At 63.0% G+C, this 110,974-nt stretch carries 107 protein-coding genes and 2 riboswitches (2 of these 109 running past the window's edge); of the genes, 52 read left to right on the top strand and 55 right to left on the bottom strand.

Annotated features, from left to right (window positions below; genetic code table 11):
- Window positions 1–555: the 5' end (the start) of an MBL fold metallo-hydrolase gene (locus tag AC4BBN_RS05905; protein WP_490591021.1), read on the bottom strand. 564 nt of this gene lie to the left of the window's left edge; the window shows 555 of its 1,119 coding nt (coding positions 1–555); the start codon lies at window positions 553–555; its stop codon lies beyond the left edge, outside the window.
- A 72-nt stretch (window positions 556–627) separates the two neighbouring features.
- Here AC4BBN_RS05905 and AC4BBN_RS05900 point away from each other — a divergent pair, with 72 nt between their 5' ends.
- Both AC4BBN_RS05900 and AC4BBN_RS05895 read left to right on the top strand, forming a co-directional pair.
- Window positions 628–1,035, top strand: coding sequence for a MerR family transcriptional regulator (locus AC4BBN_RS05900; RefSeq protein WP_490591020.1), 408 nt, complete (start codon window positions 628–630; stop codon window positions 1,033–1,035).
- Window positions 1,036–1,151: 116 nt separating this feature from the next.
- Entirely contained in the window at window positions 1,152–2,324 is a 1,173-nt protein-coding gene (locus AC4BBN_RS05895) for an isovaleryl-CoA dehydrogenase (RefSeq protein WP_490591019.1), read from the top strand.
- A 57-nt stretch (window positions 2,325–2,381) separates the two neighbouring features.
- Here the strand turns inward: AC4BBN_RS05895 and adeC are convergent, their stop codons facing one another.
- The 3 genes from adeC to AC4BBN_RS05880 are packed head-to-tail and all read right to left on the bottom strand — an operon-like array spanning window position 2,382 to window position 8,189.
- The gene (gene adeC / locus AC4BBN_RS05890) at window positions 2,382–3,812 is read right to left on the bottom strand and encodes an AdeC/AdeK/OprM family multidrug efflux complex outer membrane factor (protein WP_490591018.1); all 1,431 of its coding nucleotides are present in this window, start codon (window positions 3,810–3,812) and stop codon (window positions 2,382–2,384) included.
- Window position 3,813: 1 nt separating this feature from the next.
- Window positions 3,814–6,963 carry an efflux RND transporter permease subunit gene (locus AC4BBN_RS05885; RefSeq protein ID WP_490591017.1) on the bottom strand — a complete coding sequence of 1,050 codons (3,150 nt, stop codon included), beginning with the start codon at window positions 6,961–6,963 and terminating at the stop codon, window positions 3,814–3,816.
- Window positions 6,964–6,983: 20 nt separating this feature from the next.
- The gene (locus tag AC4BBN_RS05880) at window positions 6,984–8,189 is read right to left on the bottom strand and encodes an efflux RND transporter periplasmic adaptor subunit (RefSeq protein ID WP_490591016.1); all 1,206 of its coding nucleotides are present in this window, start codon (window positions 8,187–8,189) and stop codon (window positions 6,984–6,986) included.
- 143 nt (window positions 8,190–8,332) lie between these two features.
- Here AC4BBN_RS05880 and AC4BBN_RS05875 point away from each other — a divergent pair, with 143 nt between their 5' ends.
- The 7 genes from AC4BBN_RS05875 to thiC all read left to right on the top strand — a co-directional run bounded on the left by AC4BBN_RS05875 (window position 8,333) and on the right by thiC (window position 14,657).
- A complete protein-coding gene (locus tag AC4BBN_RS05875; RefSeq protein ID WP_490591015.1) occupies window positions 8,333–8,935 on the top strand; it encodes a TetR/AcrR family transcriptional regulator in 603 nt (200 codons plus the stop codon).
- A gap of 165 nt (window positions 8,936–9,100) precedes the next feature.
- A complete protein-coding gene (locus tag AC4BBN_RS05870; RefSeq protein ID WP_490591014.1) occupies window positions 9,101–9,340 on the top strand; it encodes a hypothetical protein in 240 nt (79 codons plus the stop codon).
- Between the two features lie 64 nt (window positions 9,341–9,404).
- Window positions 9,405–10,073: a carbonate dehydratase gene (can, locus tag AC4BBN_RS05865; RefSeq protein ID WP_490591013.1), complete on the top strand. Its 669-nt coding sequence runs from the start codon at window positions 9,405–9,407 to the stop codon at window positions 10,071–10,073.
- A gap of 36 nt (window positions 10,074–10,109) precedes the next feature.
- Window positions 10,110–11,900, top strand: a complete 1,791-nt coding sequence (gene aceK / locus AC4BBN_RS05860; protein WP_490591012.1) for a bifunctional isocitrate dehydrogenase kinase/phosphatase — start codon at window positions 10,110–10,112, stop codon at window positions 11,898–11,900.
- A 40-nt stretch (window positions 11,901–11,940) separates the two neighbouring features.
- On the top strand, window positions 11,941–12,210 hold the full coding sequence (locus AC4BBN_RS05855; protein ID WP_490591011.1) for a prevent-host-death protein: 270 nt from the start codon (window positions 11,941–11,943) through the stop codon (window positions 12,208–12,210).
- A complete protein-coding gene (locus AC4BBN_RS05850; protein WP_490591010.1) occupies window positions 12,210–12,524 on the top strand; it encodes a CcdB family protein in 315 nt (104 codons plus the stop codon). The genes AC4BBN_RS05855 and AC4BBN_RS05850 overlap by 1 nt, the downstream gene beginning before the upstream one ends.
- A gap of 31 nt (window positions 12,525–12,555) precedes the next feature.
- A riboswitch (TPP riboswitch) is annotated at window positions 12,556–12,658 on the top strand.
- Between the two features lie 106 nt (window positions 12,659–12,764).
- Window positions 12,765–14,657 carry a phosphomethylpyrimidine synthase ThiC gene (thiC, locus tag AC4BBN_RS05845; RefSeq protein WP_490591009.1) on the top strand — a complete coding sequence of 631 codons (1,893 nt, stop codon included), beginning with the start codon at window positions 12,765–12,767 and terminating at the stop codon, window positions 14,655–14,657.
- An 80-nt stretch (window positions 14,658–14,737) separates the two neighbouring features.
- On the opposite strand, the gene AC4BBN_RS05840 is transcribed toward thiC, so the two are convergent.
- Window positions 14,738–15,454 (bottom strand): SDR family oxidoreductase, encoded by a 717-nt coding sequence (locus tag AC4BBN_RS05840; RefSeq protein ID WP_490591008.1) that lies wholly within the window; start codon window positions 15,452–15,454, stop codon window positions 14,738–14,740.
- Window positions 15,455–15,456: 2 nt separating this feature from the next.
- On the bottom strand, window positions 15,457–16,665 hold the full coding sequence (locus tag AC4BBN_RS05835; RefSeq protein WP_490591007.1) for an MFS transporter: 1,209 nt from the start codon (window positions 16,663–16,665) through the stop codon (window positions 15,457–15,459).
- A gap of 94 nt (window positions 16,666–16,759) precedes the next feature.
- On the opposite strand from AC4BBN_RS05835, the gene AC4BBN_RS05830 reads away from it, so the two are divergent.
- Window positions 16,760–17,647 carry a LysR family transcriptional regulator gene (locus tag AC4BBN_RS05830; RefSeq protein WP_490591006.1) on the top strand — a complete coding sequence of 296 codons (888 nt, stop codon included), beginning with the start codon at window positions 16,760–16,762 and terminating at the stop codon, window positions 17,645–17,647.
- A 181-nt stretch (window positions 17,648–17,828) separates the two neighbouring features.
- Here the strand turns inward: AC4BBN_RS05830 and AC4BBN_RS05825 are convergent, their stop codons facing one another.
- The 3 genes from AC4BBN_RS05825 to AC4BBN_RS05815 are packed head-to-tail and all read right to left on the bottom strand — an operon-like array spanning window position 17,829 to window position 20,849.
- The gene (locus AC4BBN_RS05825) at window positions 17,829–19,169 is read right to left on the bottom strand and encodes a metal-dependent hydrolase family protein (RefSeq protein ID WP_490591005.1); all 1,341 of its coding nucleotides are present in this window, start codon (window positions 19,167–19,169) and stop codon (window positions 17,829–17,831) included.
- A 23-nt stretch (window positions 19,170–19,192) separates the two neighbouring features.
- A complete protein-coding gene (locus AC4BBN_RS05820; protein ID WP_490591004.1) occupies window positions 19,193–19,972 on the bottom strand; it encodes an alpha/beta fold hydrolase in 780 nt (259 codons plus the stop codon).
- 7 nt (window positions 19,973–19,979) lie between these two features.
- Entirely contained in the window at window positions 19,980–20,849 is an 870-nt protein-coding gene (locus AC4BBN_RS05815; protein ID WP_490591003.1) for a fumarylacetoacetate hydrolase family protein, read from the bottom strand.
- A 198-nt stretch (window positions 20,850–21,047) separates the two neighbouring features.
- Between AC4BBN_RS05815 and AC4BBN_RS05810 the strand changes: the two genes are divergently transcribed.
- A complete protein-coding gene (locus tag AC4BBN_RS05810; protein ID WP_490591002.1) occupies window positions 21,048–21,899 on the top strand; it encodes a helix-turn-helix domain-containing protein in 852 nt (283 codons plus the stop codon).
- A 115-nt stretch (window positions 21,900–22,014) separates the two neighbouring features.
- Complete coding sequence (locus AC4BBN_RS05805) at window positions 22,015–23,196, top strand: acetyl-CoA C-acyltransferase (RefSeq protein WP_490591001.1); 1,182 nt, start codon at window positions 22,015–22,017, stop codon at window positions 23,194–23,196.
- A 100-nt stretch (window positions 23,197–23,296) separates the two neighbouring features.
- Here the strand turns inward: AC4BBN_RS05805 and AC4BBN_RS05800 are convergent, their stop codons facing one another.
- On the bottom strand, window positions 23,297–24,217 hold the full coding sequence (locus AC4BBN_RS05800; protein ID WP_490591000.1) for a DMT family transporter: 921 nt from the start codon (window positions 24,215–24,217) through the stop codon (window positions 23,297–23,299).
- Window positions 24,218–24,300: 83 nt separating this feature from the next.
- On the opposite strand from AC4BBN_RS05800, the gene AC4BBN_RS05795 reads away from it, so the two are divergent.
- From AC4BBN_RS05795 to AC4BBN_RS05770, 6 genes are all read left to right on the top strand, one after another.
- Window positions 24,301–25,185 carry a LysR family transcriptional regulator gene (locus AC4BBN_RS05795; protein WP_490590999.1) on the top strand — a complete coding sequence of 295 codons (885 nt, stop codon included), beginning with the start codon at window positions 24,301–24,303 and terminating at the stop codon, window positions 25,183–25,185.
- Window positions 25,186–25,252: 67 nt separating this feature from the next.
- Entirely contained in the window at window positions 25,253–25,717 is a 465-nt protein-coding gene (locus AC4BBN_RS05790; RefSeq protein ID WP_490590998.1) for a GyrI-like domain-containing protein, read from the top strand.
- The gene (locus tag AC4BBN_RS05785; protein WP_490590997.1) at window positions 25,714–26,568 is read left to right on the top strand and encodes an AraC family transcriptional regulator; all 855 of its coding nucleotides are present in this window, start codon (window positions 25,714–25,716) and stop codon (window positions 26,566–26,568) included. Before AC4BBN_RS05790 ends, AC4BBN_RS05785 begins: the two co-directional genes overlap by 4 nt.
- Before the next feature lie 193 nt (window positions 26,569–26,761).
- Complete coding sequence (locus AC4BBN_RS05780) at window positions 26,762–27,856, top strand: Acg family FMN-binding oxidoreductase (protein ID WP_490590996.1); 1,095 nt, start codon at window positions 26,762–26,764, stop codon at window positions 27,854–27,856.
- Between the two features lie 82 nt (window positions 27,857–27,938).
- Complete coding sequence (locus AC4BBN_RS05775; RefSeq protein WP_490590995.1) at window positions 27,939–28,259, top strand: DUF6172 family protein; 321 nt, start codon at window positions 27,939–27,941, stop codon at window positions 28,257–28,259.
- A 23-nt stretch (window positions 28,260–28,282) separates the two neighbouring features.
- Window positions 28,283–28,648: a hypothetical protein gene (locus AC4BBN_RS05770; protein ID WP_490590994.1), complete on the top strand. Its 366-nt coding sequence runs from the start codon at window positions 28,283–28,285 to the stop codon at window positions 28,646–28,648.
- Here AC4BBN_RS05770 and metF read toward each other — a convergent pair whose 3' ends face one another.
- From metF to AC4BBN_RS05730, 8 genes are all read right to left on the bottom strand, one after another.
- The gene (gene metF, locus AC4BBN_RS05765) at window positions 28,649–29,506 is read right to left on the bottom strand and encodes a methylenetetrahydrofolate reductase [NAD(P)H] (protein WP_490590993.1); all 858 of its coding nucleotides are present in this window, start codon (window positions 29,504–29,506) and stop codon (window positions 28,649–28,651) included.
- Entirely contained in the window at window positions 29,503–30,510 is a 1,008-nt protein-coding gene (locus AC4BBN_RS05760; protein ID WP_490590992.1) for a TlyA family RNA methyltransferase, read from the bottom strand. Before AC4BBN_RS05760 ends, metF begins: the two co-directional genes overlap by 4 nt.
- A 128-nt stretch (window positions 30,511–30,638) precedes the next feature.
- Window positions 30,639–32,072, bottom strand: coding sequence for an adenosylhomocysteinase (gene ahcY, locus AC4BBN_RS05755; protein ID WP_490590991.1), 1,434 nt, complete (start codon window positions 32,070–32,072; stop codon window positions 30,639–30,641).
- Window positions 32,073–32,160: 88 nt separating this feature from the next.
- Window positions 32,161–32,256, bottom strand: a riboswitch (S-adenosyl-L-homocysteine riboswitch).
- 66 nt (window positions 32,257–32,322) lie between these two features.
- Window positions 32,323–32,934: a DUF2894 domain-containing protein gene (locus tag AC4BBN_RS05750; RefSeq protein WP_490590990.1), complete on the bottom strand. Its 612-nt coding sequence runs from the start codon at window positions 32,932–32,934 to the stop codon at window positions 32,323–32,325.
- A complete protein-coding gene (locus AC4BBN_RS05745; protein ID WP_490590989.1) occupies window positions 32,931–33,581 on the bottom strand; it encodes an OmpA family protein in 651 nt (216 codons plus the stop codon). Before AC4BBN_RS05745 ends, AC4BBN_RS05750 begins: the two co-directional genes overlap by 4 nt.
- Window positions 33,578–36,139: a DUF802 domain-containing protein gene (locus AC4BBN_RS05740; protein ID WP_490590988.1), complete on the bottom strand. Its 2,562-nt coding sequence runs from the start codon at window positions 36,137–36,139 to the stop codon at window positions 33,578–33,580. The genes AC4BBN_RS05745 and AC4BBN_RS05740 overlap by 4 nt, the downstream gene beginning before the upstream one ends.
- A complete protein-coding gene (locus AC4BBN_RS05735; protein ID WP_490590987.1) occupies window positions 36,136–36,957 on the bottom strand; it encodes a DUF3348 family protein in 822 nt (273 codons plus the stop codon). The genes AC4BBN_RS05740 and AC4BBN_RS05735 overlap by 4 nt, the downstream gene beginning before the upstream one ends.
- Window positions 36,958–37,413: 456 nt before the next feature.
- On the bottom strand, window positions 37,414–38,430 hold the full coding sequence (locus AC4BBN_RS05730) for a 1-aminocyclopropane-1-carboxylate deaminase (protein ID WP_490590986.1): 1,017 nt from the start codon (window positions 38,428–38,430) through the stop codon (window positions 37,414–37,416).
- A gap of 171 nt (window positions 38,431–38,601) precedes the next feature.
- On the opposite strand from AC4BBN_RS05730, the gene AC4BBN_RS05725 reads away from it, so the two are divergent.
- Complete coding sequence (locus tag AC4BBN_RS05725; RefSeq protein WP_490590985.1) at window positions 38,602–39,111, top strand: Lrp/AsnC family transcriptional regulator; 510 nt, start codon at window positions 38,602–38,604, stop codon at window positions 39,109–39,111.
- A 29-nt stretch (window positions 39,112–39,140) separates the two neighbouring features.
- Here the strand turns inward: AC4BBN_RS05725 and AC4BBN_RS05720 are convergent, their stop codons facing one another.
- Window positions 39,141–39,263, bottom strand: coding sequence for a hypothetical protein (locus tag AC4BBN_RS05720; RefSeq protein WP_490590984.1), 123 nt, complete (start codon window positions 39,261–39,263; stop codon window positions 39,141–39,143).
- 100 nt (window positions 39,264–39,363) lie between these two features.
- Between AC4BBN_RS05720 and AC4BBN_RS05715 the strand changes: the two genes are divergently transcribed.
- Window positions 39,364–40,701, top strand: a complete 1,338-nt coding sequence (locus AC4BBN_RS05715; protein WP_490590983.1) for a methyl-accepting chemotaxis protein — start codon at window positions 39,364–39,366, stop codon at window positions 40,699–40,701.
- A gap of 20 nt (window positions 40,702–40,721) precedes the next feature.
- Here the strand turns inward: AC4BBN_RS05715 and AC4BBN_RS05710 are convergent, their stop codons facing one another.
- The 4 genes from AC4BBN_RS05710 to AC4BBN_RS05695 all read right to left on the bottom strand — a co-directional run bounded on the left by AC4BBN_RS05710 (window position 40,722) and on the right by AC4BBN_RS05695 (window position 44,429).
- Window positions 40,722–41,390 (bottom strand): SDR family oxidoreductase, encoded by a 669-nt coding sequence (locus AC4BBN_RS05710; RefSeq protein ID WP_490590982.1) that lies wholly within the window; start codon window positions 41,388–41,390, stop codon window positions 40,722–40,724.
- Window positions 41,391–41,517: 127 nt separating this feature from the next.
- Complete coding sequence (locus AC4BBN_RS05705) at window positions 41,518–42,804, bottom strand: TRAP transporter large permease (RefSeq protein WP_490590981.1); 1,287 nt, start codon at window positions 42,802–42,804, stop codon at window positions 41,518–41,520.
- A complete protein-coding gene (locus tag AC4BBN_RS05700; protein WP_490591394.1) occupies window positions 42,801–43,382 on the bottom strand; it encodes a TRAP transporter small permease in 582 nt (193 codons plus the stop codon). The genes AC4BBN_RS05705 and AC4BBN_RS05700 overlap by 4 nt, the downstream gene beginning before the upstream one ends.
- 27 nt (window positions 43,383–43,409) lie before the next feature.
- Window positions 43,410–44,429, bottom strand: a complete 1,020-nt coding sequence (locus tag AC4BBN_RS05695; RefSeq protein WP_490590980.1) for a TRAP transporter substrate-binding protein — start codon at window positions 44,427–44,429, stop codon at window positions 43,410–43,412.
- A gap of 170 nt (window positions 44,430–44,599) precedes the next feature.
- Here AC4BBN_RS05695 and AC4BBN_RS05690 point away from each other — a divergent pair, with 170 nt between their 5' ends.
- The gene (locus AC4BBN_RS05690; protein ID WP_490590979.1) at window positions 44,600–46,543 is read left to right on the top strand and encodes a sensor histidine kinase; all 1,944 of its coding nucleotides are present in this window, start codon (window positions 44,600–44,602) and stop codon (window positions 46,541–46,543) included.
- The gene (locus AC4BBN_RS05685) at window positions 46,540–47,157 is read left to right on the top strand and encodes a response regulator transcription factor (RefSeq protein ID WP_490590978.1); all 618 of its coding nucleotides are present in this window, start codon (window positions 46,540–46,542) and stop codon (window positions 47,155–47,157) included. The genes AC4BBN_RS05690 and AC4BBN_RS05685 overlap by 4 nt, the downstream gene beginning before the upstream one ends.
- Window positions 47,158–47,266: 109 nt before the next feature.
- Here the strand turns inward: AC4BBN_RS05685 and ushA are convergent, their stop codons facing one another.
- The 5 genes from ushA to AC4BBN_RS05660 form a co-directional block, all read right to left on the bottom strand.
- Window positions 47,267–48,907, bottom strand: a complete 1,641-nt coding sequence (ushA, locus tag AC4BBN_RS05680; protein ID WP_490590977.1) for a bifunctional UDP-sugar hydrolase/5'-nucleotidase UshA — start codon at window positions 48,905–48,907, stop codon at window positions 47,267–47,269.
- Between the two features lie 162 nt (window positions 48,908–49,069).
- A complete protein-coding gene (locus tag AC4BBN_RS05675; protein WP_490590976.1) occupies window positions 49,070–49,912 on the bottom strand; it encodes a 2OG-Fe(II) oxygenase family protein in 843 nt (280 codons plus the stop codon).
- A gap of 24 nt (window positions 49,913–49,936) precedes the next feature.
- Window positions 49,937–50,920 carry a nucleoside hydrolase gene (locus AC4BBN_RS05670; RefSeq protein ID WP_490590975.1) on the bottom strand — a complete coding sequence of 328 codons (984 nt, stop codon included), beginning with the start codon at window positions 50,918–50,920 and terminating at the stop codon, window positions 49,937–49,939.
- A 36-nt stretch (window positions 50,921–50,956) separates the two neighbouring features.
- Entirely contained in the window at window positions 50,957–51,883 is a 927-nt protein-coding gene (locus AC4BBN_RS05665; RefSeq protein ID WP_490590974.1) for a ribokinase, read from the bottom strand.
- 253 nt (window positions 51,884–52,136) lie between these two features.
- Window positions 52,137–53,039: a 23S rRNA (adenine(2030)-N(6))-methyltransferase RlmJ gene (locus AC4BBN_RS05660; protein WP_490590973.1), complete on the bottom strand. Its 903-nt coding sequence runs from the start codon at window positions 53,037–53,039 to the stop codon at window positions 52,137–52,139.
- 71 nt (window positions 53,040–53,110) lie between these two features.
- On the opposite strand from AC4BBN_RS05660, the gene AC4BBN_RS05655 reads away from it, so the two are divergent.
- The 5 genes from AC4BBN_RS05655 to mdtD all read left to right on the top strand — a co-directional run bounded on the left by AC4BBN_RS05655 (window position 53,111) and on the right by mdtD (window position 57,806).
- Window positions 53,111–54,769 (top strand): serine/threonine protein kinase, encoded by a 1,659-nt coding sequence (locus AC4BBN_RS05655; protein WP_490590972.1) that lies wholly within the window; start codon window positions 53,111–53,113, stop codon window positions 54,767–54,769.
- Window positions 54,770–54,956: 187 nt separating this feature from the next.
- A complete protein-coding gene (rplM, locus tag AC4BBN_RS05650) occupies window positions 54,957–55,388 on the top strand; it encodes a 50S ribosomal protein L13 (RefSeq protein WP_490590971.1) in 432 nt (143 codons plus the stop codon).
- 11 nt (window positions 55,389–55,399) lie between these two features.
- Window positions 55,400–55,792, top strand: coding sequence for a 30S ribosomal protein S9 (gene rpsI, locus AC4BBN_RS05645; protein ID WP_490590970.1), 393 nt, complete (start codon window positions 55,400–55,402; stop codon window positions 55,790–55,792).
- A 157-nt stretch (window positions 55,793–55,949) separates the two neighbouring features.
- A complete protein-coding gene (erpA, locus tag AC4BBN_RS05640) occupies window positions 55,950–56,315 on the top strand; it encodes an iron-sulfur cluster insertion protein ErpA (protein WP_092758362.1) in 366 nt (121 codons plus the stop codon).
- Window positions 56,316–56,396: 81 nt separating this feature from the next.
- A complete protein-coding gene (mdtD, locus tag AC4BBN_RS05635) occupies window positions 56,397–57,806 on the top strand; it encodes a multidrug transporter subunit MdtD (protein WP_490590969.1) in 1,410 nt (469 codons plus the stop codon).
- A 3-nt stretch (window positions 57,807–57,809) separates the two neighbouring features.
- Here the strand turns inward: mdtD and AC4BBN_RS05630 are convergent, their stop codons facing one another.
- The gene (locus AC4BBN_RS05630; RefSeq protein WP_490590968.1) at window positions 57,810–58,955 is read right to left on the bottom strand and encodes an anhydro-N-acetylmuramic acid kinase; all 1,146 of its coding nucleotides are present in this window, start codon (window positions 58,953–58,955) and stop codon (window positions 57,810–57,812) included.
- A complete protein-coding gene (locus AC4BBN_RS05625; RefSeq protein WP_490590967.1) occupies window positions 58,918–60,258 on the bottom strand; it encodes a M23 family metallopeptidase in 1,341 nt (446 codons plus the stop codon). Before AC4BBN_RS05625 ends, AC4BBN_RS05630 begins: the two co-directional genes overlap by 38 nt.
- A gap of 245 nt (window positions 60,259–60,503) precedes the next feature.
- Here AC4BBN_RS05625 and tyrS point away from each other — a divergent pair, with 245 nt between their 5' ends.
- Entirely contained in the window at window positions 60,504–61,760 is a 1,257-nt protein-coding gene (gene tyrS, locus AC4BBN_RS05620; RefSeq protein WP_490590966.1) for a tyrosine--tRNA ligase, read from the top strand.
- Window positions 61,761–61,773: 13 nt separating this feature from the next.
- Here tyrS and AC4BBN_RS05615 read toward each other — a convergent pair whose 3' ends face one another.
- Window positions 61,774–62,172, bottom strand: a complete 399-nt coding sequence (locus AC4BBN_RS05615; RefSeq protein WP_490590965.1) for a cupin domain-containing protein — start codon at window positions 62,170–62,172, stop codon at window positions 61,774–61,776.
- A gap of 93 nt (window positions 62,173–62,265) precedes the next feature.
- Here AC4BBN_RS05615 and dtd point away from each other — a divergent pair, with 93 nt between their 5' ends.
- Window positions 62,266–62,703 carry a D-aminoacyl-tRNA deacylase gene (dtd, locus tag AC4BBN_RS05610; protein WP_490590964.1) on the top strand — a complete coding sequence of 146 codons (438 nt, stop codon included), beginning with the start codon at window positions 62,266–62,268 and terminating at the stop codon, window positions 62,701–62,703.
- A 9-nt stretch (window positions 62,704–62,712) separates the two neighbouring features.
- Here dtd and ybeY read toward each other — a convergent pair whose 3' ends face one another.
- The gene (gene ybeY, locus AC4BBN_RS05605) at window positions 62,713–63,177 is read right to left on the bottom strand and encodes an rRNA maturation RNase YbeY (protein ID WP_490590963.1); all 465 of its coding nucleotides are present in this window, start codon (window positions 63,175–63,177) and stop codon (window positions 62,713–62,715) included.
- Between the two features lie 68 nt (window positions 63,178–63,245).
- Window positions 63,246–64,202, bottom strand: coding sequence for a PhoH family protein (locus AC4BBN_RS05600; protein WP_490590962.1), 957 nt, complete (start codon window positions 64,200–64,202; stop codon window positions 63,246–63,248).
- 85 nt (window positions 64,203–64,287) lie between these two features.
- Between AC4BBN_RS05600 and AC4BBN_RS05595 the strand changes: the two genes are divergently transcribed.
- The 4 genes from AC4BBN_RS05595 to AC4BBN_RS05580 all read left to right on the top strand — a co-directional run bounded on the left by AC4BBN_RS05595 (window position 64,288) and on the right by AC4BBN_RS05580 (window position 67,891).
- A complete protein-coding gene (locus tag AC4BBN_RS05595) occupies window positions 64,288–65,409 on the top strand; it encodes an MlaE family ABC transporter permease (protein ID WP_490590961.1) in 1,122 nt (373 codons plus the stop codon).
- A 1-nt stretch (window position 65,410) separates the two neighbouring features.
- Complete coding sequence (locus AC4BBN_RS05590; RefSeq protein ID WP_490590960.1) at window positions 65,411–66,223, top strand: ABC transporter ATP-binding protein; 813 nt, start codon at window positions 65,411–65,413, stop codon at window positions 66,221–66,223.
- A complete protein-coding gene (locus AC4BBN_RS05585) occupies window positions 66,213–67,190 on the top strand; it encodes an MlaD family protein (protein ID WP_490590959.1) in 978 nt (325 codons plus the stop codon). The genes AC4BBN_RS05590 and AC4BBN_RS05585 overlap by 11 nt, the downstream gene beginning before the upstream one ends.
- Before the next feature lie 89 nt (window positions 67,191–67,279).
- A complete protein-coding gene (locus AC4BBN_RS05580) occupies window positions 67,280–67,891 on the top strand; it encodes an ABC-type transport auxiliary lipoprotein family protein (protein ID WP_490590958.1) in 612 nt (203 codons plus the stop codon).
- A 10-nt stretch (window positions 67,892–67,901) separates the two neighbouring features.
- Here the strand turns inward: AC4BBN_RS05580 and AC4BBN_RS05575 are convergent, their stop codons facing one another.
- Window positions 67,902–68,483, bottom strand: a complete 582-nt coding sequence (locus AC4BBN_RS05575) for a bactofilin family protein (RefSeq protein WP_490590957.1) — start codon at window positions 68,481–68,483, stop codon at window positions 67,902–67,904.
- Between the two features lie 143 nt (window positions 68,484–68,626).
- Here AC4BBN_RS05575 and ruvA point away from each other — a divergent pair, with 143 nt between their 5' ends.
- Window positions 68,627–69,199 carry a Holliday junction branch migration protein RuvA gene (gene ruvA, locus AC4BBN_RS05570; protein ID WP_490590956.1) on the top strand — a complete coding sequence of 191 codons (573 nt, stop codon included), beginning with the start codon at window positions 68,627–68,629 and terminating at the stop codon, window positions 69,197–69,199.
- 27 nt (window positions 69,200–69,226) lie between these two features.
- Here ruvA and AC4BBN_RS05565 read toward each other — a convergent pair whose 3' ends face one another.
- On the bottom strand, window positions 69,227–70,462 hold the full coding sequence (locus AC4BBN_RS05565; protein ID WP_490590955.1) for a carbonic anhydrase: 1,236 nt from the start codon (window positions 70,460–70,462) through the stop codon (window positions 69,227–69,229).
- Window positions 70,463–70,630: 168 nt separating this feature from the next.
- Between AC4BBN_RS05565 and ruvB the strand changes: the two genes are divergently transcribed.
- Entirely contained in the window at window positions 70,631–71,692 is a 1,062-nt protein-coding gene (gene ruvB, locus AC4BBN_RS05560) for a Holliday junction branch migration DNA helicase RuvB (RefSeq protein WP_490590954.1), read from the top strand.
- A 96-nt stretch (window positions 71,693–71,788) separates the two neighbouring features.
- Here ruvB and AC4BBN_RS05555 read toward each other — a convergent pair whose 3' ends face one another.
- The 6 genes from AC4BBN_RS05555 to AC4BBN_RS05530 form a co-directional block, all read right to left on the bottom strand.
- Entirely contained in the window at window positions 71,789–72,250 is a 462-nt protein-coding gene (locus AC4BBN_RS05555; protein WP_490590953.1) for a hypothetical protein, read from the bottom strand.
- Between the two features lie 11 nt (window positions 72,251–72,261).
- Complete coding sequence (locus tag AC4BBN_RS05550; protein ID WP_490590952.1) at window positions 72,262–72,906, bottom strand: histidine phosphatase family protein; 645 nt, start codon at window positions 72,904–72,906, stop codon at window positions 72,262–72,264.
- A gap of 8 nt (window positions 72,907–72,914) precedes the next feature.
- Window positions 72,915–73,490: a DUF4136 domain-containing protein gene (locus AC4BBN_RS05545; RefSeq protein ID WP_490590951.1), complete on the bottom strand. Its 576-nt coding sequence runs from the start codon at window positions 73,488–73,490 to the stop codon at window positions 72,915–72,917.
- 11 nt (window positions 73,491–73,501) lie between these two features.
- Window positions 73,502–74,446 carry a tRNA 2-thiocytidine(32) synthetase TtcA gene (gene ttcA, locus AC4BBN_RS05540; RefSeq protein WP_490590950.1) on the bottom strand — a complete coding sequence of 315 codons (945 nt, stop codon included), beginning with the start codon at window positions 74,444–74,446 and terminating at the stop codon, window positions 73,502–73,504.
- A 116-nt stretch (window positions 74,447–74,562) separates the two neighbouring features.
- The gene (locus AC4BBN_RS05535) at window positions 74,563–74,934 is read right to left on the bottom strand and encodes a dihydroneopterin aldolase (RefSeq protein ID WP_490590949.1); all 372 of its coding nucleotides are present in this window, start codon (window positions 74,932–74,934) and stop codon (window positions 74,563–74,565) included.
- Window positions 74,935–74,948: 14 nt separating this feature from the next.
- Window positions 74,949–75,743 (bottom strand): SDR family oxidoreductase, encoded by a 795-nt coding sequence (locus AC4BBN_RS05530; RefSeq protein ID WP_490590948.1) that lies wholly within the window; start codon window positions 75,741–75,743, stop codon window positions 74,949–74,951.
- 51 nt (window positions 75,744–75,794) lie between these two features.
- Between AC4BBN_RS05530 and AC4BBN_RS05525 the strand changes: the two genes are divergently transcribed.
- The 6 genes from AC4BBN_RS05525 to AC4BBN_RS05500 all read left to right on the top strand — a co-directional run bounded on the left by AC4BBN_RS05525 (window position 75,795) and on the right by AC4BBN_RS05500 (window position 80,748).
- The gene (locus AC4BBN_RS05525) at window positions 75,795–76,877 is read left to right on the top strand and encodes a class I SAM-dependent methyltransferase (RefSeq protein WP_490590947.1); all 1,083 of its coding nucleotides are present in this window, start codon (window positions 75,795–75,797) and stop codon (window positions 76,875–76,877) included.
- A 3-nt stretch (window positions 76,878–76,880) separates the two neighbouring features.
- Window positions 76,881–77,075, top strand: coding sequence for a DUF2905 domain-containing protein (locus tag AC4BBN_RS05520; RefSeq protein WP_490590946.1), 195 nt, complete (start codon window positions 76,881–76,883; stop codon window positions 77,073–77,075).
- A 13-nt stretch (window positions 77,076–77,088) separates the two neighbouring features.
- Window positions 77,089–78,015, top strand: coding sequence for an ROK family protein (locus tag AC4BBN_RS05515; RefSeq protein WP_490590945.1), 927 nt, complete (start codon window positions 77,089–77,091; stop codon window positions 78,013–78,015).
- A gap of 196 nt (window positions 78,016–78,211) precedes the next feature.
- Window positions 78,212–78,502, top strand: coding sequence for an H-NS histone family protein (locus AC4BBN_RS05510; protein ID WP_490590944.1), 291 nt, complete (start codon window positions 78,212–78,214; stop codon window positions 78,500–78,502).
- 245 nt (window positions 78,503–78,747) lie between these two features.
- Window positions 78,748–79,431: a glutathione S-transferase family protein gene (locus AC4BBN_RS05505; protein WP_490590943.1), complete on the top strand. Its 684-nt coding sequence runs from the start codon at window positions 78,748–78,750 to the stop codon at window positions 79,429–79,431.
- 51 nt (window positions 79,432–79,482) lie between these two features.
- Window positions 79,483–80,748 (top strand): multifunctional CCA addition/repair protein, encoded by a 1,266-nt coding sequence (locus AC4BBN_RS05500; protein WP_490590942.1) that lies wholly within the window; start codon window positions 79,483–79,485, stop codon window positions 80,746–80,748.
- Here AC4BBN_RS05500 and AC4BBN_RS05495 read toward each other — a convergent pair.
- Entirely contained in the window at window positions 80,745–81,764 is a 1,020-nt protein-coding gene (locus AC4BBN_RS05495; RefSeq protein ID WP_490590941.1) for a substrate-binding domain-containing protein, read from the bottom strand. The two genes, AC4BBN_RS05500 and AC4BBN_RS05495, sit on opposite strands and share 4 nt — an antisense overlap.
- 526 nt (window positions 81,765–82,290) lie before the next feature.
- On the opposite strand from AC4BBN_RS05495, the gene AC4BBN_RS05490 reads away from it, so the two are divergent.
- The 6 genes from AC4BBN_RS05490 to AC4BBN_RS05465 all read left to right on the top strand — a co-directional run bounded on the left by AC4BBN_RS05490 (window position 82,291) and on the right by AC4BBN_RS05465 (window position 89,523).
- Complete coding sequence (locus AC4BBN_RS05490) at window positions 82,291–83,229, top strand: hypothetical protein (RefSeq protein WP_490590940.1); 939 nt, start codon at window positions 82,291–82,293, stop codon at window positions 83,227–83,229.
- Window positions 83,230–83,527: 298 nt separating this feature from the next.
- Window positions 83,528–84,796 carry an ABC transporter substrate-binding protein gene (locus tag AC4BBN_RS05485; protein WP_490590939.1) on the top strand — a complete coding sequence of 423 codons (1,269 nt, stop codon included), beginning with the start codon at window positions 83,528–83,530 and terminating at the stop codon, window positions 84,794–84,796.
- 84 nt (window positions 84,797–84,880) lie between these two features.
- Window positions 84,881–85,819: a carbohydrate ABC transporter permease gene (locus AC4BBN_RS05480; RefSeq protein WP_490590938.1), complete on the top strand. Its 939-nt coding sequence runs from the start codon at window positions 84,881–84,883 to the stop codon at window positions 85,817–85,819.
- Window positions 85,820–85,830: 11 nt separating this feature from the next.
- Complete coding sequence (locus tag AC4BBN_RS05475) at window positions 85,831–86,676, top strand: carbohydrate ABC transporter permease (protein ID WP_490590937.1); 846 nt, start codon at window positions 85,831–85,833, stop codon at window positions 86,674–86,676.
- 1 nt (window position 86,677) lies between these two features.
- A complete protein-coding gene (locus tag AC4BBN_RS05470) occupies window positions 86,678–88,303 on the top strand; it encodes an alpha-glucosidase (protein ID WP_490590936.1) in 1,626 nt (541 codons plus the stop codon).
- 23 nt (window positions 88,304–88,326) lie between these two features.
- Window positions 88,327–89,523, top strand: a complete 1,197-nt coding sequence (locus AC4BBN_RS05465) for an ABC transporter ATP-binding protein (protein ID WP_490590935.1) — start codon at window positions 88,327–88,329, stop codon at window positions 89,521–89,523.
- Window positions 89,524–89,617: 94 nt separating this feature from the next.
- On the opposite strand, the gene panC is transcribed toward AC4BBN_RS05465, so the two are convergent.
- The 3 genes from panC to AC4BBN_RS05450 all read right to left on the bottom strand — a co-directional run bounded on the left by panC (window position 89,618) and on the right by AC4BBN_RS05450 (window position 93,418).
- On the bottom strand, window positions 89,618–90,457 hold the full coding sequence (panC, locus tag AC4BBN_RS05460; protein ID WP_490590934.1) for a pantoate--beta-alanine ligase: 840 nt from the start codon (window positions 90,455–90,457) through the stop codon (window positions 89,618–89,620).
- A gap of 85 nt (window positions 90,458–90,542) precedes the next feature.
- The gene (gene panB / locus AC4BBN_RS05455; RefSeq protein ID WP_490590933.1) at window positions 90,543–91,424 is read right to left on the bottom strand and encodes a 3-methyl-2-oxobutanoate hydroxymethyltransferase; all 882 of its coding nucleotides are present in this window, start codon (window positions 91,422–91,424) and stop codon (window positions 90,543–90,545) included.
- The gene (locus AC4BBN_RS05450) at window positions 91,421–93,418 is read right to left on the bottom strand and encodes a lytic transglycosylase domain-containing protein (RefSeq protein ID WP_490590932.1); all 1,998 of its coding nucleotides are present in this window, start codon (window positions 93,416–93,418) and stop codon (window positions 91,421–91,423) included. Before AC4BBN_RS05450 ends, panB begins: the two co-directional genes overlap by 4 nt.
- A gap of 36 nt (window positions 93,419–93,454) precedes the next feature.
- Here AC4BBN_RS05450 and AC4BBN_RS05445 point away from each other — a divergent pair, with 36 nt between their 5' ends.
- Window positions 93,455–94,030, top strand: coding sequence for a 5-formyltetrahydrofolate cyclo-ligase (locus AC4BBN_RS05445; RefSeq protein ID WP_490591393.1), 576 nt, complete (start codon window positions 93,455–93,457; stop codon window positions 94,028–94,030).
- Between the two features lie 33 nt (window positions 94,031–94,063).
- Window positions 94,064–95,350, top strand: coding sequence for an alanine racemase (locus tag AC4BBN_RS05440; RefSeq protein WP_490591392.1), 1,287 nt, complete (start codon window positions 94,064–94,066; stop codon window positions 95,348–95,350).
- 19 nt (window positions 95,351–95,369) lie between these two features.
- On the opposite strand, the gene AC4BBN_RS05435 is transcribed toward AC4BBN_RS05440, so the two are convergent.
- The gene (locus AC4BBN_RS05435) at window positions 95,370–96,356 is read right to left on the bottom strand and encodes a LysR substrate-binding domain-containing protein (protein WP_490590931.1); all 987 of its coding nucleotides are present in this window, start codon (window positions 96,354–96,356) and stop codon (window positions 95,370–95,372) included.
- A gap of 117 nt (window positions 96,357–96,473) precedes the next feature.
- Here AC4BBN_RS05435 and AC4BBN_RS05430 point away from each other — a divergent pair, with 117 nt between their 5' ends.
- The gene (locus AC4BBN_RS05430) at window positions 96,474–96,971 is read left to right on the top strand and encodes a DUF2917 domain-containing protein (RefSeq protein WP_490590930.1); all 498 of its coding nucleotides are present in this window, start codon (window positions 96,474–96,476) and stop codon (window positions 96,969–96,971) included.
- Window positions 96,972–97,283: 312 nt separating this feature from the next.
- Here the strand turns inward: AC4BBN_RS05430 and AC4BBN_RS05425 are convergent, their stop codons facing one another.
- The 6 genes from AC4BBN_RS05425 to AC4BBN_RS05400 form a co-directional block, all read right to left on the bottom strand.
- Window positions 97,284–98,438, bottom strand: coding sequence for a toxin-antitoxin system YwqK family antitoxin (locus AC4BBN_RS05425; RefSeq protein WP_490590929.1), 1,155 nt, complete (start codon window positions 98,436–98,438; stop codon window positions 97,284–97,286).
- Window positions 98,439–98,492: 54 nt separating this feature from the next.
- Window positions 98,493–99,299 carry a DODA-type extradiol aromatic ring-opening family dioxygenase gene (locus tag AC4BBN_RS05420; protein WP_490590928.1) on the bottom strand — a complete coding sequence of 269 codons (807 nt, stop codon included), beginning with the start codon at window positions 99,297–99,299 and terminating at the stop codon, window positions 98,493–98,495.
- Window positions 99,300–99,452: 153 nt separating this feature from the next.
- Window positions 99,453–100,862, bottom strand: a complete 1,410-nt coding sequence (locus AC4BBN_RS05415; RefSeq protein WP_490590927.1) for a hypothetical protein — start codon at window positions 100,860–100,862, stop codon at window positions 99,453–99,455.
- Entirely contained in the window at window positions 100,863–102,749 is a 1,887-nt protein-coding gene (locus AC4BBN_RS05410) for a cytochrome P450 (RefSeq protein WP_490590926.1), read from the bottom strand.
- Window positions 102,750–102,794: 45 nt separating this feature from the next.
- Window positions 102,795–106,829 carry an ATP-binding protein gene (locus AC4BBN_RS05405; protein ID WP_490590925.1) on the bottom strand — a complete coding sequence of 1,345 codons (4,035 nt, stop codon included), beginning with the start codon at window positions 106,827–106,829 and terminating at the stop codon, window positions 102,795–102,797.
- Between the two features lie 23 nt (window positions 106,830–106,852).
- Complete coding sequence (locus tag AC4BBN_RS05400) at window positions 106,853–107,158, bottom strand: 2Fe-2S iron-sulfur cluster-binding protein (RefSeq protein WP_490590924.1); 306 nt, start codon at window positions 107,156–107,158, stop codon at window positions 106,853–106,855.
- Between the two features lie 133 nt (window positions 107,159–107,291).
- On the opposite strand from AC4BBN_RS05400, the gene AC4BBN_RS05395 reads away from it, so the two are divergent.
- Window positions 107,292–107,819, top strand: coding sequence for a GNAT family N-acetyltransferase (locus AC4BBN_RS05395; RefSeq protein ID WP_490590923.1), 528 nt, complete (start codon window positions 107,292–107,294; stop codon window positions 107,817–107,819).
- A gap of 54 nt (window positions 107,820–107,873) precedes the next feature.
- Here the strand turns inward: AC4BBN_RS05395 and AC4BBN_RS05390 are convergent, their stop codons facing one another.
- From AC4BBN_RS05390 to AC4BBN_RS05380, 3 genes are all read right to left on the bottom strand, one after another.
- Window positions 107,874–108,536 carry a Crp/Fnr family transcriptional regulator gene (locus tag AC4BBN_RS05390; protein ID WP_490590922.1) on the bottom strand — a complete coding sequence of 221 codons (663 nt, stop codon included), beginning with the start codon at window positions 108,534–108,536 and terminating at the stop codon, window positions 107,874–107,876.
- A 106-nt stretch (window positions 108,537–108,642) separates the two neighbouring features.
- On the bottom strand, window positions 108,643–109,329 hold the full coding sequence (locus tag AC4BBN_RS05385) for a helix-turn-helix transcriptional regulator (protein ID WP_490590921.1): 687 nt from the start codon (window positions 109,327–109,329) through the stop codon (window positions 108,643–108,645).
- A 162-nt stretch (window positions 109,330–109,491) separates the two neighbouring features.
- Entirely contained in the window at window positions 109,492–110,358 is an 867-nt protein-coding gene (locus tag AC4BBN_RS05380) for a DUF6279 family lipoprotein (RefSeq protein WP_490590920.1), read from the bottom strand.
- Here AC4BBN_RS05380 and glmU point away from each other — a divergent pair.
- Window positions 110,357–110,974, top strand: partial view of a bifunctional UDP-N-acetylglucosamine diphosphorylase/glucosamine-1-phosphate N-acetyltransferase GlmU gene (glmU, locus tag AC4BBN_RS05375; protein ID WP_490590919.1) — the 5' portion only. 783 nt of this gene lie beyond the right edge of the window; only the first 618 of its 1,401 coding nucleotides appear in the window; the start codon lies at window positions 110,357–110,359; its stop codon lies beyond the right edge, outside the window. The two genes, AC4BBN_RS05380 and glmU, sit on opposite strands and share 2 nt — an antisense overlap.

The following is a 110,974-nucleotide window of genomic DNA, read 5'->3' as shown; positions in this document are numbered from 1 at the left end:
GCGTACGGTCTGGCCGTCCTGCATGCGCACAAAGCTGGGCGGTAGCTCGGGCACCATGGCGCTGTAGTAGCCGCTGCGGGCGCTGATTTTGGCCATGGATTCCGGGTCGGTCAGGCCGTGCTTTTGGAAGAAGCTGGCGGCCGCCGCGCCGCCATTCCCGCTGGTGGTGTGCGTGTGGTGGCAGGCAACGAAGTAGTCGGTAGCGCTGACCCACAGCGGTGCGTTCCAGCGCGCGCACAGCCAGTAAGCCAGGCCGATATGGTCCGGGTGCATATGGGTCACGATGACGCGCAGGATGGGCAGGCCTTCGAGCTGGCTGGCAAAAATGGCCTCCCACTGCGCGCGCGACTCATCGCGGCTGATGCAGCAGTCCACCACCGACCACCCTGCCTGCCCATCGATCTCGTCGCGCAGCAGCCAGAGGTTGATATGGTCCAACGCGAAGGGCAGGGCCATGCGTATCCAGCGCACGCCCGGCGCGACCGGAATGCTACTGCCGGTGGCTGGCATGGTGTCGCCCATGGGGTAGTGGAGTTGCTGTTCAAGGAGGTTCATAGGGCGTGTTTTCAGACCATAATTGACGTTCACGTCAACGTCATTCTAGACGGCCCCACACTTTGCGACACCATGGCGACCATTACCTACACCATCAGCGATCTGGCCCAGGAATTCGACCTGACGACCCGCGCCATGCGCTTCTACGAAGACATGGGCCTGCTGCAACCCGAGCGCACCGGCCCGGGCGGCCGCACCCGCGTCTACAGCGCCCGTGACCGCGCCCGGCTCAAGCTAACCCTGCGCGCCAAGCGTCTGGGCCTGAGCCTGACCGAGGCCAAGGACATCATCGACATGTACGACAGCCCGCGCGACACCGCGCCCCAGCTGCGCAAGTTTCTGGCCGTGCTGGCCACGCACCGCCAGCAGCTGGAAGACCAGCTGGCCGAGCTGCAGGCCAATCTGCAAGAGGTCAAGGCGCATGAGGTGGATGCGCAGGCCTTGCTAACCAAAAGCGAGAAGCGCGGCAAGTCACGCTAGCTTTCCCGGGGTTGTGCGGCGCTGCGTAGTGGCCTATGCTTTACGTTGACGTCAACGTCAATGTCAACGTCAAATGGCCACAAGCCAGCATGGCGCACATACACAGGAGACCCCGCATGCAACTCCCCGGACTCGACTTTCAACTCGGCGCGGATATTGATGCGCTGCGCGACGCCGTGCGCAGCTTTGCCCAGGACCAGATCGCCCCGCGCGCCGCCGATATCGACGCCCACGACCAGTTCCCCATGGACTTGTGGCGAAAGATGGGCGACCTGGGCGTGCTGGGCATTACCGCGCCCGAGGCCTATGGCGGTGCCAATATGGGCTACCTGGCGCATATGGTGGCGATGGAGGAGATCAGCCGCGCCAGCGCTTCGGTCGGCCTGAGCTATGGAGCGCACAGCAACCTCTGTGTGAACCAGATCAAGCGTAACGGTACCGAGGCGCAGCGCGAGAAATACCTGCCCAAGCTGATCAGCGGCGAGCATGTGGGCGCGCTGGCCATGAGCGAGACCGGGGCGGGCAGCGATGTGCTGTCCATGCAGCTCAAGGCCGAGGCGCGGGGCGACGACTATGTGCTGAACGGCCACAAGATGTGGATCACCAACGGGCCGGATGCGGATGTGCTGGTGGTCTATGCGCGCACCGCGCCCGGGCCGCGCGGAGTCACCGCCTTCCTGGTCGAGAAGACCATGCCTGGATTCTCGGTAGCGCAAAAGCTCAACAAGCTCGGCATGCGCGGCAGCCATACCGGCGAGCTGGTGTTCAACAACGTCGTGGTGCCTGCCAGCCACATCCTGGGTGGCCTGAACCAGGGTAGCAAGGTGCTGATGAGCGGCCTGGACTACGAGCGCGCCGTGCTGGCCGCCGGGCCCATAGGCATCATGCAGGCGGTGCTGGACAACGTTTTGCCCTATGTGCACTCCCGCCGGCAGTTCGGCCAAAGCATTGGCGAGTTCCAGCTCATACAGGCCAAGCTGGCCGATATGTACACCACGCTGCAGGCGGCGCGTGCGTTTGCCTACACGGTGGGTAAGAACCTGGACGCGCTAGGCCCCGAGCATGTGCGCCAGGTGCGCAAGGACTGCGCGTCCGTCATTCTGTGGTGTGCCGAAAAAGCCACCTGGATGGCGGGTGAGGGCGTGCAGATTTTCGGCGGCAACGGCTACACGCTGGACTACCCGCTGGGCCGCTTGTGGCGCGACGCCAAGCTCTATGAGATTGGCGCCGGCACCAGCGAAATCCGCCGCATGCTGATAGGGCGTGAGCTTTTCGCCGAAACGGCTTGATGCTATAAATTTAATAGCTTCTGGCGCAGGTGGAATATGCGCCAGAAGCTGGTTTGGCTAAGAAGCCTTGGTAGCGCTCTCTGCCTGCCAGCCGCCGCCCAACACCTTGTAGAAAGTGACCAGATTGGTCAGTCGCGACAGCTGGGTGCCGATCAGGTTCTGCTGTGCGGTGTAGAGCGAGCGTTGCGCGTCCAGTACGCCCAGGTAGCTGTCCACGCCGCGCTTGAAGCGCGCATCCGACAGCTGCAGGCTGTCCGCCGTGGCGTCTACCAGCGACTGCTGCGCTTCCAGCTGGCGGCCCAGTGTGCTGCGTTGGGCCAGCGCATCGGACACCTCCTGGAAGGCGGTTTGAATGGCCTTTTCATACTGGGCCACGTTGATGTCGCGGCTGACGGTGGCGATGTCCAGGTTGGCCTGGTTCGCGCCGGCATCAAAGATCGGCAGCGAGATCTGCGGCACAAAGCTCCAGCTGCCCGATCCACCCTTGAACAGGCCCGATAGGCTGGCACTGGAGCTACCCGCCGAGGCCGTCAAACTGATGCTGGGGTAGAAGGCGGCGCGCGCCGCGCCTATGTTGGCGTTGGCCGCCTTCAGTGTACGTTCGGCCTGCAGAATGTCCGGCCGACGTTGCAGCAGGTCAGAGGGCAACCCCGGTGCGATGCTGGTCAGCGGGCTGGATGTCGCACGGGAGGCATCGGGCAGCGTTTGCGGCAGCAACTCGGCCGGCACATCGGCGCCGACCAATAGCACCAGGGCATTGCGGTCCTGGGCCACCTGGGCGGTGTAGCGTTCCACATCCACACGGGCCGAGTCCACGCTGGTCTGCGCCTGCCGTAGTGTCAGGGCCGACGCCACGCCCAGCTCGTAGCTGCGCTGGTTCAGGCGGTAGGAATCGTTCTGGCTGGCCAGGGTGCTTCGGGCCAGCTTCAGCCGGTCTTGGTCTGCCGCCAGCGTCAGGTAGCTGGTGGCTACCTCGGCAATCAGACTGATCTGACTACTGCGCCGTGCATCGGCGGTGGCCAGGAACTGCTCCAGTGCCTGCGCATTCAGGCTGCGCACGCGGCCAAACAGGTCCAGCTCGTAGGCGCTGAAGCCCAGCGTGGCGCTGTACTGGTGCGATACCGCAGCCTTGCCGGTGGACGACAGATCGGCGGGCGTGAGGCTACCCGAGCCGCTGCCGCTGGCGTTTACCGTGGGGAACAGGGCGGCGTTCTGCACACCGTACTGGGCACGGGCTTTTTCAATGTTGAGCACGGCGACACGCAAATCGCGGTTGTTGGCCAGGCTCAGCTCGATCACGCGGCGCAGCGCCGGGTCGGTGAACACATCGCGCCAGCCCAGGTCGGCTACGGCGCTGCTGGTGCTGCCGCCGGTGTCGCCCGCGAAGGCGGCGGGTACCGGTGCTGCGGGCTGCTGGTAGGTGGGCATCAGGCTGCAGCCCGAGAGCAGGGCGGCCAGTGCCAGTGGGGTCAATAAGAAGCGGGACATATCAAACACCTTCGGTAACGGTAGTGGCGTGCGGCGCTGGCGTTGCCGGCTTGGTTTTGAAAAGCCCAACGACCAAAACAAAGAACAGCGGCACAAAGAAGATGGCCAGAATGGTGCCGGACAACATGCCGCCGATCACCGCCGTACCCAGGGCATGTTGTGCACCCGAGCCAGCGCCGCTACCCAGCACCAGGGGCAGCACCCCCAGAATGAAGGCCAGCGAGGTCATCAAGATGGGCCGCAGTCGCATGTGCGCGGCTTGCAGGGCCGACTCCATCAGGCTCTTGCCTTGCTCGTGCAGCTCTTTGGCAAACTCCACGATCAGGATGGCATTCTTCGATGCCAGGCCGATGGTGGTCAGCAGACCCACCTGGAAGTACACATCGTTCATTTTCCAGGTCAGGATGGCGCCCAGCAGCGTGCCGAAGACGCCCAGCGGCACCACCAGCAGCACCGAGAAGGGGATGGCCCAGCTCTCGTACAGCGCGGCCAGGCACAGGAACACGATCAGGATGGACAGCGCGTACAGCATGCCGGTCTGGCCGCTGGATGCTTTTTCCTGCCGCGACAGCCCGGTCCATTCATAGCCTATGCCGGGCGGCAACTGCGCCACAGCTTGTTCTACGATGGCCAAAGCCTCACCGCTAGATGCGACGCCTGGCATGGCCATGCCCAAGATCTCCACCGATGGAGCGCCGTTGTAGCGCTCCAGGCGCGGCGACCCGGAGGTCCAGCTGGCGGTGGAAAACGCGGTGAACGGCACCATCGTGCCGGCGCTGTTGCGCACCCGCCATTTGTCGATGTCTTCGGGGCGCATGCGGAAAGGTGCGTCAGCTTGCAGCATCACCTTTTTCACGCGGCCCTTGTCGATGAAGTCATTCACATAGCTGCTACCCCAGGCAGCGGAAAAGGTGTTGTTCACGTCGCTCATGCTCAGACCCAGAGCGCCTACCTTGTGCGGATCGATGTCGAGCCGGAATTCGGGCGTGTCTTCCATGCCGTTCGGGCGCACCGCGACCAGTCTCTTGTCTTGGGACAGAATGCCCAGCAATTGGTTGCGGGCTTGCATCAAGGCGGCGTGGCCCAGGTTGGCCCGGTCTTGCAGCATCAGGTCGAAGCCGGTGGCGTTGCCGAGTTCCGATACCGCCGGCGGTGCGAAGGCGAAAACCTTGGCATCGCGGATGGTGGCAAAGAATGCCCCCGCCTTGGCGGCAACGCCGTTGACGCTCAGTGCCTCGCCAACGCGCTCGTCCCAGGACTTGAGCCGCACGAAAACCAGGCCCGAGTTTTGCCCGCTGCCTGCAAAGCTGAAGCCCGCAACGGTGAATAGCCCCTGGACAGCATCCTTTTGGTCTTCCAGGAAGTGGTGTTCCACCTGTTTCATCACTTCCAGCGTGCGCGATTGCGGAGCGCTGGGCGGCAGCTGGACCAGGCCAAACAAGGTGCCTTGGTCTTCGTCAGGCAAGAAGCCGACCGGTAGTTTGAGGAAGCCGAACACCACCAAGCCCACGATCACCGCATAGGCCACCATGTAGCGCCAGCCCTTGCTGATCATGTGCCGCACTACGCCTTGGTAGCGGCGGTTGCTGCGGTCAAAGTTGCGGTTGAACCAGCCAAAGAATCCGGTCGTTGCCAGCGCATGGCCTTTCTCTACCGGTTTGAGCAGCGTGGCACACAACGCCGGGGTCAGCACCATCGCGGTGAGCACCGAGAGTGTCATGGCCGACACGATGGTGATGGAGAACTGGCGGTAGATCACGCCGGTGGAGCCGCTGAAAAACGCCATGGGCACAAACACTGCGGCCAGCACCAGGGCGATGCCCACCAGCGCACCTGTAATTTGCCCCATGGATTTGCGCGTGGCCTCTTTAGGCGATAGGCCTTCCTCGGTCATCACCCGTTCCACGTTTTCCACCACCACGATGGCGTCATCGACCAGCAGCCCGATGGCCAGCACCATGGCGAACATGGTCAGTGTGTTGATGCTGTAGCCGAAGGCGGCCAGCACGCCAAAGGTGCCCAGCAGCACCACTGGTACGGCAATGGTGGGAATCAGCGTGGCACGAAAGTTCTGCAGGAACAGGTACATGACCAGGAACACCAGCGCCACCGCTTCCACCAGCGTGCGCACCACTTCTTCGATAGAGATACGCACAAAGGGCGTGGTGTCGTAGGGCTTCTGGACCTTCATGCCTTGGGGGAAGAACTTTTCCAGCTCCGTCAGCCGCGCGTCGATACCGCGCACCGTGTCCAGCGCATTTGCGCCGGTGGCCAGCTTCAGGGCCAGGCCTGCAGCGGGTTTGCCGTTGTAGCGGGCCGTGACGTTGTAGCTTTCACCACCCAACTCGATGCGTGCGACATCACGTAGCCGCACCTGGGAGCCATCCGACTGCGTGCGCAGCAAAATTTCGCCAAATTCATCGACGGTTTTGAGCCGGGTTTGGGCCGTGATGGTGGCGTTCAGCTGCTGGTCGCTTGTGGCCGGCAGGCCACCCAATTGGCCTGCGGATACCTGGGCGTTCTGCGCCTGGATGGCGGTCTTGACGTCCAGCGGCGTCAGGCTGAAGCTGTTCAGCTTGTTGGGGTCCAGCCAGACACGCATGGCGTATTGCGCGCCAAACAAGGTGGTGTCACCCACGCCTTCGACGCGGCTCAGCGGCTCTTGCACATTGGCACCCACGTAGTCGGACAGGTCGGCGCCGTCCATGCTGCCGTCTTCCGATGTAAAGGCCAGGATGTTCAGAAAGTTGCTGGCCGACTTGGTGACCTGCACGCCCTGCTGCTGCACTTCTTGCGGCAGCAACGGCGTAGCCAAGGCCAGCTTGTTCTGTACCTGCACCTGTGCGGTGTCGGGGTTGGTGCCGTTCTCAAACGTCAGCGTAATGGTGACCGAGCCAGAAGATTCGCTGGTCGAGGCCATGTAGCTGAGCCGGTCCAGGCCCTTCATCTTTTGCTCGATGACCTGGGTGACGGTGTCTTCCAATGTCTTGGCCGATGCACCGGGGTAGTTGGCGGTAATTGCGACAGCCGGTGGTGCGATGCTGGGGTACTGCGCGATGGGCAGGGTGTTGATCGACAAGATACCTGCCAGCATCACGATGATGGCGAGCACCCAGGCGAAGATGGGGCGGTCAATAAAAAAACGTGCCATGGTGGTCTCTGCTGCGCCTCTTAGTTCGAAGAGTTCGATGCCAACTTGGCAGTGGTGGATGCCGTAGCAGGTGCGCTTGCCGCCTGCTTGGCGACCCAGGGCACGCTCTTCACGGATACACCGGGTGTGACGTGCAACTGGCCGTCCACGACGAGCTGGTCGCCGGCCTTCAAGCCGCTGCGCACCAGCCACTGGTCGCCAATGGTGCGGTCGGTTTCCAGCACGCGGCGTTGCAGCTTGTTGTCGCCGCCCACCACGTAGGCAATGGGTTTGCCGGTGCTGTCACGCGACACAGCGGGCTGGGGCACCAGCACGCCTTGGTCCAAAGTGCCTTCTTCCAGCACCGCGCGCACGTACATGCCGGGCAGCAGCTCGGCGCGCGGGTTGGGGAACACGGCGCGCAGTGTGATGGAGCCGGTGTTCTGGTCCACCGTCACGTCGGAGAACTGCAGCTTGCCGTCCAGGGGGTAGCTGCTGCCGTCTTCCAGCACCAGCTTGACCTTGGCGGCGTTGGCGCCGCTTTTTTGCAGATCGCCACGGGCCATGGCTTGCTTCAGGCGCAGCAGGGAGGCGCTGGGCTGGGTCACGTCCACATAAATAGGGTCCAGTTGTTGCACCGTGGCCAGCGCGGTGGCTTGGCTGGCGGTCACCAGCGCGCCGGCGGTCACGCTGGAGCGGCCGATACGGCCAGAAATGGGGGAGTCCACCCGCGCATAGGCCAGGTTGATACGGCTGGTTTCCACATTCGCCTTGGCGGCGGCCACATCGGCCTCGCCCTGGGCCAGCGATGCGGCGGCGTCGTCGTAGTCCTGTTGGCTGACCGCCTTGATGGCCACCAGCTCCTTGTAGCGTTCGGCCTTGAGTCGGGTGGTCTGCAGATTGGCCTGGGCCTTGGCCAGGGCGGCCACATTGCTGTCGTAGCTGGCCTTGTAGGTCGCGGGGTCGATCTGGTAGAGCGCCTCGCCGGCCTTCACGTCGCTGCCTTCACGGAACTTGCGCTCCTTCACGATGCCGTTGACCTGGGGCCGTACTTCGGCGATCTGGTAGGGCACGGTACGTCCGGGCAGCTCGGTGGTCAGGGCCAGCTTTTGGGTTTGTACGGTGATGGTGCCGACTTCGGGCGTTGCCAGCGAGGGGGCGGGGCCGGCCATGGGCGGTTTTCCGCAGGCGCTGAGCAGCACGGTGCCGGCCAGGGCAACGGCGTGGGGAACATAGGTGAAGCGCATGGGGAAAACTCCTTGGAATTGCAGGTTTTAACAAAACGGAACTGTACCGTATCGTTTTAATCTTAGGTGGGTACAATGAAAATGTCAAAACATGTAAGTAAAGTCCCCGAAAAAGAATAGGGGCATATGGAGGCACATTCCCCATGCGAGTTCTGAGCCCTGCTAAACGCGAAGAAATACTGGCCCTGGCGTCCCAGGTGTTTGCCGAGGTGGGCTATGAGCGGGCCTCCATGGCCGAAATATCGGCTCGGGTGGGCGGCTCCAAGGCCACGCTGTACCGCTATTTCCCGTCCAAGAAAGACCTGTTCCTGGAGGTGGCGAGCAACTCCTCGCGCCAGCATTTCGGGGACTCCGTCTTGGCGCGTGCGCACAGTCGGGATGAGGTCGTGCAGCGCCTGTATGAGATCGGCCTGGTGGTGTTGCCGTTTTTGCTGTCGCCAGACACGATTGCCCGAGAACGCATGGTGATTGCCGAGTCGGGGCAGTCGGACATCGGGCTGCATTTTTTCGCCAATGGCCCCGCCAAGGGGCTGGATGTGATCTCCGAGTTTCTGCAGCACGCTGTAGATGATGGCTGGCTGCGTCCAATGGATACGCGTGTGGCGGCCGCCCATTTGCTGGCGCTATGGCCCTCAGAGATCGAGCCCCAGCGCCTGTTCGGCGTGCCCTTGGATAGCTCGCCTGCGTTCCTGCAGCAGGTGGTGGCGCGGGCCGTGGATGTGTTCATACGGGCCTACGCTATCTAAATATGCTTCTAATTTGATAGCTACTTGTGCAGGTATCTTCTGCGCTAGAGGCTCTTTTCTTATAAATCTCCGAAGGAACTGGCGCATGCCTGGTTCATCGGTGTGTCATCTGCCGTTCATGGGGGGCCAACCCGATGGTGCCGGGTGTTTCGAAATCGGCTTACCGTGGCCCTGGCCTCTCTGATTGCTGCGGGCTCCGCCAGCGCTCACACATGTCCGACGATCGATGCAAAAGAAGTGGCCAGCCAGTTCGACCGCTGGAACGTCTCATTGAAAACTTTGGACTCGGCCAAGGTGCATGCCCGCTACACCTATGTGTACCCATACACCAATGGGCAGTGGCTGATTGCCAACCACCATTCGTCTGCGATGCATGATAAGAAGGGCCGGCGGTTCTTGGCATAGGGCTCGCCGGCCGCCCGTCTGCCCCTGTGCCCGGCCTGTAACCAACACACGGCAAAATACGGGCATGACCAAGACCACCCCCGATATCCCCGACATCTTCGCCAACAACCGTGCCTGGGCCGAGCAAATGGAGCTTCAGCGTCCCGGTTTTTTCACTGGCCTGAAGGCCCAGCAAAAGCCTAAGTACATGTGGATCGGTTGCTCCGACAGCCGCGTACCGGCGAATGAAATCATGGGCCTGGCACCGGGCGAGGTGTTCGTGCACCGTAACGTGGCCAATGTGGTGGTGCATTCCGATTTGAACGCCTTGTCCACCGTGCAGTTCGCGGTGGATGTGATCAAGGTAGAGCACATCACCGTGGTGGGGCATTACGGTTGTTCCGGCGTGGCGGCTGCCTTGTCTGGCCTGCGCGTGGGTCTGGCCGACAACTGGCTGCGCCATATCCAGGACGTGCGGGACCGCCACCGCAGTCTGTTGGAAACCATTGCCGAACCCCACCGCCATGACGCGCTGGTGGAGCTCAACGCCATCGAGCAGGTGGTGAACGTGTGCCAGTCCACCGTCATGCTGGACGCCTGGGCTCGCGGCCAAAAGGTCGTGGTGCACGGCTGGGTGTACGGCATCCACGACGGCCTGCTGCAAAACCTGCAGATCAGCGTCGGCGGTGTGGACGAACTGGATACTGTTTACCGCGCTGCTGTTGAGAAGGTTTCCAGCGCAAAGCGCACGTAATACATGCGCTGACAGCTATTTAATCAATAGCAATCCATGTTTTCGCAAAGGCTGGACTCGCCGCTCGCACACCGTATCGCCAAGGCCATCATGGATGGCTTCAACCGGCATTACCGCCTGTTCCGTACCGAGTCGGCACGCGCCAAGCACCGGTTTGAAACGGCCGACTGGAGCGCCCAGCAGCGGGGCCAGCGCGAGCGCATCGAGTTCTACGATCTGCGTGTGCGCGAATGCAGCACCCGGCTGGAGCGCGAGTTCCAGGCGGGCGAGCAGGGCCAGGAAGTGTGGCCGCAGGTCAAGCTGCACTACATCAGCCTGCTGGTAGACCACCACCAGCCCGAGCTGGCCGAGACCTTCTTCAACTCGGTCACCACCAAGATACTGCACCGTAGCTACTTCCATAACGGCTTCATTTTTGTGCGCCCTGCGGTCAGCACCGAGTACATCGAGAACGACCCTGCGGAGAAGCGCCCCACCTGGCGCGCATACTACCCATCGCGCGACACCATGGGTGAGGTACTGCAGCGCATGGTGCAGGATTTTGAGTTGCGCCGCCCGTTCGACGACCTGGCGCGCGACTGCGGCCATGTGCTGCAGGCGCTGCTGCAACAACTGGGCGAGTTCACGCTGCGCGCCAACTTCCAGTTCCAGGTGCTGTCGGGCCTGTTCTTCCGCAACAAGGGCGCGTATGTGTGCGGCAAGGTGATCAACGGCTTCAACGCGCTGCCGTTTGCACTGCCCATTCTGTACAACGCCCAGGGCCAACTGGTGATAGATGCCGCGCTGTTTGGCGAAGATGACATGCTGCGCCTGTTCAGCTTTGCGCGCGCCTACTTCATGGTGGAGATGGAAATCCCCAGCGCCTATGTGCAGTTCTTGCGCAGCATGATGCCGCGCAAACCGCGCAATGAAATCTACAACGCGCTAGGCCTGGCCAAGCAGGGCAAGACCCTGTTCTACCGCGACCTGCTGCAGCACCAGCGCCACTCCAGCGACCAGTTCCGCATCGCGCCCGGCATCAAGGGCATGGTGATGCTGGTGTTCGATTTGCCCTCTTTCCCCTATGTGTTCAAGCTCATCAAGGACTACTTTCCCCCGCAGAAGGACACCAGCCGCGAGCAGATCCAGTCCAAGTACCAGTTGGTGAAACACCATGACCGCGTGGGCCGCATGGCCGACACGCTGGAATACAGCGGCGTGGCCTTTCCGCGCGACCGCTTCTCCGACGACCTGGTTGCAGAAATCGAAAAGTTCGCGCCCAGCCAGATGGAGATCCGCGACCGGGATGGCGACGGCCAGCTGGAGGTCATCCTAAAGCACGTCTACATCGAACGCCGCATGATCCCGCTGAACATCTATCTGCAGGAAGCGTTTGACCAGGGGCCGAACGACCCGCGTGCCCGTGCACAGATCGAGCGCGTAGTGATCGAGTACGGCAACGCCATCAAGGACCTGGTGGCCGCCAACATCTTCCCGGGCGACATGCTGTGGAAAAACTTTGGCGTGACCCGCCACGGCAAGGTGGTGTTCTACGACTACGACGAGATCGAATACCTGACCGACTGCAACTTCCGCAAAGTGCCCGAGCCGCGCAACGAAGAAGACGAGATGAGCGGCGAGGTCTGGTACAGCGTGGGTCCCAAGGATGTGTTCCCAGAGACCTTTGCGCCGTTTTTACTGGGTAACCCCGCCGTGCGCGAAGTCTTCATGAAGCACCACGCTGACCTGCTGGACGCCGGCTTCTGGCAAGCCCACAAGGAGCGCATCCAGGCTGGTCATGTGTTTGATGTGTTCCCGTACGAGCAGGACAAGCGGTTTGGAAGCTGAGGTGGCTAAAATGGCTAAAGCCAACTGAAGGAGCTGAGCCATGCAAGTTACCGCGACTGAAGCCAAGAACCGCTTCGGCTACGTCTGCGCGCAAGCCAAAACAGAGCCCGTTTTTGTGGAAAAAGACGGCCGCATTGACAGCGTGATCTTGTCGGCCCAGGACTTTGAGGCGCTGAAGGCTGCGAGCCAAAGCAAGACCCTGGCCCAGCGGCAAAAGTCTTTCAACCAAACCCATAAAGCCTGGATTGACGAACAGAACGCCCGTTTTGAAAAGCAAGGCCTGTGGTGTGACGACCTGCGGGTTTGGTAATGCAGTATGACGTGTACCCCAACCCCAGCCCGCGCATGCGGGATGTCTACCCCTATGTGGTGGATGTCCAAAGTGATTTGTTGAAAGCCTTGGCCACGCGCATGGTGGTTCCGTTGGCCATCACCAGCCTGCCGTCCAGCAGCTTGCCGCGCCGCCTGTGCCCGCTGCTGCAGGTCAAGGGCCAAACTTTGATGCTGGTGCCGTTTGAGGCAGCACCGTTGGACAAGCGGCATCTCAAGTCCAAAGTTGTTGCGGTGCGAGACCGTGCGGACGATATTGTTGCCGCGATGGATGCTGTCTTGAGCGGTATCTAGTACGCAGCTGTTCATGTGTTTGTCGTACACTCCGCGCTGCCCGGGGTGTGCAGTTAGCTGCGCTGAGATGGAAATCCAAACCCGCGAACTTGATCTGGTTCATACCAGCGTAAGAAGAGCTTGACGATGCTGTCCCTTTGCGGGGCGGTGTCGTCTCACCACCCATCATGGGTGTTCTCCTTGGGAGTTTGCGCGGTCTGGCTGCGCTTTCGGGCTCCCACTTCCAAAGGAGAACCCACCATGAACGCGCCCGATAAATTCGTCCAGCTGCTCAACTACGCCTGCGACCCCCTGCCTGCCTCCACCAAGCGCTACATCCAGGGCAGCCGCCCCGACCTGCGCGTGCCGGTACGCGAGATTCTGCAAAGCAACGGCGAAACCGTGGCGGTGTACGACACCTCCGGCCCCTATACCGACCCGCAAGCCCAAATCGACGTGCGCGCCGGCCTGCAAGCCCTACGCGCAGGCTGGATCGAGTCGCGTGGCGATTCTGAGGCCTATGCCGCCCGCATCCGCAAGGCGCTGGACGACGGCCGCCAAAGCGAAGAGCACGACGCCCTGCAACTGCTGCGCGCCCAGGCCGCCGGTCTGCAGCGCACGCCCCGCCGCGCCAAGGCGGGTGCCAACGTGTCGCAGATGCACTACGCACGCAAAGGCATCATCACCCCCGAGATGGAATTCGTCGCCCTGCGCGAGAACCAGAAGCTGGAATGGATGGAGCAGTACGCCGCGAATACCGAGCGCGACCAGCGCTTGGCCGGCAACAGCTTTGGCGCCAGCATCCCCAAGGTGGTGACACCCGAGTTCGTGCGCTCCGAAGTGGCCCGTGGCCGCGCCGTGATCCCGCTGAACATCAACCACCCCGAAGTCGAGCCCATGGCCATCGGCCGCAACTTCCTGGTGAAGATCAACGCCAATATTGGCAACAGCGCCGTCACCTCCAGCATTGAAGAAGAAGTTGAAAAACTCGTCTGGGCGATCCGCTGGGGCGCGGACACGGTGATGGACTTGTCCACCGGCAAGAACATCCACACCACGCGCGACTGGATCATCCGCAACTCGCCCGTGCCTATCGGCACCGTGCCGATCTACCAGGCGCTGGAAAAGGTGGGCGGCATCGCCGAAGACCTGACCTGGGAAATCTTCCGCGACACGCTGATCGAACAGGCTGAGCAGGGCGTGGACTACTTCACCGTGCATGCCGGTGTACGCCTGCCCTTCATCCACCTCACTGCCAACCGCATGACCGGCATCGTCTCGCGTGGCGGCTCCATCATGGCCAAGTGGTGCATCGCGCACCACAAAGAGAATTTCATCTACACCCACTTCGATGAAATGACCGAGATCCTGAAGGCTTACGACGTCAGCTATTCGCTGGGTGACGGCCTGCGCCCCGGCTCCGGTGCGGACGCGAATGACGAAGCCCAGTTCGCCGAGCTGCGCACCCTGGGCGAGCTGACGCAGAAGGCCTGGGAGCAAGATGTGCAGGTGATGATCGAAGGCCCCGGCCACGTGCCCATGCACATGGTGCAGGCCAATATGACCGAGCAGCTTAAGCACTGCCACGAAGCGCCGTTCTACACCCTGGGCCCACTGACCACCGACATCGCCCCTGGCTACGACCACATCACCAGCGGCATTGGCGCGGCCATGATCGGCTGGTTCGGCACCGCCATGCTGTGCTACGTGACTCCCAAGGAACATCTGGGCCTGCCTGACCGTGACGACGTGAAGACCGGCATCATCACCTACAAGATCGCCGCCCATGCCGCCGACGTGGCCAAGGGCCACCCCGGTGCCCGCTATCGCGACGACGCGCTGTCCAAGGCCCGCTTCGAGTTCCGCTGGATGGACCAGTTCAACCTGTCGCTGGACCCGGAAACCGCCAAGAAATTCCACGACGAAACCCTGCCCAAGGACTCGGCCAAGGTGGCGCATTTCTGCTCCATGTGCGGTCCGAAGTTCTGCTCGATGAAGATCACCCAGGAAGTGCGCGAATACGCCAAGAACCTGGGCGTCAGCGAGGAAGAGGCCGCGCTGCAAGGCATGCAGGACAAGTCCGAGGAGTTCAAGTCCGGCGGTGGCGAAATCTATGTGCCGGTGAACGGCGTGATCCCGATTGTGCAAGCGTAATGCTATAAATAAAATAGCTGCTAACGACCAATATATAAGCGCTAGCGGCTGTTTTTATTCGCAACTAGACGGCTGCCCCCTTAGCCCAGGCTGCCACCTCCGTTGACGTGCAGCACCTCGCCCGTCAGATAGGGATTGGTCAGCGCAAACAGGGCGGCATCGGCCAGGTCTGCAGGGCTGCCAATGCGGCGCGCGGGCAGGCTGCTGGCCAGGCTTGCAAAGAAGGCGCTGCGGCTGGCTTCGTCCATGAAGGCCCAGCCTTCGGTGTCCACCACGCCGGGCGAAATGGCGTTGACGCGCACAGGGGCCAGCTCTACCGCCAACGCCCGCACCAGGCCTTCCACGCCTGCGTTCAGAGCCGACACCATGGCCGTGCCAGGCGCAGGGCGGTCGGCGGCCAGACCAGAAAACAGCAGGATGGAGCCGCCCGGCTGTAACTGCGGCAGGCCAAACTGCACCAGGTGCACCGGCCCCCAGAACTTGCCTGCCAGCATGCGCTCAATCGCATCGCGCGGCATGCTGGCCAGGGGGCTGTAGGTCAGGTCGGCAGCGGTAGACACAAAGTAGTCAAACGCGCCCAGCGTCTGGAACCCAGCGGCTGCGGAGGCCGCATCGCCCAGGTCCATGGAAACGGTGGCCACACTACCGCCCAGGCGCTGGCGGGCATCGGCCAGCTTGGCCTGCGAGCGGCCCAGAATGGTGACGCGTGCGCCGCGCTCAAGTGCCAATGCGGCAACGGCAAAGCCGATGCCCGAGCTGCCACCGGCGATGGCAATGTGTTTGTGGGTGATGTCCATATTCATACTCCTGCTTGGTTAAATGCACCCCGTGCCGGATGGATAGACCGAACGGCAGGGGCTAGACGTGTGGCCAAAATAGCCGCGAAAAAAAGAGGCACCAGGCCCACCCACATGGGCATCTGGGGTGAATGCGTGCTGGCGATACCGCCTGCCACCGAGCCCACGGCAATGCCCAGGTTGAAGGCCGCGATGTTCATGCCCGAGGCCAGCTCCGGGCTGCCCACCGGGTTGTGCTGTGCGGCGACCAGCACGGTTTTTTGCAGCACCGGCACCGCCCCAAACGATGCCAGGCCCCAGACCACCATCACTACCGCCATGGCCAGGGCCGATGCCGCGCCCAGGGCTGCGCCCAGCAGCGCCAGCGCCAGTCCACCGACCACGCACAGCGCGGCGCTGCGGCTGCCCACCCGGTCTACAAATCGGCCTCCCAGGGTGTTGCCCACCGCCGCGCTGACCCCGTACAGGGCAAACATGCCGGTGATGCCCTGGGCTCCCAAATGGGTGCTCTGCGCCAGCAGTACCGCGATGTAGGTGAAGCCAGTGAACGAGCCCGCATAGGCAAGGGCGGTGGTGGCGACGGGCATTAATGTGGGCAGGTTAGACACCGTGGCCCAGACGCCGGGCCGACTTTGGCCCGCCGATGCGAGCAATCCGGTGCTGGCCGGAGCCCACCGCAGCAGTGCTATTGCGCTCACCGCAGACAGCAGTGCGATGGCGGCAAAAATGAACTGCCAGCGCACGGTGCCGCTGGCCAGCGTGCCCAGCGGCACACCCAGTACCAGTGCCAGCGTCAGCCCGCCAAACACGGTGGCAATGGCCTGGCCGCTGCGGGCAGGCCCGGCAGTGCTGGCGGCGGTGGATGCGGCCAGCGCCAGCACCACGCCGTGCATCAGCCCCGCCAGCAAGCGGCTGCCCAGCAGCAAGGGCAAGGAGTTGCTCAGGGCCGTGACCGCATTGCCCACGGCAAACAGCAGCATGCTGACCGCCAGCACCCGCCGCCGGGGCGCGGAGGCCAGCCAGGCGCTCAACACCGGTGCGCCGATGCTGACTCCGATGGCGTACACGCCCACCACCAAACCGACCGCGCCCAGACCCAGGCCGGTGCCCGCGGCCATGGCGGGCACCAGGCTGACCGCCACGAATTCGGCAAAGCCGAGGGCAAAAGTACAAGCGCTTAACGTGATAAGGGCTAGCAAAGCAGGCGACATACAGGCTCCAGGGGATAAGAGCTCGTATCGTATTTTCTTGCCTGTAAGTTGATAATCCATTGAATTAAAGAAACACTATTGCAGGATTGCAAATATGGGAAGCTTGAACGGCCTGCTGGAATTTGTGGCGGTGGTGGAGCGCGGCACCTTTACCGGGGCGGCGCGGCAGATGGGGGTGTCGGTGTCCCACATCAGCCGCCAGATCGCCGAGCTGGAGGGCCGTCTGGCCGCGCAGCTATTTGTGCGCACCACCCGGCAGATGCAGCTGACCGAACCCGGTCGGCGTTTGTTCGACACCAGCCAGCCGCTACTGCAAGAGCTGCTGCGGGCGCAAGATATCGTGCTGGACACACAGGACGTGGTGGAGGGCCGCCTGCGCATCAGCCTGGCGGGCAAGCTTGCCGAAGAGCAACTGGTTCCGCTGCTGACGCGGTTTTGCACCGAGCACCCGCTGGTGCAGCTAGAGCTGGACGTATCGGCCCGTAACGTGGACCTGTTGGCCGAGGGCTTTCACCTGGCGGTGCGCATGGGGCCGCTGGAGAGCAGCAGCTCCCTGGTCGCCACCCGCCTGCTGTCCGTGCCGCTGTGGGTGCTGGCCAGTCCGGCCCTGCTGCGCAGCCTGTCGCCCATCCGCACCCCGGCCGACCTGCCCCCCGAATGGTGTTTGCCCCTGTTGCAGCGGCCCTGGGACTTTGTGCAAGGCGCGCAGCGTGCCAGCGTACAACCCGCCGGGCGCTTTGCCAGCAACAGCGGGGCGGCGGCCACCCAGGCGGCGCTGGACGGGCTGGGCATTGTCAATGTCCCGGCCTACTATGCCCACGGCCTGGTGGCCGAGGGGCGGCTACAGCGCATCCTGCCCGACTGGGACGGCGTGGAGCACAGCGTGTTCTACCTGGTGCTCCCCGCCAGCCGACACCGCTCTACCCCAGTGCGGCGCGTGATGGCGTTTTTGCAGGCCAATGTGGTGGTGCCGCCTTGCTAAGGGGCCTGCCGACGAACAGCAGGGTTGCTATCAAATAAGAATAAAAATTTAATAGCTTCTTACGCTCATTGAATAAGCGCTATAGGCATATTTAGTACCTAAAAAATAGCCAAAAAAATAGGATTTCAGCATGAAATCCTTCCACCGCCCCCCGCTGCAAGGCCGAGGGGCGGCTGTTGGCCTACAGCATCTCCGCCAGTGCCTCCTTCACCCCTTCTTCCACCAGCGGCGAGCTGGTGCCGCCCAGGTGCAGGGCGGCATCATCCGGCACCGGGGTGGCGCAGTCTTTGTGGACCACGCCGTCTTTCATCACCAGCTGGATTTTGGCGGGGTCGGTCAGCAGGGCCAGGTTCTCCAGCGGGTTACCGTCGACCAGCACGATGTCGGCCAGGTAACCGGCTTTGAGCAGGCCCAGCTCGTCGGGGCGCTGCATGATCTGCCCGCCCAACTGCGTGGCGGCGCGCAGGGCCTCAGAAGGGGTCATGCCGATGTAGTCCACGAAGTACTGCAGGTCGTTGGCATTGGTGCCGTGCGGCATCCAGGCAAAGCCGTAGTCGCCACCGGGCAGGATGCGGATGCCGCGTTGGTGCATGGCGCGCAGCGAGGCCGATGCGATTTCCAGCTCGCGTTTGTAGCCCATTTGCGTGGCCACGGCCTCGGTGATGCCGAACTCGGCGGCATGGTAGGTGGTGCGGATCAGCCAGCCGATGCCGGGGGCCACAAAGTGCTTGTCCTTGGCGGCCTCCAGCATGTCCAGCGCTTCCTCGTCGGCAAAGCTGGCGTGGTAGACCATCTCGATGCCGTGGCGCACGCACTGCTTCACCGATTCGCTGGAGCGCGCATGCGCCGCCATGCGCTTGCCATAGCGTTTGGCTTCCTGCGCCAGCATGGCCACTTCTTCCTCGGCAAACGGCGACATCTCGGCGGGCAGCCCGGCGATGTATTCGCCCGACAGGTTGATCTTCAAATGGTCCACGCCGTACTTGATAAAGGTGCGCGCCGAGCGGCGAATTTCCTCTGGCCCGCTGCACACGCTGCCGAAGCTGAGTTCTTCAAACTTCATGTGCGGCAGCGTGTTGTCGCCCAGTGCGCCGATGGTGGTGATCTCCTGGCTGCCCGCCAGGTAGCGCGGGCCGGGGAACTCGCCCGCGTCGATGGCGTTGCGAAGCACCACGTCGAGCCGGGGCTTGGCGGCTGCGGCACCGATGGCCGAGGTCCAGCCCATGTCCAGGTAGCGCTTGGCCACCCGCACGCACCACAGCATGTGCTCCTCGGGCGGCATGAACTGGATGGCCGCCAGCGAGGGCTGGTCGTTCCACGAGAAATGCGTGTGTGCCTCGGTCATGCCGGGCATCAGAAAGCGGCCTCGGCCCTCGATGACGCGGGCGTCATCGGTGCTGACGCGTTCGGGCAGGCGGGTGACCTGCACGATGCGCTTGCCCTCCACGAGCACGTCGCCCAGGTAGGTGTCGGCGCCGCTGCCGTCGAAGATGCGGACATTGGTGAATGCGGTACGGGTCATGGTGGTCTCCTGTTTTTTCTGAATTAAAGGCTTGCGTAAAAAGTCTGTAGCGCCTGCATGCAGCGCGCCGCTTGCTCGAACGGGGTCCAGTGGCCACAGGCCTCGAACACCTGCGTTTGGCTGCCCGGAATGCGCGCGGCCATCAGCGCCACATGCGCCGCAGGGGCCACACCGTCCTGGTCGCCGGTGACCAGCAGCGTGGGCACGCGGATCTGCTCGATGGCGGCGGACTCTGCCCGGGCCAGGGCTTCGCAGCTCTGGGCGTAGCCTTCAGAGCTTTGGCGCATCACGATCTCGCGCACCAGGGCCAGCACGGCGGGCTGCTGGGCCTTGGTCTCTGCACCGGTGGCGCCCTTGGCGATGGCATCGGCAATCTCCTGCATGCCGGTCAAGCCGGTGCGGGCCAGCTGGGCGCGGGCGTGGATACCGGGGCGCCCGGCCTCGGGCGGGGCCACCAGCGGGCCGAACAGCGCCAGCGACAACACGCGGCCCGGGTGCTGCACCGCCAGGTGCTGCGCCACCACCGTGCCCAGCGAATGCGCGGCAATATGGGCTGCCGGAATCCCCAGCGCGTCCAGCAAGCCTATGAGCGCATCCACATAGCCCTGGATGGACAGGGTGCCCGGCGGCAGGGCCGAGCGGGCGCTGCCCGGCAGGTCGGGCCGCACCACGCTGAAGCCGCCCAGCGCGCCCAGCAGCGGGGTCCACACATTCGACGAGCCGCCCAGGCCGTGGATGCACAGCAGCGGTGGGCCGCTGCCTTCGATTTCAACGGCCATGCCGTGGAGTGTTTGGCTTGCCATACTGACCTCAGACGAAGCGGTTTTCGATGGCACCGATGCCATCGACTTCGATGCGCACCACGTCGCCCGCCGCCAGGTAGCGCGGCGGCTGCATGCCCATGCCCACGCCCGCCGGGGTGCCGGTGGCGATCACGTCGCCGGGGTAGAGCGTGATGCCGCGCGAGATGGTTTCGATCAGCGTGGGGATGTCGAAAATCATGTTCTGCGTGGGGCCGTCCTGGCGCAACTCGCCGTTGACCCAGCAGCGCACGCGGGTTTGGCGCCCGTCCAGCACGTCGGCGGTCACGATCCACGGGCCCATGGGGCAGAAGGTGTCGAACGACTTGCCCATGTCCCACTGCTGGTGGCGCACCTGCACGTCGCGGGCCGACACGTCGTTGACGATGGTGTAGCCAAACACATGCTCCATGGCGGTGGCGCGGGGGATGTTCTTGCCGCCCTTGCCGATCACCACGGCCAGCTCGGCTTCGTAGTCCACGGCCGTGGTCACTTCCACCGGCACGCGCACCGCGTCGTGCGGGCCCACCACGCATTCGGGCACCTTGGTGAAGACGATGGGCCACTCTTCGGTGTTGGCGCTGTTGTCCTTGAAGACCGACGCAGCCAGCTCCTTGGCGTGCGCGTGGTAGTTGCGGCCCACGCACCAGAGGTTGCGCCGGGGCAGGGGAATCGGCGCGTCCAGCGCCACGTCGGCCAGGGCGATGGGGCTGCCGGTAGTGGCCGGCATCTTGCCGCCAGCGGCCAGGATTTCGATGACGGCCAGGGCGCCTTTCAAGGCTTCTGCCGGTGTCAGGTTCAGAGCGGTGACGCTGCGGTCGTCGGCGGAGACAAGGCCGACATGGCGCTGGCCCTGCACGAGGTAGGTGGCGATTTTCATAGGTGTTTTTCCAGAGGAGAAGGGGTGGATCGGGTACGCCATGCCACTGTAGGCAGAGGCCGTCCAACCGGCTTATCGCGGTGTCTGGCGGCGTATCAAATCGTCTGATGGCGTGCTAAGTACATTCCCTAGCGGCGTGTTTTTGCGGTGGGGGCCAGACACACAATGGCGGCCGTAAACAAAGATAAGGAACCCCCGATGGCCGAGGCGTACGCACTCCACACAGGCGCATTTGGCACGGCCATCGTGCTGGAGCTGCGCGCGAACCTGGTGGCGCACGCGCACTCCGAAACGCAGATTGCTTTCTGGCTCGGCGGTGCCCGCGCCCGTGCCCAGGTGGGCGCCACGGTGGTGGACTACGGCGAGAACATCGCCCTGGGCGCCAACGCGTTTGAGTCGCACGACATGGAGCTGCTGGACGACAGCGGCCCCTGCCTGTTCCTGGCCTTCATGCTGTCCAAGCCCTGGCTGGACGCGCGCAGCCAGGCGCTGGGGCGCAACTTCCGCTTTCCTTCGCCGCGCATCCCCATCCATCCGGCGCTGCGCCAGGCCTGCTGGCGGGTGCTGGATTTGATACTGGCGCTGGACACCCCGCGTAATGCGGTGGACGAAGAGGTGGGGCAATTGCTGGAGGCCGCCATCCAGGCCTCGACCGAGCAGATCGACCTGCCAGCGGCTCCGGCCGTCGGCCAGACACTGGACCACCGGCTGCGCAAAGCCATTGGCCACATGCGCGAGCGCGTGTCCGAGAAGACCACGGTGGACGATATCGCCGCCAAGGTGGGCCTGTCGCGGGCGCACTTCTTCGCGCTGTTCCGTGACCAACTCAATGCCACGCCCCAGGTGTTCTGGAGTGCGGTGCGGGTCGAGGAGGCGATGCGCCGCGTCAGCGAAGGCCTGCCACTGACCGATGTGGCGCTGGACTTGGGCTTCTCAGCCCCGGGCAACTTCTCGCGCTTCTTCAAGGAGCACACCGGCGTGTCGCCGTCGATCTTTAGGCGTGCGGTGCGCGCGCCTTTGCCCAACACTGTGACGGGTGTGCCGCATTAGATATCGGCATCAAATCAGCCTTTAGCGCAAATTCCACCTGCGCTGGAAGCTATGAAAATCATAGTATTCCATGCTGACGGAGACAGGCGTACAGTGGCCCCAAAGGAGCGCCACCATGACCCTCACCGCAATGGACCCCATCGTCATTCTTGGCGCGGCGCGCACGCCCATGGGTGCATTCCAGGGCAGCCTGGCGCCGCTGGCGGCGCATGACCTGGGCGGGGCCGCCATCCAGGCGGCAGTGGCACGGGCTGGCGTGGACCCGGCGCGTGTGGACCAGGTGGTGTTTGGCAACTGCCTGATGGCCGGGCAGGGCCAGGCGCCGGCGCGGCAGGCGGGCTTCAAGGGAGGGCTGCCGCAGAGCGCGGGGGCGGTCACCTTGTCCAAGATGTGTGGCTCCGGCCTGTTCGCGGCCATGCTGGCGCACGACATGCTGCGTGCGCGCAGCGTGGACCTGGTGGTGGCCGGTGGCATGGAAAGCATGAGCAACGCGCCGCATCTGCTGCCCCAGGGGCGCAGCGGCATCCGCATAGGCCACGGCCGGGTGTTGGACCACATGCTTCTCGACGGGCTGGAGGATGCCTACGAACCGGGTCGCTCCATGGGCAGCTTTGGCGAGGACTGCGCGGCCCACTACGGCTTCAGCCGCGCGGCGCAGGACGCGTTTGCCACCACTAGCGTGCAGCGCGCCCAGGCCGCGATTGCGTCCGGTGCGTTTGCGGACGATATCACGCCGGTGGCCGTGCGTGGTGTGGAGGTCCAGGTGGACGAGGCGCCAGGCCGCATCCGCCTGGACAAGATTCCCACGCTGAAGCCCGCGTTCAAGGTCGACGGCAGCATCACCGCCGCCAGCAGCAGCTCCATCAGCGACGGCGCCGCCGCCCTGGTGTTGGCCCGTGCATCCACTGCCGCGCAGTGGCCAGGTCAGCCGCTGGCGCGTATCGTCGGCCACGCCAGCCATGCACAAGCGCCAGCCTGGTTCAGCACGGCCCCGGTGGGGGCGGTGCAAAAGCTGCTGGACAAGATCGGCTGGCGCGTGGCGGATGTGGACCTGTGGGAGGTGAACGAGGCCTTTGCCGTTGTGCCCATGGCGTTGATGGCCGAACTGGGCATGGAGCACAGCCGCGTCAACCTGCACGGCGGCGCCTGCGCGCTGGGCCACCCGATTGGCGCCAGCGGCGCGCGCATTCTGGTCACGCTGCTGTACGCGCTGCGCCAGCATGGCCTGTGCCGAGGTGTTGCCACCCTGTGCATAGGCGGAGGCGAGGCGGTGGCCATGGCGGTTGAGTTGCTGTGAATGCAGGAGCTGCTGTAGCCCGCTATTAAATTTTGATGAAATATGGCTCTGGCGCAGGTAATACCTGCGCAAGTAGCTATGATTAATGTAGTAATTCAGGCTAGGCCGGGGTGGGTTTGCGTACCGTCCACAGCGCCCCCGCCATCAGGGCGACGCCCATGGTTTGCACGGAATCCAGGGTCCGGCCGTAGACGCACCAGTCCACCAGAATGGCGGTCAGGGGGTAGACGAACTGCAGCACCGCGATGTTCCCCAGGGCCAGCCGGGCCATACCGGTAAAAAGAACCACATAGGCCAGCCCGGTGTGCAGCACGCCCAGGCCGGCAAGCCATGCCCAGGCCGCAGGCTGAGCGGGCCAGCCGAATACGCCGGGGGCCCAGGCCAATACGGCAACGCCGACCACGCACTGCCAGCAGGCCAGCGCGTAGGGGGTGATCACGGTCTCCGTCTTGGCCAGGATCGTCACGGCGGCGTAGCTCAACGAGCCGCCCAGGCACAGCAGCAAGCCCAGCAAGTAGTCGCTGGCCGATGCATCCGCCCGCGACATGCCGACCCAGCCGCTGCTTAGCACCAGGCCGCCCAAGGCCACCAGGGTGGCCAGCCACTGCAGGGCAGACACGCGTTCGCGCAGAAACAGCGCGCCGAACAAGATGACCCAGATCGGCTGGATGTGGAACACGATGGTCGCCACCGCGATGGAGATGCGCGGAATCGCCGCGAAAAACAGGGCCCAGTTCAGAACCATCAGGCAGCCCGTGGCGCAGGCCACCCGCCAGCTTCTGCCGTGCAGCCGCAGCTCTGCCGTTCGCCCGCTGGCCAGACCCCACGCCAGCAGGGCCAGGGCCCCGAATGCGCAGCGGAACCACACCGTCACCAGTGCATGCTGTCCTGCCTCTTCGACAAATACGCCTACCGTGCCGAGCAGCATGCCGCCAAGGACCAGCAGCCACTGGCCTGAGCGTTCTTGCTGCGTCTTCGGACCCGCCTGCGAGGAAGGGAGTGTGTGGCTTGTGTTGTGCATGGCGGTGATCCTCCATGGTTTGGGAAATCGCGTAAAGCGCATAGTTCAAACGGCTACTATTCGTTTTTCGAAAGACTGCTGACATGAAATACCCCGACTTTCAGATTGACTGGCTGCGTGCCCTGGTGGCGGTGGTGGATGCGGGTTCGCTGTCGGCAGCAGCTCCCTTGCTGCACCGCTCGCAGTCGGCCGTCAGCATGCAGCTCAAGAAGCTGGAGGCCGCGCTGGGCCAAAGCGTGTTGCTGCGCGGCCCACGGCACCTGGAGCTCACCCCTGCGGGCACCGAGCTGCTGGCCTACGCGCGGCGCATGCTCGATCTGCAGTCGCAAGCCCACGACGCCTTGTTCGGGCCGCAGCTGGCAGGGCGGGTGCGGCTGGGCGTGCCGGATGACTACGCCTCCCGCTACCTGACGCCGTTGCTGAGCAGTTTTGCGCAGCGCTACAAGGGCGTGGAGATCGAGCTGACCTGCGAGCAGTCCACCGCCCTCATACCCAAGATAAGCCGGGGCGAGCTGGACCTGGCCCTGGTGTCGCGCGACAAGCCCAGCCGTGGGCATGTGCTGTTCCAGGAGCCGCTGGTCTGGGTCGGCGCGCCGCAGTACGAGGCCTGGCGCAGAGCGCCCCTGCCCATCGCCGTGTACGAAGAGGGCAGCATGGCCAGAATGGCCGCGCTCTCAAGCCTGGCGGCCCAGCGGCGCGCCTACCGGGTCGTGTACCACAGCTCCAGTTTGGCCGGCCAGCTGGCGGCGGTGGAAAGCGGCCTGGCGGTGGCCGTGTTCACCCGCTGCAGCGTTCCGCCGCATCTGCAAATCCTGCAGAACCTGCCGGCAGAATTCCAACTGCCCGCGCTGCGTGCCATGGATGTGGCAGCGCTGCGCAGCAAGGTGTCTCTGCGCTCGGCGGCAGTCGATGCGATGTATGAGCAGATGCTCAGCACGCTGGCCGGCACAGGTGGCCGGGTCGCATAGCAAGTCCGCAAGAATTGTCCGCCGCGCAGCACTACATTGCTCACCTAATCAAGGCAAGGAGCCCCGTATGCACACCGTTCACCAGGACCAGGCCATCCACGTATTCGGCATCGAGCTGCGCACCAGCAATGCCGAGGCCTTCGATACCATTCCGCCGCATTGGCAGCGCTTTGCCGACAGCCAGGTGCTGGCGCGCATTCCGGGCAAGCTGTCGGACGAGGTGTATGCGGTCTACACCCACTTCCAGAATGCCGGGCGCGACAACCAGGGCAGCTATTCGCTGGTGATCGGCGCGGCGGTGGCGCCGGATACGCCTCTGCCCCAGGGCCTTGTTCGTGCGGTGATTCCGGCGTCCCAACGCGCCGTGTTCCCGGTGGCACAGGGGCGTTTTGACCTGGTGGGGGCCAAGTGGCAAGAAATCTGGGAACACACCGAGCTGCCCAAGACTTTCATCGCCGAATACGAGCGCTACAGCGCGAACGGCGACATCGACATCCTGGTCGGTATCGCCCCCGAGCCCGTGCCCGCATGAACCGCCCGTACGGCTGGACCGACTACCAGGAGCGGCTGGGCCGGGTCATGGCCTATATCCACGACCATCTGGCCGACCCGCTGGACCTGCAGACCCTGGCCGAGGTCGCCCACCTGTCGCCCTTCCACTGGCACCGGGTGTACCAAGCGCTGCAAGGTGAGAGCGTTGCCGACACGGTGCGGCGGCTGCGCCTGCACCGCGCTACGGGCTATCTGGCCAACACGGCGCTGGCGGTGGCGCAGATTGCGCCCAAGTGTGGTTACCCGAATACGCAGTCCTTCACCCGCGCCTTTCGCAGCGCCTACGGCTTGGGCCCGGCGCAGTACCGTGCCCAGGGCGGCCACACCCTGTTCCAGGGCCCGCAGGCCCAGCCTGAGGCTGCGGGCTACCGTGTGGAAGTACGTGCCGTGGCGCGCGTCACGCTGGCGGGCGTCGTGCACAAGGGCTCGTACATGTTGGTCGGCAAGGCTTTCCAAACTGCCTATACCCGCATGGCTGCGCAAGGCCTTGTGCGGCCCGATACGCGCTGGCTGGCGGTGTACGAGGATGATCCTTTCGCTGTGCCGGAAGCGCAGCTGCACTCCCGTGCCGGCTTGTCACTGCCGCCTGGCGCTAGCGTGCCAGCGCCGCTGCAAATCTTTGAGTTGGGCGGCTGCACATGCGCCGTGCTGCGCCACCGCGGCCCCTACGCCACCATGCGCGCCGCCTACCATTGGCTCTACGGCCGCTGGCTGGTCGAGTCTGGTCACCGCACCGCCGATGCGCCAGTGTTCGAGGAGTACCTGAACAACCCGCGCGACACCGCGCCGGCCGACCTGCTGACAGACATCTTTCTGCCGCTGGCTCCCTGAATTTATAAAAAATACGGCTCTAGCACAGATAAAAACTGCGCTAGTAGCTATCAAAGCAATAGCAAACGTCAAGCTTCACGGGTCTCCAGGCAGCGGGGAAAGCGCCTTTCTTTGTCGCAGCGCAAAGAAAGACTTGCAGTGTGCGCCCATGCTCAGTGCTGTTCGTTATGAACTTCGCTCTGAGGGCTCCAGCATGGTTTTACGCAGACAGGTGGTTCTGGCTACAGCGGCTACCGCGACGACCTTGGGCGCGTGCTCTGGGTCTGACAGGGCGCAGCAGATCGCGCGTAGCCAACGGCAGCCTGGTGTTGCCAGCAGCCTGGAGGCAGCCGCCCGCTTGCATGAACTGGTGCGTTACGCCACCTTGGCGCCCTCTAGCCACAACACCCAGTGCTGGCAATTCCATTTGCAAGACACATCCATACAGATCACGCCGGACCTGTCGCGGCGCTGCCCCGCCGTGGACCCGGACGACCACCATCTCTTCGTCTCGCTGGGCTGTGCCACCGAAAACCTGGTGCAAGCCGCACGGGCCCTGGGCCTGCATGCCGAAGCCGAATTCGCGGTGCAGGGAGCGGGGGCCATTGCCGTTCAGCTGGATGCCCGCAAGCCCATCGCCTCGCCTTTGTTCCAGGCAATCTCTGAACGCCAATGCACGCGGGGTGATTACGACGGCCAGGCTCTGGCAACGGACGAGCTGCGCCTGCTGGAACAGGCGGGCACCGGCAACGGCGTGCATGTGCGGCTATTGAGTGGGCGTCCGGCAATCGACACGGTGGTCGACTACGTGCAGGCCGGCAACACCGCACAAATGCAAGACCCGGCGTTCGTGGCGGAGCTGAAGGATTGGATCCGTTTTAGCTCGGACGAAGCCATCCGCACAGGGGACGGCCTGTCTGCCGCCCTATCGGGCAACCCCAGCATGCCGCGCTGGTTGGGCCGCCCGATGATGGACCTGTTCTTTACGCCGAAGTCGGAGAACGAGCGCTACACACGGCAAATACGCAATGCGGCCGGCATCGCCATCTTTGTGTCCGAGGGCAACGACAAGCCCCATTGGGTCGAAGCGGGGCGTTGCTACGAGCGCTTTGCCTTGCAGGCTACCGCGCTCGGCATCCGTAATGCGCTGCTGAACCAGCCTGTCGAGGTGGCGGCCATCCGGCAGCAGTTCGCAGCCTGGCTCGGACTCAGTCCAAACGGGCCTCGGCCCGATCTCGTGGTGCGCTTCGGGCGGGGCCCCACCATGCCGATGTCTTTGCGGCGTCCTGTCGAATCGGTTCTCCTATAGCCGCCGTTGGTGCTCCAGCGCAAAGCCCCATAATCGAGCGCCTGCCGCACGCCTCCGCGTCGGCCTACCCCAAAGGCAATCTGTGAAGAAAACGTTCCAACTGAACATCGAAGGCAAGCACCCTGACCGCGTGCTCGAAGCCACCAAACACGAAATCCGCAAATACATGCAGCGCCAGTTGCGCGTGGCCCTGCCTGTAGGCGTGGACTACTGGGACTGGGATTGCAAGTTCGGTGACAGCAAAGATGCGGCCGAAGTCGCGCACTACGCCGCCATCACCAAGCTGATCGACGCCCTGGTCGCGCGCGGTGGCACCTCGTTCTACCTTGAGTTGGTGGCCAAACCCGGTGTGCGCACTGCCAAAGCCCCGCGCCAGGACGACAGCGACGACGCAGAAGACTGAAGCCCGCTGCGCTGGAGCTGAACATGCTGAACTACCTGGATTTCGATTACAGCGAAGACGAGCAAGGCTACGGCAGCTTTGAGGCCATGGCCTCCACCCAGCCGGCGCAGGTGGCTGCTGTGCGCCAGGAGATGGCGCAGGTGCTGGACTGGGCTTTTGCGGCCTTCCCCGGCTTGCGCGCCCCGCTGGACGAGGGCGGCGAGTGGGATTTTCATGTGCAGGGCCAGCAGGAGTGGGCCGCGTCCGAAGCGCTGGGCTACGACGAGCAGACCCGCCAGTTCAGCGCCCGGCTGGCGCCTGCCGGGCCACCGCGTTGCACGGTGACCCTGTCGCTGACCGGCAGCGCGCAGTTTTGCGATGCCTTTCGGCAGCGCTTTTTACCCGATTGATCAGGCCGCCACGCTTCCCAAACGGCCCAGGCGCTTGCAGATCTCCAGCGTGGCCGTGCTCTGGTTCATGGTGTAGAAGTGCAGGCTGGGGGCGCCACCGGCCACCAACTTGTCGCACAGCTCGGTCACCACATCCAGGCCGAAAGACTTGATGCTGGCAGTATCGTCGCCAAAACCCTGCAGGCGCAGGCGTATCCAGCGCGGGATTTCGGCACCGCAGGCGTCGCTGAAACGCATCAATTGGTTGGAGCTGGAAATCGGCATGATGCCGGGCACCACAGGAACCGTCACGCCCAGCTTGCGCGCGTCTTCCACCAGGCGGAAGTAGGCGTCGGCGTTGTAGAAATACTGCGTCATGGCCGAGTTGGCTCCCGCATGCACTTTTATGGCGAAGGCGTTCAGGTCGGCGTCGGCCGACTTGGCTTGCGGATGGATTTCGGGGTAGCAGGCCACCTCGATCTGGAAGGCGTCGCCGGTCTCGGCGCGGATGAAGGCCACCAGGTCGCTGGCGTACTGGAACTCACCGCCCGCACCATAGCCGCTGGGCAGGTCGCCGCGCAAAGCCACCAGACGTTTTACGCCCATGGCCTGCAGCGTGGCCAACTGGGCCCGCACGGTGGCCTTGGTCGCGCCCACGCAAGAGAAATGGCTGGCCGCCGGCACGCCTTCGGCCAGGATCTCGGCCACGGTGGCAAACGTGCCCTCCTGGGTCGAGCCGCCAGCGCCGAAGGTGACCGAGCAGAACTCGGGCTTCAAGGCGTATAGCGCCTGGCGCACGGTGCGCAGCTTGGCCGAGCCTTCGTCCGTCTTGGGTGGGAAGAATTCGAGACTGATAGGGAAATTGGATGCGAGGCTCATGGGGCTCTCTTTGCAAAAATGAAGAATTCGCGGTTGCCATCGCCACCGGCGACAGCACTGTCAAACCAGTCCAGCACGTCCAGGTCGAGTTCGGCGCAGCATTCGCGCAGGCGCGCTTCCACCACGGCGTACATGGACTCGTCGCGCACGATGCCGCCCTTGCCGACCTGGCCAGGCTGCAGCTCGAACTGCGGCTTGACCAGCATCAGCAAATGGCTGTCGGGCTGGAGCAGCGGCACGAGGGCTGGCAGTATCAGCGTCAGCGAAATAAAGGACACGTCGCCCGTGACAAGGTCGAACTCGGGTTCGGTATCCAGCCCGTCCAGGCCGGCTTTGCGCTTGTGCCGCACTGGTGCCGCATCGGCGGCGGGTTCGGCGTCCAGAGGCCGCGCGTTCACTTTGCCAGTTGCCTGGGCAATATGCGCTTCGACCTCGGCATCGTCGGCGTCATCGCTATCGTCGTAGTCGGTGACTTCGCCACCACCACGCATCCAGCTGTACGGCGCCTCGGGCTCCGGGTCGTCCACCGCCGGTGGTTCCCAGTGCTCGGACAAGACCATTTCGCAGGCTTCCTGCAGCGACTCGGGCGTGAGTGAACGGGCGTTCAAGCCCTCTACGCACAGCACCCGCGTATCGACGCGCAGCTTGGGATGCAGCTGGCCATGGCCTACGTCCACGCCAGTCACCTGAAGCGCGCCGGCTTGCAGCAGGCAGTCGGTAAACCCGCCGGTGGATTGGCCCACGTCGAGCACTTTCAGGCCGTTGGCGTCCAGGCCGACATGTTTCAGCGCGGCTTCAAGCTTGAGCCCGCCGCGCGAGACATAGCGTGCCTCGGCCGCGTCCAGCAGTTCCAGCTGGGCGTCTTCCGGGATGTCGTCCTTGTTCTTGGCGACATCTCGCCATTTGATGCCGTCGAACCAGCGCATGCCTCCGGCGATCAGGCGCACGGCCTGCGAGCGGGATGCGGCCATGCCGCGTTCTACGAGTAATTGGTCAGCGCGCATGGGGCTCCGGATATGAGGGGGAAATGCGGACGCAGAGCGCCCGCAAAGCCCGTTCGTCCTGAGCTGGTCGAAGGGCCTTGTACAACAGGGCGGCTTCGACAGGCTCAGCCCGAACGGCTGCAGTTTGCTTAGTAGCGGTAGGTTTCGGCTTTGTAGGGGCCGTTCTTGCTAACGCCGATGTAGGCAGCTTGCTCGTCGGTCAGCTCGGTCAACATCGCGCCGACCTTCTTCAGGTGCAGGCGGGCGACCTTCTCGTCCAGGTGCTTGGGCAGCACGTAGACCTTGCCATTTTCGTACGCGTCCTTCTTGGTGAACAGCTCGATCTGGGCGATGGTCTGGTTGGCGAAGCTGGCCGACATCACGAAGCTGGGGTGGCCTGTGCCGCAGCCCAGGTTCACCAGGCGGCCCTTGGCCAGCAGGATGATCTTCTTGCCGTCTGGGAACGTGATGTGGTCCACCTGGGGCTTGATTTCTTCCCACTCGTATTGCTCGATCGCCGCAACTTCAATTTCGTTGTCGAAGTGGCCAATGTTGCAGACGATGGCCTGGTCCTTCATCTTCAGCATGTGGGCGTGGGTGATGACGCTCTTGTTGCCGGTGGTGGTGACGAAGATGTCTGCGTGTTCGCAGGCATAGTCCATGGTGACCACGCGATAGCCTTCCATCGCGGCTTGCAGTGCGTTGATCGGGTCGATCTCGGTCACCCAGACTTGGGCCGACAGTGCGCGCAGTGCCTGGGCCGAGCCCTTGCCCACGTCGCCGTAGCCGGCGACCACTGCCACCTTGCCGGCAATCATCACGTCGGTGGCGCGCTTGATGCCGTCCACCAGGGATTCGCGGCAGCCATACAGGTTGTCGAACTTGCTCTTGGTCACCGAGTCATTCACGTTGATGGCGCGGAACAGCAGCGTGCCCTTGGCGCTCATCTCATTCAGGCGGTGCACGCCGGTAGTGGTTTCTTCGGTCACGCCGATGATCTCAGCCGACTTGCGGGTGTACCAGGTGGGGTCCACAGCCAGCTTGGCCTTGATGGCTGCGAACAGCAGGGTTTCTTCTTCGCTAGTAGGGTTGGCTACCACGCTGATGTCCTTCTCGGCGCGTTGGCCCAGGTGCATCAGCAGCGTGGCGTCACCGCCGTCGTCCAGAATCATGTTCGGGCCTTCGCCGGGCGTGCCCTTGGCGCCGAAGTCAAAGATGCTGTGGGTGTAATCCCAGTAGTCTTTCAGCGTCTCGCCCTTGATGGCGAACACCGGCGTGCCGGCAGCGGCAATCGCAGCGGCGGCATGGTCTTGGGTCGAGAAGATGTTGCACGACGCCCAACGCACGGTGGCGCCCAGGGCTTGCAGGGTTTCGATCAGCACGGCGGTCTGGATCGTCATGTGCAAGGAACCGGTGATGCGAGCGCCCTTCAAAGGTTGCGCGGCTGCGAATTCTTCGCGGATGGCCATCAGGCCGGGCATTTCGGTTTCAGCAATGCGGATTTCGCGCTGGCCCCAGGCGGCCAGGCTCAGGTCGGCAATGGCTTGGTCGGCGGTCAAAATGGGTTTGAGAACTGCGTTCATGGTGGGCTCCAAAACAGGTTGGTACATGTTGGTAGGGCCACTGCGCAGACGGTGAACCGGGACTCACCCGAATTTCAGCCTAGCAGGCAGTGGGTGAGCGCGGTTATCACTAAATGGATGGATTCCGAGCCTCACACCGGGGCCTGGGGTGACCAGGCCGGGGGTTGCAGCGCTCCTCGGAATCCTGCCATTATAAGGAGAAGCCGCTGCGCCGCACATGAAAGGCGTGTAACACCAGACCCGTAGGTCTTTATTTCTTCCGCTTGCTGGCGCGTGCCGACCGTGCCTGCGGAGCGCTGAGGCGCTGGCTTTCCTGGTCCAGCCACAGCAGGGTTTCCGCATGCGACAAAAATCTGCGCAGGTACTCGGGAGACAGCTCGCGCATCGTGGCCAGGGAGCGCAGCACTAGCATGTGGGAATTCAGCGGCCCGGCGTTTTCCGGGCCCCGCTTGAGCGACTGTTCCACTTGGTCCACAACTGCAAATTTGGACCAGACTTCCCGGAAGCCTTGCACACTCTTCAGCTCGGGCCGGCCACCCCAGCCAGCGGGAGCAGAGTTGTCTTCTGCGGCGGGCTGGGTCGCTGTGCGGATGTAGGCGTTCAGTGCAGCCAGCGCAGAGGTGGGCGGGGGAGGGGATTCGGAATGACTTGCCCGGGGCCTACGTTCGCCACGTTCGGCATAGGCCGTCAGCGCGGCTTGCAGCTTGCCATGCACGATGTGCCGTACGGGTTCGGGCGCAGCCTCCAAACGCTGTTGCAGAGCTTCCAGGTAGCGAAAGCGCACGGGGTCCCAATGCTGCGCGCCTGCGTTGCGCAAGGACGCCAACGCCGTCGCCGCATCGAAAGCCTCTGGCGGCATCATGGTGCCGGCGGCTTCTCGGCGGTTGAGCGGGGCACGGGTGCCATTTCCACCCGGCGGTTTTGTGCACGGCCTTTGTCGTCGTCGTTTGACGCCACGGGCTGTTCGGCACCAAACGCGGCCGCAAACACCCGCGACGAGGGCATGCCGGATTCGATCAGTGCGCGCGACACCGTGAGCGCGCGCTGGGCCGACAGCTCCAGGTTGTCGGTGAAATGCTGGTTGCGGTCGATGATGGGCTGGTTGTCGGTAAATCCGCTGACCATCAGCATGTCGTCCCGTGCGCCCAGGTAGACCTGCAGCGGTGGCACCAGGCTTTTCAGCAATTGCCGCCCTTCGGGGCGCAACTGGTCGGAGTTCACCGGGAACAGCACGCTGCCGCTGATGCCGATACGGCCGTTGTTCAAGGTCACGCGGCCTGTGGCCAAGGGCACGGCCAGGGCCTTTTCCAAGGCCATGCGGCGCTGCTCTTCGCTCTGGCGTTTGGCCACTTCCGCCTGCAGATTGGTGACCAGGTCCATCTGCACCACCAGCACACCAACCAGCACCAGCACAAAGGCGCCCAGCAAGCCCGACATCAGGTCGCCAAACACCGCCCAAACGGGCGCGGTCTGCTCTACGCCATCATCCCAGTCGTCCGCGCCGGTCATCCCGCAACCCCTTCCGCGCTGCGCAGGCGGCGCATGTCTTCCACCACCGTTTGCTGCGCGGCGATGCTGAGGTCAATCACCTCGCGGGCCTGGGCCACGTAGTAGGCCAGTTGTTCATCGCTACGAGCAGCCGACTGCTGGATGGCGCCTTCCACGCGCTGCAGGCTGTCCGCCAGTTTTTCGTTCGACGCGCTGAAGAGTTGTACTCCGTGGCCAAAGGCTTCGCCCAGGCTGGCCAACTCCACAGCACTGCCAGTGACCTGCGCCGCCACCTGCGCGGTCTGGTGGGTGTGCACCTCTACCGCGTGGGCAAACTGGCCGCCCGCAGCGTCCAGCACGCGGGCAGCAGATGCCACCAGCGACTCGATGGCGGTGCGCTGGTCGCCCGCTGCCTGGTCCAGCGTCTGTAGCAGTGTGTCGAGTTGCGTCACCAGCTGGGTGCGTTCTGCAAAAGCCTGGTTGTCGCGCTCGCTGAACCCGGCCATTTGCTGGCGCAGCTGGGCAATCACTTCCGCTGCGGCTTGGGGCGCCTCGGCCGCCGTGGCCATCAGTCGGGCCATGGGCTCTTCCAGGGCCGTGCCCAAGGTGGCCAAATGGGTTACCACGGCGGTCTGCAATTCCGCCAGTCGGTCCACTGCGGCCTGGCCACGGGTGGATTCTTCGGCACGCAGGGTTGCCAGCTCGGTGCGCCAAAGGCTGGCCAATTGGTCCAGGCGCTCGCCCTGCTGCTGCGTCCAGCGGACTTCTGCTTCGGTATGGCTGGCCAGCAGGGTTTCAGAACGGCCCACCAGATTTGCCACCTGTGCCAGGGTTGTTTCGGCGCGTTCGCTGGTGTGTACCACCATGTCGCCAGCGGTCTTCTCCAGCGTTTGGCAGACCGCCTGTTGTTGGGCCAGGGCCTGCTCGCCCATGGCGCGCCATTCGCCCTGCAGCGTGTGGGTGGTGGACTGCAATGCCTGCGTCCAGCTTTGTAGGTGCAGCTGGTCGGCCGTAGCTTGGTCCTCGCGGGACTGGGTTACGGCAGCTTGCACCGCAGCCAGCAGCGTGCTGGAACGTTGTTCGAAAGTGTCGGCAAAGCCTTGCAGCGCGGTGCGCGAGAGACTGGCCATTTGCGCCAGGCGCTCGCTCTGGTCCTGTGTCCAGCGGGCCTCTGCGGCGGTATGCGCGGCCAACAAGGCTTCAGATCGCGCTACCAAATCAGCCACCTGTGTCAGGGTGGTTTCGGCGCGCTGGCTGGTGTGCTCGACCATCGCGCCAGCGGTCTTCTCCAGCGTTTGGCACACCGCTTGTTGCTGGGCCAGGGCCTGTTCGCCCATGGCGCGCCATTCGCTCTGCAGCGTCTGGGTGGTGGACTGCAATGCCTGCGTCCAGCCTTGCAGGTGCAACTGGTCTGCGGCCGCTTGTGCGTCCCGGGACTGGGCTGCAGCCGCTTGAACCGAAGCCAGCAACGAGCTGGAGCGCTGCTCAAACGTATCGGCAAAGCCTTGTAGCGCCGCGTCAAATCGGGCCGCCTGGGCCTCGCTGCTGCGCACGTGGTTTTGTTGCGCGGCGGCCCAGCCATCGGCAGTGCGCGCGGCGGCTGCGTCCCAGCTCTGGGCCAGGCCATTCAGCTGGCTTTGCGTGGCATCAAAGACGCGTTGGTGCAGGCGTGTGGATTCTTGCGCCATCTCCGCCATCGCCGCCTGGACTACCGGTTGGATACTGTCGCCCGCCGTGCGTGCCGCAGCGGCCAGGCTGGCTTGCAGCGATGCACTGACGGAGCTGGCCAATTCGCCATACGCCCCCGACACCTCGCGATGGAACTGCGCCTGCTGCCCTTGCAACTGTTCGCTCAACTGCTGGCTGCGGCGCTCCATGCCGTCCATCAGGGCCTGCAGGCGCTCTGCCACCTCGGGCAGCGCGTGGGCCTGCAGTTGCACGGCCTTGAAGGCGTCGTGGCGCTGTTGCGCCATGGAAAACGGCCGCAAGCTGGTGGCAATGCGGGCATCCAGCAGGCGCACCACATCCAGCCGCTCGCGCCGGGCCATGGCCGATAGCAGCCCCAAGACGGCCGACGCCGCCACCCCGGCCACCGAGGTGCCAAACGACAGGCCCAGGCCCTTGATGGGCGCCGCCAATGCGGAGCGAATGGCATGCATGTCGGTGGAGCCCTCCAGCGCAAACACCGCGCCCTTGAAGGTGACCACCATGCCCAGGAAGGTGCCCAGCATGCCCAGCATCACCAGCAAGCCCACCAGGTACGGCGTCAACGCCAGGCCGGGCAGGGCGCTGCGCTCGCCCTCGACGCGCATGCGTACGGGGTTGCGCAGCAGGGCTGGCACACGCTCCAGCCAGGTGGGCAAATCCGCGGGCGGCTGCACCAGGTCGGCCAGCGCACTGGCCAGCGATGCTGTGTCAGCCCGGAAGCGTCGCAGCTCCAGCGCCCCCAGCAAGTACACCCCGGCGATCACCGCGGTAACGGCCAGCGCCAGCGCGCTGGTGCCTACAAACCCATAGCCCACCCAGGCCACGGCCAGAAGACCAATGGAGAAGATGGTGGCGAAAACAAACCTATTCATACTGCGTTCTCAACTTTTTCAATATCCCTGTGCGGCGCCGCTGTGGGCGCACGCTCAAGTGCGGTTTCCCGCTGGAATGCCTCTACCAAGCCCATGACGGGCTCCAGCCGAAGGTCCAGCTCGGCCAACATCACGGCCTGCTGTTCCTTGTCAAATCGGTCCAGCCATCCGCCGGCTTGGCGCCACAGGGCGGGCTTGTCTTGCTGCGGGTGGGTCGTGCGCAGCTGTTCAAACCGGTGCTTCAGCAGCGTTGGGATGGTGGCCAGCAACTTCTGCTCGCGCGCTGCCAGCATTTGCTCCCACACGGCGTCCAGTGCGGCCAGCTGCCGCAAGGTGGGGGACACCGCTGCAATCGCCTCGCGCACATTTACACGCAAGGGCGGGAGCATCAAATCCATCTGGCGCTGCAGGTCCAGGTGGCGCTGGCGAAATGCCGCGTAGTCGGCCACCGTTTCTTCGGGCGCGGCTGGTACCGGCAGGGGCAAGGGTTCGGGGTTGCGGCCCCGCCGCCGGCTGGCGCCCGCATCGGCCACTGCCACCGGTTTGGTGGTGATGGCGTGGGCCAGGACCTGGCGTACCTGCTGCACCTGTGCTGCGACCCCTACGCTGCGGCCCGCCTGGACTGGCTTGCCAGTGGGCTGGGCGGCCGCGCGCGTGGTCTGGATGGCCTGCAGCGCGCCGCGCAGTGTCACCGCGTCGAACACGCCCAGCAGCACGCTCAGCTGCTCGGCAGAGTCCACGCTGGCGCCCGCCTTGCCGACGGAGGCCGGGTCACCCAACAGGCGAACCAATTTGGAACTGCTGAAGTTCGTGCGCAAAAAAGATTCCTTTGCACCCAGGAGGTAGCGGCAATGGGGCTCAATGTGGCGGTATGGGGCGTCTGCCCATTCCCATAGCGATGGGCCAGGGGGCAAGGGCACGGCAGACTCGCCGCAGCCCCATGGTGAAAACACCTTGCGCGTAGCGCTGGTAGCCGGGCATGCATGCGGCAAGCAGCGTGCTGTTTCCGAATGGCCTTGGCTGGGCGAGGATTGTACCGGGTGGCCTTTGAGCGCCACCCAGCCGGCTAGGCGCGAGCAGCGCCGGTCCGGCTGAAAGCGAGAAACTTATGAAAGAAAACAGGCTTTTGTGCAGATTCTGTCTGCGCAGGTAGCTATTTTTTCAGTAGCAAGTCAGGTGCTTGCGTGGAGCTAGGGTGAAGCGATGCCATCCACCTGCCCACGGCGACTGTCCGTGCACGCGGATGGCATTCACACAGGGCACGCGCTGCGGATTCAGCCGTTGCGGAACAGGAAGCTGTAGGCGTTTAAAGCCGGCACGCCGCCGAGGTGGGCATACAGCACTTTGGAGCCTGCCGGGAATTCGCCGTTGCGCACCATGGCTATCATGCCTTGCATGGATTTGCCCTCGTACACCGGGTCGGTCAGCATGCCTTCCTGGCGTGCGCACAGGCGGATCGCCTCCAGCGTGCCTTCGCTGGGCAGGCCGTATTCGGGGCCGCCGTAGCGGGTGTCCAGCACCACGTCCTGCTCTGTGATGTCGCGGCCCAGCTCCACCAGTTTGGCGGTGTGTTGGGCGATGCGTAGCACCTGGGCCTTGGTTTGCACCGGTTTGGCCGAGGCGTCGATACCAATCACTTTGTCGGCCCGGCCGTCAGTGGCAAAACCCACCACCATGCCCGCCTGCGTGCTGCCTGTGACCGAGCAGACCACGATGTAGTCGAACTTGAAGCCCAGTTCAGCTTCCTGCTGGCGCACTTCTTCGGCAAAACCCACGAAGCCCAGCCCGCCCAGGGGATGTTCGGAGCAACCCGCTGGAATCGGAAACGGCTTGCCGCCGGCCTTACGCACGTCTTCCATGGCCTGCTCCCAGCTGGGGCGGATGCCGATGTCGAAACCGGCGGCGTCCAGCCGCACGTCGGCACCCAGGATGCGGGACATCTCGATGTTGCCCACGCGGTCGTACACCGCGTCTGAGTAGTTGACCCAGTTCTCTTGCACCAGCACGCACTTCATGCCCAGATGGGCGGCCACGGCGGCGACCTGCCGGGTTTGGTTGGACTGGATGCCGCCGATGGATACCAGGGTGTCGTAACCGCCCGCGATGGCTTCGGGGATCAGGTATTCCAGCTTGCGGGTCTTGTTGCCGCCAAAGGCCAGGCCGCTGTTGCAATCTTCGCGCTTGGCGTACAGATCCACCTTGCCGCCCAGGTGCGCGCTCAGGCGTTTCAGCGGGGTGATGGGCGAGGGGCCAAAGGTCAGGGCGTGGCGCGGGAATTTCTGCAGGTTCATGCTGGTGGCTCGCAAAGTGAAAGGCGGTGGACGCGCAACGCGGGTGGCTTGCAACGCATAGCCAAATTCTAGGGAGCAACTTGGTTAATAGGGTTGCAAAAATTATTCTTTATATGTCTTAAAAAACCCATTTATTTAGTATGTTCGTATCTTTATGTCTTGATAAGCAATATGTGCGCAACAAAAGTAAAAGCCAAGACGGAGCCCACCGACAGCCCCGACCACGCCATAGACCGCACCGACAAAGCCATACTGCGCGCCCTGCAGCGCGATGCGTCCATGACCAATGTGGCGCTGGCCGCCAAGGTGAATCTGAGCCCGCCTGCCTGCCTGCGGCGGGTGGAGCGGCTCAAGCAACTGGGTGTTATTTCGGGCATCGTCGCGCTGCTCAACCCCAAGGCGCTGGACGCCAGCATGCTGGTGCTGATTGGCGTGGTGCTGGACCGGTCCACGCCCGAGTCATTCGCCCTGTTCGAGAAGGCGGCAGCCAAGGTATCGGGCTGCATGGAGTGCCATGTGGTGACGGGCGAGTTTGACTACTTCATGCTGCTGCGCACGCGCGACAACGACAGCTTTAATAACCTGCACGCCACACAGCTGCTGCACCTGCCGGGCGTGCGGCAGATTCGTTCGTTCATGGTGCTCAAGCAGGTGCTGTCCACCACGCAGTTTCCGATTTAGCCGAGCGGCCAGTTTCTTTGAATACGTTCTTACGCTGAGCGCGGTGGCAAGTCTTGCCAGCCGTTGTCGTTGTCGTTGTTGTCGTTGTCGTTGTCGTTGTCGTTGTCGTTGTCGTTGTACCGAAAGTGCTGCAGGCGGCACAAATTCTTCACAAACCAAGGGTTTCCCCGGTGTTTTTTGTAAAAAATGACGAATATGGGTGCGGTTGCCATAGAAAATACCAAGCAGTCACAATGCGACCACATTTTCACCATGAACCGTCTGGCCAAACTTTTTTCTTTCCTATCGGGCAAGAGTGTCTCCGCGCAACGCCAACTCCAGGCGCTGTATCGCAACCAAGCGGTCATTGAATTTGAGCCGGACGGCACCATTGTTTTCGCCAACGCGCCGTTTCTGCAGGTCATGGGTTACTCGCTGGAAGCCATTCAGGGCCAGCACCACCGCCTATTTGTCGATCCCGCAGAGCAGCACGCGCCGGAGTACGCGGCCTTCTGGGCGCGGCTGCAACGAGGCGAAGCTTTCGTGGGCCGGTGCCGGCGCATTGCCAGCGATGGCAAAGATGTGTGGCTGCAGGCCAATTACAGCCCGGTGCGGGACGGCGCGGGCAAGGTCGTGCGGGTGGTGAAGTACGCCATGGATATTTCCGAGCAGGTATTGCGGGACGCCGAGGCCAACAGCCAGCTGGCGGCCGTGGGCAGGGCGCAGGCGGTGATCGAATTTGACCTGCAAGGCCGCATCCTGCGTGCTAACCGTAATTTCATCGAAGCCATGGGCTACCGCAGCGAGAACGAACTGGTTGGCAAGCACCACAGCATGTTTGTCACAGCGCAGGAGCGGCAAAGCCCGGAATACCGGGCCTTCTGGCAGCACCTGGGCAGCGGCCAGTTCCACCAGGGCCAGTTTCAGCGTGTGGGCCGCGCGGGCAATGTGGTGTGGATAGAAGCCAATTACAGCCCCGTGCTGGACCAGGTCGGCAGGCCTTTCAAGATCGTCAAATACGCCACCGACATCACGGCCCGGTTTGAGGCCACGCGCCTGGTCCAGGGCGCGTTCCAGGAGCTGCAGCGGCTGGTGAAGCACAGTGCGGCGCAGGCTGACGGTGCGCATTCCCATACCTTGCAAGTAGCCTCGATTGCGCACAACGGTGCCGATGCCTCCGCAGAGGCGGTGGCCACCATGCAGCACATCCAGGCCGATTCCAAGCGCATCGCCGACATCGTGGGCCTGATTGACGGCATCGCCTTTCAGACCAATCTGCTGGCGTTGAACGCCGCCGTGGAAGCGGCCCGCGCCGGTGAGCAAGGCCGTGGCTTTGCCGTTGTGGCGGGCGAGGTGCGCAGCCTGGCGCAGCGCAGTGCCGAGGCCGCACGCGAAATCAAGGGACTGATATCCGCCTCGGCCGAGCGCGTCTTCGTCGGCAATGCCAAGGTACAGGAGTCTGGCCGCGTGATGCAGGAGATCCAGCACTCGGCCAAACAGGCTTCCGACATCATGGCGTCCATCGTCGATGCGTCACGCGCGCAGGACGCGCGCCTGGGCGCGGTCAACCAGGCTATGGTCCAGTTGCAAGCGGCCGACAGCGTGGGCTGAGGAGGGCCTTCGGCCGCAGTTCACCAGCCGGTGTAGGGCCGCCCATCGTGGTGCATGTAGCGCCCACGGTCAGCCGGCGTCACCGCCGCCAGGGTGCTGCGCATGGCTGCCACGCTGGCCTCCACCGTCAGACTGGCACCGGGGCCGCCCATATCGGTTTGCACCCAGCCTGGGCAGAGTGCCAATAGCGTGGCGCGCGGGTAGTCGTGCTGGGCGGCAGCCACCGCCATGTTCAGCGCAGCCTTGCTGACGCGGTAGGTCCAGCCGTCGCTGGAGGCCACGCTGCTGATCTGGCCCATGCCGCTGGTGATGCAGGCGAACACGCCGCCCGCTTCCTCCACCAAGGGCGCAACCTGGGGAATGGCCTGCATGGCGCCCAGCACATTGGTGTGCATCACGCGGTCAAAGTCCTGCTGGGTCGGCGGTGAGGTGGCACCGCCTTTTGAAAACAGGCCTGCCACGTACACGGCCACATGGATTTTCTCGCCGTCCAGCTGCCACGCCAGGCCGCTGATGCTGGTCGGGTCGGCCACGTCCAGGCGCAAGGCCTCGGCCCCCACGGCCTTGAGGCGGGCCAGGCCGGCCGCGTCGCGGGCAGTGGCGATGACACGCTCGCCCGCTTCGGCGTACTGGCGCACAAACTCCAGGCCTATGCCGCGCGACGCGCCCAGGATGAGGATGTTGGCCATGCGCATGCTCCTATGTATAAAAACCTATGCCGGCTCAGATAGTACCTGCGCTAGTAGCTCCTATATGTGTAGCAAATGAAAAAGCCCCGGCAGGCCGGGGCTTTTGCTTCAGAAGGCTATCAGGCTCCTAGGTGGCCATGCCCAGCAGGCGCGGCAACCACAGGGTCAGGCCCGGCCAGTAGGTGACCACACCCAAAAATACCAGCATGGTGAGCAGCCACGGCATGACGGCCATGGTCAACTCGCTGATACCCATCTTGGTAATACCCGACGCCACGTACAGATTCAGGCCCACCGGCGGATGGCACATGCCGACCTCCATGTTCACCACGATCAGAATACCGAAGTGGATGGGGTTGATGCCCAGCTTCATCGCCACGGGGAACAGGATGGGTGCCAGGATCAGAATGATCGAGCTGGGCTCCATCACATTGCCCGCCAGCAACAGCAGAATATTGACCACCAACAGGAAGGCAATCGGACCAAAGCCCTGGTTGATCATCCAGTCGGCCATGGCCTGGGGGATGTTCTCACTGGTCATCAGGAAGCTGAACAGCACCGCGTTGGTGATGATGTACAGCAGCATGGCGCTCATGCTGGCCGAGTCGAGCAGTACTTTGGGAATACGCTTGAATGGCATGTCTTTGTAGACAAACACGGCGACTACGAAGGCATAGACCGCCGCCATGGCCGCAGCCTCGGTAGGCGTAAATACACCGCTGTAGATGCCGCCCATAACCACCACGATCAGCAGCAAACCCCAGACGCTTTCACGGAAAGCCAACCAGCGCTCGCCCCAGGTCGCCTTGGGCATGCGGGGGTAGTTGTTCTTGCGGGCAATATTCCAGGTGGTGAAGCCCAATGCCACTGCCAGCGCAATGCCGGGAACGATGCCGGCGATGAACATGGAGCCCACCGAGACATTGGTGGACACAGAGAACATCACCATGGCGATCGATGGTGGAATCAAGATCCCCAGCGAGCCGGAGGTGGTCAAGATGCCGGCGCCAAACTTGGGTGGGAAGCCCTGCTTGGTCATGGCCGGCAGGATCACCGAACCAATCGCCACCACGGTGGCTGGCGACGAGCCCGATACCGCAGCGAACAAGGCGCAGGCCATGACGCCCGCCAGGCCCAGGCCGCCATGCCAATGCCCAATCATGCTGGTGGCAAAGCGGATCATGCGCCTCGCCACCCCGCCATGCGTCAGGAAGTTACCCGCCAGAATGAAGAACGGGATCGCCATGATCTCGAACTTTTCGATTCCGGTGAACAACTTCAGCGCCACCGACTGCACAGGCACGTCGGTCATGGTGAAGAGGAAGGTCAGCACGGTCAGGCCGAGGGAGATGCTGATGGGCATGCCCGTCAGCATCAGCACAATCAGCAGTACAAAGATGATGGTCGCATTCATGCGCGGGCTCCCTTGGTGGTTGCTAGCAAGGGGTCGTCAGTCGCATCTTCAACGCCCTCGACATGGCCGTGGTCGTGGTGTGGCAGCTCGCCCCCACGGCCAAAGCTCCATGCCACCTGGAGGAAGCGGTAGCACATCAGCGACGAGCCCAAAGGCACGCACAGATACACCCACCACATAGGCACTTCCAGATCGGCGGAGACCTGGTCGGTCTGCGCAATGTGGTACACAAAGTTTGCGCCCAGCGTAGCTACTGTTCCGGTAAACAGGGCGCCTGCCAGCAGGCCAAACAAAATCAGCATGCGCTGGGGCGTGCCTGTGAGCTTGCGGATGATGACGTCCACACCCACGTGGATGCCGGTGCGCACGCCATAGGCCGCGCCAAACTTGGCCATCCACACGAACATGAAGATGCACAGCTCTTGCGCCCAGCTGACGTTCATGCGCACGGTCAAGTCCTGGATGTAAGGCAGGCCCGAGAGGAATCGGTGCAACACGGCAAAAAATATCACCAGCGTGGCCGCACCGATGAGGAAGGCAATGAGCCATTCCTCCAGGTGGTTCAGAAAACGGTTAATCACAAACGGCTCCGAGGTCTGCTTAACTTACTTGGGTGCCACAAAGCCGGTGGCCTTGTAGGCGGCGTCGATGGTGGCTTTGCCAACGCGCGATTCCATCTCCTTGTGCACGGGCATCAAAGCCTTCTTCCATTCGGTGATTTCAGCATCCGTCGGGGTGTAGATGGTGGTCTTGCCACTGGCCTTGATCTTTTCCAGAGCCTGGGCGTTTTCGGTGGCGGCAATGGCGTTGGCGTAGGTGGTGGAGTCCTTGATCGCGCCTTCCAGTGCGGTGCGGATGTCAGCAGGCAGGCCGTCCCAGAACTTCTTGTTCACGATCACCGCATAGGCCAGGTGGCCGTGGTTGGACAGGGAGATGTGCTTTTGCACTTCGTAAATCTTCTGGGTGTAGAAGTTGGACGGCACACCTTCGGTGCCATCCACCACACCCGATTGCAGCGCCTGGTACAGCTCGCTGAATGCCATCACCTGGGGAATGGCGCCCAGTGCGCGCATCTGGGCGTCCAGTACCTTGGAGCTCTGGATACGCATCTTCAGGCCCTTGAAGTCGGCTACGGTATGCAGCGGCTTGTTGGCGCTCATGATGTGGAAGCCGTTGTCCCAGTAAGCCAGACCGTGGATGCCCTTGGACTCCAGCTTGTTGAACAGTTCAGCGCCCAGGGGGCCTTCAGTGATACCGCGAAATGCTGCGGCGTCCTTGAACAGGAAGGGCAGGTCGAACACTTCGAACTCTTTGGCACCCAAGGGGCCGAATTTGGCCAGCGAAGGCGCCAGCATCTGCACCGAACCGAGTTGCAGGGCTTCAAGTTCTTCCTTGTCTTTGTACAGCTGGCTGTTGGGGTAGAGCTCAACCTTCACCTTACCGCCCGTACGTTGCTCGGCCAGTTCCTTGAAACGCTGAGCGCCTTTGCCCTTGGGGGTGTCGGGTGCCACCACGTGGCTGAATTTGATGACGATAGGAGCTTGTGCAAAGGCCACTGCGCCGGAGCAAACGGTGGCGGCTGCGACGGCAAGTTGCACGAAGGTACGGCGGGCGAAATTTGTCATGGATGTCTCCGGGTAAAAAGAGGATGGGCCGCAGTGTCTGCGCGCGCCCCTTGCAGGGCTAGTGTGGACTTCCACATTTATGGCCAAGGTAAGGATGAATCAAAGGGTTTACCCTAGAATTTAGCCCCCTGAAACAAGGCCAGCCCGCCTACCAGCGCTAGACTGGATGCATGCTGGCCCAGTTCGACACCCAACCTTTGCCTCCCCGTGACCGCGTACGGCGAAGGCTGTGGGCGCTGCCGCTGCTGGCGTCGCTGGCATTCGTCGCAGGCGACCTGGCCTGGACCTGGCGAGCAGACCTGGATGACCAAGCAGAGCGCCATGCCACCCTCATCGCCGATGCACTGAGTACCGAAGCCCAGCTGCGTGCGCGCGTGGATGTAGAGGCTACCTATCTGGAGGAGCTGGCCAAGCAATTGCCCCGTTTGCCCCGAAACACCAGCGGGCTAGCCAGCAACCCCAACGTTGCCAGTGGCTTGCGTAGTCTGTGGCAAAGCGTCACCTGGCTGGATGCCAACAACCGCATCGTGGCCCACGTGCCTGACCAGCAGCCCATCAGCCAGGGGGCGTTGCGCGAATTGCTGGAAAGCACTGGCATGTCGGCCCACCTGGTGCAGGCTGCTGGCACGGACCGGCTGGTCGTGCGCTATTCGGCGGCGCTGCTGCTACGCCGTGGCACGCCGTGGTGGGTGTCGCGCAAATACGATGTGCAGCTGCTGGACACCTCCGACCAGACCATTGCCTCGTTGGACGAGGTGCCGTTGCACCTGGATCCGCAGGCCCATGAAAGCTACAAGGTACAGGTCGGGCGCAACATGCCTGGCACCTACCTGGAACTCACCCTGCGCGAGATCCCCCGGCCGTTCTGGCGCACCTTGCCGGTGGTGCTGGTGGTGGGCTTTCTGGCGCTGATGCTGGTGGCCACTATGCTGCTGCGGCGCCAGGTGCGCCAGATATCGCGCGCCGAGGGCGCTTGGCGCACCGAAGCCGCCTGGCGCCAGGCCATGGAAGATTCGGCCCTGGTGGGGCTGCGCGCGCGCGACGCTGAGGGCCGCATCCTCTACGTCAACCGCACCCTCTGCGATATGGTGGGCCTGCCCGCGCACAAGCTGGTCGGCCTGGCTCCGCCCATGCCTTACTGGCCTCCCGAGTCCATCGACGAAGTCATGCTGCGCAACCGCCGCAACCTGGCGGGCAATGCCCCGCGTGACGGCTACGAAGCCGTGTGGCGCCACCAAGACGGCCACATGCTGAACGTGATGGTGTTCGAGTCGCCACTGATCGACGCCGACGGCACCCAGATCGGCTGGATGGGCTCCATCATCGACATCACCGCACGCAAGCACCTGGAAGAGCGCGAGCGCCACCAGGCCGAGGCCATGGCCCACCAGGCCCGGCTGACCACGCTGGGCGAGGTCGCGTCGGCCCTGGCGCACCAGCTGAACCAGCCGCTGACCGCCATCATCGGCTACAACGCCGGCCTGCAGCGCATGTTGCTTCAAGAGGGGTATGCCAACCAGCCGGTGCTGAAGGCGCTGCGGAACCAGGGCGAACAGGCCGCCGAGGCCGGGCGCATTGTTCAGAGAATCCGTGAGTTCCTGACCCGGCGCGCACCCCAGCGCGAGCCCAGCGACCTGGCCGCAGTGGCGCGCCGCGCGGTGGAGCTGCTGCAGCGCGACTTGAAGCGCCAGCACATCCAGATCCAGTGGGCGCTGGCCAGCCATTTGCCGCCGGTGTATGCCGATCCCATCTTGATTGAACAGGTGCTGATCAACCTGGTGCGCAATGCTGCCGATGCTTTGTCCGGCCACCGCCGCGCAGGCCAGATCCGCATTACCGCCGCGCCGGCGGGTGAGCGCTTTGTGCGCCTGGACGTGGAGGACGACGGTCCCGGACTCGACGGCCGCAGCATCGAAAAGCTGACCGCCCCGTTCTATTCGACCAAGCTGGAAGGCATGGGCATGGGCCTGGCGATTTGCCGCTCGGTGATCGAGATCCACCACGGCAGCATGGACGCCGGCCCCAGTCTGCTGGGCGGCGCCCGCCTGTCTTTCACCCTGCCCCTGTTCGAGGCCCATGACGTCTACACCCAAGACGAGGAAATCAATGCATGACACACCCTAACCACCCCGTCGCCGTGCACCTGGTGGACGACGAGGCACCGGTGCGCGACGCGCTGGAGTTTCTGTTCAGCTCGCACGGCTTCAGCGTCTGCAGCTATGCCAACGGCCCGACCTTTTTGGCTGCGCTGGACGGCCCCACGCCGGTGCGCGGCTGCATCCTGCTGGACGTGCGCATGGAGCCGCTGTCGGGCCTGCAGGTGTACGACGAGCTGGCCGCGCGCGGCAACACCCTGCCGGTGATTTTTCTGACCGGCCATGGCGACATTCCGATGGCCGTGGAGGCGCTGAAAAAAGGCGCTTTCGACTTTGTGGAAAAGCCGTTTGGCGACGCTGCGCTGGTGGAGCGGGTGCGCGATGCGCTGGCGGTGGAAGCCGCCCAGCAGCAGCGCCTGGCCGAGGGCGACGCACGCGGCGCCAAGCTGGCCGGCCTGACGCAGCGCGAACGCGAGGTCATGCAGCGCGTGGCCGCCGGCAAGCTGAACAAGGTGATTGCCGATGAAATGCATATCTCGGTGCGCACGGTAGAGGTCTACCGCGCCCGCGTCTACGCCAAGCTGGACGTGCGCTCGTCTGCCGAGCTGGCAACACTGCTGGCCAAAGCCTGAGCATTCCTGGCGCCGGCTGGAATGGATGCTTGCGTGTTGAGTGCTATTTTATTGATAGCTGGTAGCGCAGGCATTACCTGCGCAAGAGCCACTTTTTATTTAAATTGTCTCAGCGGCGCAGCACCGCATCGCCCGGCGCAAAGTCGGCTGCCTTCAGCGGGCTGCGGCTGGTGATATAGCCGCGCAGCACGTCGGCGTCGACAAAGCCGCTGTCGCTATAGCTTTTGTGGCCGATGAGCTTGGGGTAACCGTCACCGCCCACGGCCTGGAAGTTGTTGACCGCCATGCGGTAGGTCTTGGCGGGGTCCACGGCCGCGCCCTGGATGCGTGCGCTGGTGACGACGCCACCGGACATGACCAGCTCGATGCCGGCAAACTGCGGGAAGGCGCCGGAGCCGACCGACATCTTGGCAGTGGCGTTCAGGTAGTCCATGACCTCGGCGCCGGTGAAATCCACCGTGGCGATGGTGTTGCCAAAGGGCTGTACCTTGAGTACGTCCTTATAGGTCAGCGTACCCGCGGGCAGCGAGTCGCGCACGCCGCCGGCATTTACCACCGCAAAGTCGGCCTTGGTTTTTTCCATCATCGACAGTCCCACCAGCACGCCCATGGCGGCGGGCTTGGCGCGGATCACGCTGCGGTCGCCTTCGATGCGGGCATCGCTGCTGCCGACTTCCAACCCCAACTTTTCTTGGCCGATGTTTTGGTAGGGCGTGAGCATGGCCAGCATGGCCGGGTCTTCGGCGATTTCGCTGGTGTAGTAGGCCTTGGCGGTTTTGCCGTCGGCCAGCTTCACGGACTTCTTGAGGTTGATGGGGATCAGGGCGTAGTGCACCAGCTTGAAGCTGCCGTTGCGGTATTCAAAGTCGGCGCGGCCCACGTACTTGCCCCACTCGTGCGCCTGCACGATCCAGGTGCCGTTCTGGCGGTCGGGGGCGCAGGGCGTGCCAGGCACATAGGCTTCGTCGCGTACGTTTTCGGCCTTCATGCAGACCGGGTTTTGCGAGTGGCCACCGACCACCAGGTCGATGCCATTCACGGCGCGCGCCATCTCCACATCTCCCTCGGCCTGGCTGCCGTGCTGGCCGTTCACATAGTGGCCCATATGGGTGGCGGCGATGACCACATCGGCCTTGGCACGTAGCTCGGGTACGACTTGGCTGGCTTCGGCAATGACGCTGCGGAACTCCACGCCCTTGACGTTGTCGGGATGCACCATCTTGTAGGTGTCTTCGGTGGTCAGACCCATCACGCCGACGCGCAGGCCGCCGACGTTGAAAATCTTGTAGGGCGCAAACATGCGCTGACCGTTGTCGTAGATGTTGGCCGACAGCATGGGGAATGTGGCCAGGTCGCGCTGCATCTTCAGCACGGTGCGGGGCTTGTCGAATTCGTGGTTGCCTACGGCCATGGCGTCAAAACGCAGCAGGTTCATGCCCCGGAAGTCGGGCACGGCGTCCTGCAGGTCGGACTCGGGCACGCCGGTGTTGATGTCACCACCGCTGAGCAGCAGTACCTGGCCACCGGCCGCAGCCACCTCGGCACGCACCTGGTCCACCACGGTTTTTTGTGCCGACATGCCGTATTCACCGTCGCTGTTCTTCCAGAACCGGCCATGGTGGTCGTTGGTGTGCAGCACGGTCAGGTGGTAGGTCTTATCCTTCTCCGGGCCCGCAGGGCCCATGGACGAACAGCCGGCCAGAGCGGCAACGAGCAGGACAAGGGCGAAGCGGCGGGTCGGCATTTTCATAAGAACTCCAGGAGTGGAATTGCAAACGCAAGATCAAGAGGGCGGCCTGAGGAGGTACGGGACTTATTCCAGAAACACCGCAGAACCGGCTCCGCCGGGCTGCAGGTGTTGCCCCCTGCAAGGGGGTTGGCGTAAACGCGCAGCGTGGAGCCTGGGGGTGTGCTACTTCCTTCCGCGCAACTCTTGCATACGTTCGTCGAAGTACTTTTGAACCGTGTAGCGGTCCGACAGAACGACTTCGCGGCGTGGGTGCAGGAACAGCGGCAGCGACACGCGCGATTTGAAGCGGCCTTCGCCCGTGGGGTTGAGTACGCGGTGCGTGGTGGACGGGTAGTAGTGCCCGCTGGCTTCTTGCAGCATGTCGCCAATGTTGACGATCAGCAGGCCAAAGTCGCAGGGCACGTCGAACCAGGCGCCGTCCTTGCCCAGCACCTGCAGGCCGGGCTCGGTAGCGGCGGGCAGTATGGTCAGCAGGTTGATGTCGCCGTGGGCTGCGGCGCGCACGCTGCCAGGCTCTTCGTCACCGCGCAGCGGCGGATAGTGCAGCACGCGCAACAGGGTTTGGTCGCAGCCCTCGATCATCTTCGGCAGCGGCTCGGTGTAGCGAGCGCGTACCTCGGGTGGCGAGTTGTCTTCCACCCATTTCAGCAGCTCGGCGGCCAGGGCGCTACCGGCTTTGTAGTAGCGCTGCGCCGCGTCCGACACCTCGGCCGGATAGCGGCCCCAGGGGTAGATATGGTAGAACTCCTTGAGGTCGCGCTTGTCATAGCCCTTGGCGGTTTCTGACACGGCGGGCGAGAAGTAGCCGTCAAACTTGACCGGGTCTTGCGCGTACTTGTGCTTGGCCTCGGAACCAAAAAAACCCAGCCATTCGGTGTAAATGCCTTCCACCAGATTTTGGTCCAGCGGATGGTTGGCCAGCACGCCGAAGCCGGTGTTGTGCAGGCTTTGGCAAAAGTCTTGCGCCGCGGTGGCGCTGCGGTAATCGACAACCGGGAGCTGCATGACGGATTCCTTCTCGGGGGCGCTTTAGCGGGGCAGCCAGTCGGCCATCAGCGTGTCTTCGAACACGGTGTTGCACGACTCGGCCTGCACCTGCATGCAGACCTGGGTGGCCGGTTTGTCGGCCCAGCCGGCTTGCGGGTGGAAGATGTCCTTGCGCTTCATCATGGTCTGGCCGTTGGCGATGCCTTCGGTGGCCACACGGATGGCACCACTTTCCAATGTGAAGAACTCGGGGTTCACCAGGTAGATGAAGGCCAGCACGTCGTGGCCGAAGCAGCCGTGGATCTTGGCCACATGCGGGTAGATGCCGCTGTAGAAGTCGGCATAGAAGCTGACGGCGTGGTGCAGCACATCGGTGGCAATGTGCTGGTGCTTGTCGGCGATCTTCTTGATCAGTGCCAGTGGCACTATCACGCGGTGGGTCACGTCCAGGCCGACCATGGTCAGCTTCCAGCCGGCGGTGAAGACGTGGTCGGCGGCGTGCGGGTCATTCCACACATTGGCTTCGGCCACGGGGGAGACATTGCCGGGTTCGGTCACCGTGCCGGCCATCAGGATGACTTCCTTCAGCAGCTTGGGCAGCTGGGGTTCCAGCTTCAGGGCCAGGCTCAGATTGCCCAGCGGGCCTACGGCCACCAGTGTGATTTCACCGGGGTGGGCGCGGGCCATGTCCACGATGAATTGGGCCGACGAGCGTGGGTCCAGCTGGTTGGTGGTGGCGACGCGCGATGCCAAGTTGCCCAGGCCGTCCGCACCGTGGATGAAGGCCGGTGGCGCTTCGCCAGGCTTGACCCAGGGGGTGGCCACACCTTTGGTGACGGGGATGCTTTTGCCGGCGATGGCCGTCAGGTACAGGGCATTGATGGCGGCCTGTTCCACGGTCACATTGCCGAAGGTGGTGGTGATGCCGACCACGTCGATGGCCGGGTGGGCCAATGCGAAGTACAGGGCCATGGCGTCGTCTACGCCGGGATCGGTATCAAAAATGACTTTGTGCTTTGCGGTCATGGTGTTCCTTCGTTCTTCAAATAGGGTGAAAAGGGCTTAGGCGGGGAAGCCGCAGAAAGCGCGCAGCGCAGCTTCGGCACCAGCAGGCGCGCCGCTAGCGACCAGGGCCAGCACTTCGGCGTGGGTTGGGATGCTGGACTGTGCGCCGGCCCGGGTGCAGGCCAGTGCGCCCGCAGCGCTACCGTATTGCAGGGCTTGCGCCAAGGAGTGGCCCTGCGACAGGGCTGCGGTCAGTGCGCCGCAAAAGCTGTCGCCGGCGGCGGTGGTGTCGACAGGCGAGACGGGGAAGGCGGCTTGCAGGGTGATTTCACCGTCCAGCCGGGCGCAGCAGCCTCGGTGGCCCAGGGTGACGACCACGCAGCGCACGTCCAGGCGTGCCAGGCATTCGGCCACGCTGCCTTCATGTTGTGCGACGCTGGCGAGTTCGCCTTCGTTGACCACCAGCACGTCCACGGCTGCCAGCAGGGCCGGCGGCAGCACCTGGGCTGGTGCGGCGTTCAGCACCACTTGCACGCCGTGGGCGCGTGCGGCTTGGGCGTAGGCGGTGACGGTGTCGAGCGGGGTTTCCAGCTGCAGCAACAGGTGGGTGAAGCCTTGCAGCGGGGGAAGGTGTTCGGCTTGCAGGGCGAGGTTGGCGCCAGGGGCGACGGTAATGGCGTTTTCCGCGTCGTCGGACACGCAAATGAAGGCGGTGCCGGTGGGCTTATCGGATCGCACGATGTGCGGCACCACGGCGGCCTCGGCCAGCGACGCTTCGAGCGGCTGGGCAAAGGCGTCGCCACCTAGCGCTAGCAGCATGTGGGTGGTGGCGCCGCCAGCGCGGGCGCAGGCGATGGCCTGGTTGGCACCCTTGCCGCCGGGGAAGGTTTGGAACGCATGGCCCAGCACGGTTTCACCGGGAGCCGGGATGTGCGGTGCCCGCACGACAAAATCAAGATTGGCAGAGCCGGCGACAAAAATCATGGATGGTTCTAAACAGAGGTTGCGGCATACGGGGAAGGGTGGGCGCCGCATCAGGCAGGCGCCGCCCCGTGCGAGCAACATGCTACGCGAATTTACGTGCGCCCAGAGCTGCCTTCACCCCGGTTTGCTGATAGCAGGTATACCGATTTCGGCACGGTGTGCATGAAATCGGCCGTAGGCGCAAATAAATCCAGCGCGTGCAGCTATGTTTTGTATAGCAAGGCGCGTCGCGGTAGTGGTGAGTGTGGTGGTGTTAGCCGCCAGAGTCCAGTGTGAAGGTGGCGTGCTTGTCCTGGCCCAGGTGTTCCACCATCTGCTCCAGCGCAGGCTTGAGGCCGGCTTTCATGGTGTGGGGAGGGTTGATCAGGAACATGCCGCTGGCAGGCAGGCCGGGGCGCTTGACTTCGCCGGCGGCGTCGGTGGTGAGCTTGCTGAACTTGACGGTCAGCGTGGCGTGCAGCCAGCTCTTGCCGGCCTTGGTGGCCAGGGTTTTGAGCTTGCGTGGCAGGTCGTGCGCCTCGGGGCGCGGGATGATGGGGTACCAGACGGCGTAGGTGCCGGTGGCAAACAGCTTCAAGCAGTTGGCCACCATGTTGGACACCAGGGCGTAGTCGCTCTTGATTTCATAGCTGGGATCGCACAGCAGGAAAGCGCGGCGGCTGGGTGGGGGTAGAAATTTGCGGATGCCTTCAAAGCCGTCTTCGCGGAACACGGCGACCTGGCGGCCGGCTTCCAGCTGGGCGATGTTGGCTGACAGGGTTTTGCTGTCGGTGGGGTGCAGCTCAAACAGCTTCAGCCGGTCGTGGTCACGTAACAGTTGTTGCATGATGAACGGAGAGCCAGGGTAGACCTTTTTGGCGCCGCTTTTGTTGAAGCTGGCCACCATGTCCAGGTAGTCCTGCAGCAGGGGGGCGGGCTGCCATGGTGCTTCGCCAGGGGCGGGGGGGGCCAGCAGCTTGAGGATGCCGTCTGCCGCCTCGCCGCTGGTTTCGGCATAGTCGCCGTCGAGCCGGTACAGACCGGCACCCGCATGGGTGTCCAGCACGGCCAAGGCCGGGTCTTTTTCGGTCAAATATTTAAGGGCGGCAATCAACACGGTGTGCTTGAGCACGTCGGCGTGGTTGCCTGCATGGAAGGCGTGGCGGTAACTAAACATGCCCCAATGGTAACGAGGCGGGCGCCCGCCGTGTGGTGCCGGCCACTAAACTATGCACCCCCGACCGCCATATGCTCGATTTAGTCCACCCGCCAGGTCTCCACAAAGTGCACCACACCGATGCGCTGGCCAGCGGCACGCGCCTGGGGGAGTTCGAGCTGGTACGGCTGTTGGGCGTGGGGGGCTTTGGCATGGTCTACCAGGCCTACGACCATTCTTTGCAGCGCTCGGTCGCCATCAAGGAGTACCTTCCCACGGCGCTGGCCGGGCGTACCGGAGGGGCGTCGGTGGTGATCCGCTCTTCGCTGGACGGCAGTAGCTACCAGGCGGGTTTGCAGTCTTTTGTGGCAGAAGCCCGGCTGCTGGCGCAGTTTGACCACCCCTCACTGGTCAAGGTGCTGCGCTTCTGGGAGGCAAACAACACCGCCTATATGGTGATGCCGCTATACCACGGCATGACGCTCAAACAGGCGCGCAGCCAGATGCGCCGCCCGCCATCCGAGGCCTGGCTGCGACAGGTGTTGTGGTCGGTGCTGGAGGCGCTGAAGTTGTTGCACGCGCACCAGACCCTGCACCGCGACGTGTCGCCCGACAATATTTTTCTGCAGGATGTAGGCCCGCCGGTCTTGCTGGACCTGGGCGCGGCCCGGCGGGCCATCGGCGACCTGAGCCGCAAGCACACAGCGGTGCTGAAGGTGAATTACGCGCCCATTGAGCAATACGCCGATGCGCGCGATATGGTGCAGGGCGCCTGGAGCGATCTGTATTCGCTGGCGGCGGTAGTGCACGGCTATTTGGCCAACGATTTACCGCTGCCGGCTACCTTCCGCGTGTTGCGCGACCGCATGCCCAGCATGCGTGAGCTGGCGCAATCGGCACTCAGTCTGTACGGCTGTAGTTACTCGCCGGCATTCGTCGATACGCTGGACCGCAGTCTGGCCATACGCCCCGAGGACCGTCCGCAGTCGGTGGAGGCCTTCTCTGAGTCGCTGGATTTGCAGGTGCCGCCCGATATGGCCCGCTTTGACTGGCGGGCCGCCATGGGCGAGGGCTGGAAGCTGTCCCGCGACGAGCAGGCGGCGCGCGCCAAACCCCAGCCTGCAGATCTTGCCGAGCAGCCCACCCAATTCGTCTACCGCCCTGCGGCGCCTGTGGTGCTGGATGTTGCCGCCGCCGCGCCAGTGCCGTTAGCTGTGGCGGGGCCGCAGACGCTGTGGCGCAAGAGCATGCGGTGGGGCGTGGCCGCCATGTTGGCGGTCGGGGCGGCAGCAGCGGGTATGTACTGGAGTGGGTATCTGCCTGCAACCAAGGCCCCCGCCGTTGCGGCCATGCCTGCGGTCGCACTCGGTGCCAAGCCGGCTGGGGTGGCGGAGCCCGTGGCTGCTATTGCGGAGCAGGCGGCTTCCAAGGATCAAGCTGCCCCCCAGGTTCCAGCGGCTTCCAGTTCTCAACCTGCGGCGAGCGCTGCCAAGGCCACGCGGCCGGTGGTGCGCAAGCCGCGGGTAGCCGCTCCCCCGGCAAGCAGTGCCTCGGTGACGGCGGCTGCACCGCAGTCGCGGCCCCGGGAGGCGCGGGTTTCGACCACGGTCGTGGAGTTGTGCCCGGAAAGCAACTTCATCTCGCGGCCTATGTGCCTGTACCGCGAGTGCCAGAAGCCGGAATTTGCCGAGTTGCCGGTGTGTGTTGAGAACACGCAGCGCCTGAATCGCAACCAACGAAAGCATTCCTGAGTCTGCGATTTGACGGGCAGGCTTGCAACTTTGTATAATCCAAGGCTGCCCAGCGGTTTGCTAGCCCCGCGGTGCAGTTTAAAAACCACCTAAGAGATCTCCACCAGAGAGACGCCGACCGTGGAAAAGGGCTGCTAGGACGCCAACCCCTCAGGTTGACCAAACCATTCTTTTAAAGAGAAAACTCATGACCAAGACCTTCAGCGCGAAACCCGCTGACGTGGTGCACGAGTGGTTTGTGATTGACGCGACCGATAAGGTCCTCGGACGAGTAGCCAGCGAAGTTGCTCTCCGTTTGCGCGGCAAACACAAGGCCATTTACACGCCTCACGTCGATACCGGTGACTTCATCGTCATCATCAACGCAGCCCAGCTGCGCGTGACCGGTGCCAAATCGAACGACAAGATTTACTACAGCCACTCCGGCTACCCAGGTGGCATTTCTGCCATCTCGTTCCGCGACATGCAAGCCAAGCACCCAGGCCGCGCTTTGGAAAAAGCCGTCAAGGGCATGCTGCCTAAGGGCCCGCTCGGCTACGCCATGATCAAGAAGCTCAAGGTGTACGGTGGTGCTGAGCATCCACACACCGCCCAACAGCCTAAAGTGCTGGACATCTAAGGAGTATCCAGATGATTGGTGATTGGAACAATGGCACCGGCCGTCGCAAATCCAGCGTCGCCCGTGTGTTTATCAAGAAGGGCTCCGGCCAAATCAAGGTCAACGGTAAAGACATCACCGAATTTTTCGGTCGTGCTACCTCGATCATGATCTGCAAGCAGCCTCTGGTGCTGACCAACCACGCCGAAACTTTCGACGTGATGGTCAATGTGCACGGTGGTGGTGAGTCCGGCCAAGCCGGCGCAACCCGCCACGGCATTACCCGCGCCCTGATCGACTACGACGCAACGCTCAAGCCTGAGCTGAGCAAAGCCGGCTTCGTAACGCGTGATGCGCGTGAAGTCGAACGTAAGAAGGTCGGTCTGCACTCTGCACGCCGCCGCAAGCAGTTCTCGAAGCGTTAAGCTTTTCGCTCTGTGCGACGCAAAAACCGCCAAGCCTTCGGGCTTTGGCGGTTTTTGTTTTTGAAAAGACCGCACTGCTGGTACCGGCAAATTGTTTGCCCCGCAACTTAAGTCGGGAATTGCAGTAGCATCACCTAGATTCTTTACGGAGTACCCCATGAGCGCCCTAGCCGAAAACATCCAGACCGAAATGCCCACCCCCATCGTATTCACCGACAGCGCCGCCGCCAAAGTGGCCGACCTGATCGCCGAAGAGGGCAACCCGGATCTCAAGCTGCGGGTGTTTGTGCAAGGTGGTGGGTGCTCTGGTTTCCAATACGGCTTCACGTTTGACGAGATCACCAACGAAGACGACACCACCATGACCAAGAATGGTGTGTCTCTGCTGATCGACGCCATGAGCTACCAGTACCTGCTGGGCGCAGAGATCGACTACAAGGAAGACCTGCAAGGCGCCCAGTTCGTCATCAAGAACCCTAACGCCACCAGCACCTGCGGCTGCGGCTCCAGCTTCTCGGCCTGATTGGCCACCCCGTTTTAAAAAGGCCGCCTGTGGGCGGCTTTTTCTTTGCTACATCCGGTTCGGACAAGGAGCGGTTTCCGCATGCAAGATGAAGCTTCGCGTCAGCGTTTGCTCTGGCTGGTGGCCATTGGGTTTTTCATGCAGACGCTCGATGCCACCATCGTCAATACCGCCCTGCCGGCCATGGCGGCCAGCCTGGGCGAAAGCCCTTTGCGGATGCAGTCTGTGGTGGTGGCTTATTCACTGACCATGGCCATGCTGATCCCGGCCTCGGGCTGGATGGCCGACCGCTTTGGCACGCGCCGCCTGTTTGTGGCCGCGATTGCTCTTTTCACGCTGGGCTCCTTGTTTTGCGCGATGTCGCACAGCCTGACGCAATTGGTGGCCTCCCGTGTGTTGCAAGGGGTTGGTGGGGCTTTATTGCTGCCTGTGGGGCGCTTGGCGGTGCTGCGGGCATTTCCGCGCGAGCAGTTTTTGAAGGCCATGAGCTTTGTTGCGCTTCCCGGGCTGATCGGCCCGCTGATCGGCCCAACCCTGGGCGGCTGGCTGGTCGAGTACACCACCTGGCACTGGATCTTTCTGATCAATCTGCCGGTGGGGGTGCTCGGCGGCATGGCCACCCTGGCCTGGATGCCCGAAGGTGCACGCGTGGAACACAAGCGTTTCGACCTGAGCGGCTATGCGCTGCTGTCGTTTGGCATGGTGGCACTGTCCTTGGCGCTGGATGGTTTGTCCGAACTGGGGTTGCGCCAGGCCACCGTGTTGGTGTTGCTGATGTTCGGCCTGGCCAGTCTGGTGGCCTATTGGCTGCACGCCGTGCGGGAGCCTGAACCCTTGTTTTCGCCCCGGCTGTTCGCCATTCCTTCGCTGGCCATCGGTCTGCTGGGCAATCTGTTTGCGCGCATTGGCAGCAGCTGCATGCCGTTCTTGATTCCATTGCTGCTGCAGGTCAGCATGGGCTACAGCCCAGCACAGGCCGGCATGATGATGCTACCGGTGGCGGCGGCCGGCATGGTGACCAAGACCCTGGCAACGCGCCTGATCACCTGGCTGGGCTACCGCAAGGTGCTGGTGCTGAATACCGCACTGGTGGGATTGACCATGGCCAGCTTTGCCTTTGTGACGCCGGAGCAGCCGCTGTGGCTGCGTTTGGTGCAGCTGGCTCTCTTTGGTGCGGTCAACTCCATGCAGTTCACGGCCATGAATACGGTGACCTTGAAAGACCTGGACGGTCCGCTGGCCAGCAGCGGCAACAGCCTGCTGTCCATGGTGCAGATGCTGGCCATGGGGATGGGGGTGGCAGCCGCAGGGGCGGTGCTGGCGGGATACACCGGCTACTTCGAGGCGGCGGGTGCGGCGCAGACCTTGGAGGCTTTCCATGCCACGTTTGCCACCATGGGGCTGATGACCCTTGCCTCGGCCTGGATCTTCTGGCAGCTGGCGCCCGACGAGAAGGTGGCTGCCCCGGTGGGTGCCGCCGACCTGGAATAGAGATCAGGCTGGGTAGATCGCGCCCAGCACCCGGTTGCCCCGTGCACCGGTGACGCTGGCCAGGCTGCCCGGTGCGCGCAACAGCGTCTGACGCGCCAGCCAGGCAAAGGCCGCGGCTTCCACCTGCAGGGGCGGCAGTCCGTGGTCGGCTGAGGATTGCACCTGCATGGCGGGCAGCGCGGCCTGTATGCGCCGCATCAGGTGGCCGTTCAAGGCGCCGCCACCGCATACGATCAACTGCTTGCTATTCTTTCCATAGCTGCTTGCGCAGGTAGCGTTTGCGCTGGCGGTCAATTCGGTCAATGTGGCTTGTACGTCTACCGGGCGCAGTCCGGCGAACTGCTGGAGCTTGGTAGCCAGCCAGCCGGGGTTGAACAGGTCGCGGCCGGTGCTCTTGGGTGGTGCCTTGGCCAGAAAAGGCTCGTCCAGCAAGGCGGCCAGCAAGTCCGGCTGCACGCGGCCGCTGGTGGCCCAGGCGCCATCGGCATCGAAGGGCTGGCCGGTATGCTGCTGGCACCAGTAGTCCATCAACGCATTGCCGGGACCGCAGTCGAAGCCCAGGATGTGCTCGCCGTCCAGCACGCTCAGGTTGGAAATGCCGCCGATGTTCAGCACGGCCACCGTCTCTTGCGGACGGCCGAACACCTGCTGGTGGAAGGCCGGCACCAGCGGCGCGCCCTGGCCTCCGGCGGCGACGTCGCGGCTGCGGAAGTCAGCTACCACGGTGACGCCAGTGCGCTCGGCCAACAGGGCCGGGTTGTTCAGTTGCAGCGTGTAGCCGGTGCCGTCGAATTCCTGTGGGCGGTGCCGCACGGTCTGGCCGTGGGCACCGATGGCCTGGATAGATGCTGCAGTGGTGTGGCTGCGGTCCAGTAATAGCTGGACTACCTTGGCATAGAGTTCTGCCAAGGCATTGGCGGCCAGGGCCGCGCGGTGCAGCTCGTTGTCCCCTGGTGAATTCAAGGTCAGCAGCCCGGCCCGGTGTGCATCGACAAAGGGCAGGCTGGCGTGCTGCAGCACCTGCATGCGGCCGCCGGCAAAGTCGGCCAGCACACCGTCCACGCCGTCTAGCGAGGTGCCGGACATGAGGCCGATGTACAGCTCGGACACTTTAGTCAGCGCTGGCTTGTTGCACCGCCGAGGCTGCATTCAGCTGCTGGCGCATGGTGGCGGCGAGCCGGTCAAACATGGGTTTGGCGGCGGCAGACAGCGGTTGGCTTTCGCTTTGGCGGGCCACGGTCATCGGGTCCTGGTGCGCGCCGTCGACGCGGAACTCGAAGTGCAGATGCGGGCCGGTGGCCCAGCCGGTGGCGCCAATCGCACCAATATGTTCGCCCTGGCTGACCTTTTGGCCCGCGCGCACATTGATTTGGCTCAGGTGGGCGTACAGGGTTTCGTTGTGGTTGTTGTGGCGGACGATGATGACGTTGCCGTAGCCATTTTGTACGCCAGCGAATTCCACCACGCCGTCACCCACGGTGCGCACTGGCGTACCGATGGTGCCCGCGTAGTCCACGCCCAAATGGGCTTTCCACAGTTTCAAAATGGGGTGGAAGCGCATGGAGAAGCCGCTGGTGATGCGGGAGAACTCCACCGGTGCGGACAAGAAGGCGCGGCGCAGGCTTTGGCCGTTCAGTGCGTAGTAGCTGCCCTTTTGGCCGGGCTCGGCAAACCACATGGCCTGGTAGGTTTTGCCATTGCTGAAAAACTCGGCACTCAAGACGCGACCGGTGCGCAGCAGCTGGCCGTCGGCTTCGACGGTTTCATAGACCACCGAGAAATGGTCCCCCTTGCGCAGTGCGCGGCGGAAGTCAATGTCGCCCGAGAAGATTTCGGCGAGCTGGGTCGCGACCGCATCGGGAATGCCCGCTTCGTCGGTGGCGGCAAACAGCGAGCTTTGGATCGTGCCGCCGGCCAGCCGGCTGGTGGTGTCCAGCTGCGCATCTTCCATGCGGGAGCGGAACCCCTTGGCGGTCTTTTCGACCACCAGGCGCTGGATGGCGCCGTCGTTACCGGGGCTCCATAGCGCGCTGAGAGACAGCAGGGCTTGCTTGTCCGTCGCCTCGGCCTTCACGGTGCGACCGGCGCGGCCGAAGATGGCTTTGTTGGCCAGCGCATCGCTGCGCAGGAAGGCGACCGCGTCTACGTCGGCGATGCCCAGACGCTGCAGCAGCGAAGCAGCCGTGTCGCTGGAGCGGGTGGTTTCCGTGCGGAACAGGTTGAAACTATGAAGATCGAGTGCTGCAGCCTGCTCTTGCAAGGGCAGGGGTTGCACCGATTCCGTGATTTGCCGTACCGGCAGGTCAGCGGCGTCTGGGCCCAGGGAGGCGACGGCGAATGCACCGCTACCACCGCCTAAAAGTACGGCCGCCACCAGCGCAGTGATGCGCTTGGGGTGGCGTTGTACCAAAGACAAAAGCCTATCGCTGACGGTGTTGAGACCGTTGTTCAAAAGAGTGAATTCCCAAAAAGAGGTTTGCTGCAGAGACGAGGGAGGCCCTGGAAGTTCAGTCAGGTCATGTGCAATGGCCGGTAGCAGGAAATCGGAGGAGGGCCTGCGAGCCGTGTATTGCGCCAGACCTGGGGTTTTGGGCGGCCTATCAGGCAACGCACCACTAAAATCAGGGGCTGCAGCGAATCCGCGAGTATAGCGGTGCCCACCCTGGGCGACAATGGATAAAGACCTGAAAAACCCTTATGAATCAAGCAGTAAACCCCGTATCGGGCAGTAATTTTCCTGTAACCGACCGTGTTCGGGAGGCCATGGCCGTGTCTTTACGCGGCTGTGACGAGCTGATTCCCCAAGAAGACTGGCTGAAGAAGCTGGCGCGCTCCGAGGCCACCGGCACGCCGCTGCGCATCAAGCTGGGCCTGGACCCGACCGCGCCCGACATCCATATCGGCCACACCGTGGTGCTGAACAAGATGCGCCAGCTGCAGGACCTGGGCCACACGGTGATCTTTCTGATTGGCGACTTCACTTCGCTGATCGGCGACCCCAGCGGGCGAAACAGCACCCGCCCGCCATTGACGCCTGAGCAGATCAAGATCAACGCCGAAACCTATTACAAGCAGGCCAGCCTGGTGCTGGACCCGGCCAAGACAGAGATCCGCTACAACAGCGAATGGAGCGAGCCGCTGGGCGCGCGCGGCATGATCCAGCTGGCATCGCGCTACACCGTGGCCCGTATGATGGAGCGCAACGACTTCCACGACCGCTTTAATAACGGCCAGTCCATCGCAGTGCACGAGTTTTTGTACCCATTGATGCAGGGCTACGACTCTGTGGCCCTGAAAAGCGACCTGGAACTCGGCGGTACCGACCAGAAGTTCAACCTGCTGATGGGCCGCCACCTGCAGGCCGAATACGGCCAGGAGCCACAGTGCATTTTGACCATGCCGCTGCTGGAAGGCCTGGACGGCGTGGAGAAGATGTCCAAGTCCAAGAACAACTACATCGGCATCAGCGAAGAGCCGAACACCATGTTCGCCAAGGTGCTGAGCATTTCCGACGTGCTGATGTGGCGCTGGTACACCTTGCTGTCGTTCAAAAGCGAGGCCGAAATCGCCGCGCTCAAGGCGGAAGTGGATGCTGGCCGCAACCCCAAGGACGCCAAGGTGGCGCTGGCCAAGGAAATCACCGCCCGCTTCCACAGCGTTGCCGCAGCCGATGCGGCCGAGCAAGACTTCAACAACCGCAGCAAGGGCGGCGTGCCGGATGACATCGCCGAGCTGAGCTTGCCACTGGGTGAAGGCGGCGCGGCACTGGGTATCGCTGCGCTGCTGAAGCTAGCCAATTTGGCGGCAAGCAGCGGCGAGGGCAACCGCCTGATCGACGGCGGCGGTGTGCGCGTGGACTCCAGCGTAGTCAGCGACAAGGGCTTGAAACTGGGTGCCGGCACCTATGTGCTGCAGGTGGGCAAACGCAAGTTCGCTCGCGTGACGCTGGGCTAACGGGCTCGCAGGGTCAGGGCGCGGGCGAGGCCAGCGGCTTGCCCTTTTCCACCACGTAGACGCCGACTAACTGCACCGGGTTGGCGGTGTCGTTCTCGGCGGCGTGCACCACGCCGGCGGGAATGACAAAAGACTCGCCCGCCTTGATGCGGCGCGGCGGCTGGCCATCCACCAGCAAAACGGTTTCACCGGACATCACGTAGCTGATCTCGTCGCCGGGGTGGGTGTGGCGGGCTGCCTTGCCGCCGGGGGCGATTTCCACGCGCGCGACCACCGCTTCGCGCCCGGGTACCGACACGTCTTCCTTGCCCACGATGGTGCGTGTCAAACCACTCGTCTGCGCGTGGGCAGCTGCGGCCAGGCCCAGCAGGCCGCCGACGAGGATGTAAATGCCGTAGTTGCGCAAACGCATGGTGTGTCCTTTGAAAATCGTGGCCTATCGTAGTGGCCTGGTCCAGGCCCATGCTCGGTGACAACCCTGAGGCCCGTGACGGACAATCAACTCATGAAAGCTGTTTTACAAAGAGTGCGGGAAGCCCGCGTGGTCATTGCGGACGAGGTGGTGGGCCAGATCGGCCCCGGCCTGTTGGTGCTGGTGTGCGCCGAGCGCGGCGATGTGCCGGCCCAGGCCGACAAGCTGCTGGCCAAAATTTTGAAGCTGCGCATCTTCAGCGATGCGGCAGGCAAGATGAACCTGAGCCTGCAGGACGTGGCGGGCGGGCTGCTGGTGGTCAGCCAGTTCACGCTGGCGGCCGATGCTTCGGCGGGCAACCGGCCCAGCTTTATCAGCGCAGCACTACCCGAGGACGGGCGCCGGCTGTACGACTACTTCGTGGCCCAGGCCCGGCTGCTGCATGCGCCGGTGCAGACCGGGCAGTTTGGCGCCGACATGCTGGTGCATCTGGTCAACGACGGGCCGGTGACGATTCCGCTGCAGTTTTAATCCGCCAGCTTAGTCGGCGTAAGGATCGGCGATGCCCAACTCGGCCAGGATTTCGGTCTCGTAGGCTTCCATCTCGTTGGCATCTTCTTCGCTGGTTTCGTGGTCCCAGCCCTGGGCGTGCAGGGTGCCGTGCACCAGCAAATGGGCGTAATGGTCTTTCAACGACTTACCGTTTTCTGCGGCTTCGCGGGCCACCACCGGGGCGCACAGCACCAGGTCGGCGGTTACCACCGGCTCCTGGGTGTAGTCAAAGGTCAGCACATTGGTGGCGTAGTCCTTTTTGCGGTATTCGCGGTTCAGGGCCTGGCCTTCTTCGGCATCGACGATGCGCACGGTGATCTCGGCGTCCAGCGCCAGCGCGTGGCGTATCCAGCGGGCCACGCTGTGGCGGGGCAGGGCGGCACGGTGCAGGGCCAGTTCTTCCTTGTTGGCCAGCGTGCCAAACTGCAGCGAGAGTTGTAGATTGTTCAGCATGTTTTTGGCCGCTGGCGCAGGTATATTCTGCGCAGGCAGCTATTCAATTGATAGCGTAATGGATGGTGTTAAGTGGTTTTGCGGGTACGCACGGCCAGGTCCGATTTGCCGCGCGTGTCGTAGGCATCGACGATGCGCGCCACCAGCGGGTGGCGCACCACGTCGGCGCTGGTGAAGCGGGTGATTGCAATGCCCTTGGTGCGGCGCAGCACCTGCTCGGCGTCGATTAGGCCGCTGAGCTGGGTTTTGGGCAGGTCGATCTGGCTTACGTCGCCGGTCACCACCGCTTTGGCGCCGAAGCCGATGCGGGTCAGAAACATCTTCATCTGCTCAGGCGTGGTGTTCTGCGCTTCGTCCAGGATGACGAAGGCGTTGTTCAGCGTGCGCCCGCGCATGAAGGCCAGCGGCGCCACTTCCAGCGCGTTGCGCTCAAAGGCCTTTTGTACTTTCTCGGGCCCCATCAGCTCGTACAGCGCGTCGTACAGCGGGCGCAGATAGGGGTCGATCTTCTGGTTCAGATCGCCGGGCAAAAAGCCCAGGCGTTCGCCGGCTTCCACCGCCGGGCGGGTGAGCACGATGCGCTGCACGGCGCTGCGTTCCAGTGCGTCCACCGCGCAGGCTACGGCCAGGTAGGTCTTGCCGGTGCCGGCCGGGCCTATGCCGAAGGTGATGTCGTGCTGGGCGATGTTGTCCAGGTAGGTGGTCTGGTTGGGCGTGCGGGCGCGCAGGTCGGCGCGGCGGGTTTGCAGGCTGTGGCCGTCGGCGCCCAGGTCCGCGTCACTGGCCAGCATCAGCTGCACGGTGTCGGGCTTGATCGGGCGGCCGGCTTGTTCATACAGGGCCTGCAGCAGCTCCAGGGCCTGGTTGGCCGTGGCTTTGGGGCCGTCGATCTTGAATTGTTCGTGGCGGTGGGCGATCTTGATCTGCAGCGCGTCTTCGATGGTGCGCAAATGCGCGTCCATGGGGCCGCAGAGGTTGTCGAGCCGGGTGTTGTTGGGGGGCGAGAAGGTGTGGCGAACAATCATGGCTGTATTGTCGCCTGTACGCTCTGTTCAGGCGCTTGTCCTACGCGCAGGTGCGTGGGCGGCTTGTTAGGATGCGTGGCACACCATGGCCCAAGATTCTTCTCCCCGCATTGCCCCTCCAGACCATTCCGGTGTTGTGACTGCCAAGCTGCTGGGCCGTTGGGCGGCGGCCGACTTGGCCGTGCCGGCGCAGTGGCGGGCCGCCACGGCGGCCTTGCAGGCACAGCCCTCGTCTGCGCATTGGGATCTACAAGGCGTGGAGCGGCTGGACCATGTGGGCGCGCAACTGCTGTGGAACCACTGGGGCCGCCAGTGGCCAGCGCAAATCGACCTGCTGCCCGAGCAGCGCAGCCTGCTGGAGCGTGTCGCCAAATTCTCGTGCGAAGCGCCGCCCAGCCAGGACACCACCTGGGCGCAGTGTTTCGACGCGCTGGGCGCCTGGGTGCTGGCCGGCCTGGCGCAGGGGCTGGACTTGCTGCGCATGGTGGGGCAACTGGCTTTGGACCTGCTGCGCCTGGCGCGCCGCCCGCAGGCCGGGCCGTGGCGGGATGTGTCGGGCCATCTGTACCAAATGGGCACCATGGCCCTGCCCATTACCGCGCTGGTGGGTTTCTTGATTGGCGTGGTGCTGGCCTACCTGACATCGCAGCAGCTGCGGCAGTTTGGGGCCGAAGCGTTCATCGTCAACATCCTGGGCATGTCGGTGGTGCGCGAGCTGGGGCCGATGCTGGCTGCGATTCTGATCGCTGGGCGTTCGGGCTCGGCCATCACCGCGCAGATCGGCGTGATGCGCGTGACCGAAGAGCTGGATGCCATGCGCGTCATGGGTATTCCGCTGAGCTACCGGCTGGTGATGCCGCGCGCGATTTCTCTGGCCATCGCCATGCCGCTGATCAGCGTGTGGACATCGGTAACCGCGCTGGCGGGCGGCATGCTGGCGGCAGACTTGGCGCTGGGCATTACGCCCGCCTTCTTTTTGCAGGCCCTGCCTGAAGCGGTGGGCGTCGCCAATCTGGGGCTGGCGGTGTTCAAGTCGGCGGTGTTCGGCCTGTTGATTGCGCTGGTGGGCTGCCACTGCGGCCTGCGCGTCAAGCCCAACACCCAAAGCCTGGGGCAGGGCACGACGGCTTCGGTGGTGACCTCGATCACGGTGGTGATCCTGGTCGATGCCCTCTTCGCCATCGTGTTTAAAAACGTAGGAGTCTGAGATGGATGCAGACACCATCGTCGACATCCAGGGCCTGCAGACCGCGTTTGGCAGCGGCAAGAAGCGGGTCGTCATCCACCAGGACCTGGCGCTGACCGTGCGGCGCGGCGAGATCCTGTCGCTGGTGGGTGGCTCGGGCACGGGCAAGACGGTGCTGCTGCGCCAGATGCTCGGGCTGGAGCAGCCCGCCCAGGGCCAGGTGACGGTGCTGGGCCAGCCCGCAGCAGAGCTGGGCCGGGCGGGCGCGGCCAGCCGGGTGGGCATGCTGTTCCAGCAGGGGGCGCTGTTCTCGGCGTTTACCGTGCTGGAGAACATAGGCTTTCCGCTGCGCGAACTCAAAACCCTGCCCGAGGCGCTGGTGCGCGACGCGGCCCTGGTCAAGCTGCAAATGGTCGGCCTGAGCCCGGCGGACGGCGACAAGATGCCCGCCGACCTGTCGGGCGGCATGGTCAAACGCGTGGCCCTGGCCCGCGCGCTGGTGATGGACCCGCCGCTGTTGTTGTTGGACGAGCCTACCGCCGGCTTGGACCCAAACGGCGCGGACGAATTTGTGACCTTGCTGCGCGCCCTGCACCAGGGCCTGGGCCTGACGGTGGTGATGGTGACCCACGACCTGGACACCCTGTTTGCGCTCAGCACCCGGGTGGCTGTGCTGGCTGAAAAAAGGGTGCTGGTGACGGGCACGCCCGCCGAAGTGGTGGCCTTCCCGCACCCTTTCATCGAACACTTTTTTCTGGGCGAACGTGGGCGGCGGGCTTTGGCGCCGCTGCCCCCTTCACCCATCCCTTCAGGAGATAGTCCCCATGGAAAATAAATCCCATGCGCTGGCGGCGGGCGCGTTTGTGCTGGCCATTACCGCGCTGCTGGTGGCGCTGGCGGTGTGGCTCACGCGGGATGCCGGCAGCAGCCATCCGTATGAACTCTCCACGCGCGACCCGGTGACGGGCCTGCAGCCCCAGGCCGCCGTGCGCTACAAGGGCGTGGCCGTGGGCAAGGTGACCCATATTGGCTTCGACCCCGACGTGGTGGGCAATGTGCTGATACGCATTGCGGTGGACGACACCACACCGCTGTCGCCCACCGCCTTTGCCAGCCTGAGCTACCAGGGCATCACCGGCCTGGCTTTTGTGCAGATCGACGACGCGGGCCAGGCCCAGGCCCCGATTCCGCCCGGCCGCAGCGGTGTGCCACGCTTGCCGCTGGAGACATCGCAACTCGGCAAGCTGACGCAGCAGGTGCCGCACATCCTGGAACAGGTAGACCAGGCCACGCTGCGCCTGAACCAATTGCTCAGCGATGAGAACCAAAAACTGTTCACCGGCGTGCTGACCAATGCTGACCACGCAACCACCAGCCTGGCCCAGCTCAGCGCCCGGCTGGAGCAAACCGTCACCCAGCGGCTGGACCCGGCGCTGGCGCGTATCCCAACGATTGCCGACGACACGCACCAGACCATGCGTGCGCTGCAAACTGCGGCCACGACGGCCAACAGCAGCTTTGCCGCCATTGGGCAAACGGCTGTAAGGCTGAACGAAAAAGGCGGTGTGATGGACCGGCTGGCAGACGGCACGGGTGCGCTGTCGCACGCGGCGGACGCTTTGGGCAACGCCACCTTGCCGCGCATCAACCGGGTGGCCGATGACGCGTCCCGCGCGGCCCGGCAGCTGGGCCGCACCGTCAACGGCATCAGCGAACAGCCGCAGTCGCTGATCTTTGGCGGCGGCGCGGCCGTGCCTGGCCCGGGCGAGCCCGGCTTTGTGGCACCGGCTGCGCAACCATGAATACGGCTTACAAAGGATTTGCTATGAAAATAAGAGCTTCTGGCGCAGGTGGAATGTGCGCAAAGTGCCTATTTGGCTTGGTAACGGGCTTGGCGGTTTGGGCCCTGGCTGCCTGCTCGGTCTTGCCCGACAAACCCGTGCGTGCCACGCAGTACGACTTCGGCCCAAGCACCACCGAGGCCATCACCACGGTGGCCACGGCCAGCTTGCCGCCGCTGGCGCTGTCTGAGGTGGAAGCGCCGGGGCTGGTCGATGGTGGCACAGCCATTCTGTACCGGCTGGGCTATGCGGATGTGCAGCAACTGCGCCCCTACACCCAGGCACGCTGGAGCGTGCCGCCCGCGCAGCTGGTGGGGCAGCGACTGCGTGATGTGTTGGGTCAGCGCCGGGCCGTGCTGGCGGCCAGCGACAGCGCAGCACTGGCGCGCACCGCAGGGCCAGCGCCGCGCTTGTTGCGCTTGGAGTTGCAGGAATTTACCCAGCTGTTCCAGTCGCCCTCAGCCAGTACCGGCCTGGTGCGGCTGCGCGCCACGCTGTTGGAAACTACGCCGTTGGGCGACAGCTTGCTGGCCCAGCGTACGTTCAGCCTGCAGCGCCCGGCCCCCAGTGCCGACGCGCCCGGTGGGGTGCGGGCACTGGCTGCGGCCACCGATGCCCTGGCGCAAGAGCTGGATGCCTGGCTGGAGACGGCGGGGCGTTGAACTTGGTCGTTCAGGCCGCGATGGCTTGTAGATCCGCTTTTATGACAGGTGCGGCTTTGCTGGTGCCGAAGGCGATCTCGCCAGACAGCTGACCGCCTTCTTCCACCACCAGCTTGCCGTAGCGCACGGTGCCGGTGACTTTGCCGGTGGAGTAGATCACCAGCTTGTCGCGTACCGTCAGCACGCCGTCGAAGCTGCCGTGGATTTCGGCGATGTCGATGTCGGCCGCGCCCTTGAAGGCGCCGTCGGCGGTGATCTGCATCAGGCGCGAGTCCATGGTGGCTTCGACGATGCCTTCGACCACCAGGGTGTCGCAGTCGGTGATCTCCACGCCCTTGAGTTTGATGTTCGGGCCCACGGTCAGGGTGCTGCCGCCGGTCTTGGTCGCGGAGCTGGTGGAGGTGGCGGGTGTAGAGGCTTGCATAGGGCTTACTTCGCTGGGGAGTGTGGAGGAGCTGGCGGCGCTAGTGGGGGATGAGCTGCTGGGGTTCAGTGGTTTGCCCAGGGGGGCTTGCTGTGCATGCGATGGGCTGGGGCGCAGGCCCAAAACGGCCGGTTCACGCTTGCCAAAAAACGGGGCTTGCAGAGCCATGGTGGATTCCTCCCAAAAGAAACCAATGGTAGGAGCCGATGCCGTTACATGCCGGACGAGGATGCAAGAGCTGTAAGAACGTGTGTTTGGCGCATTGGCGGTGCCCGTCGGGGACAATCGCACTTTCACCATTCGGAACCCCCATGATCGGACGACTCCAAGGCCTGCTGGCCGCCAAGAACCCACCCCAGGTGCTGATCGACTGCCACGGCGTGGGCTATGACGTGGACGTGCCCATGAGCACCTTCTACAACCTGCCGGGCCTTGGCGAGCAGGTCACGTTGCTGACGCATTTTGTGGTGCGTGAAGATGCGCAAATCTTGTACGGCTTTGCCACGCCGGGCGAGCGCGATGCGTTCCGCCAGCTGATCAAGATCAGCGGCGTGGGGCCCCGCACGGCCTTGAGCATTCTGTCGGGAATGGGCGTGGATGACCTGGCCCAGGCCATCACCTTGCAAGAGGTGGGGCGGCTCAAGAAGGTGCCCGGCATTGGCCCCAAAACCGCCGAACGTTTGCTGCTGGAGCTCAAAGGCAAGCTGGGCCCCGATATTGGTGTGCGCACCGGCGTGACCAGCGATGCGCAGGCCGACATCCTGCAGGCGCTAGTGGCCCTGGGCTATAGCGACAAGGAAGCGGCGCTGGCGCTGAAGGCGCTGCCGGCCGGCGTGGGCGTCAGCGAAGGCATCAAGCTCGCGTTGAAGGCCCTGGCGAAGTAGCCGGACCCCCTTCACGCCCTTCACGCCCTACATACCCTCGCGCACCACCCGCCCGTTCAGTGGCTGCACGGGCCGGTTGTTGTGCGGGTAGAGCTGGGCAAACATGCGCAGCTGCTCTGGGCTGATCTGCACGGGCTGCTTCAGCACCATCCACAGCACGTTTTCTGAGCAGGGGGGCGTGGTCAGCGAGCCCATGAATTGGTAGTAGCGCTGGTCTTGCGGCAGTAGCTCGCTCAGGTCCAGCAGGCCGGCAGGCATGCGTACGCGGTCACCTACGTCCAAGGGCATGTAGGTCCACACCTTGTTGATCAGTGGATTGGCTTTTCCGGGGTCCAGCAGCACCGCCAGCACCGCCAGTTGGCCATCGATGTTGCGGTGTACCAGATGCGCCACCATGGCGTAGGCGCGGTCGTTGATGCGCTCCTCGCTGGGCGTGTGAAAGTGGAATTGCACCAGCTTGTACGTCGAGCCGCGCACGGTGATGGTGTTGTCTCCGACCACATCCACCTGGATGGTGTGGCCATTGTTGACCACCATGGCACTGCTGGGTTGGTAGCGGATTTGCAGCGGTTCGGCCGGGCCTTGCAGGGTGTTGTCATCCTGGATGGCGATGGGTGACTGGCGTTGTCCAATGGCACACAAGTTGAATTCGGGCTTGAGTTTGGCCCAGGCCTGCGGTCCGTACTCGCCGTCGTAGGCCCAATGCGCTTCGTCCTTGTGGGCGACTCCCAGGTTTTCGCGGGCGACAACTGTGCCCGTGCGTTGCCCCGTGCCGGCCACTTGTGCCATAGCCGCCGCGCGGCTGTCCACCGGGTTGGGGATGGCGCCATGGGCGCGGGCGTAGGCGGCTGCTATGTCGGGCGGCGCAGAGGGCGTGCCGCGCGCACCGGATTTTTTGGGTTCGGCCTCAATGGTCAGCGTGACCTTGGGGGGCGGGGTCTTGGCGGCCTTGCCTTTTTTGCCCTTGGCTTGCTGGTTGCTGGCATTGGCCTGCTCGACCAGTTCGCGTACCTGGTCGCCCATGGATTCCTTGCTGACGGGTTCCTTGGTCTTGCTGGCTTCGGCTGCCTTGCTGCCTTCTTGCGATGCCGGCTTGGCGGGCAGGGTGATTTTGCCGATGGAGGGGTGCTTTTCCGCCGGCGCATCGGACGCCCAGCCGCTGGCGCTGGCACACAGCAGCAGTCCCAGGGCACTGTGGCGAACGCCTTGCCAACCAACAGACCAGGGTGCGGAGCGAAGGGAAACAGATGGTGTGGGCATCATGGGCAGTAGGGCTAAATGAGGCGAGCACGTGGCGCAAGCAGCACCGCGCATGTATGTAAATTGTTACAGGGTCCACTATAGCCACAACTGGCCCGGCGGTTCAATGCGTCCGGGCGCCAGGCGCTATAGTGGCCGCTCTGTTTCCAACCCTCTTCTGACCTGCCTGCCGTGTCCATCCAGACTGATGATTTTGCGCCGACGCCGCCCAAGCGCGTTGTCTCCGCCGTGCCCTCTTCGCCCCAGGAAGAGGCGATAGAACGCGCCCTGCGCCCCAAGCTGTTCGACGAATATGTGGGTCAGACCAAGGCGCGTGAGCAGCTGGAGATCTTTATCGGCGCGGCCAAAAAGCGCAGCGAGGCGCTGGACCACGTGCTGCTGTTCGGCCCGCCCGGCCTGGGCAAGACCACGCTGAGCCACATCATTGCCCACGAGCTCGGCGTGAACATGCGCCAGACCAGCGGCCCGGTGCTGGAAAAGCCCAAGGACCTGGCCGCGCTGCTGACCAATCTGGAGAAGAACGACGTCCTCTTTATCGATGAAATCCACCGCCTGAGCCCGGTGGTGGAAGAAATCCTGTACCCCGCGCTGGAGGACTACCAGATTGACATCATGATCGGCGAAGGCCCGGCGGCGCGCAGCATCAAGCTCGACTTGCAGCCCTTCACCCTGGTCGGCGCCACCACCCGCGCCGGCATGCTGACCAACCCGCTGCGGGACCGTTTCGGCATCGTGGCGCGGCTGGAGTTCTATACGCCAGACGAGCTGGCGCGCATCGTCAAGCGCAGCGCCGGCCTGTTGAATGCCCCCATGGATGCCGATGGCGGCTACGAGATCGCCCGCCGCTCGCGCGGCACACCGCGCATCGCCAACCGTCTGCTGCGCCGGGTGCGCGACTACGCTGACGTGAAGGGCAACGGCACCATCACCCTGGATATTGCGAACCGCGCGCTGGCCATGCTGGATGTGGACCCGCAAGGTTTCGACCTGATGGACCGTAAGCTTCTGGAGGCGGTGATCCACCGCTTCGACGGCGGCCCGGTGGGGTTGGACAACATCGCCGCCAGCATCGGCGAGGAGCGCGACACCATTGAAGATGTGATCGAGCCTTACCTGATTCAGCAGGGCTTTCTACAGCGCACGCCGCGCGGCCGCATCGCCACGCTGGCGGCATATCGCCACCTGGGTGTGAACCCGCCGCAGGCAGAAGGCGGGCTGTTTGCTGCGGAGTGAGGGGAATTTGCCTTTGCTATTTAATTAATAGCTGCCTGTGCAGGTAATACCTGCGCGAACGGTCGATTTGGTTGTAAGCGTGGCAGGGCTATCGGCCTACTTAACGCCTCGCAGGTCGCGCCATTGCGCCCGCGCAAACCAGGCGCACACCACGGCCAGTGCAAGGAAGAACCCCTGCTGGCCCCAGTTCAGCGCCGGAAATTTCACCAGGCCTATCAGTACAAACAGGATGCTGATGGCGCACAGCAGGCCCGACAGCAGCAGCCAGACCAGTGCCAGTACGCGTTCCACGCCGGTTTTGACGGAGTTCAGGGCGGTTTGCGTTTGCTGCCAGGCATCTGCTGCGTCCGCCAACGGGCTTTGCTGCTGGTCGTTAAGCGCTTCAGCGATGGAGGGGCGCTGCACCAGTGCCGCAAAGTCCCCTTGGCGGGGTCGGGCCGCACGCTTTCGCCACCACAAAAACAGAAATAGCAAAAGAATGGCCGCGCAGATGAGGCCGCCGTACAGCAACTGCTCCTGCCAAGGGTGGGCAGCCGCGTGCATCCAGTAATGCAGCATGGTCTAGCCCTTTAGGTGCTGGTTTCGTCCAGCGCGGTGTTGGTTTCCAGGTGCTGGGTGTCGGCCCAGCCCACCAGATTCAGGCCTTGTGGTGTCCAAAGCAGGCGGTTGATGGCGGCGTTGCCCAGGTCCCAGCTGCGCGGTGCTTGCAGGCCCTGGCCGGTGGCCGCGCGGTACAGCACATCCATCACGCCGCCATGGGCCACCAGGGTGATCAGCTCGCCACGGTGGCGCGCCGCCACCTGGTCCACACAGGCCAGTACCCGGTCGCGGAATCGGATCAACGATTCGCCGCCCTCAGGGGGGCTGAAATCGGGGTCGCGCTTGCGCCAGCGCAGCGCCAGTTCGGGCTGGGTGGCTTCGACCTCCGCGAAGGTATGGCCTTGGAAGGAGCCAAAGTCACGTTCGCGCAGTCCAGGTGCTTTGGCGATGTCCACACCCACTGCGTTGGCTACAGCCTGCGCCGTTTCATAGGCGCGCATCAGGTCGCTAGCATAAATGGCGGTAATGGGTTCGTCCACCAGCGCCTGGGCGGCACGCTCGGCTTGCCAGCGGCCCGTGGCGTTCAGCGGGATGTCCAGGTGGCCCTGGATGCGGGTGTCTACGTTCCAGGCGGTTTCACCGTGGCGGATGGCAATGATGCGGGTGGCGTCCATATGCGGTTTTAGTGTTGCGGTGGCTGGATGCTGACCGTGCGCAGGCCGGCAGGCGGGTTGGGGAAGCCCTGCAGGGCGGCCTGGAACATGGCGGGTAGCACGTCTTCAATGCGGCCGCCAAAGCCTTCGTGCACCGCCCGGCTTTCAAACACCACCTGGCCGCTGTCCAGCGCGCGCAGTACCACCTTGAGCAGGTGCTGGTAGCGCGTGGGCTCAGGCATCCATAGCTGTGGGCGCCCTGGCCAGCCCCAGCGGCCCGGGCCATACCACAGGGGCCCCGGGCCCCAGCGCCCGGTGTCCGGGTAGATGACCAGGGTCTGCATGCCCAACTCCACGCTGAAGCGCGGCGTGGGGCCCGGCACCAGCCCCACTTGGGCCAAAGCGGGCGTGGCGAGGGCTTCAAGTGCGTTCTGTGTTGCGGCGTCTGCCTGCTGCGAGGGCAGGCGGTCAAAGCGGATGGCGGTGCCAGGGGCGACCGCACCCAGGGTGGAGAAGCTTTGCACATCGCTGTCCACGCGCCAGATGGACGCACAGCCGGACAGCCAGACGCAGCTTGCAAGCAGCAGGGCAGACCAGCGTGCCATGGCCATGTTTCCTAGAGCCGTACGACCTGCAGGCCGGGCAGGCCAGCGGGTGGGAAGCTGGGCGCGTCAAAGGCCTGGTCACCGTCTTCAGATGCCACACCCGTGGGGCGCAGGCCCTTGAAGTCGTAGCGGCTGCCGTCCATCAGGTGCGAGGGCACGACGTTTTGCAGGGCGCTGAACATGCTCTCGATGCGGCCGGGGAACTTCTTTTCCCATTCCTGCAGCATTTGTGAGATTTGCTTGCGCTGCAGGTTTTCCTGGCTGCCACACAGGGTGCAGGGGATGATGGGGAACTGCTTGTGCGCGGCCCAGCGCACCAAGTCTTTTTCGGTCACGTAGGCCAGCGGGCGGATGACGATGTGTTTGCCGTCGTCGCTGACCAGCTTGGGCGGCATGCCCTTGAGCTTGCCGCCGAAGAACATGTTCAAAAAGAAGGTCTGCAGCATGTCGTCGCGGTGGTGGCCCAGCGCGATCTTGGTGGCGCCCAGCTCGTCGGCTACGCGGTACAAGATGCCGCGGCGCAGGCGGCTGCACAGACCGCAGGTGGTTTTGCCCTCGGGTATCACGCGCTTGACGATGCTGTAGGTGTCCTGGTTCTCGATGTGGAAGGGCACACCTAGTGCGGTCAGGTAGCGGGGCAGAACATCTTCCGGGAAGCCGGGCTGCTTCTGGTCCAGGTTGACCGCGATGATGTCGAAGTGGATGGGCGCGCGGGCTTTGAGCTTGAGCAGGATGTCCAGCATGGCGTAGCTGTCCTTGCCGCCGCTGACGCAAACCATGACTTTGTCGCCTTCTTCGACCATGTTGTAGTCCACGATGGCTTTGCCCATCTCGCGGCACAGGCGCTTTTCGAGCTTATGCGTTTCGCGCTCGATCTTGAAGTCAGGGGCGGTGGGGGTGACGGGGCTGCCGGAAGTTGGGGCTTCAGCCTCGTCGGTGGTCCATACGGCGCTCATAGGGGCAATCGGTTCTAAAAACCCCGATTATCCTGCGCTAAGTCCTCAGCCGTGTTGATTTGGGCGATGCCGTTGCTATTTTGAGGTGCTCACTGTGGACGTTGCCACGCACGTTCTTACCACTGCCCGGTCTCTATCCGAATGGCAACTTCGCAGTCGTCGAATATTTCCAGCTTGGCTATCCGCACGCGTACACCCAGCACGCCGGGCAGCTGCATCAGCCGTTGCGCCAGCTTGCCGATCAGGCTCTCCAGCAGGTTCACATGCTGGGCTGTGCAGTCGTCAATGATGATCTGACGCACCTTGCGGTAGTCGAGCACGTGGTTGATGTCGTCGTCGCTGGGCTCCAGCGGCTGCGGGCCGAGGTTGAGTTCGGCATCTACCTGGATGGGCTGCGGGGTGGTCAACTCCGACTCCAGAATGCCCAGGTTGGCATCGAAGCGCAGGCCGGTGAGTTGCAGGGTTTGGTTGCCGGTGGTGTGGTGCATGGCTTTGAAAAGAGTTACATGAGCGAAAAATCGCGTTCGAACTGCATCAGGTGCTGGCCGCCATCTACCAGCAGGGTGGTGCCGGTGATGGACGCGTTCTCCAGCGCAAACTTGACGGTGGCCGCTACATCGGCGGCGGTGCTGGAGCGGCCCAGCGGGGATATCTTGTGTAGCGCAGCAAATTGCTCGTCGCTCAGCATATGGCTTTTCAGCGTCAGGCCGGGTGCCACGCCCACCACCCGCAGCTGGGGCGCCAGCGCCTGGGCCAGCATGGTGTTGGCGACTTCCAGCGCGGCTTTGGACAGGGTGTAGCTTAGAAAGTCCGGGTTCAGGTTCCACAGCTTCTGGTCCAGTAGATTCACCACCGCGCCGGTGCTGCAGCCACGTGCCATGACATGCTTGTGCAGGGCCTGGGCCAACAGAATCGGTGCGCCGGTATTGCTGCGCAGGTGCAACTCCATGGCGGCAAAGCTGAAGTCAGCGGCGCTGTCATGTTCGAAGGTACTGGCGCTGTTGACCACCGCGTCCACTGTACCGAACTGGGCCAGCACGGCTGGCAGCAGGGCGCGCACCTGGGCTTCATCCGCCAGGTCGGCCTGGAATGCAGCATGTTTTAGGCCGCTGGCGCTCGTAATATCTGCGCAGTCAGCTACTGTTTTAATAGCATCCTGATCCGAGCTGCGGTAGTGCACGGCCACCTGCCAACCCCCTTGGGCCAGGGCCAGGGCGATCTCTCGGCCCAGGCGTTTGCCGGCCCCGGTTACCAAAACGGTACGAGCTTGTCGAGGGTGCGGAGATACAGGCAACATTCAGCGGACAATCCAGGGGTGGAAAAAACAGCCCCCAGTTTAACGAGCGCATTGCAGACGCATATCCAGCAATTGATCCAGTCCTCCGGTGGCTGGATCGGTTTTGACCATTTCATGGCGCTGGCCCTGTACCAACCCGGCCTGGGTTACTACGCCAATGACCGCCTCAAATTCGGTGCCATGCCCGAATCTGACCAAGGTGCAGATGGCAGTGACTTCGTCACCGCTCCCGAGATATCGCCCCTGTTCGGCCAGACCCTGGCCGTGCAGGTCGCCCAGGCGCTGGACGCCACGCAGACCAGCGAGGTCTGGGAGTTTGGCGCCGGCTCTGGCGCCCTGGCCGAGCAATTGCTGCAGACCCTGGGCGACAAGGTGCAGCGCTACTGCATCGTGGATCTGTCTGGCAGCCTGCGCGCACGCCAGCAACTGCGCCTGCAGCCTTTTGCAGACAAGGTGCAGTGGGTGGCCGAGCTACCCGCCAGCTTGCAGGCCGTGGTGGTGGGCAACGAGGTGCTGGACGCCATGCCTGTGCAACTGCTGGTGCGCAAAAGCGGGCAGTGGTTTGAGCGCGGTGTGGTGTGGACCGGTGACGCCTTCGCCTGGGACGACCGCTCCACCAGCCTGCGACCGCCGACCGAGATCGATGGCCCGCACGACTATCTGACCGAAATCCACCCCCAGGGTGAGTCTTTTATCCGCACCCTGGCCGACCGGCTCACCCAGGGCGCCGCTTTCTTTCTGGACTACGGCTTCCCCGAGGCCGAGTACTACCACCCGCAGCGCAGCACCGGCACGGTGATGTGCCATTACGCCCACCGAGCCGACCCCGATCCACTGGAATATGTGGGGCTAAAGGACATTACCGCCCATGTCAACTTCACCGGCATTGCCCTGGCCGGACAAGATGCTGAGCCGAGCTTGAACGTACTGGGCTACACCAGCCAGGCGCGGTTTTTGATGAACTGCGGGTTGCTTCAAAAAATGGAGCACGCTACGCACGCCGAACGTGCGAATGCGCTGAAATTGATCTCCGAACACGAGATGGGCGAGCTGTTCAAGGTGATTGCCTTTGGTGCGGGCACGCCCTGGGAGCCGCTGGGTTTTGCCCAGGGCGACCGCAGCCATACGTTGTGATGTATGGCACGCTGGCTGCTGGTTGTCTTTCTCGCTTTGTTACTAATTGACTGGTTTTCCCCGTTGTTGCGCAAGCTGGGCTTTGGCAGACTGCCCGGTGATTTGCGTTTCAGGCTATTTGGCCGCATCTGGTTTATTCCAATCACCACCACCGTGGTTTTGAGCTTTATCGCTAGCCTTGTTTCCAAACTCATTTAAGAGAATAAATCCCATGAAAGCATGTATTGATATTGGCGGCACCAAGGTCGCTGTCAGCCTGGCTGTTGGCAACGACGATTTGCCTAATTTGCAGGCGCGGCGCACCGAGCCCACTGCCAAAACCGGTAATAACGACGCCCTGGCCGTGCAAATCATCCGTATGGTGGACGAGGCTTGTGCCGAGATCGGCGCCAACCCGGCGGATGTGCAGGTGGCAGGCGTGTCGTCCTGCGGCCCATTCCTGATTCGAGACGGCCTGATCGAATTAACCGCACCGAATATCTGTGGCGGCATGGCCGGCCCGGCGCGCGGCTTGCCCAATGACTGGGATACCGCCTTGTTGGAAGCACCCCTGGGCCACCGTTTCGCCCGGGTACGCATTGAAAATGACTGTATTGCCGCCCTGGAGGCCGAGCGCCGCTGGGGTGCTTTGGTGGGCGTGGACCACTGCGCCTACGTAACCTGGAGTACCGGCATCGGCATGGGCCTGTGCGTGGATGGCCATATTTTGCGCGGCAAGAATGGAAATGCCGGCCACGCCGGCCATATGTTTGTTTCGGATAACCTGGACGCTTTATGCGGCTGCGGCAATATCGGGGATGTAGAGGGTTTGGTTGCCGGCAATGCCATTGCCCGCCGGTTTGGCCTGGATGCGGCCACATTATTCCAGGCGGCCCGTGCCGGAGATGCAGATGCTTTGGCCAAGGTGGATGATCTGTGCCGGGTATTGGGTCGCTCTTTGTATAACCTGGTGATCACGCTGGATTTACAGCGCATTAGCTTGGGTGGCAGCGTGTTTTGGCACAATCGCGAGTTTCTGTTGCCGCGCCTGCAATCCCATATTGACGGCAAATTGCCTTCATTAACCACGGGTGTGACTTTGGTGCCGGCTGGTTTGGCCGACAAAGTGGGTGACTACGCTGCTGTTGCGTTGGCTTAATCCGCCCGTATATTGGCCCAGAATGGCGGCATTGCCGCCTATATCCATGTCCATCTCAAACCAAGGGGTGCGATGATTTTGTGGTGCTGGTTTTCTGCTGGGTAGGTTATCTTTAAACAGGCTTTACACAAGCCTGTATTTGTCGGTTTATAATTGACCATCAATAATTTATTTTCGAAGTATTCGGAATACAAAGATGCCTACCTACAAAGAACTTTTGCAACAGCGTGAACTCCTTGAGCAGCAAATCAATGCTGCACGTGCCACGGAAAATGCCGACGCCATTGAAAAAGTGAAAGCACTGGTCGCCGATTTCGGTTTGACCGCAGAAGATATTTTTGCTGCTGGTAAGCCCCGTGTTAAAAGCGGTGCCAAGGTTGCACCTAAATACCGCAATACCGCCACTGGCGATACTTGGACCGGTCGGGGCAAGCCACCAAAGTGGATCCAGGGTCAGGACCGCGACCAGTTTCTGATTGCTGCTTAATTTAATGCGGCTGTTTATCGCGGTTTAGTCGCGGTAATCATTTTTATCAAAAAGCCCTGTCTTCGGACTGGGCTTTTTGCATTGGGGGGCTAAAACGGTAGTCCGGCATCAATGGCATGGATTCTTTGCATCAATAGACATCTGGACTTCGGGTAGGCTGTGATTCTTCCTGTCCAGGGCTGTATTCACAGAACCGAGCCTGCGGGCCGGGAGTATTTATCCAGTGTTGTTTTAAGAGGGATTCCATGCTCAAGCTTTATATCGGCAATAAAAATTATTCGTCGTGGTCCATGCGTCCCTGGGTGCTGTTGAAGCAGGCCGGCATTCCGTTCGAGGAAATCAAGGTTCGCTTTGACTCATTTGCGGCGGAGTCGCATTTCAAGTCGACCATGGCTGCGGTGAACCCGGTGGGTAAGGTGCCGGTGCTGGTCCATGGCGATCTGGCAGTCTGGGACACCTTGGCGATTGCCGAAACCCTGGCTGAACAGTTCCCTGAAAAAGCCTTGTGGCCCCGGAACCCCCAAGACCGTGCCCGTGCCCGCAGCGTCTGTGCCGAGATGCATTCGGGCTTTACCGCCTTGCGCAGCCATTGCCCCATGAACATCGAGGCTTCCTTGCCTGAGGTCGGGCGGTTGATCTGGCGTGACCAAGCTGGTGTGCGCGCCGATGTGGAGCGCCTGGTCGCCATGTGGGGCGCTTTGCTGCAGGCGCATGGCGGTCCCATGCTGTTTGGTGCGTTCAGCATTGCCGACGCATATTTCGCCCCGGTGTGCATGCGCCTTGTGACCTATGCCCTGCCCGTGCCGCAGGAGATCCAGTCCTATATCGAACGTGTAAGTGCCTTGCCTGGCGTGCAGGCCTGGGTGGCAGATGCGCGGGCCGAGCAGGACTTTCTGGACTTCGAAGAGCCCTACCGACTGGCCCGCTAGCGCGCGGATGTGCCTGCAACTACCGCGCCGCACTCTGGATAAACTCCAGCGATGGAAATTTTTCTCGTTGGTGGCGCGGTACGTGACGCCTTGTTGGGCCGCCAAGGGGGCGATCGTGACTGGGTGGTAGTGGGGGCGAGTCCCGAGGCCTTGCTGGCCCAGGGCTATCTCGCGGTGGGCAAGGACTTCCCGGTGTTCCTGCATCCCCGCACGCATGAGGAATACGCCTTGGCCCGCACCGAGCGCAAGACCGCACCCGGCTACCGGGGTTTTGCCGTGCACTCAGCTTCGGACGTCACTCTGGAGCAGGACCTGGCGCGGCGCGATCTTACTATTAATTCCATAGCTGCTCCCGCAGGAAATATAAGCGCCAGTGGCAGTTTTGATCTAAATCTCCAGGACCTGGTAGACCCCTATGGTGGCCAGCGTGACCTGCGCGACAAAGTACTGCGCCACGTCACTGATGCCTTCCGCGAAGACCCGGTGCGCATACTGCGCGTGGCCCGTTTTGCGGCCCGCTTTGCTGACTTCCATGTGGCGCCTGAGACCCAGGCCTTGATGTGCGAGATGGTGGCGGCCGGCGAGGTGGATGCGCTGGTGCCCGAGCGTGTCTGGCAAGAACTGGCGCGCGGCTTGATGGAGGAGCAGCCGTCCCGCATGTTCGAGGTGCTGCGTGACTGCGGCGCCTTGGCCCGCCTGCTGCCCGAAGTGGATGCCCTGTGGGGCGTACCCCAGCGTGCCGACTACCACCCGGAAGTAGATACCGGCGTCCACGTGATGATGGTGCTGGACATGGCGGCTCGCCTGCAAGCACCTTTGCCCGTGCGCTTTGCCTGCCTGGTCCACGATCTGGGCAAAGCGACCACGCCGGCCGATGTTTTGCCCCGCCATATCGGCCACGAGGCCCGCAGCGCCCAACTGCTCAAGGGCCTGTGCCAACGCTTACGTGTGCCGACCGATTGCCGGGATATGGGCGACTTGGTTGCACGTGAGCACGGCAATATCCACCGTAGCCAGGAGTTCGGCGCCGCAGCGCTGCTGCGCTTGCTGGAGCGCTGCGATGCTCTGCGCAAGCCACAGCGCTTCATGGATGCTTTATGGGCGTGTGAATGCGATGCCCGAGGGCGCTTGGGCCTGGGGGAGCAGGCGTATCCGCAGCGAGATATGTGGTTGGCCGCTTTGCAGGCTGCGCAATCGGTGGAGACAGAAGGTATTGCCCGCGAGGCGCAGGCGCGTGGCATACAGGGCAAAGCGATTGGTGAACGGGTTCACGCAGCGCGCGTGGCAGCTCTGGAGTCACTGTCCAAAGCCGGTTAACGCAATAGCGGCGGGCCGTCGCTGTCGCCAATTTCCAGCTCTGGCATGCACAGCTTTTGCAGGCTATCCATGGGATCGTTGCGCATGCGTGCCAGTGTCATTTCGGCCAGCGTGGTGCCGGTGGCTTCGGGAGAGGGCTGCATCACGGCGGTCACGCTGGTGCGCACGACGGAGTCCGACCCTACACCGTCGTAGACGATGATGGACAGGTCGCGCCCCAGCATCAGCCCGGAGTGCATGACCGCGTGGACCGCGCCAACACCTGCCAAATTGTTGTCCACCAGCACCGCAGTCGGGCGCTGCTGCAAGGCCAGCAGGTTTTGCATGGCGGCATAGCCCGAGCGGCGGTCCAGGGCAACGCGCTGTATGGCATCTGGTGCGATTGCGATGCCTTCTGCCGTTAACGCGTCACTAAATCCCTCAAATCGTTGGGCTGCAAAGTTGTAATCGGGGGAGGCACCGATATAGCCCATACGGCGATGGCCCAGACGCAGCAGGCGCTCGGCGGCCATGCGTGCGCCGGCGAGATTGTCGAAGTCAAACCAGGCGTAGGGCTCGGCTAAGGAGCTGCTGCGACCGTAGGCGACGAAGGGGACATTGCGCGTTTGCAGCAGCTGCAGGCGCCGGTCCACCACACGGGTGCGTGGTACTACAAATACGCCAATCTGCCTGCCGGTGATGGCGCGCTCATAGGCGATCAGTTCATCGTCTCCTGCGGCGGATACGATCAGCAAATCCATGTCTGCTTGGGCAAATCGTTTGCCCATGGAGGACGCGACCTGCAAAAACTGCTGGTCGCCCAGGTCACCGGTGGTGATGGGAAACACGATGCCCACCGCGTCTGCCCGGCCTAGCGCCAGACCCCGGGCTCGGGTGTCTGGCTTGTAATTCAGGCGCTTGGCAGCGGCCATCACTTCCAGACGCGTAGCCGCTGCGACTTCAGGATAGCCGTTCAGCGCGCGGCTGACCGTGGTCAGCGACAAGCCGAGTTCTTCGGCAATCCGTTTCAGTGACATCTCTGTGGAAATAGGGCGTAAGGGTGGGGCGTAAGGATGGGCGAAGCAATGGTAGCCCATCGATGGACGGAGAAATGTGTGCATCAATGCTGATGGATGTCCACTCTGGCGTCAGTTGTGTAGTAGTTTTGCAACACAAAGACGATTCCGCTGCCATTCAAATAGTTCCGTTAATGAACTAAGTTTTTTGCTAATTTTCTTGTATTTGTGAACCCTGTGTAAACCGCGTGGATGGGTGGGGCCTAAGTCCGGTTTTCATTGGGAAAACCAAGAAAAGTGAAGGGGATTGGGGTGGGTGTTGAGCGGCTTTAAAAGTCCGACAAATAGAGCCCGGAAAACGCTGTTTTGGTAACCCATTTGTAACTTTTTCAAGGGTAATTGCTTATCACTGAGAAAACGGAGCCCACAAAGAATGCATCCAGGTTTGCGGTCTTTACGTTGCTTTTAGAGGAGTTGAAAGGCAAGGCAGAGTACGCAAAACCTGCAAAAAATTAAATCACTACAGGAGATTCCTTTGAGCCAGTCCATGAAATTTGCCTTCCGGGCAACCGCTGTCGCCGCCATCGCGATGGTTTCCGCTTCCGCTTTCGCCGCTGCTGACTTCGATGCCAACATCGAGTTGGACAGCAAGGTTGAAAACATGGCACGTGGTGCGTCCCAGTCCGGCCGTGTCGAATTGAACGCCAGCAAGAAGATGGGTTCCAAGTACTTCATCGCCGGCCGTGCTACGTATTTGGCGAAGCCTGACGGCTCTGCTGGTACGGACGACTTGTGGGCCCAAATCGGGTCGGACACGGCTGACATCAAGCTGGGCCGCTTCGAAGCTGCCAACCTGTTCCAAACCCCTGGCGACGTGATCGTTGAATACGCGGGTAACGCACCTTACCAAGCCAACGTGCTGCGTGGTCGCCAAGGTGGCAATTCTTACGGCTCGGTATTCCATGCTGCAGGCACATTGCAACTGGGTGGCGGCTTGTCGTTTGAGTTGAGCGGTGTTTCCTCGAAAGGGAAAGACGCCAGTGGGAATGTTGTTCCCAACGGTATTCGCCCTGTGTTGAACTACGCAAACGGACCTCTGCATGTGGCGGCTGGCCTGGAAGGCATCCAGTACCACAGTGGCCTGGCCAAGCGCGTCACCGGCTTTGGCTTGACGGGTGACTACAACTTCGGCGACGTTGTGTTGACTGGTAACTTCGCATCGGCCAAGAACGACATGGACTACAAGCAAAACACCTTTGCTGTGATGGTCGGTTTCGGTGGCCTGACCCTGGCGACTGTGCAAGGCAACACCAAGACCGCTGGCGACGACTACAAGGTCTCGACCTTCTGGGCTGCTTACGCTATTCCCTTCTTTGACGTGAAGGGCGCCACGATCACTCCTGCAGTGTCCTTCTCCAAAGGCAGTGGTTCCAACACCTCCAAGGACTCGTCCGGTTTCGCTCTGCGCGTGCACTACGACTTCTAATCCATGCGGCATTAGCTGCATCGAGCCAATACTCTCTTTCGCGGGTTAGAGAGTGGCAAACCACTCCAAGCCCATAACGGTCTTTTTGAGCGTTGTGGGCTTTTTTGTTTTTTGTTTTTGGGTGCGTTGCATGCCGGCTTGAAAGCTTTTTAAGCTGTCCCCGGGTAAACCCAGTATTCTTTTCAAAGCGCTTTGAATTTATACTGAATTGGCTTTTACCGGCGACCCAAAAGCCTGCGAACGGTGCTTAGCGGCTCCAAACTTGCGCAGGTGGACCTCGAATAAACAAGGAGACTACATGACAGCAATGACAAAAACTGCAGCCGCTGTGCTGCTCAGCATCGGTGCTCTGGGCGCGCATGCCGCCGGAGTCACGCTCACCATTTCCTGCGGCTCTGTGGGGCAGGACTACGACTTCTGCAAGAAGGCCGGCGATGAGTGGGCCAGCAAGACCGGAAATACGGTTAAGCATTTGAGCATTCCGCAGTCCACCAGCGACATCCTGGGTTTGTTCCGCCAAATGTTCGCGGCCAAATCTACCGAGGTGGATGTGATCAACGTGGACGTCGTGTGGCCAGGTCTCCTGAAAGACCATTTGCTGGATCTGACGCCATTCACCAATGGCGCTGAAAAAGCCCATTTCCCCGCCATCGTGGCCAACAACACCGTGGGCGGCAAGTTGCTGGCCATGCCTTGGTTCACCGACGCAGGCGTTCTCTACTACCGCAAGGACTTGCTGACCAAGTATGGCGAGAAGGCTCCCACCACCTGGGCCGAACTGACCGCCTCCGCCCAGAAGGTTATGGACGGCGAGCGTAAGGCGGGCAATGCCGACATGCAAGGTTTTGTGTTCCAAGCCAAGGCTTACGAAGGCTTGACGTGTGATGCGGTCGAATGGGTATCCAGCTTCGGCGGTGGCAATATTGTGGACAGCACCGGCAAGATCACCATCAACAATCCTGCCGCAGCCAAAGCCTTGAACATGGCCGCCGGCTGGGTTGGCACCATTGCACCCAAGGGCGTGCTGAACTATGCGGAAGAAGATGCGCGCGGCGTGTTCCAAAAAGGCAATGCGGTGTACATGCGCAACTGGCCTTATGCATGGTCTTTGAGCCAGGGCGCAGACAGCCCGGTCAAGGGCAAGGTCGGAGTTGTTGCACTGCCTAAGGGTGATGGTGGCAAGACGGCTGCAACCCTGGGTGGCTGGCAACTCGCGGTGAGCAAGTATTCCAAGAGCCCCAAAGAAGCGGCTGATTTTGTGATGTACCTGACCAGCGAGGCGGTGCAGAAGGACCGCGCCATCCGCGGCTCATACAACCCCACCATTGCCTCGCTGTACAAGGACAAGGAAGTACTTGCCGCCAACCCGTTCTTCGGCGACCTGTATGACACTTTTGTGGGGGCAGTACCCCGTCCGGCCACGGTCACGGGTGCAAAGTACAACGAGGTGTCAGCTGCGTTCTGGAACGCCACGCACGAAGTGTTGTCGGGTAAATCCAGTGGTGAAGACAGCGTGAAGAAGCTCGAAGGCAAGCTGGATTCGATCCGCCGCGGCCCTAAGTGGTAACTACGCGCGGTTGAGTCCACGGGCTGCCGCGTCTTGTGCGCGGCAGCCCGTTTTACACGTTGACAGCAGGATGCAGGAGTTGCCATGCGGACCAGAACCTCAGAATTGACCCGTGAGCGCACACGCAGCGCGTGGATTTTTTTAGCCCCAACGCTGCTGGTCCTCGCACTGGTGGCGGGTTGGCCGCTGGGTCGCACGATCTGGTTCAGTTTCACCGATGCCACGCTGGAAAACATCGGCGAGTCCTCTTACAACATGGTGGGTTTGCAGAACTATTTCGGCAAATATGGCGTGTTCAACCTGGAGGCGGTAGAGGGTTTCTGGAACACCGATTGGGGTATGGCCATTCGCAATACCTTCAAGTTCTCTATCGTGTCTGTGGTCATTGAAACCTTGCTTGGTATCGTATTTGCGCTGGTGCTGAACGCAAATTTCAAAGGCCGCTCGTTTGTGCGTGCGGCCGTGCTGGTGCCATGGGCGATTCCCACCATCGTGTCGGCCAAGATGTGGGCCTGGATCATGCACGACCAGTTCGGTGTGATGAACGCCATGCTCAAAGGCGCGGGCATCATCGACCACAACATCGCCTGGACTGCCGACCCCGACTACGCGCTCTGGTCGGTCATGCTGGTAGACGTCTGGAAGACCACGCCCTTCATGGCCTTGCTGACCTTGGCTGCGCTGCAGATGCTGCCCACCGATTGCTATGAGGCCGCCCATGTGGATGGCATCCATCCGGTCCGGGTGTTCTTCAAGGTGACGCTGCCGCTGATCTGGCCGGCCCTGATGGTGGCAGTGATCTTCCGCCTGTTGGATGCGTTGCGGGTGTTCGACATCATCTATGTGATGACCTCCAATAGCGTGGACACCATCAGCATGTCGGGCTTTGTGCGCCGTGAAATCGTGGACAACAACTATGTGGGCTACGGCTCGGCCGCGTCCACGGTGCTGTTCCTCATCATCGCGGCGTGCACCCTGCTGTACCTCAAGTTGTCCCGGGTAGACCTGGGTGGCAAGAAATAAGGAGACCGGGCATGAACCACACTTTCCAAAAAATACTGGGCTCCATCGGCTTGTATGCCCTGGTGGCAATCATCTCCTTGTTTTGCCTGTTTCCGTTTTATTACGCCATCGTCACTTCGTTGAAGTCGGGCACCGAGCTGTTCAGCAGCTCACTGTGGCCTGATGCACCCTCGCTGAAGAACTACATCGCCATGTTCACGGTGTCGGAGCACCCGTTTGGGCGCCACATACTGAACTCGGTGGCGGTATCGACTATGGTGGTTATTGCCTCGTTGTTCCTGGGCGTGACTGCGTCTTACGCGCTGGGCCGCATCCAGTTCCGTGGCCGTGGTCTGCTGTTGCTGACGGTGCTGGCCGTGTCCATGTTCCCGCAGGTGGCGGTGCTGTCGGGCATGTTCGAGCTGATGCAGGCTTTTGGTTTGTACAACCACTGGTGGGGGCTGACCCTGCCTTACATGGTGTTCACGCTGCCATTCACCGTGTGGGTGCTGACCACCTTTGTGCGCGACTTGCCCAAGGAGCTGGAAGAGGCTGCGATCATGGACGGCTGCACCCCCTGGGGCATCATCGTCAAGGTGTTTTTGCCGGTGATGTGGCCGGCCCTGGTGACCACCGGCCTGCTGGCGTTCATCGCCGCCTGGAACGAATTTATGTTCGCATTGACATTCGTGCTGAACAACAACGACCGTACCGTGCCTGTGTCTATCTCGCTCATCAGCGGTGCCGACAAATATGAAATTCCGTGGGGCAAGATCATGGCGGCTTCCGTGCTGGTGACCTTGCCTTTGATTGCCCTGGTGCTGATATTCCAGCGCAAGATTGTGGGTGGTTTGACCTCTGGTGCAGTGAAAGGCTGACATGGCGCAGGTAAATGAGTGGTGGCGTGGCGGGGTGATCTACCAGATCTACCCGCGTAGTTTTCAAGACAGCAATGGCGATGGCATTGGCGATCTGGCGGGTGTGGTGCAACGCCTGCCTTATTTGGCCGAGCTGGGGGTGGATGCAATCTGGCTGTCGCCTTTTTTCCAAAGCCCGATGAAGGATTTTGGCTACGACATTTCTGACTACCGACAGGTCGACGGCATTTTCGGCACGCTGGCCGACTTCGATGCTGTGGTGGCCAAGGCCCATGCTTTGGGTATCAAGGTGTTGATAGACCAGGTGCTCAGCCACTGCTCCGACCAGCACCCCTGGTTTGTGGAGTCGCGCTCCAGCCGTGACAACCCGCGCGCAGACTGGTTTGTCTGGGCCGACCCCAAGGAAGACGGCACACCGCCAAACAACTGGCTGTCCATCTTCGGCGGCAGTGCCTGGCAGTGGGACACCCGCCGCTGCCAGTACTACATGCACAACTTTCTCACCAGCCAGCCCGACCTGAACTTTCACAACCGGGAAGTGCAGCAGGCGGCTCTGGACAATATGCAGTTCTGGCTGGACCGGGGTGTGGATGGCTTCCGTCTGGACGCTGTCAACTTTTGCGTGCACGATGCGCAGCTGCGCGACAACCCAGGCCGTGGCAGCCCCACGGACGACCCATCGGTCAACAAGGTCAACCCCTACGGCTGGCAGCGCCATGTGTATGACAAGAGCCAGCCGGAGATGCTGGGCTTTCTGCGCCGTATCCGCAGTCTGCTGGACCAGTACCCGGACCTGATGACAGTTGGCGAAATCGGTGACGACGATACCGCCGCCCGCATCGCGGAATACACGGGTGGTGGCGACAAGCTGCACACCGCCTATGCGTTTGACCTGCTGGGCCCGCGCTGCGATGCGCGCTTTGTGCACTCCGTGGTGGAGAAGCTGGAGGCCGTCAACCAGGACGGTTGGGCGTGCTGGGCACTGTCCAACCACGACTGCGTGCGCGTGGCCAGCCGGTGGAAGCAGCCGGGCGACAACCATGCCTGGCAGCGCCTGGTGTTTGCCATGCAGCTCAGTCTGCGCGGCTCACCCTGTATCTACCAGGGCGATGAGCTAGGGCTGACCGAAGCCACTTTGGCGGTGGAAGATTTGCAGGACCCGTATGGCATTGCCATGTGGCCCGAATTTGTGGGGCGCGATGGTTGCCGCACACCCATGGCCTGGGATGCTACGGCAGCAAACGCCAGCTTCAGCACGGCAGCTAAAACCTGGCTGCCGATGTGGCCAGACCACCTGCCGCTGGCGGCTCGCAGCCAGATGGCGGACCCGGATTCGCTGTTCCACTTTTACAAGGCCATGCTGGCCTGGCGCCGTGGTTTTGAGGTGCTGCGCACCGGCAGCATCGAGCTGCTGGCCGAGCATGATGTCGTGCTGGCCTTTGTGCGCCGCAGTGGGGATGCGGCATTGCTGTGCGCCTTCAATATGGGCTCAGATGCTGTGCGCTATGCCTTGCCTGTTGGCATGCAGGTGCGCAGTGTGGAGACGCCGTCTGGCTTGTCATCCGGCAGCCAGCACGGTCAAGACCTGGTGTTGCCACCGTATGGCGTGCTGTTCGCGACGCTTTAATTCAGAAAAAGTAGGAGACAACCATGTCAGAAATCCGCTTCCGTGACGTGCACAAGCGCTACAACAGCAGCGTGCCGGACACCATCCGCAAAGTAGATCTGGATATTGATCGTGGTGAGTTCGTGGTGTTTGTCGGCCCCTCAGGCTGTGGCAAATCTACCCTGCTGCGCATGGTCGCCGGGCTGGAGGACATCACCAGTGGCGAGCTCAGCATCAAGGGCCAGCGCATGAACGAAACCCCGCCTTCGCGCCGGGGTGTGGCCATGGTGTTCCAAAGCTATGCGCTATATCCGCACATGAGCGTGTACGACAACATGGCTTTCGGCCTGAAGCAGGCCAAGACCGACACCGCCACGGTGGAGCAGCGGGTGCGCAAGGCATCCAAGATCCTGCAGCTGGACCCCTTGCTCAAGCGCCTGCCCAAAGAGCTGTCCGGTGGCCAGCGCCAGCGGGTGGCGATTGGCCGGGCCATCGTGCGCGCGCCGGATGTGTTCTTGTTCGACGAACCGCTGTCCAACCTGGACGCCTCGCTGCGCGTGCAGACCCGGCTGGAGATCGCCAAGCTGCATAAGGACATCGGCACGGCCAGCATGATCTACGTGACCCACGACCAGGTCGAAGCCATGACCTTGGCTGACAAGATCGTGCTGCTGAACGCAGGTGAAGCGGTGCAGCGTGACGGCAGCGTGGCCCAGTGCGGTGCACCGCTGGAGCTCTACCACCGACCGGTTAACAAGTTCGTGGCTGGCTTCATTGGCAGCCCGAAGATGAACTTCGTGGAAGCCCGCCTGAGCCATGCTTCTGGCGCCGAGGCGGTTGCCAAGGTGGCCGAGGTAAATGTGCACGCGGCGGTGGACGCATCGCGCATTGCGGCGAACAGTGCGGTGACCCTGGGCGTGCGCCCAGAGCACGTGCAGATCGTGCCAAACGTGCAGGGGGGCGGTGCCAATGTGGTGGCTGGTCTGGTGGCGTTCCTGGAGCAACTGGGCGAAGCCAGCTACATCTATGTGCGGCTGGCCGGTGGCGAACTGGTCACGGTGCGTGAAAACGGCCAGACCCGCTGCAGCGTGGGCAACCACGTGCATCTGTACTTTCCGCCGCACTGCATGCACTTGTTCGACGCGGAGGGCGTTGCCGCCAAGCGCACGGCAGATGCTGAAATCCTGGGGCAGCCCATGGTTGCAGGCATGTCCATTTCGCGTGCAGGCGCCGGCGCCTGAGCACCCAAAGAGGCCCGCGAGTTCTACATATAAAAATAGCTTCCAGCGCAGGTAATACCTGCGCTGGAAGCTATATTATTTGTAGCGATTGGTTTTAGACTTCCAGGTTGTCGATCAGCCGGGTGCTACCCAGTCTTGCGGCGGCCAGCACCACCAGGGGTTCGTCGGCCACGGGGCGTTGCAGGTCGCTGCGGCGGCGCGCCACCACATAGTCAGGCAGCCAGCCGCGCTGGCGCAGCGTGTCCATGGCCTGGGCCTCCAGACCGGCGATGTCTGCGCCGCCCTGGCGCAGGGCTGTAGCCAGGGTCTGTAGCACGTCAGACAGTTGCACCGCCTCGGCGCGTTCGTCCGGGCTCAGGTAGCTGTTGCGGGAGGACAGGGCCAGGCCGTCTTCGGCGCGGCAGGTCGTGCCGCCCACCACCTCCACCGGCAGAGCAAACTGCTGCACCATGCGGCGTATCACCAGTAGCTGCTGGTAGTCCTTTTGGCCGAATACGGCGGTGCGCCGGCCCCGGGCCTCGGAAAAAACACACTGAAAGAGCTTCATCACCACGGTGCACACGCCAATAAAAAAGCCGGGGCGGAAGTGGCCTTCGAGCAGGTCGGCAATGTCGGCCGGTGGGTGAACCTTGAAGGTCTGCGGTTCGGGGTAGAGTTCTTTCTCGTTCGGTGCAAACAGCACATCACAGCCCGCAGCCTGCAGCTGGGCGCAGTCTTTGTCCCAGGTGCGCGGATAGCTGTCGAAGTCTTCATGCGGCAGGAACTGCAGGCGGTTTACGAAGATGCTGGCCACGGTTACGTCGCCCAGAGGCTTTGCCTGGCGCACCAGGGCCAGGTGGCCTTCGTGCAGATTGCCCATGGTTGGCACAAAGGCCGGGTGCTGGAAGCTGCCCAGGTGGGCGCGCAGTTCTTCAATGGTGTGGGCGATGAGCATCGGCTAGGTTCAAAAATAGCGCTTGTGGCCGGTAGTGGGTAGGTTGGTGACTCGCCCACTTTCTACGGCCTGCGCCTTGTAGTTATTACCAGGCGTGCTGGCTGTTGTCTGGAAAACTGCCGTCTTTCACGGCGCGTACGTAGGCTTCCATCGCGCCGCGCACACTGGTGTTGTCCAGCATGAAGTTGCGCACAAAGCGCGGCATCTTACCTAAATTGATACCCAGCATGTCGTGCAGCACCAGCACCTGGCCGGCTGTGTCCTTGCCTGCGCCTATGCCAATGGTGGCGCAGTGCTTGAGTTCGGTAGTCAGCTCGGCTGCCAGCGGGGCGGGCACCATTTCCAGTACGACCATGGCGGCGCCGGCATCTTGCAGCGCATGGGCATGCAGGCGCAGCGTGCTGGCCGATGCGTCGGAGCGGCCCTGTACCCGGTAGCCGCCCAGGGCGTGCACGGTTTGTGGCGTCAGGCCCAGGTGGGCGCAGACCGGTATGCCGCGCTCCACCAAAAACTGCACGGTGTCGCTGGTCCAGCCGCCGCCTTCGAGCTTGACCATGTGCGCGCCAGCCTGCATTAGCGCGGCTGCGCTGCGCAGGGCTTGCTCGCGGCCTTCGTGGTAGCTGCCAAACGGCAGGTCGGCAATCACCCAGGCGGTGGCCTGGGTGCGTTGCAGGCCGCGTACCACGCTCTCGGTGTGGTAGCGCATGGTCTCTAGGCTGACGCCCACGGTGTTGTGTAGGCCCTGGCAGACCATGCCCAGCGAGTCGCCGACCAGCAAGCATTCCACGCCGGCGGCATCAGCCACGGCGGCGAAGGTGGCGTCGTAGGCCGTCAGCATGGTGATCTTTTCGCCGCGGTCGTGCATTTCCGCCAGGCGGGGCAGGCTGATGGGTTTGCGCTGTGCCAGCGGGCTGGCCGGGGGCAGGGTGCCGTAGGGGGAGGCAGCAGCGACAGTGGTGGTGTTCATGGCAAGTCCTTGATGGGTTCGACCGTATTCGGGTCGAGGGGCCCGATGTTACCCAGGCGGGCCTTCAGCGACTGGGGTTGGCCGGTCAGGATGGCGGCGTAGTTGGTGGTGTTGGACAAGACCTTCTTCACGTAGTCGCGGGTCTCGGTGAAGGGCACGTTCTCGGCCCAGATGGCGGCCTCCAGAACTGGGCCATTGCGCCAGCTGCGGGGCCGGCCCGGGCCGGCGTTGTAGGCCGCCGCGGCCAGGGCCATGGAGCCGGTGAAGTCGTCCAGCACCAGCTTCAGGTAGCCGGTGCCGATGGTGATGTTGGTGTCGCGGTCGTTCAGCTGGTCGGCGGTGAAGCCGGCCAGGCCGATTTTCTTGGCCGTCCAGCGGGCGGTGGCGGGCATCACCTGCATCAGGCCGGAGGCGCCCACGCCGGAGCGCGCGTCCATCACGAAGCGCGACTCCTGGCGTATCAGGCCGTAGACAAAAGCCGGGTCCAGGTTGATCTCCCGGCTGCGCCGCACCACCGTGTCGCGGAAAGGCATGGGGAAGCGCTGGTCAAAATCCATCACGCCCTTGGTGCGGTCGCTGGTGTTGATGCAGCGGTCCCATACTTCGCGCTGGCAAGCCAGCTCGGCGGCGGCTAGCAGTTCGCGGTCGGTCATCCCACCTCGGTCGTGCAGATTGGTGGTGTAGTTCCATTCGCGGTTGCCTTCGCTGCGCAGGCCCAGCTGGATGGCCGCCAGGCTGCGCTGCAGGCCGGGGTTGGCACGGGCCGTGTCACGTTCCTCGGCGGTGGTGCTGGTCGGGCGCTGCGGTACGGTGATCTTTTGGCCCAGCTCTTCCAGTGCCAGTTGTTCGTAGAAGCCGCGCACGCCGGCAATGCTTTGCAGCAGGCGCTTGGGTTCTTCGCGGTCCAGGTCGGATTTGGCCAGGGCCTGCAGCGCGCGTGCACGCCAGTACACCCAGGTGGCGTCTTGTCGCCCGTCGTCGCCCATGGCTTCGGTGGCGTTCAGTACGTCTTTCCAGCGGCCCATGCGCAGGGCGCTGCGGGCCTTCCAGGCCAGCATGTCGTCGGTCAGGTCGCTGTCCTTGCTGACCTTGGCGAAGTAGTCCGGCGCGGCCAGCGACAGGCGCATGGCGGCCTGCTTGCCGATCACGCCCCAGGTCCAGTTGCGTTCCTCGGCGTTGAGCTGAGAGCTCCATTTGGAGTCCAGCACGCTGGCGGCGGCATCGGCATCGCTGATGGCCATCTTGATCACGGCCAGCATGATGATTTCACGCCGTGTGCGCGACAGGGCTGTGACCTTGCTGGTCAGGAATTTGGCAGGGCTGTCGTTCAGGCTGGTCAGCAGGGGCAGCGACTCGGGTGAGACGATTTCCACCGCCTTGGCGGCCATGCGCGGGCGGTTGGCCTCGACCGCCAGCCGTGCCTTGCGCCAGATGTCCAGATCCTTCAGTTTCTTGGCGGCGTAGAGCTGGCTTGCGGCTTGGGTGCAGCCGTCGTCTGCGTCGCGCTGGGCGTACCAGTTGCGGCGCACTTCGTCTGCCAGGGCGGGTTGCGAGTCGGCGCCTTGCTTGATCTGCTCAATCACCAGGGAGTAGCAGCGCACCTCGCGGTCATCCACCATGCGGTAGCGTGCGTGTTCGTCCTCGAAGGTTGCCCAATCCCGGCGCTGGCCTAGCAGCAGCAGCCAATCGTTGCGCAGGCGGTCTTCCTGGTAGCTGGCCGGAAAGCGGCTACTGAAGCTCTGCATGTCCAGCGGTGTCATTTCGTCCAGGCGCAGCCGCTGGTCCCAGTAGGCAGCCCAGGGCTCCAGGATATGGCCCCGTACCTGGGGCAGCAGGGCCGCTACGCGCTTGCGGTCGCCGCGTTTGAACGCTTGGTTGATGTCCAGCATGGCGCTGTCGGCGGCTGGGTCGGACTTGGGTTGGCTGCAGGCTGAACCTGCGAATACGATACCGAGGGCGAGCGTGAACGATGTCAAAATGGCTGGAACTTGCATGTGGGGATTATGGACAACTCAATGAACGACAAGGCACTGGACAAAAAAGCCCTGCGCGAGGCGCTGGTGGCACAACGACTGGAGATGCCTGACCGCTTAGAGCGTGCCGATTTGCTGCAAAGGGTGATGCGAATCTGGTTGGTGGGCCGTACCGACACCGTGATTGGCGCCTACTGGCCCATCAAAGGCGAGTTCGACCCCTTGCCCGCCTTGCACCGCTGGAAGGAAGACGGTGAACTGCTGGACGGCCCGCAGCTCAAGCGCATTGGCCTTCCCGTGGTCAACAAGCAGCACAAAACCATGACGTTCCACGCCTGGTACCCCGGCTGCCCTATGGAAGAAGATGCCTACGGCATTCTCAAGCCGCAGGCGACCGAGCTGGTGTTCCCCACGCTGCTATTCGTGCCCTGCGTAGGCTATGCCGCCGGTGGCTACCGCCTGGGTTATGGCGGCGGCTTTTACGACCGCATGCTGGCCAGCCTGGACCCCAAGCCTTTCACAGTGGGCCTAGGCTTTACCCAGGGTTACCTGGATGAATTTGAACCCGAGCCGCACGACGTGCCGCTGGACGCGATATTGAACGACAACGGCGTGGTCTGGCCAGCCGGCTAGCCCCGCATATCTTCGCTTTGCCTACCTGGAGCAATAGTGCCCCTGCAGGACATTCTCGACCCCCAACTCGATGCCTCTTTCAAGGGCTTCCCCCAGCACAGCCCATCGCTGCGCCGCTCGGCCATAGGCTTGCAGCACTGGAATGTGTTGGCCGGCGATCTACCTCTGCCGCTGGCCATCGTCAAGCGAGCGGAGGTGGCGCACAACCTGGCCTGGATGCAGGGCTTTGCGCGTGACCGGGGTGTGGACATGGCACCACATGGCAAGACCACCATGTCGCCCCAGCTGTTCCAGTACCAGCTGGAGGCGGGGGCCTGGGGCCTGACGTTTGCCACCGTGGGCCAGGTGCGCGCCGGTGCCGTAGCGGGTGCGCGGCGCTGCCTGATCGCCAACCAGGTGCTTACCGATGCCGACCTGAGGGGTATCAAGACCTTGCAACAGGAGTTCGCAGGTTTGCGCATAACGTTTCTGGTGGATTCTCTGGCCCAGCTGGCGCTGGTGCAGGCCTGGTACCAGACCCATCTGCCGGCTGCGCCCTTTGACGTGCTGCTCGAGATCGGCGTGCCTGGCGGCCGCACGGGTTGCCGCAACCATGCAGATGCCTTGGCGCTGGCCCAGGCCCTGCACGCGAGCCCCGCCGTACGCCTGGTCGGTATTGAATGCTACGAGGGCGGAACCCTCACCGGCAACACCGCGACCGACGCCCCCTTTGCCAAGGCCCTGATGGACCGGGTGGCGGCCATCGCCCTGGCCTGCGATACAGCGGATTGGTTTGCCGATGCCGAAGTGCTGATTTCTGCCGGCGGCTCGGCCATTTTTGACCTGATGGCCAGCCATATGCGGCCCCAGCTTTCGCGCCCGGTGCGCGCACTGTTGCGTTCGGGCTGCTATGTCACGCATGACCACGGTTTTTACCGGCGCATGGTGCATGTGGTGAACCAACGCCTTGGCTGCTCGGACGGCCTGCACCCGGCGATCGAAGTCTGGGCCACCGTGCAGTCCTGCCCTGAGCCGGGCCTGGCTATCCTGGCAGTGGGGCGGCGTGATCTGTCCTTTGACATGGATCTGCCCATGCCGATTGCCTATTGCCCACTCGGCAGCCGTGCGGTCCAGCAGGTGCCTGCGGACTGGAGCATCAGCGCCCTGAACGACCAGCACGCCTATCTGCGCTGGCAGGACGCCGGCAGCGCCCTGCTGCATGTGGGCGATCGCGTAGCCCTAGGCATTTCACACCCTTGCACCACTTTTGACAAATGGCGCTGGATGCCGGTGGTGGATGCCGACTACCAGGTTTGCGACGCGCTGGTCACCTGTTTTTGAGACCTTGAACACTAGCGCTTCAGTCGAAATGATCAGCGGTGTCCGGGTCGGGCTCGTCGCCAATCGCCTGGCGGGTCAGTTGCGCCTGTAGCTGCAACCAAGCGCAGAAGGCCTTGATCTCTGGTCGCTCGGCGCTGCGCGGGCCGACCACCATCCAGTAGGCCACGGGCGAGTCCAGCCGCATATGCGGCAGTATTTCCACCAGATCACCACTGGCCAGGCTGTCGGCAATCAGGGGCATGCGCGCCAGCGCGATACCCTGCCCGGTGAGCGCGGCCTGGGCGATCTGGTGGGCATAGTTGAAGAACATCCAGCGCTTGGGTTCTATGTGCTCCAGCTGGTGCACCTCGAACCAGCGCCGCCAAGACAGCCATTCCAGGTGGTTCGCACGGTGTGCGTCACCGGCCTCGATCAGTGCGAAATGCGCCAGATCTTCGCCGCGCGCCAGGGGCTGGCCGGTTTTCAGCAGCCAGGGACTGGCCACGGCGGTCAGCTGTTCGCCAAACATGCGCATTGCGCCCGGCGGCACCATGTCGGCTTTGGCGTAGCGCAGGGCCAGGTCCACATCGGCGGTTTCCAGGTCGATCAAGTTGTCGGTGGCGTCGATGCGGATGTCGATGTCGGGGTACTCGCTTTGGAAGGCTTCCAGCCGGGTGATCAGCCACATGGACGCGAACGAGGCCCAGGTGCTGACGGCCACGCTTTTGCGCCCGGCGCTGCGCCGGATCATGCGCACCGTGCTGTCCAGCTGCTCCAGCGCATGCGTCACGCTGCGCATCAATTGCGAGCCCGCGCCAGTCAGCTCCACGGCCCGGGTGTGGCGCAGGAAGAGGGGCACGCCGACCTCTTCCTCCAGCGCCTGGATCTGCCGGCTGACGGCCGACTGCGTCAGCGCCAGCTCTTCGGAGGCGGCGCGAAAGTTCAGGTGCCGGGCCACGGCGGTGAAGGCGCGCAGCTGGCCCACGCTGATGGGGCGGGTGCGTAAATGGGTTTGCGGTTGGAGCATGGGGTGAGTTTGCCATTCATGCGGTTTGGGAATCAATAGCCGGGGTCTATTTCATTGGACCCCTGGGCTGGCAAGAACGATGATTCATTCCCGAAACGACATTATCTGGAGTACACCATGTCTACCACCCTTGCATTGCAATCCACTCTTTCTGCGGCCGCTCTGACGGAATGCTGGAAGCTGGATGCGGGGCACGCCACCACGTTGCAACCGCGCCAGCCTGGCGTGTTCCGTGTGGCGCAGGGGAAGATTTGGGCCACTATGGACGGCCCGCACGCCGGCCACACCATGGTGCTGGGCGACCACTTCCTGGAAGCCGGCGACAGCCTGAACCTGCATGCCGGCCAGCGTCTGGTGGTGGAGACCTGGGCCCTGGGCGATGAGTCTGGCCAGGCTGGGGCCGCCTATTTCAGCTGGGAGCCCCAGACCGAGGCGGTCTGGGATGGCCGCCAGGAAGCCGCCAGCGCCGGTGCCCAGTGGCGCGGCGGCGTGGTTCAGCCGGGCCGCGACCTGGCTCTGGCCCTGCGTTCCGCCGCCACGGCTAGCGGGCGCCTGGCTATGGGTTTGGTGGGCCTGGGCGATACCTTGGTAGCCGGGCGTGGCCGCACGGCTTGATTCTGGGTGCTATTGAATATGTAGCTACTTGCGCAGGTGTTACCTACGCTGGAGGCTGATTTTCTTGATTGGCTACTTGTCTCAGATCGTGACCACGTACATTCAAAACCCCGTTCGCCCTGAGCTTGTCGAAGGGCTTGCTGATAGAGCCCTTCGACAGGCTCAGGACAGGCTCCTTCGACAGGCTCAGGACCGGCTCCTTCGACAGGCTCAGGACGAACGGTTGTGGTGACAAGCCTGAGGGAAGTCGCTAGCCAGGCTTGTTTTTTATAAATCTACCCAAGGGGCGTTGCAGCGATGCAGCGCCCTTTTTTATTTGGCGTAGGCCTTGCGCGAGCCGTCTTCAAACACCTCGTCATCGTGCAGCAGCTTGCCGTCGTCGTCCCAGTCGCGTTCCCGGCTGATGCGGCCTCGGCTGTCGTAGATGGACTCGCCCACCAGCTTGCCTTGGGTGTTGAAGGACTGGTGGGTGCCTACAGGGGTCTGGTTGTAGCGGTCGGTCTGGATGTAGCGCCCGGTGCGGGATGGCTTGCCGCTGTCGTAGAAGTCGGTTTCGTCCACGTAATTGGTGTTGCCGTCGCGGCTGTACAGCAAGCGGCTTTTGGGCTGGCCGTTCAGGTAGAAGCTGGCGTCGCTGACTGCGCGGCGTTCGGCCCACTTTTGCTCGCGCACCAGGCTGCCCCTTTCGGAGAATTCGCGCTCCAGCGTCTTGCTGGAGGTTTTGCCGTCCACTTGCCATAGGGTTTCGCGGCGCAGTACGCCGTCTTCGGCAAAGCGGCGCTCGGAGCGGGTGCCGTCCTTGGCTTCTTCCACGCGCTCGGGCTTGCCGCTGGGGTACAGGTCCTCCAGCCGCTGGCGCTGGCCGTTGGCATAGCTGGCGCGCATCTGCAGCACGCCGGCATCGTTGAACATCTCTACCTGGGCTGGTTTGCCGCCGAAGCCGCAGAGCTTGGCGTCGTCCACCAGGGGCGCCAGCAGGGGTTTGTCGCCGCAGCGCAGAGCGCGCAACTGGCCGCGTGGCGTCAGTTCGGCATAGGCCAGCTCGCCCTGGTTGCCGAGGGCGTAGTAAGTGGCGCGCATCAGGGCGCCTGTGGGGTGGTTGCGTCGTACCAGGCCGACTTCGCTGCCGTTGTCGTAGGTGGACTCGCGCAGCAGCGTGCCGTCGGGGGCGAATTCACGCACCAGGCCGTGGTTGTTGCCGCGCTCGTTGACATGGCGTTCGCGCACCAGTTTGCCGTTCTGGTAGAAGCGGTCCAGGCCCATGGAGCGGCCGTTTTGCAGCTCTTCTTCGCGCGTCAGCTGGCCGGTGTCGCGGTCCTTGCAGCGCATGATGCCGCTCTTGCCGGCGGTGGTGTTGCCGTTGTTCGGGTTGACGGATTCGCCGTTGAGTTCGCAGTCCTGGATGGCATGGGCCGCGCCAGCGCACAGCAGGGCGGCACAGGCTGCGGTGAATGAGCGTAAATGCATATGCTATTGAATCTGTAGCTGCTAGCGCAGATACTGTATGCGCCAGCAGCCTGTTTAAACCTTGGCGTCGAAGCGGAAGCTGGAGGCGGTGACACCGCCGTACATGGCGTCCTCGTGGTACACGCAGGTGGCCGGGTCGTTGTAGGCGGCACCTACGGCGACCATCAGCGGGATCAGATGCTCTTCGCGTGGGTGCGCCAGGCGGGCCGAGGGCGCGCTGGCCCAGGCCAGCAGGCGGGCTTCGCGCTCTGCCGGGGCGGCAGCCACGGTGTCTTGCAGCCAGTCGTCAAAAGCCTTGGACGGCGCGCGGGCTGCCGGGCCGAACATGCGCAGGTTGTGGTAACTCAGGCCGCTGCCGACGATCAGCACGCCCTCGTCGCGCAGCGGTGCCAGGGCCCGGCCCAGCGCCAGGTGGATGGCCGGGTCGAGACCGGTCTTCAGCGACAGCTGCAGCACCGGCACATCGGCCTGCGGGTACATCACCACCAGTGGCGAAAAAGTGCCGTGGTCGAAGCCGCGGTCCATATCCAGCCGGGCGGGCAGGCCGGCGGCGGTAACCAGGTCCACCACGCGCTGCGCCAGATCAGGCGCGCCGGGCGCGGGGTAGACCACCTTGTAGGTATGGGGCGGAAAGCCGCCGTAGTCGTACAGCATGGGCGGCTGGGCGCTGGCCATGGCGGTGAAGGCGCTTTCCTCCCAGTGGGCGGAAATGCACAACACGGCCTTGGGGGTGACACCGATCTGGCGCGGCATGTCGGCCAGCGATTCGGCCAGGACACGCATCATGGGGCGCATCTCTTCCATGTAGGGCCAGGGGCCGCCGCCATGGGAGATGAAGTAGGTGGGCAGGGTGGTGGTCATCGGGGCTTTCTGTGGGCGAAAGGCGTTTTATAGCGCAGCCGCGTGCCCGCTGCAGGAATTCCCTGCGAAGAGGCCTTTCAGATTTTCATTTGCTATCTTATTAATAGCTGCTGGCGCAGGTATTAATTGCGCCAGAGGCCGATTTGGCTTAGATCAAGCAGTAGGCGCCTCGGACAGCACACGCAGCGCCGGCAGGCTGGGGAACATGGTGTACAGCGTGCCGCGCGTCGTGATGAACGGTGTGAAGCCGGTCAGTGGCTTGTTGACGCCGCCGGCTACGGGAATGTCGTACTGGCCGCCGTCGCCTTCGTGGTTGCCAATCAACGGGTCTTTGGCTGTGCCCTGGATGCCGGTGCCAAACGGGTTCTTGTTGCCCCACTCGGACACCAGGTGCTCGAACTGGTCTTCCAGGCTGGCGCAGAAGAACAGGCCGAGCAGACCACGGTCGCTGTCGGCCCCGCCACCTGCTGGGCCGTAGGGAATGCCCCGGCGCAGCAGCGGCCGGCGGCGGAACGGCACGACCGGATCGGCGCGTGGGTTCATGCGCCGGATGTGCGCGCCAAAGGGGCAGCCCAGGCCCTGCTTGTCGGCCGAGAAGTCGAAGTCGTTCAGCTCGGCGTTCGTTTGCGGCGAGTGGTCCGGCCCGGGCTGGTTAGGTGAGCTTTCGTCCAATACCCTGCCGTCGTGCCAGCGGCCCAGCAGCTTGGCGCGCACGTAGTCGGCTGAGGGTGCATCGCTGGCGGCTTTGTCCACGAAGGACTCGAAGGCCGCCGTGTCCTGCGCCATCTTGCGGAACACCGAGAAGCTGCCGTTCACAAAAAACTGGCGCACCGCTTCGTCTTCGCTGCTGAGCAGCCAGCGGTTATAGCCCTCATCGTTCTCGTGGCCCAGCAGGAACTCGCCCGGCGCGTGGAACCGCGGCGCAATCTTCAGTTCGGCATAGTGGGCGGCATGTGCGTGCAGGCCGTTGACCAGCGGGTTGGTGATGCCGTCCAGGTAGCCGAAGTGGATGCGGCGCTTCTTGCGGTCGTGGTTCAGGTGGCTGCCCTGGAAGGCGGCGGTCCAGCCTTCTGGCGCAAACGCGTCGCCGGCCAGTTGTTGCAGCGTGGTTTGCGCCTGGTCCAGCTCTGCCAAGGTGTCGGCATGCAGGGTCAGAAACAGGTGGGCGGTGTTGGGGCGAAAGCTACCCTCCCACAGCTCGGCAGCGCTGGGGCCTGTGTCGGCCAGGCGGTGCGCTGCGCGCCGGTAGGCACCCTCTGCAAAGGCCGGAGCCCGGTCCTGGAAGGCGCGCAGGTACACCGAGGGTAGCTGTAGCTGCTGCAGGCCTTTGAAGGTAAAGCCTATGCCGACCGGGCAGCGCTGCTCGGCCTTCAGTCGCGCGGCGGCGGCACGCGAGGCGGTGGCCGAAACGACCCAGCCGCCGTCCAGCAGCGCACGCAGGAATTGCCGCGCCGCACCGACCTGGGTGATGCTGAGCACACAGTAGCGGCTGTGGTGGAAGTCGTAGCCATTGGCCACGATGTTCTGGATGTGGGCTTTCTCAAGCCGGGCGGTGTGCGGCATTTAGCGGACCTCCGGGCTGGCGTTGATGTCGGCCACGGTGCGCATCGGGTAGGCGCTGTAGAAATAGCGCCCGGCGGGCTGCTTGTTGTGCAGGCGGATCGCGTCGATGAATTCCTTGGGGAATTCGGCCACCGGCAGCGGCGGCGCGTTTTCGATGTGCTCGAACAGCAGGTCGAACAGCGGGCCGATCTGCAGCGCAAAGTGCTCGATGTAGGCGTCGAAGTCGCCGTCGAAAATCGTGTGCAGCACCAGTTTGCTGTCGTTCTCCAGAAACTCGAAAAACGCGAAGTGCACATGCCGCGCCTGCTGCAGTCGCAGCTCGATGCGCGGCGCGCCGTAGACGATGATTTGCTTCAACGCCTCGGCGTGCACGGCCAGCGGCTTCTTGATCTCCATCACCACGTTCAGCGACTGCTGGATGACGCGCTTGTCTACTGTGTACTGCAGCGGGAATCTGCTGCAGTTGAAGCCCCAGTGCTTTTGCAGCGTGTTCGGTTCGCCAGTGGTCGGGTCCAGCGTTTGCGCCAGGCCGGGCAGCAGCAGCACCTGTTGCACCACCTGGGCCACCAGCGGCATGGCGATGTATTTGCCCAGGCACTGGTGCAGGTGGTCGCCGGGGTCGCCGCCGAAGATCAGCGGATCGTCTTTGGTGGCCGTGGGGCGGAAGTCGTGCGGATGCGGCTGGCCGTCGTCGCGCGTGGCGGCACCCATGGCCAGGATGACGAGCGAGCCGGCCGGGACGCGCAGGCCGTCCGCGTCGCCAAAGGGGTTGTCCTTCAGCACCCGGCGCGGCAGGAAGGGCGCGGGTGGCTGCAGGCGCAGCGCTTCCAAAATCAGCGCGCTGAATGCATTCTGGGCACCGGCATCGGCCGGGTTCTGCGCAGCACGCAATGCTGCGGCTTGGGCCAGTGGCATCTGGTGCAGCGTGAAGAATTGGCTGATGGCGATGCTGACGCTGGCCTGCACATTGCCGATGATGCCGGCGATGGAGCCGACCACGATGGCCGCCAGCTCGGTGCCCGAATACTGCGCCGCAGTGCGTGCCAGCCGTGGCAGGATGGGTTCGAAATCTTTCAGCAGCAGCGCGCCTTGCGGCGGGAAGGCAAAGGTTTGCAGGTCTTTCAGCTCTTGCTGCAGAGTAGCAACTTCGTCCTGCTCTTTTTTACCGATGGCTTTCTGGTATTGGTCGATCAGCTGGCCCACGCGCACCAGCAGCATGCCCATGGCACCCGAGGCCTGGGGCACGGCGAACGGATTGGCGACAAAGTGGCGGGCAAACATCTGGTAGCTCATGCCGTTATAGGCCAGGCGCATGGTCTGTTCCAGCAGGCCTATGTCGGACTGGGCAAAGCCGAACAGGAAGCCGACAAAGCGCAGTGCGGCCTGTTCGCTCAAATAGGCTAGGTCGAATTCGCGGGTCTTTAGCGGCAGTACCGAAGCCGCCTGGTAGGCCAGCGCAGACAGCGCGGCGATGGTGCGGCCATCGTATTTGAATGCGCTCATTGCAAACTGGCGCTGGGCCTTGTGTTCGTCGGTGGCAGGCGTGGGCTGGTCTTTGTCCAGGCCCAGCATGAAGGTGCCGCTGCCCAGGGCCAGGTAGGGCGAGTTGCTAAAAAACGAGGTGTTGGTCAGCGCCTGCTCGATGTGTGCGCGTTGCGAGAGCAGGTAGACCTGCTGGTGGTAGACCGAGTCCCCGGCGTCGCTGGCGTGAATCTTGGTGTCGGCGCAACTTGTGAACTGCAGCACGCGCGGGGTCTGTAGCAGCTCCTGGTACAACGCGGCACGCTGTTGCTCGTCACTGAGCCAGGAGAAAAGCAGGCGGTTTTGTTGGAAGGCCGAGATCTGCGCGTCGTCAAAGGCGGCGAGTAGTGGGGTGGTGGGGGGCATGCGGGCTCCGTGGGTGACTGGTTGCCCATTCACCGACTGCGAGCTTCAAGCGGTGGCGAAGGGGTCGTATTCGGCTGGCAACAAAGGCTCCAGCAAAGCCCCAGCAACCTGCACGTCGCGAGTGTAGAAACCTTCTGATACGACGTCATACTCAGTTTTAAGTATGTTTTTTGCCTCTGTATGTTGGCCTTGTGCTATGCACAGCTTTGACAGGCTGGTGGCGCAGCGCAGTGCTGCGGCCCGGTGCTGGCGATTGCGGGCAAAGTCCAGCGCGCCTTGTAGCCATTGCTCGGCTTCCTGGTACCTGTTCTGTCCGTGCAGGCCAGCGGATTGCAGCAGCAACTCGCCCGTGAGCCGGCGAATTTCGGCCTCGTGGTAATGCTCCTGGTATTGGCAGACGATCTCGAACGCCTGGTACAGCAGAGCCAGGCCTTCATCGGGTTTGCCGGCCAGTGCCAGTCCTTCGGCCTGCATGGCCAGGTACAGCGGACGGGTAACGACGGCGCCGGTGGAGACCCACATGCGGTAGGCCTGCTGCATTTCTGCCACGCCGGCCTCGGGGTCGCCCAGCTCGGCCAGCAGGCGGCCATGCAGCAAGGTGGAATACGCGAGCCAGACGGCGAATCCGCCTTCCTGGCAGATGCTTTTGGCCTGCTTGGCGCAGTGCATCGCTTCGGTAATTTCACCCCGGAACAGGTGTATCGATGCACAAAAGGCAAATGCCTCGCCCATGCTGAATTTGTGGCCGAGTTGTTCGGCCAGGGCGACTGCCTGCCGTGCCCGCTCCAGCGCCTGGTCAGCCAGGCCGAGTTCCCATACGGCCCAAGCGGAATAGCACAGGCTCATGATGCCGGGGTCTTGCACCACGCTGGGGTGGTGCTGTAGCTGTCGGTAGCCGGTGAGGCAGGCGTCCAGGTGCGCGAGGGAGGCCACAAAGTCGCCCTTGTGGAACAGGATGTTGCCTGCCGCCCATTGCACCTGGATTTTGCGCATGGGGTCGGCAGCCTCGCCGATCAGGTTTGCGGCCTGTTGGGCAATTTCATGCGCACGGTTAAAGTCCGCGCGCATGAAGTGGTAGCCCTCCAGTCCGAGCAGGGTTTTCATTTGCGCGGTTTCATCGCCAACGCGCTGGCAGAGTTCGGCTGCGCGTTCATAGGCGTGCCCTACCTGGTCGGCTCCATAGCCGTGGGTGGCGATGAGTTGGCCTGCCAGCAGCAGCTGCAGCCGTAGCTCCGCACGGTCACGTTCGGATACTGGCGGTAGCCGCAGCAAAACGGCCAGGCCGCTGCGCAAGTGGTTGATGGCTTCCAGATGGGCCGAGCGGGTGGCGGCGCGGCGGGCGGCCCGCTCCCAGTATTCCAGTGCCTGCGCATCGTTGCCCGATTGCGCGAAGTGGTGGGCCAGCAACTCGGGCTGGCTTTGCGCCAGGTCCTGGAATTGCTCGCGCACAACGTTGGCGATGGTGCGGTGCAGGCGCTTGCGGTCGCGCTCCCATAGGGATTCATAGGCCGCATCGCGCACCAGCGCATGCTTGAAGTAGTAGTGGGTGCCCGCAGCGTCGTTCGTCTCAATCACCAGCCCGGAGCGCACTAACGCTGCCAGGCGTGCGGGCAGGTCATGCAGTCCGATGGGGGAGGTTTCGTGTGCCACGATGGCCTGCAGCAGTGGCAGCGAGAACTCGCGTCCTATGGTGGCGCCCACCTGCGCAACCTGCTTGGCGGTGGCCAGCCGATCCAGCCGCGCCATCAGCAGGTCGTGGATGGTGGCGGGCACGGTGAAGCGTGCTGCCATGGCCGCATCATGGCTGTGGGCCTGAACCCCCAGGTCCATCACCATGCGGGCCGATTCTTCGATGAACAGGGGGACACCATCGGCCTTGGCGGCCAAGAGTTGCACCATTTCTCCAGGTACGGCGGAGGGCCCGCAGGCGCCGAGAATCATGGCCCGCGTGGATTCGGGTGACAAGCCTTTGAGTGGAATCTCGTGCACCGCAAAGCCGGTGTCCGGTACCGGGGACTGCTCGGTACGCAGGGTAAGCAGTACCAGCAGGGGGCGCTGCGCCGCCTCGGCCATGGCGCGGTGTAGAAATTCACGTGTAGATGGGTCCACCCACTGCAGGTCTTCCATCAGCAGGCAGACCGGGCCCCGCTGTGTGGCATGCAGCAGCCAGGCCACCAGTACGTCCAGCGTACGTTCGCGTTGCTTTTCTTTGGTATAGGACAGGGCAGCCAGTCTGCCGTCCATCGGAATCGAAAGCAGTGCGGCGATCAGAGCCTGGGCATCGGTCTGCAAAAGGTTTTCGGGCAGATGCGCATGGATCTTGTGGAGCTTGCTGTCCGGCGACTCTTCATCCGCGATGCGCAGCTGGCGGCGCAGAAAGTCGATCAAAGGGTGGAATGTGCTGTGCACATGGTCTGGCGTGCAGCGGCATTCCAGTACCGCCAATTTGCGGGCTTGCAGCGAACGGCGAAACTCACTGGCCAGACGTGATTTACCAATGCCAGCCTCGCCCGACACCATTACGGCACGTACGCCTTGGCTATTGATTTCACTCCAGTGCTGTTTCAGTGCACTGAGTTCTGCATTGCGGCCTACAAAAGGGGTGCGCCGTGGCGCGGACTCCTGAGCCACCTGGCTGCCATTGGGCACTTCGCTGACCACGCGGTAGGCTGCAGTGGCGGGGGCAAATCCCTTGAGTGGTGGCAGGCTGGTGAGCTGCTCAAAGATGAATTTTTCTTTGACAATTTGCCGTGTTGAATCGCTTGCAACCATGGTGTTGGGCTGGGCGACGGACTGCAGCCGTGCGGCCAGGTGCAAGGAAACGCCAAAAGGCTGGCCAGACCGCACCACCACATTGCCGGTTACCACACCAAGCCGTACCTGTACCCCTAACTGGGTGACGGTTTGCAGGATTTCCAGCCCGGCGCGCAGTGCGCGTGCCACCGAATCTTCGTAGGCCAAAGGTACGCCGAAGTAGCACATGATGCCGTCATCGCCCTGGGGGGTGTCCGAAATACCCCCCCAGCGCGACACCACGCCTGCGCATACCGTGTGGTAGGTGTCCAGCACTTCGCTGTACCGTTCGGCCCCCCAGGTGTCCAGCAGGTGGGTAGATCCCACCAGGTCGCAGGACACGGCCGTGACTTGGCGCAGGTTGTCGTCCAGGCCTGCGCGCTCCATGGAAGGGTGCAGAACCAATGCGGCATCGCCGTACAGCGCACAGGTCCACGGGGGGGCTTCTGTGGAAGTCTGCTGGTGGGGGCGGTTATGCCGTGCATGCTGCACGGCTGCCCCAAGCGTACTGCCCTGGGCCAAGGCTTGGTAGAAAGCCCGCATGCCGTCAATATGCAGTGTTGTTTCGTCTACATCCTGGTGTATCAGTACGTTGGCGCCATGCCTCAGCATGTTGATATGGCTGCTGCCACAGCTGGATATCCAAAGTTGCGCTGCGTTGCCGGCTTCCTGGTGATCAGATGTTACGTGGAGGGTGTCGCCCGAGCCTATGCTGTGCACCACGTCGCTGTCATGCACGAGCTTGAGCAAGCTGGTGGGTTCGACGGTTTGGGTGTGTACCAGCGTGGCTTCCAGGCCCTCGATAAAGAGAATGCTTTCAGCCAGCGTTGCACAGTACGCTTCTTGGGCGGGCGTGCAGTGCGGCCTTTGCAGCAGGAGGACGCGCAGAGACTCCCTGCGCGGCGCTGCGCGACTTGGGCGCTTGGGGGGGGCGCCGGACAGCACGCGGCGGGTGATCTGGAATTTTTCACCTAAGAACTGCTTGCCATCAAAAGCCATTTCCCATGGAATGGCCAACAGGCTTTCATCTAGTTGCAGATAAATGGCTCGTGATGCGCTATGTTGCAAGACGTTTCGTATTCTTGCTGGGAATAGTTGTTCGAATAGGATTGCGCCCTGCGTGAATGGATGGCCCTTCGAGGCCTGCAGGGTGCGTATTTGCTCATCGTTGATGGAGCAGCTGGCGATATGCCCCATGGCTTGTGCATCAGACAGCGCCATGGACAGTTGAGTGCCGTCCACCACCACCGTCAGGGTGAGCGTGGGGGCGGCGTCTGCTGCGTGCACGGGTGCTCCTGTCGGGGTGAGCATCAGGAAATGTATCCGGCCCGCTCTGGCAGTACCAGGGTGACGTCGGAGGTGGGGTAGGCCACGCAAGGCAGGATGTAGCCATCACGCTTTTCTTCTGCACTCAGGCCCGGCCAGGCGATGCGGTACCGGACGCCGCCGCTGGCCACGCGGCAAATGCAGGTTCTGCAGGTGCCGTTACGGCAGGAGTTGGCCATCAGCAGGCCCGCATGCTCGGCTGCGACCAGCAGGGGCAGATCTGGCGGTGCATCAAAACCACTTTCTGCGGGTAGCAATAGGGCGCTGAAACAAATGGTATCTTGCTGCATGGTGTGGCCAAGTTTAGTCGTAGCTTTCCGTCAAAAGCCTGGGTGACTAGCTTTTGCGGCGACAATCCCTCTCCCCTGAAATGTTTTCGCTCTCTGGGCTACAGGCCCAATCTATTCTTTTCGTTCTCTTCCCATGACCAGTTCATACATTTTCGATGTGCGCCCCGCAGTTTTGCGCGAAGCCCAGGACATCGCCAATCTCCACGTTATTGCGACGGCCGCCGCCTACAAGGGGCTGGTGCCTGATGAGCACCTCAACACCATGCCCAGTGCCAAACGCCTGAATCTCTGGCGTGAGGCCATCGAATATGGAGATCCGCAGGTGCAAGTTGCACTGGACGGTGAGACTATCGTAGGTTTTGTCGGCTTTGACCGCTCCCGCGACAAGGGCACCAAGAACACCGTGGGTGAAGTTTGGTCTATTTACGTGGCCCCCAGCCATTGGGACAAAGGTGTAGGCCTGGCTTTGTGGGATGCCGCACGTGAGGCCTTGGTAGACGAGGGCTGCACCACCGTCACCATCTGGATTCCATTGCGCAACGAAAGAGCTTTGCGCTTTTTTGACTTGGCTGGCTTCAAGCGGGAACTCAATACCGCCAAGACCGTGCCCATGGGTGACATCAAAATCGAGGAAATTCGCCTCAAACGCGCCTTGGATTGATGCCGCGCTGTGTTGTGCGCCTGGTGCCAGCAGCAGATGGACGCAACACATAGGTCACCACCGTGCTGGTAGGGCTTGCAAAAGAGTGATCTGGCGCTTGTCTACCCGCACGTAGCCACCGGTTTCCAGGTCTTTCAAGATTCGGCTCACCATCTCTCGGCTGCAGCCGGCCCGGCTGGCAATTTCCTGGTGCGTGATGCGTTCTGCTATCAGCAAGGTTCCGTCTGCTTGTTGCGTGGCCAGGCCTTGCAGGCATTGCACCAGGCGTCCATACACGTCGACAAAAGCCAGATTGCGTGCACTATTGGTTGCCATGCGGGCTCGGCGGATCACTTTGGACAGCAGATCCAACGCGAATTCGGGGCGTGTAGCAATGAAGGCCAACAAGGTTTTTCGCGTTACCAGCGCGCAGGCTGTGGCCTCCATGGTCACCACGCTGGCCGACCGGGCGCCCCCATCCAGTGCCATTTCACCGAAGTAATCGCCTGGGCCTATCACGTCAAACGTGATTTCCTTGTCGTTATCGTCCGTGCAAAAAACCTTAACCCGCCCATCCACCACAACGAACAAGGTGTCGCCGGTGTCTGCCTCATGGATCAGGATGGTCCCTTTGCGATAGCGCCGGACTTCGCCCAGGGGCACCAACTCCCGCACCAACTCCGGCATGGAGTTGTCGCTGCAGAAAGTTTCAGTCAGGGTATCGATTGCGGGTTTCATGGATAGACGGCTGCGTACTGCGTACGCGCCAGTCTATGCCATAGGTATGCGCAGAGTCACATTCGGATACACACTTGTGTGTCCGAATGTATCAAATTTTCTTGAGTTAATGCTGCAATGCTGTCATGTGGCGCGCCATGGGCGGCAGGATGGACACGGTCTCTACCAGTTGGCGGATGGTATCGCAGCGGGTTTTTACCCGAATACTGCGTAACTGGCTGCGAACGGTAGATATCTGCACGCCATGGCGTTCGGCGATCTGCGTGGGGCGCATGCCACTGCAAACCGATGCCAGCACATTGCTTTCAGCACTCGTGAGCCCGCGCTCGCGCGCAAACAGCGCGATTGTGGAGCTGTCGCAGAGCTGTTGCTTTGCAAATACCAGCAAGGCGAAGGGGCCTGCACCGGGTGCTGTCAGTGGGACTACGGCTACGCTGGTAGTGCAGTCTTCGCCACCCAGGCTGATCAGCGCGCGTACGCCGGATTGGGCACGCAGCAGGGCGTGTTCCAGTTGGGCTTCGTCGGAGTTGAGTAAGGTAGTTAAGCGACCATCCGCAATGCATAGCCCGCTGCGTGCACTGCCGGTGCCTTGCAGGCTGCTATAGGCGAGCCGGTTAGAGAAGCGGATTTGCCGCGTCACCATGTGGACCAGTGCCAGGCCGTAGTCCATTTGTTCCAGCACGCATTGCATCAGTACCAGGGCGTCTGGTGACGAAGCTGCTGCGCTGGACAGGGGCTCATCCACATAGCTGAGGTTGTCGGTGATGGAGTCAGAAAAATCGGTATGCAGCATGGCGTTATCCCTCAAGCCTGTTGTTCCCGCGAAATGCAGTTTGGTGGAGCGTGTTGCAACGCACAACAGTATTGAGTTGAAGGATAGGCAATCAGGCTGTTTTTAGGTGGGTACTTTGCCAGCCGAATTTTGTGACGCATGCACCAAAATTCGGTTTGCCATTCAGCCCTGGGTAGACAACTCCCGCAGCAATTTGGCGTATCCAGCCAGCCAGCGGGCCGCAGCGGTGCGCTGGGCGGGCGTGGTGCTGTTGTGCAAGGCGGCGATGTTTTGGCAGTCTTGCTGGCGCAGTGCTTCTGTGTATGTAAGGTCTGCGGGCGTGCTTGGGAGCAGGCTGCGAGCCAACAAATCATGGATGGCGCTGCGTGCATCAGGGCCACGGGCCGATTGGCGCAGTGTTTGCAGCATATCGGCCTGGCGGCGCAGGCGCTCTGCGTGCGTGCGCTGCGGGTCGAACAAAGATTGTTCTGATTGCTGACGCAGCAGTGCTTTCTGTGCCGTGTCCATGCGTCCGTAGACGGTTTCGGCGCGTTCCAGTACGGTGTCCAGGCGCTTGGCCTGAAGCTCGGCCGGCTCCAGGGACAGCCACTCCTTGCGGTAGTCGGCGTTCTTGTCGGCAAACTTGCGCTCCAGATGTTGTAGTTGCGCCGGGTTCAGGCTTTGGGCCAGGGTGGTTGCCGCGCCTTCGGTCGAGGACACCAGAGCCATCGCAAAGCTGCGTAGCTGCTGGCCTGCAGCGCAGACCTGTTCAGGCGTGGTGTCCTGTGCGGCCTGGCCCTGGAGTTGCTGAAGCCAGTCGGCGTAGATGGGCAGTTGCTGCTGGCGCTGGATGCGCTGCAGTGCACGCAGGTCTTCGCGTACCTGCTGCGCCTGGGTCTTGTCCAGATCCACATAGCCGTTCAGCCACCAGACGCCCAGATGCTCGCCCTGGTTGTAGGCCAGCTTCAGGCTGGTGCAGCCGGACAGCAGAATGCCAACCAACAACAGGCTGATAATCCCAATCCATTTACCTTTGAAGAAGCAAGACATGGCAGAAATTGACGTAGTCATCATGGCAGCGGGCAAAGGCACCCGCATGAAAAGCAAGCTGCCCAAAGTGTTGCACTCTTTGGCCGGGCGTGCGTTGCTGGCCCATGTTGTCCACACCGCCAGCAGTCTGCAGCCCCGCAATGTGGTGGTTATCACCGGCCATGGTGCTACAGAAGTTGAAGCGGCCAGCGCAGGATATACCGGCGCTGGCGATACTTTTTCTATAAATTTTGCACGCCAGGAGCCACAGCTGGGTACGGGCCATGCGGTGCAGCAGGCGCTGCCTCAGCTGGCCGATGACGGCGTGGTGGTGATTTTGTCGGGCGACGTACCACTGACCCAGGCCGACACCTTGCGCCAGCTGATTGCAGTGGGCGCTGGCAGCAAGCTGGCCCTGCTGACGGTGGAGCTGACCAACCCAACCGGCTACGGCCGCATCGTGCGCAACGGGGATGCGGTGCTGGCCATCGTCGAGCACAAGGACGCTACGGACGAACAGCGCGCCATCGGCGAGATTTACAGCGGCATCATGGCCGTGCCCGCCGCGCATCTGCGCACCTGGCTGGGCCGCTTGGATAACCGCAATGCCCAGTCCGAGTACTACCTGACCGACATC

Source organism: Rhodoferax sp. SPJ21 (assembly GCF_058216335.1).
The sequence above is the reverse complement of the archived record's forward strand: the minus strand, read 5'-3'. Positions and strand labels throughout refer to the sequence as shown.

Excerpts from the sequence above, each read along its gene's own strand:
- AC4BBN_RS05800 (WP_490591000.1), bottom strand. The coding sequence starts at position 24,217 with ATGCACAACACAAGCCACACACTCCCTTCCTCGCAGGCGGGTCCGAAG.
- AC4BBN_RS05880 (WP_490591016.1), bottom strand. The coding sequence starts at position 8,189 with ATGCGCTTCACCTATGTTCCCCACGCCGTTGCCCTGGCCGGCACCGTG.
- adeC (WP_490591018.1), bottom strand. The coding sequence starts at position 3,812 with ATGTCCCGCTTCTTATTGACCCCACTGGCACTGGCCGCCCTGCTCTCG.
- AC4BBN_RS05510 (WP_490590944.1), top strand. The coding sequence starts at position 78,212 with ATGCCTACCTACAAAGAACTTTTGCAACAGCGTGAACTCCTTGAGCAG.
- ruvA (WP_490590956.1), top strand. The coding sequence starts at position 68,627 with ATGATCGGACGACTCCAAGGCCTGCTGGCCGCCAAGAACCCACCCCAG.
- AC4BBN_RS05805 (WP_490591001.1), top strand. The coding sequence starts at position 22,015 with ATGACCCTCACCGCAATGGACCCCATCGTCATTCTTGGCGCGGCGCGC.
- AC4BBN_RS05415 (WP_490590927.1), bottom strand. The coding sequence starts at position 100,862 with ATGCCGCACACCGCCCGGCTTGAGAAAGCCCACATCCAGAACATCGTG.
- tyrS (WP_490590966.1), top strand. The coding sequence starts at position 60,504 with ATGAATCAAGCAGTAAACCCCGTATCGGGCAGTAATTTTCCTGTAACC.
- AC4BBN_RS05410 (WP_490590926.1), bottom strand. The coding sequence starts at position 102,749 with ATGCCCCCCACCACCCCACTACTCGCCGCCTTTGACGACGCGCAGATC.
- ahcY (WP_490590991.1), bottom strand. The coding sequence starts at position 32,072 with ATGAACGCAGTTCTCAAACCCATTTTGACCGCCGACCAAGCCATTGCC.
- AC4BBN_RS05885 (WP_490591017.1), bottom strand. The coding sequence starts at position 6,963 with ATGGCACGTTTTTTTATTGACCGCCCCATCTTCGCCTGGGTGCTCGCC.
- AC4BBN_RS05900 (WP_490591020.1), top strand. The coding sequence starts at position 628 with ATGGCGACCATTACCTACACCATCAGCGATCTGGCCCAGGAATTCGAC.
- AC4BBN_RS05730 (WP_490590986.1), bottom strand. The coding sequence starts at position 38,430 with ATGAACCTGCAGAAATTCCCGCGCCACGCCCTGACCTTTGGCCCCTCG.
- AC4BBN_RS05820 (WP_490591004.1), bottom strand. The coding sequence starts at position 19,972 with ATGGCAAGCCAAACACTCCACGGCATGGCCGTTGAAATCGAAGGCAGC.
- AC4BBN_RS05555 (WP_490590953.1), bottom strand. The coding sequence starts at position 72,250 with ATGCTGCATTACTGGATGCACGCGGCTGCCCACCCTTGGCAGGAGCAG.
- AC4BBN_RS05855 (WP_490591011.1), top strand. The coding sequence starts at position 11,941 with ATGCAAGTTACCGCGACTGAAGCCAAGAACCGCTTCGGCTACGTCTGC.
- AC4BBN_RS05595 (WP_490590961.1), top strand. The coding sequence starts at position 64,288 with ATGGCCCAAGATTCTTCTCCCCGCATTGCCCCTCCAGACCATTCCGGT.
- AC4BBN_RS05575 (WP_490590957.1), bottom strand. The coding sequence starts at position 68,483 with ATGGCTCTGCAAGCCCCGTTTTTTGGCAAGCGTGAACCGGCCGTTTTG.
- AC4BBN_RS05810 (WP_490591002.1), top strand. The coding sequence starts at position 21,048 with ATGGCCGAGGCGTACGCACTCCACACAGGCGCATTTGGCACGGCCATC.
- AC4BBN_RS05675 (WP_490590976.1), bottom strand. The coding sequence starts at position 49,912 with ATGCAGCTCCCGGTTGTCGATTACCGCAGCGCCACCGCGGCGCAAGAC.
- AC4BBN_RS05480 (WP_490590938.1), top strand. The coding sequence starts at position 84,881 with ATGCGGACCAGAACCTCAGAATTGACCCGTGAGCGCACACGCAGCGCG.
- AC4BBN_RS05790 (WP_490590998.1), top strand. The coding sequence starts at position 25,253 with ATGCACACCGTTCACCAGGACCAGGCCATCCACGTATTCGGCATCGAG.
- mdtD (WP_490590969.1), top strand. The coding sequence starts at position 56,397 with ATGCAAGATGAAGCTTCGCGTCAGCGTTTGCTCTGGCTGGTGGCCATT.
- AC4BBN_RS05875 (WP_490591015.1), top strand. The coding sequence starts at position 8,333 with ATGCGAGTTCTGAGCCCTGCTAAACGCGAAGAAATACTGGCCCTGGCG.
- AC4BBN_RS05740 (WP_490590988.1), bottom strand. The coding sequence starts at position 36,139 with ATGAATAGGTTTGTTTTCGCCACCATCTTCTCCATTGGTCTTCTGGCC.
- AC4BBN_RS05895 (WP_490591019.1), top strand. The coding sequence starts at position 1,152 with ATGCAACTCCCCGGACTCGACTTTCAACTCGGCGCGGATATTGATGCG.
- rplM (WP_490590971.1), top strand. The coding sequence starts at position 54,957 with ATGACCAAGACCTTCAGCGCGAAACCCGCTGACGTGGTGCACGAGTGG.
- panB (WP_490590933.1), bottom strand. The coding sequence starts at position 91,424 with ATGAACACCACCACTGTCGCTGCTGCCTCCCCCTACGGCACCCTGCCC.
- AC4BBN_RS05430 (WP_490590930.1), top strand. The coding sequence starts at position 96,474 with ATGTCTACCACCCTTGCATTGCAATCCACTCTTTCTGCGGCCGCTCTG.
- AC4BBN_RS05590 (WP_490590960.1), top strand. The coding sequence starts at position 65,411 with ATGGATGCAGACACCATCGTCGACATCCAGGGCCTGCAGACCGCGTTT.
- AC4BBN_RS05665 (WP_490590974.1), bottom strand. The coding sequence starts at position 51,883 with ATGATTTTTGTCGCCGGCTCTGCCAATCTTGATTTTGTCGTGCGGGCA.
- AC4BBN_RS05785 (WP_490590997.1), top strand. The coding sequence starts at position 25,714 with ATGAACCGCCCGTACGGCTGGACCGACTACCAGGAGCGGCTGGGCCGG.
- AC4BBN_RS05485 (WP_490590939.1), top strand. The coding sequence starts at position 83,528 with ATGACAGCAATGACAAAAACTGCAGCCGCTGTGCTGCTCAGCATCGGT.
- AC4BBN_RS05825 (WP_490591005.1), bottom strand. The coding sequence starts at position 19,169 with ATGACCCGTACCGCATTCACCAATGTCCGCATCTTCGACGGCAGCGGC.
- erpA (WP_092758362.1), top strand. The coding sequence starts at position 55,950 with ATGAGCGCCCTAGCCGAAAACATCCAGACCGAAATGCCCACCCCCATC.
- AC4BBN_RS05815 (WP_490591003.1), bottom strand. The coding sequence starts at position 20,849 with ATGAAAATCGCCACCTACCTCGTGCAGGGCCAGCGCCATGTCGGCCTT.
- ybeY (WP_490590963.1), bottom strand. The coding sequence starts at position 63,177 with ATGCTGAACAATCTACAACTCTCGCTGCAGTTTGGCACGCTGGCCAAC.
- AC4BBN_RS05660 (WP_490590973.1), bottom strand. The coding sequence starts at position 53,039 with ATGTTTAGTTACCGCCACGCCTTCCATGCAGGCAACCACGCCGACGTG.
- AC4BBN_RS05615 (WP_490590965.1), bottom strand. The coding sequence starts at position 62,172 with ATGCGTTTGCGCAACTACGGCATTTACATCCTCGTCGGCGGCCTGCTG.
- AC4BBN_RS05585 (WP_490590959.1), top strand. The coding sequence starts at position 66,213 with ATGGAAAATAAATCCCATGCGCTGGCGGCGGGCGCGTTTGTGCTGGCC.
- AC4BBN_RS05745 (WP_490590989.1), bottom strand. The coding sequence starts at position 33,581 with ATGACCGGCGCGGACGACTGGGATGATGGCGTAGAGCAGACCGCGCCC.
- AC4BBN_RS05630 (WP_490590968.1), bottom strand. The coding sequence starts at position 58,955 with ATGCAGCCTCGGCGGTGCAACAAGCCAGCGCTGACTAAAGTGTCCGAG.
- AC4BBN_RS05515 (WP_490590945.1), top strand. The coding sequence starts at position 77,089 with ATGAAAGCATGTATTGATATTGGCGGCACCAAGGTCGCTGTCAGCCTG.
- AC4BBN_RS05435 (WP_490590931.1), bottom strand. The coding sequence starts at position 96,356 with ATGCTCCAACCGCAAACCCATTTACGCACCCGCCCCATCAGCGTGGGC.
- AC4BBN_RS05715 (WP_490590983.1), top strand. The coding sequence starts at position 39,364 with ATGAACCGTCTGGCCAAACTTTTTTCTTTCCTATCGGGCAAGAGTGTC.
- AC4BBN_RS05710 (WP_490590982.1), bottom strand. The coding sequence starts at position 41,390 with ATGGCCAACATCCTCATCCTGGGCGCGTCGCGCGGCATAGGCCTGGAG.
- panC (WP_490590934.1), bottom strand. The coding sequence starts at position 90,457 with ATGCTCATCGCCCACACCATTGAAGAACTGCGCGCCCACCTGGGCAGC.
- metF (WP_490590993.1), bottom strand. The coding sequence starts at position 29,506 with ATGAGCCTCGCATCCAATTTCCCTATCAGTCTCGAATTCTTCCCACCC.
- AC4BBN_RS05830 (WP_490591006.1), top strand. The coding sequence starts at position 16,760 with ATGGGAAGCTTGAACGGCCTGCTGGAATTTGTGGCGGTGGTGGAGCGC.
- AC4BBN_RS05850 (WP_490591010.1), top strand. The coding sequence starts at position 12,210 with ATGCAGTATGACGTGTACCCCAACCCCAGCCCGCGCATGCGGGATGTC.
- AC4BBN_RS05380 (WP_490590920.1), bottom strand. The coding sequence starts at position 110,358 with ATGTCTTGCTTCTTCAAAGGTAAATGGATTGGGATTATCAGCCTGTTG.
- AC4BBN_RS05475 (WP_490590937.1), top strand. The coding sequence starts at position 85,831 with ATGAACCACACTTTCCAAAAAATACTGGGCTCCATCGGCTTGTATGCC.
- AC4BBN_RS05470 (WP_490590936.1), top strand. The coding sequence starts at position 86,678 with ATGGCGCAGGTAAATGAGTGGTGGCGTGGCGGGGTGATCTACCAGATC.
- AC4BBN_RS05500 (WP_490590942.1), top strand. The coding sequence starts at position 79,483 with ATGGAAATTTTTCTCGTTGGTGGCGCGGTACGTGACGCCTTGTTGGGC.
- AC4BBN_RS05450 (WP_490590932.1), bottom strand. The coding sequence starts at position 93,418 with ATGCAAGTTCCAGCCATTTTGACATCGTTCACGCTCGCCCTCGGTATC.
- ushA (WP_490590977.1), bottom strand. The coding sequence starts at position 48,907 with ATGAAAATGCCGACCCGCCGCTTCGCCCTTGTCCTGCTCGTTGCCGCT.
- AC4BBN_RS05490 (WP_490590940.1), top strand. The coding sequence starts at position 82,291 with ATGAAATTTGCCTTCCGGGCAACCGCTGTCGCCGCCATCGCGATGGTT.
- rpsI (WP_490590970.1), top strand. The coding sequence starts at position 55,400 with ATGATTGGTGATTGGAACAATGGCACCGGCCGTCGCAAATCCAGCGTC.
- AC4BBN_RS05550 (WP_490590952.1), bottom strand. The coding sequence starts at position 72,906 with ATGGACGCCACCCGCATCATTGCCATCCGCCACGGTGAAACCGCCTGG.
- can (WP_490591013.1), top strand. The coding sequence starts at position 9,405 with ATGACCAAGACCACCCCCGATATCCCCGACATCTTCGCCAACAACCGT.
- AC4BBN_RS05390 (WP_490590922.1), bottom strand. The coding sequence starts at position 108,536 with ATGAAACCCGCAATCGATACCCTGACTGAAACTTTCTGCAGCGACAAC.
- AC4BBN_RS05770 (WP_490590994.1), top strand. The coding sequence starts at position 28,283 with ATGCTGAACTACCTGGATTTCGATTACAGCGAAGACGAGCAAGGCTAC.
- AC4BBN_RS05840 (WP_490591008.1), bottom strand. The coding sequence starts at position 15,454 with ATGGACATCACCCACAAACACATTGCCATCGCCGGTGGCAGCTCGGGC.
- AC4BBN_RS05505 (WP_490590943.1), top strand. The coding sequence starts at position 78,748 with ATGCTCAAGCTTTATATCGGCAATAAAAATTATTCGTCGTGGTCCATG.
- AC4BBN_RS05760 (WP_490590992.1), bottom strand. The coding sequence starts at position 30,510 with ATGCGCGCTGACCAATTACTCGTAGAACGCGGCATGGCCGCATCCCGC.
- AC4BBN_RS05670 (WP_490590975.1), bottom strand. The coding sequence starts at position 50,920 with ATGACCGCAAAGCACAAAGTCATTTTTGATACCGATCCCGGCGTAGAC.
- AC4BBN_RS05385 (WP_490590921.1), bottom strand. The coding sequence starts at position 109,329 with ATGCTGCATACCGATTTTTCTGACTCCATCACCGACAACCTCAGCTAT.
- AC4BBN_RS05495 (WP_490590941.1), bottom strand. The coding sequence starts at position 81,764 with ATGTCACTGAAACGGATTGCCGAAGAACTCGGCTTGTCGCTGACCACG.
- AC4BBN_RS05425 (WP_490590929.1), bottom strand. The coding sequence starts at position 98,438 with ATGCATTTACGCTCATTCACCGCAGCCTGTGCCGCCCTGCTGTGCGCT.
- AC4BBN_RS05685 (WP_490590978.1), top strand. The coding sequence starts at position 46,540 with ATGACACACCCTAACCACCCCGTCGCCGTGCACCTGGTGGACGACGAG.
- ttcA (WP_490590950.1), bottom strand. The coding sequence starts at position 74,446 with ATGAGCGCCGTATGGACCACCGACGAGGCTGAAGCCCCAACTTCCGGC.
- AC4BBN_RS05520 (WP_490590946.1), top strand. The coding sequence starts at position 76,881 with ATGGCACGCTGGCTGCTGGTTGTCTTTCTCGCTTTGTTACTAATTGAC.
- AC4BBN_RS05420 (WP_490590928.1), bottom strand. The coding sequence starts at position 99,299 with ATGACCACCACCCTGCCCACCTACTTCATCTCCCATGGCGGCGGCCCC.
- AC4BBN_RS05690 (WP_490590979.1), top strand. The coding sequence starts at position 44,600 with ATGCTGGCCCAGTTCGACACCCAACCTTTGCCTCCCCGTGACCGCGTA.
- AC4BBN_RS05535 (WP_490590949.1), bottom strand. The coding sequence starts at position 74,934 with ATGCACCACACCACCGGCAACCAAACCCTGCAACTCACCGGCCTGCGC.
- AC4BBN_RS05465 (WP_490590935.1), top strand. The coding sequence starts at position 88,327 with ATGTCAGAAATCCGCTTCCGTGACGTGCACAAGCGCTACAACAGCAGC.
- AC4BBN_RS05795 (WP_490590999.1), top strand. The coding sequence starts at position 24,301 with ATGAAATACCCCGACTTTCAGATTGACTGGCTGCGTGCCCTGGTGGCG.
- AC4BBN_RS05750 (WP_490590990.1), bottom strand. The coding sequence starts at position 32,934 with ATGATGCCGCCAGAGGCTTTCGATGCGGCGACGGCGTTGGCGTCCTTG.
- AC4BBN_RS05655 (WP_490590972.1), top strand. The coding sequence starts at position 53,111 with ATGCTCGATTTAGTCCACCCGCCAGGTCTCCACAAAGTGCACCACACC.
- AC4BBN_RS05835 (WP_490591007.1), bottom strand. The coding sequence starts at position 16,665 with ATGTCGCCTGCTTTGCTAGCCCTTATCACGTTAAGCGCTTGTACTTTT.
- AC4BBN_RS05780 (WP_490590996.1), top strand. The coding sequence starts at position 26,762 with ATGGTTTTACGCAGACAGGTGGTTCTGGCTACAGCGGCTACCGCGACG.
- AC4BBN_RS05400 (WP_490590924.1), bottom strand. The coding sequence starts at position 107,158 with ATGCAGCAAGATACCATTTGTTTCAGCGCCCTATTGCTACCCGCAGAA.
- thiC (WP_490591009.1), top strand. The coding sequence starts at position 12,765 with ATGAACGCGCCCGATAAATTCGTCCAGCTGCTCAACTACGCCTGCGAC.
- AC4BBN_RS05530 (WP_490590948.1), bottom strand. The coding sequence starts at position 75,743 with ATGTTGCCTGTATCTCCGCACCCTCGACAAGCTCGTACCGTTTTGGTA.
- dtd (WP_490590964.1), top strand. The coding sequence starts at position 62,266 with ATGAAAGCTGTTTTACAAAGAGTGCGGGAAGCCCGCGTGGTCATTGCG.
- AC4BBN_RS05565 (WP_490590955.1), bottom strand. The coding sequence starts at position 70,462 with ATGATGCCCACACCATCTGTTTCCCTTCGCTCCGCACCCTGGTCTGTT.
- AC4BBN_RS05695 (WP_490590980.1), bottom strand. The coding sequence starts at position 44,429 with ATGACAAATTTCGCCCGCCGTACCTTCGTGCAACTTGCCGTCGCAGCC.
- AC4BBN_RS05600 (WP_490590962.1), bottom strand. The coding sequence starts at position 64,202 with ATGATTGTTCGCCACACCTTCTCGCCCCCCAACAACACCCGGCTCGAC.
- AC4BBN_RS05395 (WP_490590923.1), top strand. The coding sequence starts at position 107,292 with ATGACCAGTTCATACATTTTCGATGTGCGCCCCGCAGTTTTGCGCGAA.
- AC4BBN_RS05545 (WP_490590951.1), bottom strand. The coding sequence starts at position 73,490 with ATGGCACGCTGGTCTGCCCTGCTGCTTGCAAGCTGCGTCTGGCTGTCC.
- aceK (WP_490591012.1), top strand. The coding sequence starts at position 10,110 with ATGTTTTCGCAAAGGCTGGACTCGCCGCTCGCACACCGTATCGCCAAG.
- AC4BBN_RS05725 (WP_490590985.1), top strand. The coding sequence starts at position 38,602 with ATGTGCGCAACAAAAGTAAAAGCCAAGACGGAGCCCACCGACAGCCCC.
- AC4BBN_RS05705 (WP_490590981.1), bottom strand. The coding sequence starts at position 42,804 with ATGAATGCGACCATCATCTTTGTACTGCTGATTGTGCTGATGCTGACG.